This window comes from Caballeronia concitans, from assembly GCF_001544615.1.
GTDB lineage: Bacteria > Pseudomonadota > Gammaproteobacteria > Burkholderiales > Burkholderiaceae > Caballeronia > Caballeronia concitans.
In genome coordinates, this window is record NZ_FCNV02000006.1 from 55619 (window position 1) to 170121 (window position 114503).

The 114503-nt window shown below is 63.5% G+C and carries 105 protein-coding genes, 1 other RNA gene and 1 pseudogene (2 of these 107 running past the window's edge); 52 read left to right on the forward strand and 55 right to left on the reverse strand.

Going from position 1 to position 114503, the window contains the following annotated elements; genetic code table 11:
- A protein-coding gene (locus AWB72_RS15895) for a DUF4088 family protein (protein WP_087128211.1) crosses the window boundary here: on the forward strand, positions 1 to 122 show its 3' portion. It extends 643 nt beyond the left edge of the window; only the last 122 of its 765 coding nucleotides appear in the window; the start codon falls outside the window, past its left edge; its stop codon occupies positions 120 to 122.
- Between the two features lie 12 nt (positions 123 to 134).
- On the opposite strand, the gene AWB72_RS15900 is transcribed toward AWB72_RS15895, so the two are convergent.
- The 3 genes from AWB72_RS15900 to AWB72_RS15910 all read right to left on the reverse strand — a co-directional run bounded on the left by AWB72_RS15900 (position 135) and on the right by AWB72_RS15910 (position 3165).
- Positions 135 to 2273, reverse strand: a complete 2139-nt coding sequence (locus tag AWB72_RS15900) for an ATP-dependent helicase (protein ID WP_087128379.1) — start codon at positions 2271 to 2273, stop codon at positions 135 to 137.
- Positions 2274 to 2420: 147 nt separating this feature from the next.
- On the reverse strand, positions 2421 to 2678 hold the full coding sequence (locus AWB72_RS15905; RefSeq protein WP_040051369.1) for a hypothetical protein: 258 nt from the start codon (positions 2676 to 2678) through the stop codon (positions 2421 to 2423).
- A gap of 70 nt (positions 2679 to 2748) precedes the next feature.
- Positions 2749 to 3165 carry a hypothetical protein gene (locus AWB72_RS15910; RefSeq protein WP_040051368.1) on the reverse strand — a complete coding sequence of 139 codons (417 nt, stop codon included), beginning with the start codon at positions 3163 to 3165 and terminating at the stop codon, positions 2749 to 2751.
- Between the two features lie 307 nt (positions 3166 to 3472).
- Here AWB72_RS15910 and AWB72_RS15915 point away from each other — a divergent pair, with 307 nt between their 5' ends.
- The 5 genes from AWB72_RS15915 (at position 3473) to fumC (ending at position 10232) form a co-directional block, all read left to right on the forward strand.
- On the forward strand, positions 3473 to 3700 hold the full coding sequence (locus AWB72_RS15915) for an RNA-binding S4 domain-containing protein (protein ID WP_040051367.1): 228 nt from the start codon (positions 3473 to 3475) through the stop codon (positions 3698 to 3700).
- 187 nt (positions 3701 to 3887) lie between these two features.
- Positions 3888 to 5336 carry an MATE family efflux transporter gene (locus tag AWB72_RS15920; protein WP_087128213.1) on the forward strand — a complete coding sequence of 483 codons (1449 nt, stop codon included), beginning with the start codon at positions 3888 to 3890 and terminating at the stop codon, positions 5334 to 5336.
- A 403-nt stretch (positions 5337 to 5739) separates the two neighbouring features.
- Complete coding sequence (locus tag AWB72_RS15925) at positions 5740 to 6870, forward strand: glycosyl hydrolase (RefSeq protein WP_087128215.1); 1131 nt, start codon at positions 5740 to 5742, stop codon at positions 6868 to 6870.
- Positions 6871 to 7126: 256 nt separating this feature from the next.
- A complete protein-coding gene (locus tag AWB72_RS15930) occupies positions 7127 to 8800 on the forward strand; it encodes a phospholipase D family protein (protein ID WP_087128217.1) in 1674 nt (557 codons plus the stop codon).
- A 25-nt stretch (positions 8801 to 8825) separates the two neighbouring features.
- The gene (gene fumC, locus AWB72_RS15935) at positions 8826 to 10232 is read left to right on the forward strand and encodes a class II fumarate hydratase (protein WP_087128219.1); all 1407 of its coding nucleotides are present in this window, start codon (positions 8826 to 8828) and stop codon (positions 10230 to 10232) included.
- 25 nt (positions 10233 to 10257) lie between these two features.
- Here the strand turns inward: fumC and AWB72_RS15940 are convergent, their stop codons facing one another.
- Both AWB72_RS15940 and AWB72_RS29165 read right to left on the reverse strand, forming a co-directional pair.
- On the reverse strand, positions 10258 to 10785 hold the full coding sequence (locus AWB72_RS15940; protein ID WP_040051600.1) for an acyl-CoA thioesterase: 528 nt from the start codon (positions 10783 to 10785) through the stop codon (positions 10258 to 10260).
- Between the two features lie 56 nt (positions 10786 to 10841).
- Positions 10842 to 10991: a hypothetical protein gene (locus AWB72_RS29165; RefSeq protein ID WP_167550963.1), complete on the reverse strand. Its 150-nt coding sequence runs from the start codon at positions 10989 to 10991 to the stop codon at positions 10842 to 10844.
- A gap of 143 nt (positions 10992 to 11134) precedes the next feature.
- Between AWB72_RS29165 and AWB72_RS15945 the strand changes: the two are divergent.
- Positions 11135 to 11837: pseudogene (locus tag AWB72_RS15945) on the forward strand (ArsR/SmtB family transcription factor).
- Positions 11838 to 11869: 32 nt separating this feature from the next.
- Here the strand turns inward: AWB72_RS15945 and AWB72_RS15950 are convergent.
- Both AWB72_RS15950 and AWB72_RS15955 read right to left on the reverse strand, forming a co-directional pair.
- Positions 11870 to 12841 carry a thymidylate synthase gene (locus tag AWB72_RS15950; protein ID WP_087128221.1) on the reverse strand — a complete coding sequence of 324 codons (972 nt, stop codon included), beginning with the start codon at positions 12839 to 12841 and terminating at the stop codon, positions 11870 to 11872.
- A 146-nt stretch (positions 12842 to 12987) separates the two neighbouring features.
- Positions 12988 to 14367 carry a sigma-54 dependent transcriptional regulator gene (locus AWB72_RS15955; RefSeq protein WP_040051363.1) on the reverse strand — a complete coding sequence of 460 codons (1380 nt, stop codon included), beginning with the start codon at positions 14365 to 14367 and terminating at the stop codon, positions 12988 to 12990.
- 613 nt (positions 14368 to 14980) lie between these two features.
- On the opposite strand from AWB72_RS15955, the gene AWB72_RS15960 reads away from it, so the two are divergent.
- A complete protein-coding gene (locus AWB72_RS15960) occupies positions 14981 to 15232 on the forward strand; it encodes a hypothetical protein (RefSeq protein WP_159459371.1) in 252 nt (83 codons plus the stop codon).
- Between the two features lie 112 nt (positions 15233 to 15344).
- Complete coding sequence (locus tag AWB72_RS15965) at positions 15345 to 15842, forward strand: dihydrofolate reductase (RefSeq protein ID WP_040051361.1); 498 nt, start codon at positions 15345 to 15347, stop codon at positions 15840 to 15842.
- 254 nt (positions 15843 to 16096) lie between these two features.
- Here AWB72_RS15965 and pmbA read toward each other — a convergent pair whose 3' ends face one another.
- Positions 16097 to 17467, reverse strand: coding sequence for a metalloprotease PmbA (gene pmbA / locus AWB72_RS15970; RefSeq protein WP_040051360.1), 1371 nt, complete (start codon positions 17465 to 17467; stop codon positions 16097 to 16099).
- Positions 17468 to 17686: 219 nt separating this feature from the next.
- Here pmbA and yjgA point away from each other — a divergent pair, with 219 nt between their 5' ends.
- Positions 17687 to 18322 carry a ribosome biogenesis factor YjgA gene (gene yjgA / locus AWB72_RS15975; protein WP_087128381.1) on the forward strand — a complete coding sequence of 212 codons (636 nt, stop codon included), beginning with the start codon at positions 17687 to 17689 and terminating at the stop codon, positions 18320 to 18322.
- Entirely contained in the window at positions 18306 to 18926 is a 621-nt protein-coding gene (gene mog, locus AWB72_RS15980) for a molybdopterin adenylyltransferase (protein WP_087128224.1), read from the forward strand. Before yjgA ends, mog begins: the two co-directional genes overlap by 17 nt.
- On the opposite strand, the gene orn is transcribed toward mog, so the two are convergent.
- Positions 18923 to 19525 (reverse strand): oligoribonuclease, encoded by a 603-nt coding sequence (gene orn / locus AWB72_RS15985; RefSeq protein WP_040051359.1) that lies wholly within the window; start codon positions 19523 to 19525, stop codon positions 18923 to 18925. The genes mog and orn overlap by 4 nt on opposite strands.
- 120 nt (positions 19526 to 19645) lie before the next feature.
- On the opposite strand from orn, the gene AWB72_RS15990 reads away from it, so the two are divergent.
- Genes AWB72_RS15990 through AWB72_RS16000 form a run of 3 tightly spaced genes read left to right on the forward strand, consistent with a single transcriptional unit; the run spans position 19646 to position 22166 of the window.
- Positions 19646 to 20914: a M48 family metallopeptidase gene (locus AWB72_RS15990; RefSeq protein WP_040051358.1), complete on the forward strand. Its 1269-nt coding sequence runs from the start codon at positions 19646 to 19648 to the stop codon at positions 20912 to 20914.
- Entirely contained in the window at positions 20911 to 21846 is a 936-nt protein-coding gene (gene rsgA, locus AWB72_RS15995; RefSeq protein WP_087128226.1) for a ribosome small subunit-dependent GTPase A, read from the forward strand. Before AWB72_RS15990 ends, rsgA begins: the two co-directional genes overlap by 4 nt.
- The gene (locus AWB72_RS16000) at positions 21843 to 22166 is read left to right on the forward strand and encodes a putative signal transducing protein (protein WP_087128227.1); all 324 of its coding nucleotides are present in this window, start codon (positions 21843 to 21845) and stop codon (positions 22164 to 22166) included. The genes rsgA and AWB72_RS16000 overlap by 4 nt, the downstream gene beginning before the upstream one ends.
- 4 nt (positions 22167 to 22170) lie before the next feature.
- On the opposite strand, the gene AWB72_RS16005 is transcribed toward AWB72_RS16000, so the two are convergent.
- From AWB72_RS16005 to rpsP, 6 genes are all read right to left on the reverse strand, one after another.
- Entirely contained in the window at positions 22171 to 23109 is a 939-nt protein-coding gene (locus AWB72_RS16005) for a CobD/CbiB family protein (RefSeq protein WP_040051355.1), read from the reverse strand.
- 135 nt (positions 23110 to 23244) lie between these two features.
- Complete coding sequence (locus AWB72_RS16010) at positions 23245 to 23898, reverse strand: CoA pyrophosphatase (protein ID WP_087128382.1); 654 nt, start codon at positions 23896 to 23898, stop codon at positions 23245 to 23247.
- Positions 23899 to 24044: 146 nt separating this feature from the next.
- Positions 24045 to 24434 carry a 50S ribosomal protein L19 gene (rplS, locus tag AWB72_RS16015; protein ID WP_040051354.1) on the reverse strand — a complete coding sequence of 130 codons (390 nt, stop codon included), beginning with the start codon at positions 24432 to 24434 and terminating at the stop codon, positions 24045 to 24047.
- Between the two features lie 136 nt (positions 24435 to 24570).
- Positions 24571 to 25341 carry a tRNA (guanosine(37)-N1)-methyltransferase TrmD gene (gene trmD, locus AWB72_RS16020; RefSeq protein ID WP_040051353.1) on the reverse strand — a complete coding sequence of 257 codons (771 nt, stop codon included), beginning with the start codon at positions 25339 to 25341 and terminating at the stop codon, positions 24571 to 24573.
- 42 nt (positions 25342 to 25383) lie between these two features.
- Positions 25384 to 26112, reverse strand: a complete 729-nt coding sequence (gene rimM, locus AWB72_RS16025; RefSeq protein WP_087128229.1) for a ribosome maturation factor RimM — start codon at positions 26110 to 26112, stop codon at positions 25384 to 25386.
- 101 nt (positions 26113 to 26213) lie between these two features.
- Positions 26214 to 26468: a 30S ribosomal protein S16 gene (gene rpsP, locus AWB72_RS16030; protein ID WP_040051352.1), complete on the reverse strand. Its 255-nt coding sequence runs from the start codon at positions 26466 to 26468 to the stop codon at positions 26214 to 26216.
- A gap of 247 nt (positions 26469 to 26715) precedes the next feature.
- On the opposite strand from rpsP, the gene AWB72_RS16035 reads away from it, so the two are divergent.
- Positions 26716 to 27207 (forward strand): TM2 domain-containing protein, encoded by a 492-nt coding sequence (locus AWB72_RS16035; protein WP_087128230.1) that lies wholly within the window; start codon positions 26716 to 26718, stop codon positions 27205 to 27207.
- A 9-nt stretch (positions 27208 to 27216) separates the two neighbouring features.
- Here the strand turns inward: AWB72_RS16035 and AWB72_RS16040 are convergent, their stop codons facing one another.
- Both AWB72_RS16040 and AWB72_RS16045 read right to left on the reverse strand, forming a co-directional pair.
- Positions 27217 to 28341, reverse strand: a complete 1125-nt coding sequence (locus tag AWB72_RS16040) for a PA0069 family radical SAM protein (protein WP_087128232.1) — start codon at positions 28339 to 28341, stop codon at positions 27217 to 27219.
- A gap of 70 nt (positions 28342 to 28411) precedes the next feature.
- Positions 28412 to 28900, reverse strand: coding sequence for an Lrp/AsnC ligand binding domain-containing protein (locus tag AWB72_RS16045; RefSeq protein WP_087128234.1), 489 nt, complete (start codon positions 28898 to 28900; stop codon positions 28412 to 28414).
- A gap of 139 nt (positions 28901 to 29039) precedes the next feature.
- Here AWB72_RS16045 and AWB72_RS16050 point away from each other — a divergent pair, with 139 nt between their 5' ends.
- Positions 29040 to 30332: a D-amino acid dehydrogenase gene (locus AWB72_RS16050; RefSeq protein WP_087128235.1), complete on the forward strand. Its 1293-nt coding sequence runs from the start codon at positions 29040 to 29042 to the stop codon at positions 30330 to 30332.
- Positions 30333 to 30392: 60 nt separating this feature from the next.
- Here AWB72_RS16050 and AWB72_RS16055 read toward each other — a convergent pair whose 3' ends face one another.
- The 6 genes from AWB72_RS16055 to AWB72_RS16080 all read right to left on the reverse strand — a co-directional run bounded on the left by AWB72_RS16055 (position 30393) and on the right by AWB72_RS16080 (position 36666).
- Positions 30393 to 32183, reverse strand: coding sequence for an acyl-CoA dehydrogenase (locus AWB72_RS16055; RefSeq protein ID WP_087128237.1), 1791 nt, complete (start codon positions 32181 to 32183; stop codon positions 30393 to 30395).
- A gap of 110 nt (positions 32184 to 32293) precedes the next feature.
- The gene (locus tag AWB72_RS16060; protein ID WP_087128239.1) at positions 32294 to 33229 is read right to left on the reverse strand and encodes an electron transfer flavoprotein subunit alpha/FixB family protein; all 936 of its coding nucleotides are present in this window, start codon (positions 33227 to 33229) and stop codon (positions 32294 to 32296) included.
- Positions 33229 to 33978, reverse strand: coding sequence for an electron transfer flavoprotein subunit beta/FixA family protein (locus AWB72_RS16065; protein WP_087128240.1), 750 nt, complete (start codon positions 33976 to 33978; stop codon positions 33229 to 33231). Before AWB72_RS16065 ends, AWB72_RS16060 begins: the two co-directional genes overlap by 1 nt.
- A gap of 190 nt (positions 33979 to 34168) precedes the next feature.
- Positions 34169 to 34963, reverse strand: a complete 795-nt coding sequence (locus tag AWB72_RS16070) for a MetQ/NlpA family ABC transporter substrate-binding protein (protein ID WP_087128241.1) — start codon at positions 34961 to 34963, stop codon at positions 34169 to 34171.
- Between the two features lie 25 nt (positions 34964 to 34988).
- The gene (locus AWB72_RS16075; protein WP_087128243.1) at positions 34989 to 35642 is read right to left on the reverse strand and encodes a methionine ABC transporter permease; all 654 of its coding nucleotides are present in this window, start codon (positions 35640 to 35642) and stop codon (positions 34989 to 34991) included.
- The gene (locus AWB72_RS16080) at positions 35632 to 36666 is read right to left on the reverse strand and encodes a methionine ABC transporter ATP-binding protein (RefSeq protein ID WP_087128244.1); all 1035 of its coding nucleotides are present in this window, start codon (positions 36664 to 36666) and stop codon (positions 35632 to 35634) included. Before AWB72_RS16080 ends, AWB72_RS16075 begins: the two co-directional genes overlap by 11 nt.
- A 175-nt stretch (positions 36667 to 36841) precedes the next feature.
- On the opposite strand from AWB72_RS16080, the gene AWB72_RS16085 reads away from it, so the two are divergent.
- Positions 36842 to 37723: an alpha/beta hydrolase gene (locus AWB72_RS16085; RefSeq protein ID WP_087128246.1), complete on the forward strand. Its 882-nt coding sequence runs from the start codon at positions 36842 to 36844 to the stop codon at positions 37721 to 37723.
- Here the strand turns inward: AWB72_RS16085 and AWB72_RS16090 are convergent.
- On the reverse strand, positions 37720 to 38643 hold the full coding sequence (locus AWB72_RS16090; protein WP_087128248.1) for a histone deacetylase family protein: 924 nt from the start codon (positions 38641 to 38643) through the stop codon (positions 37720 to 37722). The genes AWB72_RS16085 and AWB72_RS16090 overlap by 4 nt on opposite strands.
- A gap of 307 nt (positions 38644 to 38950) precedes the next feature.
- Here AWB72_RS16090 and mltB point away from each other — a divergent pair, with 307 nt between their 5' ends.
- The gene (gene mltB / locus AWB72_RS16095; protein ID WP_040051339.1) at positions 38951 to 40108 is read left to right on the forward strand and encodes a lytic murein transglycosylase B; all 1158 of its coding nucleotides are present in this window, start codon (positions 38951 to 38953) and stop codon (positions 40106 to 40108) included.
- Positions 40109 to 40165: 57 nt separating this feature from the next.
- Here the strand turns inward: mltB and cysM are convergent, their stop codons facing one another.
- The 16 genes from cysM to gyrA all read right to left on the reverse strand — a co-directional run bounded on the left by cysM (position 40166) and on the right by gyrA (position 58215).
- Positions 40166 to 41068 carry a cysteine synthase CysM gene (gene cysM, locus AWB72_RS16100; protein WP_087128250.1) on the reverse strand — a complete coding sequence of 301 codons (903 nt, stop codon included), beginning with the start codon at positions 41066 to 41068 and terminating at the stop codon, positions 40166 to 40168.
- A gap of 251 nt (positions 41069 to 41319) precedes the next feature.
- Entirely contained in the window at positions 41320 to 41688 is a 369-nt protein-coding gene (locus AWB72_RS16105; RefSeq protein ID WP_087128252.1) for a ComEA family DNA-binding protein, read from the reverse strand.
- 72 nt (positions 41689 to 41760) lie between these two features.
- The gene (rfaD, locus tag AWB72_RS16110) at positions 41761 to 42753 is read right to left on the reverse strand and encodes an ADP-glyceromanno-heptose 6-epimerase (protein WP_087128254.1); all 993 of its coding nucleotides are present in this window, start codon (positions 42751 to 42753) and stop codon (positions 41761 to 41763) included.
- A 19-nt stretch (positions 42754 to 42772) separates the two neighbouring features.
- Positions 42773 to 43750 (reverse strand): D-glycero-beta-D-manno-heptose-7-phosphate kinase, encoded by a 978-nt coding sequence (gene rfaE1 / locus AWB72_RS16115; protein WP_244285648.1) that lies wholly within the window; start codon positions 43748 to 43750, stop codon positions 42773 to 42775.
- Positions 43716 to 45119, reverse strand: coding sequence for a UDP-glucose dehydrogenase family protein (locus AWB72_RS16120; RefSeq protein ID WP_040051335.1), 1404 nt, complete (start codon positions 45117 to 45119; stop codon positions 43716 to 43718). Before AWB72_RS16120 ends, rfaE1 begins: the two co-directional genes overlap by 35 nt.
- 70 nt (positions 45120 to 45189) lie before the next feature.
- Positions 45190 to 46365, reverse strand: coding sequence for a lipopolysaccharide assembly protein LapB (lapB, locus tag AWB72_RS16125; protein WP_040051334.1), 1176 nt, complete (start codon positions 46363 to 46365; stop codon positions 45190 to 45192).
- Positions 46366 to 46456: 91 nt separating this feature from the next.
- A complete protein-coding gene (locus tag AWB72_RS16130) occupies positions 46457 to 46750 on the reverse strand; it encodes a LapA family protein (protein WP_040051333.1) in 294 nt (97 codons plus the stop codon).
- Positions 46751 to 47067: 317 nt separating this feature from the next.
- Complete coding sequence (locus AWB72_RS16135; RefSeq protein WP_035959682.1) at positions 47068 to 47397, reverse strand: integration host factor subunit beta; 330 nt, start codon at positions 47395 to 47397, stop codon at positions 47068 to 47070.
- 22 nt (positions 47398 to 47419) lie between these two features.
- Positions 47420 to 49153, reverse strand: a complete 1734-nt coding sequence (rpsA, locus tag AWB72_RS16140; protein ID WP_208863151.1) for a 30S ribosomal protein S1 — start codon at positions 49151 to 49153, stop codon at positions 47420 to 47422.
- 153 nt (positions 49154 to 49306) lie between these two features.
- Positions 49307 to 49987, reverse strand: coding sequence for a (d)CMP kinase (gene cmk, locus AWB72_RS16145; RefSeq protein ID WP_087128384.1), 681 nt, complete (start codon positions 49985 to 49987; stop codon positions 49307 to 49309).
- A gap of 75 nt (positions 49988 to 50062) precedes the next feature.
- A complete protein-coding gene (gene aroA, locus AWB72_RS16150; protein ID WP_087128259.1) occupies positions 50063 to 51367 on the reverse strand; it encodes a 3-phosphoshikimate 1-carboxyvinyltransferase in 1305 nt (434 codons plus the stop codon).
- Positions 51368 to 51386: 19 nt separating this feature from the next.
- The gene (locus AWB72_RS16155) at positions 51387 to 52319 is read right to left on the reverse strand and encodes a prephenate dehydrogenase (RefSeq protein ID WP_087128261.1); all 933 of its coding nucleotides are present in this window, start codon (positions 52317 to 52319) and stop codon (positions 51387 to 51389) included.
- Between the two features lie 62 nt (positions 52320 to 52381).
- Positions 52382 to 53464, reverse strand: coding sequence for a prephenate dehydratase (gene pheA, locus AWB72_RS16160; RefSeq protein ID WP_087128263.1), 1083 nt, complete (start codon positions 53462 to 53464; stop codon positions 52382 to 52384).
- A gap of 27 nt (positions 53465 to 53491) precedes the next feature.
- Entirely contained in the window at positions 53492 to 54574 is a 1083-nt protein-coding gene (gene serC / locus AWB72_RS16165; RefSeq protein WP_087128265.1) for a 3-phosphoserine/phosphohydroxythreonine transaminase, read from the reverse strand.
- 204 nt (positions 54575 to 54778) lie between these two features.
- Positions 54779 to 55387, reverse strand: a complete 609-nt coding sequence (locus AWB72_RS16170) for a DUF2059 domain-containing protein (RefSeq protein ID WP_040049557.1) — start codon at positions 55385 to 55387, stop codon at positions 54779 to 54781.
- Positions 55388 to 55566: 179 nt separating this feature from the next.
- Positions 55567 to 58215 carry a DNA gyrase subunit A gene (gene gyrA, locus AWB72_RS16175; RefSeq protein ID WP_087128268.1) on the reverse strand — a complete coding sequence of 883 codons (2649 nt, stop codon included), beginning with the start codon at positions 58213 to 58215 and terminating at the stop codon, positions 55567 to 55569.
- 689 nt (positions 58216 to 58904) lie between these two features.
- On the opposite strand from gyrA, the gene ompA reads away from it, so the two are divergent.
- The 5 genes from ompA (at position 58905) to AWB72_RS16200 (ending at position 64673) form a co-directional block, all read left to right on the forward strand.
- The gene (gene ompA / locus AWB72_RS16180) at positions 58905 to 59570 is read left to right on the forward strand and encodes an outer membrane protein OmpA (RefSeq protein WP_040049508.1); all 666 of its coding nucleotides are present in this window, start codon (positions 58905 to 58907) and stop codon (positions 59568 to 59570) included.
- A 191-nt stretch (positions 59571 to 59761) separates the two neighbouring features.
- Positions 59762 to 60460: a bifunctional 2-polyprenyl-6-hydroxyphenol methylase/3-demethylubiquinol 3-O-methyltransferase UbiG gene (ubiG, locus tag AWB72_RS16185; RefSeq protein WP_087128269.1), complete on the forward strand. Its 699-nt coding sequence runs from the start codon at positions 59762 to 59764 to the stop codon at positions 60458 to 60460.
- A gap of 4 nt (positions 60461 to 60464) precedes the next feature.
- Positions 60465 to 61229, forward strand: a complete 765-nt coding sequence (gene gph, locus AWB72_RS16190; RefSeq protein ID WP_087128271.1) for a phosphoglycolate phosphatase — start codon at positions 60465 to 60467, stop codon at positions 61227 to 61229.
- A 77-nt stretch (positions 61230 to 61306) separates the two neighbouring features.
- Positions 61307 to 61664: a transfer-messenger RNA gene (gene ssrA / locus AWB72_RS16195) on the forward strand.
- 585 nt (positions 61665 to 62249) lie between these two features.
- A complete protein-coding gene (locus tag AWB72_RS16200; protein ID WP_087128272.1) occupies positions 62250 to 64673 on the forward strand; it encodes an FG-GAP-like repeat-containing protein in 2424 nt (807 codons plus the stop codon).
- A 43-nt stretch (positions 64674 to 64716) separates the two neighbouring features.
- Here AWB72_RS16200 and AWB72_RS16205 read toward each other — a convergent pair whose 3' ends face one another.
- The 3 genes from AWB72_RS16205 to AWB72_RS16215 all read right to left on the reverse strand — a co-directional run bounded on the left by AWB72_RS16205 (position 64717) and on the right by AWB72_RS16215 (position 67655).
- Entirely contained in the window at positions 64717 to 65793 is a 1077-nt protein-coding gene (locus tag AWB72_RS16205) for a glycosyltransferase family 4 protein (RefSeq protein ID WP_087128274.1), read from the reverse strand.
- A gap of 385 nt (positions 65794 to 66178) precedes the next feature.
- Complete coding sequence (locus tag AWB72_RS16210; protein ID WP_040049554.1) at positions 66179 to 66448, reverse strand: hypothetical protein; 270 nt, start codon at positions 66446 to 66448, stop codon at positions 66179 to 66181.
- Between the two features lie 136 nt (positions 66449 to 66584).
- Positions 66585 to 67655: a substrate-binding domain-containing protein gene (locus AWB72_RS16215; RefSeq protein ID WP_040049505.1), complete on the reverse strand. Its 1071-nt coding sequence runs from the start codon at positions 67653 to 67655 to the stop codon at positions 66585 to 66587.
- Between the two features lie 127 nt (positions 67656 to 67782).
- Here AWB72_RS16215 and AWB72_RS16220 point away from each other — a divergent pair, with 127 nt between their 5' ends.
- The 4 genes from AWB72_RS16220 to AWB72_RS16235 are packed head-to-tail and all read left to right on the forward strand — an operon-like array spanning position 67783 to position 73013.
- Positions 67783 to 68265 carry an NAD(P)H-dependent oxidoreductase subunit E gene (locus AWB72_RS16220; RefSeq protein WP_087128275.1) on the forward strand — a complete coding sequence of 161 codons (483 nt, stop codon included), beginning with the start codon at positions 67783 to 67785 and terminating at the stop codon, positions 68263 to 68265.
- Positions 68262 to 69818 (forward strand): formate dehydrogenase beta subunit, encoded by a 1557-nt coding sequence (locus tag AWB72_RS16225; protein WP_087128277.1) that lies wholly within the window; start codon positions 68262 to 68264, stop codon positions 69816 to 69818. Before AWB72_RS16220 ends, AWB72_RS16225 begins: the two co-directional genes overlap by 4 nt.
- An 18-nt stretch (positions 69819 to 69836) precedes the next feature.
- Entirely contained in the window at positions 69837 to 72764 is a 2928-nt protein-coding gene (gene fdhF, locus AWB72_RS16230) for a formate dehydrogenase subunit alpha (RefSeq protein WP_087128278.1), read from the forward strand.
- Between the two features lie 3 nt (positions 72765 to 72767).
- Entirely contained in the window at positions 72768 to 73013 is a 246-nt protein-coding gene (locus AWB72_RS16235) for a formate dehydrogenase subunit delta (protein WP_040049501.1), read from the forward strand.
- A gap of 17 nt (positions 73014 to 73030) precedes the next feature.
- On the opposite strand, the gene AWB72_RS16240 is transcribed toward AWB72_RS16235, so the two are convergent.
- The 3 genes from AWB72_RS16240 to AWB72_RS16250 form a co-directional block, all read right to left on the reverse strand.
- Positions 73031 to 74764: an FAD-dependent monooxygenase gene (locus AWB72_RS16240; protein ID WP_052449767.1), complete on the reverse strand. Its 1734-nt coding sequence runs from the start codon at positions 74762 to 74764 to the stop codon at positions 73031 to 73033.
- Between the two features lie 703 nt (positions 74765 to 75467).
- Positions 75468 to 76472: a cation diffusion facilitator family transporter gene (locus AWB72_RS16245; protein WP_040051245.1), complete on the reverse strand. Its 1005-nt coding sequence runs from the start codon at positions 76470 to 76472 to the stop codon at positions 75468 to 75470.
- Between the two features lie 17 nt (positions 76473 to 76489).
- The gene (locus AWB72_RS16250) at positions 76490 to 76834 is read right to left on the reverse strand and encodes an ArsR/SmtB family transcription factor (RefSeq protein WP_040051246.1); all 345 of its coding nucleotides are present in this window, start codon (positions 76832 to 76834) and stop codon (positions 76490 to 76492) included.
- Between the two features lie 125 nt (positions 76835 to 76959).
- On the opposite strand from AWB72_RS16250, the gene AWB72_RS16255 reads away from it, so the two are divergent.
- On the forward strand, positions 76960 to 78810 hold the full coding sequence (locus tag AWB72_RS16255) for a tetratricopeptide repeat protein (RefSeq protein ID WP_040051247.1): 1851 nt from the start codon (positions 76960 to 76962) through the stop codon (positions 78808 to 78810).
- Between the two features lie 82 nt (positions 78811 to 78892).
- Here the strand turns inward: AWB72_RS16255 and AWB72_RS16260 are convergent, their stop codons facing one another.
- Positions 78893 to 80188 carry an MFS transporter gene (locus AWB72_RS16260; RefSeq protein WP_040051248.1) on the reverse strand — a complete coding sequence of 432 codons (1296 nt, stop codon included), beginning with the start codon at positions 80186 to 80188 and terminating at the stop codon, positions 78893 to 78895.
- Between the two features lie 485 nt (positions 80189 to 80673).
- Between AWB72_RS16260 and AWB72_RS16265 the strand changes: the two genes are divergently transcribed.
- Both AWB72_RS16265 and AWB72_RS16270 read left to right on the forward strand, forming a co-directional pair.
- Positions 80674 to 81846, forward strand: coding sequence for a hypothetical protein (locus tag AWB72_RS16265; protein ID WP_087128280.1), 1173 nt, complete (start codon positions 80674 to 80676; stop codon positions 81844 to 81846).
- Between the two features lie 50 nt (positions 81847 to 81896).
- On the forward strand, positions 81897 to 82589 hold the full coding sequence (locus AWB72_RS16270; protein ID WP_087128282.1) for a DUF2968 domain-containing protein: 693 nt from the start codon (positions 81897 to 81899) through the stop codon (positions 82587 to 82589).
- A gap of 90 nt (positions 82590 to 82679) precedes the next feature.
- Here AWB72_RS16270 and AWB72_RS16275 read toward each other — a convergent pair whose 3' ends face one another.
- The 5 genes from AWB72_RS16275 to AWB72_RS16295 all read right to left on the reverse strand — a co-directional run bounded on the left by AWB72_RS16275 (position 82680) and on the right by AWB72_RS16295 (position 89895).
- The gene (locus AWB72_RS16275) at positions 82680 to 84068 is read right to left on the reverse strand and encodes a gamma-glutamyl-gamma-aminobutyrate hydrolase family protein (RefSeq protein WP_040051258.1); all 1389 of its coding nucleotides are present in this window, start codon (positions 84066 to 84068) and stop codon (positions 82680 to 82682) included.
- Between the two features lie 135 nt (positions 84069 to 84203).
- Positions 84204 to 85964 (reverse strand): cation:proton antiporter, encoded by a 1761-nt coding sequence (locus AWB72_RS16280; protein WP_040051251.1) that lies wholly within the window; start codon positions 85962 to 85964, stop codon positions 84204 to 84206.
- 184 nt (positions 85965 to 86148) lie between these two features.
- A complete protein-coding gene (gene glnK / locus AWB72_RS16285; RefSeq protein ID WP_008342452.1) occupies positions 86149 to 86487 on the reverse strand; it encodes a P-II family nitrogen regulator in 339 nt (112 codons plus the stop codon).
- 119 nt (positions 86488 to 86606) lie between these two features.
- Positions 86607 to 88661: an NAD(+) synthase gene (locus AWB72_RS16290; protein ID WP_040051259.1), complete on the reverse strand. Its 2055-nt coding sequence runs from the start codon at positions 88659 to 88661 to the stop codon at positions 86607 to 86609.
- A gap of 91 nt (positions 88662 to 88752) precedes the next feature.
- A complete protein-coding gene (locus AWB72_RS16295; protein ID WP_040051252.1) occupies positions 88753 to 89895 on the reverse strand; it encodes a GNAT family N-acetyltransferase in 1143 nt (380 codons plus the stop codon).
- A 160-nt stretch (positions 89896 to 90055) separates the two neighbouring features.
- Between AWB72_RS16295 and AWB72_RS16300 the strand changes: the two genes are divergently transcribed.
- Positions 90056 to 90340: a GIY-YIG nuclease family protein gene (locus AWB72_RS16300; RefSeq protein WP_040051253.1), complete on the forward strand. Its 285-nt coding sequence runs from the start codon at positions 90056 to 90058 to the stop codon at positions 90338 to 90340.
- A 53-nt stretch (positions 90341 to 90393) separates the two neighbouring features.
- Here AWB72_RS16300 and ppa read toward each other — a convergent pair whose 3' ends face one another.
- On the reverse strand, positions 90394 to 90921 hold the full coding sequence (gene ppa, locus AWB72_RS16305) for an inorganic diphosphatase (RefSeq protein WP_040051254.1): 528 nt from the start codon (positions 90919 to 90921) through the stop codon (positions 90394 to 90396).
- A gap of 218 nt (positions 90922 to 91139) precedes the next feature.
- On the opposite strand from ppa, the gene AWB72_RS16310 reads away from it, so the two are divergent.
- The 21 genes from AWB72_RS16310 to AWB72_RS16410 all read left to right on the forward strand — a co-directional run bounded on the left by AWB72_RS16310 (position 91140) and on the right by AWB72_RS16410 (position 112832).
- Positions 91140 to 92579: an aldehyde dehydrogenase family protein gene (locus AWB72_RS16310; RefSeq protein ID WP_087128284.1), complete on the forward strand. Its 1440-nt coding sequence runs from the start codon at positions 91140 to 91142 to the stop codon at positions 92577 to 92579.
- A 9-nt stretch (positions 92580 to 92588) separates the two neighbouring features.
- The gene (locus tag AWB72_RS16315; protein ID WP_040051256.1) at positions 92589 to 93365 is read left to right on the forward strand and encodes an SDR family oxidoreductase; all 777 of its coding nucleotides are present in this window, start codon (positions 92589 to 92591) and stop codon (positions 93363 to 93365) included.
- 128 nt (positions 93366 to 93493) lie between these two features.
- Complete coding sequence (locus tag AWB72_RS16320; protein WP_040051257.1) at positions 93494 to 94810, forward strand: MFS transporter; 1317 nt, start codon at positions 93494 to 93496, stop codon at positions 94808 to 94810.
- 879 nt (positions 94811 to 95689) lie between these two features.
- Positions 95690 to 96997, forward strand: coding sequence for an urea ABC transporter substrate-binding protein (gene urtA, locus AWB72_RS16325; protein WP_040050751.1), 1308 nt, complete (start codon positions 95690 to 95692; stop codon positions 96995 to 96997).
- An 88-nt stretch (positions 96998 to 97085) separates the two neighbouring features.
- Positions 97086 to 98702, forward strand: a complete 1617-nt coding sequence (urtB, locus tag AWB72_RS16330) for an urea ABC transporter permease subunit UrtB (protein WP_084592901.1) — start codon at positions 97086 to 97088, stop codon at positions 98700 to 98702.
- A gap of 3 nt (positions 98703 to 98705) precedes the next feature.
- On the forward strand, positions 98706 to 99899 hold the full coding sequence (gene urtC / locus AWB72_RS16335; protein ID WP_040050752.1) for an urea ABC transporter permease subunit UrtC: 1194 nt from the start codon (positions 98706 to 98708) through the stop codon (positions 99897 to 99899).
- 95 nt (positions 99900 to 99994) lie between these two features.
- On the forward strand, positions 99995 to 100780 hold the full coding sequence (urtD, locus tag AWB72_RS16340) for an urea ABC transporter ATP-binding protein UrtD (protein WP_244285659.1): 786 nt from the start codon (positions 99995 to 99997) through the stop codon (positions 100778 to 100780).
- Positions 100781 to 101376: 596 nt separating this feature from the next.
- Complete coding sequence (urtE, locus tag AWB72_RS16345) at positions 101377 to 102069, forward strand: urea ABC transporter ATP-binding subunit UrtE (protein WP_040050753.1); 693 nt, start codon at positions 101377 to 101379, stop codon at positions 102067 to 102069.
- Positions 102070 to 102098: 29 nt separating this feature from the next.
- Positions 102099 to 102959: an urease accessory protein UreD gene (locus AWB72_RS16350; RefSeq protein WP_040050754.1), complete on the forward strand. Its 861-nt coding sequence runs from the start codon at positions 102099 to 102101 to the stop codon at positions 102957 to 102959.
- A gap of 176 nt (positions 102960 to 103135) precedes the next feature.
- A complete protein-coding gene (locus AWB72_RS16355; protein WP_040050755.1) occupies positions 103136 to 103924 on the forward strand; it encodes a transporter substrate-binding domain-containing protein in 789 nt (262 codons plus the stop codon).
- An 18-nt stretch (positions 103925 to 103942) separates the two neighbouring features.
- Positions 103943 to 104620 (forward strand): amino acid ABC transporter permease, encoded by a 678-nt coding sequence (locus AWB72_RS16360; RefSeq protein WP_040050756.1) that lies wholly within the window; start codon positions 103943 to 103945, stop codon positions 104618 to 104620.
- Entirely contained in the window at positions 104617 to 105267 is a 651-nt protein-coding gene (locus AWB72_RS16365; RefSeq protein ID WP_040050757.1) for an amino acid ABC transporter permease, read from the forward strand. Before AWB72_RS16360 ends, AWB72_RS16365 begins: the two co-directional genes overlap by 4 nt.
- Positions 105254 to 105973 (forward strand): amino acid ABC transporter ATP-binding protein, encoded by a 720-nt coding sequence (locus AWB72_RS16370; protein ID WP_040050758.1) that lies wholly within the window; start codon positions 105254 to 105256, stop codon positions 105971 to 105973. Before AWB72_RS16365 ends, AWB72_RS16370 begins: the two co-directional genes overlap by 14 nt.
- Before the next feature lie 69 nt (positions 105974 to 106042).
- Positions 106043 to 106345, forward strand: coding sequence for an urease subunit gamma (locus tag AWB72_RS16375; protein ID WP_008342482.1), 303 nt, complete (start codon positions 106043 to 106045; stop codon positions 106343 to 106345).
- An 8-nt stretch (positions 106346 to 106353) separates the two neighbouring features.
- Positions 106354 to 106659, forward strand: a complete 306-nt coding sequence (locus tag AWB72_RS16380) for an urease subunit beta (RefSeq protein WP_040050759.1) — start codon at positions 106354 to 106356, stop codon at positions 106657 to 106659.
- A 20-nt stretch (positions 106660 to 106679) separates the two neighbouring features.
- Positions 106680 to 108386, forward strand: coding sequence for an urease subunit alpha (ureC, locus tag AWB72_RS16385; protein ID WP_040050760.1), 1707 nt, complete (start codon positions 106680 to 106682; stop codon positions 108384 to 108386).
- Positions 108387 to 108394: 8 nt separating this feature from the next.
- On the forward strand, positions 108395 to 108991 hold the full coding sequence (gene ureE / locus AWB72_RS16390) for an urease accessory protein UreE (RefSeq protein WP_087128286.1): 597 nt from the start codon (positions 108395 to 108397) through the stop codon (positions 108989 to 108991).
- Positions 108978 to 109658, forward strand: a complete 681-nt coding sequence (locus tag AWB72_RS16395) for an urease accessory protein UreF (RefSeq protein ID WP_040050878.1) — start codon at positions 108978 to 108980, stop codon at positions 109656 to 109658. Before ureE ends, AWB72_RS16395 begins: the two co-directional genes overlap by 14 nt.
- Positions 109659 to 109686: 28 nt before the next feature.
- On the forward strand, positions 109687 to 110337 hold the full coding sequence (ureG, locus tag AWB72_RS16400) for an urease accessory protein UreG (protein ID WP_040050762.1): 651 nt from the start codon (positions 109687 to 109689) through the stop codon (positions 110335 to 110337).
- A gap of 224 nt (positions 110338 to 110561) precedes the next feature.
- Positions 110562 to 111725, forward strand: a complete 1164-nt coding sequence (locus tag AWB72_RS16405) for a TIGR03118 family protein (protein ID WP_040050763.1) — start codon at positions 110562 to 110564, stop codon at positions 111723 to 111725.
- Positions 111726 to 112157: 432 nt separating this feature from the next.
- Positions 112158 to 112832, forward strand: a complete 675-nt coding sequence (locus AWB72_RS16410) for a class I SAM-dependent methyltransferase (protein ID WP_143754633.1) — start codon at positions 112158 to 112160, stop codon at positions 112830 to 112832.
- 15 nt (positions 112833 to 112847) lie between these two features.
- On the opposite strand, the gene cls is transcribed toward AWB72_RS16410, so the two are convergent.
- Complete coding sequence (cls, locus tag AWB72_RS16415; RefSeq protein WP_040050765.1) at positions 112848 to 114119, reverse strand: cardiolipin synthase; 1272 nt, start codon at positions 114117 to 114119, stop codon at positions 112848 to 112850.
- Positions 114120 to 114220: 101 nt separating this feature from the next.
- Positions 114221 to 114503, reverse strand: the 3' end of a protein-coding gene (gene waaA / locus AWB72_RS16420) for a lipid IV(A) 3-deoxy-D-manno-octulosonic acid transferase (protein ID WP_040050879.1). Its footprint extends 1031 nt past the window's final position; 283 of the gene's 1314 nt are visible here — the last part of the coding sequence; the start codon falls outside the window, past its right edge; its stop codon occupies positions 114221 to 114223.

A 114503-nucleotide genomic window follows, 5' to 3' on the forward strand; every position in this document is an offset into this window, starting at 1 on the left:
CGCTGCGGCCGGAGCTTTTCATCGACGAGCCTTACGACGGCTTCACGCGCTTCGCCGCATGGCTCAGAAGCATCTTCGGCCACGCGCCGCGCGTGCCGAAACCCACGCGAGCGTCGCGTTAAGCAGCCCGCGCCCTACTCCCACATTCCCTTGAGCCGCGCAGCGATATCGATCTTCGCCTTCGCGGCGGCCGCGAGCCCCGCTGCCGTCGGCGCGGCGGCAACCGGCACCGGCGGCCACGCGGCGGCCTCGAAGTTCTGCATCAGATGCGGCGGGATGAAGCGCGTGCGCTGCGCCCACACATGCCGGTCGCCGAGATTCGTCTGGTTGTACACGTAGAAGCGCTGCGGCGTGATGATGTGCAGGTCTTCCTTCGCGCGCGTCATCGCGACATACAGCAGGCGGCGCTCTTCGTCGATTTCCTCTTCGCTGCCCGTGCCGAGATCGGACGGAATGCACCCGTCCACGCCGTTCAGCACGAACACGTTGCGCCATTCCTGGCCCTTCGCCGAATGGATGGTGGAGAGAATCAGATAGTCCTCGTCGATGAGCGGCACGCCCGATTCGTCGCTCGTCGCGTCGGGCGGATCGAGCGTGAGTTCGGTCAGGAAGCGCTCGCGCGTCGGATACGTGGACGCGATGCTCTCCATCTGCATCACGTCGCCGATGCGGATGGCCGCGTCCTCGTGATTGCGTTCGAGGTGCGGCTCGTACCATCGGCGGATCATTTCGAACTCGGCGGGCCAGCCGGACTCGCGCCCGCAGAGCTTCGCCATCAGCGCGACGAAGCGCGGCCAGTCTTCGCTCGCGCGCGCGGGCGCCTGAAAACCGGCGATTGCGTTCGACGCCACCGCGTCCGGCGCGCTCACGCTGTCGAGCAAGCGCCCCGCGATCGCCGGGCCGACGCCCGGCAGCAGCTGCGCGACGCGAAAGCCCGCGACGCGATCGCGCGGATTTTCCGCCCAGCGCAGCACCGCGAGCACGTCCTTGACGTGAACCGAATCCAGAAACTTCAGCCCGCCGAACTTAACGAACGGAATGTTCCTGCGCGTCAGCTCGATTTCGAGCGTCGCGCTGTGATGCGCCGCGCGAAACAGCACGGCCTGCGACTTCAGCTTCATGCCGCCCTCGCGCGCCTCCAGCACTTTTTCGACGACATAGCGCGCCTGGTCCGCCTCGTCCGCGACAGCGACGACGCGCGGCTTCTGCGCCGATGCCTTGTCGGTCCACAAGTCCTTCGTGTAGCGCTCGGCGGCGAGCCCGATGACCGCGTTGGACGCTTCGAGGATCGGCTGCGTCGAACGGTAATTGCGATCCAGCGTGACGGTCGCGGCGGGCGGCGTGAAGTGCTGCGGAAAATCGAGGATGTTGCGCACCGTCGCGCCGCGAAACGAGTAGATGGACTGCGCATCGTCGCCGACGACGGTGAGGCCGCGCCCGTCCGGTTTCATCGCGAGGAGAATGGTGGCCTGCAGGCGGTTCGTGTCCTGGTATTCGTCGACGAGCACGTGATCGAAACGGCTCGACAGATCGGCGGCGATGGCCGGCTCGGCTGCGAGATGCGACCAGTAGAGCAACAGGTCGTCGTAATCGAGCACGCTTTGCGACTGCTTCGCGCCGACGTACGCGGCGAACAGGCGCTTCAGGTCGGCTTCCCACTCGCGGCACCACGGATACCACTGGTCGAGCACGGTCGCGAGCGACGCGCCCGTGTTGACCACGCGCGAGTAAATGCTGAAGCACGTGGATTTCGCCGGAAAGCGCTTCTCCTTCGACGACAGCCCAAGCTCGTGCCGCACGAGGTTCATGAGATCGGCGGAATCTTCGCGGTCGTTGATGGTGAACGACGGCGCGAGCCCGACGATATCGGCGTAATCGCGCAAGAGCCGCGCGCCGACGCTGTGAAACGTGCCGGACCACGTGAGGCCTTGCGCGATGGCGCTTTTGTTGCCGAGCGCGTTCGTCGCGATGCGCGTCACACGTCGCGTCATTTCGAGCGCCGCGCGCCGTGAAAACGTCAGCAACAGAATGCGATGCGGATCCGCGCCCTTCACCAGCAAATGCGCGACGCGATGCGCGAGCGTGTTCGTCTTCCCCGACCCCGCGCCCGCGATGACGAGCAGCGGCCCGCCGCAGCGCTCGGGTTCGTCGACGCCGAATTCGACGGCCTGCCGCTGCGCGTCGTTGAGTTTCGCGAGATACGCTGCCGCCGCCTGATCCTGGATGGGCGCATCGGTGGCGGTGTCGGTGGCGGTGTCAGGAACGGTGAGCACGGGAATGGACGGCAGAAGGAAGCGACGCGACACTGTATATCCATACAATGCGCGCGTGCAACCCCTTGTCGGCGCTCGCCTTTTGGCCCTAAAAAGCAGACGGCCCGGGCAACTTGCCCGGGCCGTCCTTGCGCCGGATCACGCGCGTCAGTCCGCCTTCTTGGCGTCTTTCAGCTTGGCGTCCGCTGCGGCTTCGTTCGCTTCGGATTGCGATTCCGTCTTCTTCTTGTCGGCCTTCGCCTGCGCGACGGCAGCGTCCTTGTCGGCTTCGGCCTGCTTTTTCGCGGCCTTCTTGTCGGCGTGGGTCGCCGGGGCGTTGGTGGTCTGCGCGATCGATGCCGCGCTCACGCTCGCCAGCGCGCCCGCGACGAGCGCGGCCAGCAGTGCATTCATGCGTCGTGTCATGGTGTCCTCCCGTTGGTGGTTGCCGCGAAGTCCCGCCCGGGAGCCTCGCGGCTTCTGTCAGTCCGGCAGCTTAATGCTGCTCGCCCTGATCCTTCGGCGCGTGGTCGGCCGCGGCATTCAGATCGTCCTTCGCGGCTTCCTTGTCGGCCTTCTTGTTGATTTTCGCGTTGCGCACTTCCTGCTTGTATTGCGCCTTGGCTTCCTTGTTCGCGGCCTTCAGTTCGGCCTTGGATGCCTTCTTCGACGCGCGATATTCCGCGCTCGCCTGCGCGTCGGCATTGCGCTTTTGCACCAGCGGATCCGGCGATGCCGGCGCGACCAGGTTCTGCGGCGGCGGCGTCATCGGCTGCTGGGCCTGCATCGAGACCTGGCCTTGCGCGTCGGCGCCCGGCGCGGCCTGCATCGGCTGTGCGGTCTGCGCGTGCGCGGCGGTGGTTGCGAGGGCCGCGAAAGCGGTGCCGATCATCAGAATTCGAGCCTTAGTCATGAGCGATTCCTCTCTTTTGGTAGCGCGAACGCGTGGCTTCACGGGGAAGCGCAGCGCACGACGCTTGTCGTTTCGGAGATGACCGAAGCTGCATCGATCAAATTGAGAGACCGGGCGATCACCCGTCGAGTTTCGCGAAATCAGTCGCTGTTACCGACCGTTTCACTTGGCTACATTCTCGCCGGTCTCACCGTCGAACCGGTCGATACGGCTTTCCGTTCGATCGTTCGCGGTCCATGAAGCTAGAGCACGTCGCGTACCCGATGATTTATGATGGCTGTCTTTGCACCGCTCTCCCCCGCCCGCCATGCCGCAGCTTCAATTCACCCTCACGGGCGACTTCGTCGAACTTCACAACCTGCTCAAGCTCATGGGGCTTGCCGACAGCGGCGGCTCCGCGAAGGCGCGCGTCGCGATGGGCGATGTCACCGTCGACGGCAAAGTGGAACTGCGCAAAACCTGCAAGATCCGCGCGGGCCAGGTCGTGATGCTCGACGGGCAGAAGATTCGCGTGCGCGCGCCCGCCGCCGAGTGAGCGCAGCGCTTGCGCGAAAGCGCCGCCGGATTGTCAAAACCCGGCCATAACGGGACGCGTCATCGACATGCCGCGCGCCACGCAATAAGCTAGTCGTCTTTCGTTCGGGTTTCAGCGCCCCGGTTCAGGCCTTTCAAGCGTGGACCGCGTTTCGCCGTTGCGTCCCGTTCCTCAGTCTTCTTCGATCATGCAATCGCACACCACGCGCGTGAAGAACGCGCAACACGCGCATCAGGGAGCGCCGACGCTCTCGCGCCATGCCGTCGATACCGCGCGCCTCGCCGCGCCGCTCGCCATCGCGCAGCTTTCGCAAATGGCGATGGGCGTCACCGACACCATCCTGCTCGGCTCGCTCGGCCCCGACGCGCTCGCGGCCGGCGGCCTCGGCGCGAACCTGTTCTTCGTCGTGGTGACGCTGCTGCAAGGCGTGCTGACGTCGGTGAGCGTATCGGTGGCGCATGCGCGCGGCGCGAACGCGGAAGAGCGCGTGCCGAGCATCTACTGGACGGGGCTGCTGCTTTCCGTGCTGCTCGCGGTGCCCGCGTTCGTGCTCCTGAGCTACGCCGAGCCGATTCTGCTCGCGTTCCACGAACCCGCGACGCTCGCGCACAACGTCGGCGAGTATTGCGCGGTGCTGCGCTGGGGCACGCCGGGCAGCCTGATCGGCATCGGGATGATGCGCGCGTTCCTGCCCGCGATCGGCGCGGCGAAGCGGCTCTTGTGGGTGTCGATCGGCGGCGTGTTCGTCAACGGCTTTCTCAACTACGGGCTGATTCACGGCGCATACGGCCTGCCGCGCGAAGGTTTCGTCGGCTCGGCGGCGGCGACGACCATCACCGTGTGGCTGACGGCTTTCGCGCTCGTCGCGCTGCTGCATCTGCGGCCGCGCTACCGGCATTTCGTGGTGGCGGCGCGTCCGCATCTGCCGCTGCTCGGCGAACTGTTCGGCATCGGCTGGCCGGTGGCGATCACGTATGGCGTCGAATCCACCCTCTTCCTCGCGACCGGCATGATGGTCGGCCTGCTCGGCGAAGCGCCGCTCGCCGCGCATCAGATCGCGCTGAACGTCGCGTCGGTCGCGTTCATGGTGCCGCTCGCGATCGGCCAGGCGGCGAACGTGCGCGTCGGCTACTGGGTCGGCGCGGGCGTGCCGGTGGCGGCGCGGCATGCGGGCTTCGTCGCGCTGGCGCTGGGCGTCGGCTTCATGATGTGCTCGGGGCTCGTGCTGATTACCGCGCCGCACGCGATCGTCGGCCTGTATCTCCATCTCGACGATCCCGCCAACGCGCATACCGTGTCGCTCGCGGCGTCGCTGCTGGGCGTGGCGGCCGTCTTCCAGATCGTCGATGGCATGCAGACGGTCGGCTCCGGCTGCCTGCGCGGCCTGAAGGACACGCGCGTGCCGATGCTCGCGGCGGCGTTCGGCTACTGGGGCGTCGGCTTCCCGACGGGCTATGCGCTCGCGTTCCACTTCGGGCTCGGCGCGAAGGGCCTGTGGTGGGGACTCGCGGCGGGGCTCGCGAGCGTCGCGGTGCTGATGACGCTGCGGTTTCATCGCATCAGCAAGCGGCTCGTGGCGTCGGGCGTGACGCCTTCGGCGGCTTCCGTCGATACGTCGCCGCGCCGCGCCGCGTGAGTCCGCGCGCGCATATGCAAAGCATGAATGCTTGGTTGGACCGCGCGCGCCGCGTTGTTACGATGAACCCGTCTCCTCCTTGAGACTCCAGTAACAGGGGTTGTAGGCCCGCTCTGCCGAGCGGGCTTTTTTTTGCGCGCTCGATTGGCAAGTCGATTGGCAAGTCGTGCGTAGCTTCCCGTCTTTCGCCCGATCGCGGCTGCATCGGTAAAAGTGTCGGCGCACATAGAATGTTTTTAAGCGAACGCACTCAAGACGGGTCAAGCCCCTTCCCGCACCGCCGTAAACGTGAGCATCAACGCCACCCTTTGCGGTCATGCCAGCTCACAACGAAGCCTCACGACGTCCTCTTTCCGGTTCAACCGATTCACTCAACTCGCCAAAGCGCAGAACGTTTCTCGCGATGATGCTCGCGTCGGCCGGCAGCGCCGTGCTCGCCGGTTGCGGCGGCGGTGGTGGCGGCGCGCAGGTTCCCGGCAGCGCGACCAAAGCGACGCCGACACCGGATGCCGGCACGCAGGCGGCGACCGGCACCGCGAGCACCAGCGCAAACAGCGCCGCGCAATCGGCGACGCAAAGCGCATCGGCGTCCGCATCGGCATCGGATGGCCTCTTCTACGGCATCAACGGTCACATGGCGTGGGGCGAAGGCATCTACAAGACGATGCCGCCCGCCGACCAGCTCGCCATCCTGCTCGATCTCGGCGTGACGAGCTATCGCTGCGACATCGCGGACGGCGGCATGGCGACCACGCTCGCCAACGCGCTGAAGGGACCGTTCGCCAACAGCGGCGTATCGATCCTGCCGGTGTTCAATCCGCTTTCCGCGCATTGGGACCCGCACAGCAGCGAAGCCGATGCCTACTCGCTCGGCTACGACCTCGCCGTGCGCTGCACGCGTCCGCTGAAGGGACTCGTGAAGTACATCGAGTGCGGCAACGAACTCGATGTCGATCTGAAAATCGCGGGCGACGGCAGTTCGACCGCCGACTGGGATCCGGCCTCCTGGCCGTCGTTCCGCGGCGTGCTGCGCGGCATGATCGACGGCGTGCGCGCGATCGATCCGACCATCCAGTGCGGCGTCAACGTGGGCATCCCGATGGCCTATCGCGCGCTGCAAATGCTGTGGAACGGCATCGCGCCCGACGGCACGGCGCAAGGCGTGAGCGGCGCGGCATCGTTGCGCTGGGACTTCACGACGTATCACTGGTACAAGAGCTCGGGCGATATCCAGTGCGGCGGCCGCAACAACGCGTGCGTCGACGTGCTGCAAGTGCTGAAGGATTCGTTCAACGTGCCGATCTGGCTGACCGAATGGGGCTGGTCCGGCGCGAACGACACGCCGCAATCGGCCGCTGCGTACACGGCCAAGGCACTCGCGCAGTATCGCGCGATCAAGGACCGCTACAACATCCAGTCGATCATGATGTACGCGGTGATCGACGCGGACTACGGTCTCATTCAGGCCGATGGCGTGACGAAGAATCCGGCATACGCCGTGTTCAAGAATTTCGTCGCGGCGAACCCGGCGTAATTCGAGTACGCAACCTTCCGGCGGGCTTCTGCTGGCGTTTTGCTGGATCGTCGCGACGATCGACGAGAGACGCCGGCGCCCGCCGCACCGCGTGTCATGCGCGCGTGATCGCCCGTCGCCCTGGAATCGTTCCGGCGAAACCAAAAGTACCGAGCACGTTCCTTGCTCCGCGCGAACTTACATACCGCGCTCGCATTCGCTCGAGCCGGGCCAAGACGATCACAAGAAGAGGTTGCCAGTGTTCGAAAGCCGGGGAATGTCAGAAGCTGCAAATAAGCTTGTAAAGAACGAAGGCCGGAATGCATCGAGCGCACGGAGCATCACGGCACGATGCATCGCCACGTTAGCCGCCTCGGCCGCGCTCGCGCTCACCGCCTGCGCGGCTCGTCCGCCCGCGACCGCCTTCGATCGTCCGCCGGGCCATGCGCTCGCGACGACCGTGGAGACGCCGCTCGCCGCCGCTCTGGCGCCGCTGGAGAAGCAGCACCCGGACGAATCCGCCGTGCGCCTGCTTCCGACAGGCACCGATGCGCTGCAGGCCCGCATCGCGCTGGCTCGCGCGGCGACGAAGACGCTCGACATGCAGTACTACATCGCCGAGGAAGACAACACCGGCAAGCTGCTGCTCGGCGCCGCGCTCTATGCGGCGGATCGCGGCGTGCGCGTGCGCATGCTCGTCGACGACCTGAACTTCAAGGACATCGACCGCATCATGGCGGCGCTCAACTCGCACGACAACATCGAGATTCGCGTCTTCAATCCGTACGGCAGCGCGCAACGCAGCTTCTCCGAGCGCACGCGCAACTTCTTCACGAACCTCGATCACTTCACGCGCCGCATGCACAACAAGGCGATGATCGCGGACAACCAGATCGCGATCGTCGGCGGCCGCAATCTCGGTGACGAATACTTCAGCGCCAGTCCGACGCTGCAATTCCGCGACCTCGACGCCTTCGCCGCCGGTCCCGTCACGCGGCAAATTTCCGCGAGCTTCGACGATTACTGGAACAGCACGCTCTCGTACCCGCTGCGCGTTCTGAACAAGCAGAAGTTCGATCCCGCCGATCTCGACAAGACGCGCGAAGACCTGCGCTCGCACTGGCGGCACGAGGCCGATCCGCTGAACGCGAAGCCGCTCAACGCGACGCCGCTCGCGCAGCAGATTGCGCGCGAGGAAATGGGCCTCACGTGGGCGCCGGTCGAATTTCACGTGGATTCGCCCTCGAAGATCGAGCATCCGAGCGACGACTACAAGAGTCCGCCGATGACGCGCCTCATCGATCTCTTGAAGGACGCGCAGAGCGAGTTCCTGATTCTGTCGCCGTATTTCGTGCCGCACGATGTCGGCGTGAAAGCGCTCGCCGATGTCTCGCACCGGCACGTGCGCGTCGCGGTGCTGACGAATTCGCTCGCCGCCACCGATGCCGTCGCGGTCCACGCCGGCTACGCGCCGTATCGCATTCCGCTTTTGCAGAACGGCGTCGAACTGTACGAATTCAAGCCGATGCAGGTTGAAGGCGAAGGCCGCCCGCGCGCCGGGCTGTTCGGATCGCAATCGCGCGCGAGCCTGCACGCCAAGGCGTATGTGATCGATCGGAGTATCCTCGTGATCGGCTCGATGAATCTCGATCCGCGCTCGGCGCAACTCAACACCGAACTCGCGCTCGTGATCCACAGCAAGCCAGTCGCAGAAGAAGCCGCCGGACTGTTCGATCGCGGAATCTCGCCGCAAGCGAGCTATCGCGTGGAACTGGCGAGCGCGGCGGTGACGGCGGAACGGCGCCGCACGCGCTCGCCGCAATCCGGCCTCGTCTGGACGACGCACGAAGACAAAGGAACGGTCACCTACGACCTGGACCCTGAAGCCGGCCTTTACCGCAACGTGATGACGGGCCTCTTCATGCTGCTGCCCGTCGACAATCAGCTTTGATGACATTCACGAGGATCTTCACACCATGACACAGAACGCGCAGGGCGATGTACGCATGGAGAAGGACACGTTCGGCGAGATTGCCGTGCCGAACGGCAAGCTCTGGGGCGCGCAGACGCAACGCTCGCTGCAAAACTTCAGGATTTCGTCGGAGAAGCAGTCGCCCGAACTGATCACCGCGCTCGCCATCGTCAAGCGCGCCGCCGCCGAAGTGAACGCGGAACTCAAGCAGCTCGACGCGAAAAAGGCGCAGGCGATCATGCAGGCCGCCGACGAGATCATCGACGGCAAGCATCCGGACGAATTTCCGCTCGCGGTCTGGCAGACGGGCTCCGGCACGCAGACCAACATGAACCTGAACGAGGTGATCGCCAATCGCGCGAGCGAGATTCTCGGCGGGCCGCGCGGCGAAGAACGGCTCGTGCATCCGAACGACGACGTGAACCGCGGCCAGTCGTCGAACGACGTGTTTCCGACCGCGATGCACGTCGCCGCTGCATACGCGATCGTCAAGCATCTCGTGCCGTCGCTGAAGACGCTGCGCGCGACGCTCGATCAAAAGTCGAAGCAGTTCGCGGATATCGTGAAGATCGGCCGCACGCATCTTCAGGACGCGACGCCGCTCACGCTCGGCCAGGAATTTTCTGGCTATGTCGCGCAGCTGGATCAGGGCATTCGTCATGTGGAAGCCACGCTGCCGCATCTCTATCAGCTCGCGCAGGGCGGCACGGCGGTCGGCACGGGACTCAACGCGCATCCGGAATTCGCGGTGAAGGTCGCGCAGGCGATCGGCAAGCTCACCGGCCTGCCCTTCGAAACCGCGCCGAACAAGTTCGAAGTGATGGCCGCCGCCGATGCGCTCGTCGCCGCGCACGGCGCGCTGAAAACCGTCGCCGCGAGCCTGATGAAGATCGCCAACGACATCCGCTGGCTCGCGAGCGGGCCGCGCTGCGGGCTCGGCGAATTGTCGATTCCGGAAAACGAGCCGGGCAGTTCCATCATGCCGGGCAAGGTGAACCCGACGCAGTCCGAAGCCGTCACGATGCTCTGCTGTCAGGTGTTCGGCAACGACGTCGCGGTGAACATCGGCGGGGCGAGCGGCAACTTCGAACTGAACGTGTTCCGGCCGATGATCGTGCATAACGTGCTGCAGTCCGTGCGCCTGCTGGCGGACGGCGCGCGGAGCTTCAACGACAACTGCGCGGTCGGCATCGAAGCGAACGAGGCGCGCATCGAGAGCCTGCTGAACGAATCGCTGATGCTGGTGACGGCGCTCAATCCGCACATCGGCTATGACAATGCCGCGCAGATCGCGAAGAAAGCGCACAAGGAAGGCACCACGCTGAAGGCCGCCGCGCTCGCGCTCGGCCATGTGACCGAGCAGCAGTTCGACGAATGGGTGAAGCCGCAGGACATGGTCGGCAAGCGCTGAGCGGCTTCCTTCAACGCGCGGCGGGTCAGACCTTGCCCGCCGCCACTTCTTCCGGCTTCAACTCGACGATCGCGTCGAGCGCGTCTTTCACGTCCATCGCGTAACGCGCGAGGCGCTTCTCTTCGTCCGATTCCGGCACGAAAGCGGGCACGGGCGTCGGCTGGCCGGTTTCATCGACGGCGACGAAGACCATCAGGCAATCCGTGGTCTGGGCAAGCTCGCCGACTTTCGGATCGCCCGCGTGAACCGAAATATGGATGTGCATGCTCGTGCGGCCGGTCGCGACGACGCGCGCGCGCAGTTCCACCAGATTGCCGACGAGAATGGGCCGCCGAAAGCGGATGTTGCCGACGCTCACCGTCACCGCATAGCGCCCGGACCACATCGCCGCGCACGCGTAGGCGGTTTCGTCGATCCATTTCATCAACGCGCCGCCGTGCACCTTGCCGCCGAAGTTGACGGAACTCGGCTCGGCGAGAAAGCGAAACGTGGTTTCGGCGCGGCCGTTGCGCGGCGCGGGCGTAGCGGCGGAAGATGAGATCGGCGTGTTCATGGCGATGGTGAAGCGCAAAGTGACGAAGCGCGCATTATAGGTTCGCCAAAACGCGCCTAGTTATGCACGGTGACACCTTGGTCGATGGTGCCGTACATGGTGATGCTGCCGCCCGAACCCGACGACGCCGACGACGGCCCGCCCGCGCATCCCGCGCAGAGCATCAAGGCGCCGAGCGCGGCGGCGATGGCGATGAATCTGGACATGCTGACTCCCCTTCCTGCGTGCGTGCAATGCGAGCGGCCATTTTAGCGCTGCACGCTTTGCATCGACATTTCATGCGGCCGTGAAACGTCGGTTACGCGGGCGCGTTAGAGTGAGGGCATCGACCGTTTCCGGCTGAATCGACATGAACGACGACTCCCGCTCCCGGCATTTTCCCGGCCTGTCGCGCATCGGCGCGCTGCTCGCCGATCCCGGCCGCGCCGCGATGCTCTGGTCGCTGATGGACGGCGCCGCGCGTCCCGCCGGCGAACTCACGATGATCGCGGGCGTTTCGCCATCCGCCGCGAGCGGCCACCTCGCGCGGCTGACCGAGGGCGGGCTGCTGGCGCTCGAAGTCAGCGGGCGGCATCGCTATTACAGGATCGCGACGGCGGATATCGCCGCGGCCATCGAAGCGCTCGCCAATCTCGCCCGGGCGAGCGCGCCGCAACGCGCGCCGGAGCATCGGCCGAGCGCCGTGCCGCTGGAAATGCGCTATGCGCGCACCTGCTACGACCATCTCGCGGGCGAACTCGCCGTGCGGCTTTTCGACGGCATGATGGCCCGTGGATGGCTCACGGCGGCATCCGAAACGCTCGACGCCACGCCCGACGGCGCAGACGCCTTCGCGCAACTCGGCATCGACCTGAACGCGCAGCGCGCGCGGCGTCGGCGGTTCGCGTGTACGTGCATCGACTGGAGCGAGCGGCGGCGCGCTGGGCGCGGCCTATCTCGACGCCTGCGAGACGCACGGCTGGATCGAGCGGACGGCGAAGCGTCGCGTGTTGCGCGTGACGCCCGCCGGACAGCGTCATTTCGACGATTTCCTGTCCCGGCGGCAGGCGTAAAAAAAGCGCGGCTTAAACCGCGCTTCGTTCGATCAGACCGCCATCGGCGCGCTGATCGGATCGTGATGCCTGTACCCTTCGAGCGCGAAATCCGCCGGCTCGACCTTTTCCAGCCATTCCGGCTCGTACCGCTTCGTGACCGCGTAATCCGGCACGCGATCCGAAATGATCAGTTGCGGCGACGGATACGGCTCGCGCTTCAACTGCTCGTTCAGCATGTCGAGCTGATTCTCGTAGATGTGCGCATCGCCGATAAAGTACGTGAACCAGCGCGGCGTATAGCCCGTGAGCCGCCCGACGAGATGCAGCAGCGCCGCGCCTTCCGTCAGATTGAACGGCGTGCCGAGCCCGACGTCGTTGCTGCGGATATACAGGCACAGCGAGATTTCGCGCTTCGTCACGTTCGGAAGAAACTGGTACAGCAAGTGGCACGCGGGCAACGCGATCTCGTCGAGCTTCGCCGGGTTCCACGCATGAAACAGAATGCGCCGGTCGGTGGGACGCTCGATGATCGTATCGAGACACTGGCGCAACTGGTCGATGGCCTTGTACAGCAGCACCTGCTCGCGCCCGTTTTCGACGAAGCTCGTCACCAGCTCGTAGCCGCGATTCGTGGCGTCGGCGATCTGCTCGCCCGCGCTCGCGTCGATGAGCTTGTACGCGGGCCATTGACGCCATTGCACGCCGTAGACATCGCCGAGATCGTCCGGTCCCTGCCGATACGGGTTGTCGAGCCACTGCGGATTTTCGTTCGCGTTGGCGTCCCAGACCTTGCAGCCGAGCGCCCGGAAATCCGCCGCGCTGCGCGACGCGCGCAGGAAGCCGACCATTTCGCCGATCGCCGACTTGAACGCGAGCTTCTTCGTGGTCACGGCGGGAAAGCCTTGCTGCAAATCGAAGCGCAACATGGCGCCGGGCATACTGATCGTGCGGATGCCGGTGCGGTTTTCCTGCCAGGTGCCGGTATCGAGGATCGTCTGGACGAGCTCGAGATACTGTTTCATTCGATGTTCCTTGGATGCCGGCACGAGCCGCGCGAGAAGAGGCGGAAAGAATCGATTTTACCAAGCGGAACAACGGGCTGCGTTGCGTCGCGAAAATAGAAACGGGCGCCTTTCGGCGCCCGATTTTCAGCAGCAATCTTGCAGGATCAGCCGCGCGTGGCGTGCTCCGGCGGGGCATCGACTTCGATGTGACGCATGCCGTGCGCGCTCAGCAGCCGATACAGCGTGACGCGCGAAATGCCGAGCTCGTGCGCGGCATCGCCCAGTCGTCCGCGATGGCGCAGAAGCGCGAGTTCGATCGCCTGCCGCTCCGCCGCTTCGCGCGCCTGGGCAAGCGAAACGGGCGCGACTTCGACGTATTCGCCCAGTTCGAGGTCGCGCGCGGTGATCTGCCGGCCTTCCGACATGACGATGGCGCGGCGCACGCGGTTGATCAGCTCGCGCACGTTGCCGGGCCACCCGTAGTTGTGAATCGCCGCGATGGCGCACGGCGAGAATCCGCGCAGGCGGCGGCTCGCGTCCTTCTTGAAGCGGTCGAGCATGTGCTTCGCGAGCAGTTCGATGTCCTTGCCGCGCGCGCGCAGCGGCGGCTCGTCGATCTGCAGCACGCAGAGGCGGTGATACAGGTCGGCGCGGAAACGCCCTTCGATCATCGCGGTCTGCATGTCGACGTGCGTCGCCGAGATGATGCGCACGTCCACCGGCGTCGAACCGTGGCCGCCAAGACGTTCGACCTTGCGCTCCTGCAGGAAGCGCAACAGGCTCGCCTGGCTTTCGAGCGGCAAATCGCCGATTTCGTCGAGGAATAGCGTGCCGCCGTTGGCCGCTTCCACGCGCCCGATCTTGCGCTGATTCGCGCCCGTGAATGCGCCGCGTTCGTAGCCGAAGAGTTCTGATTGCAGCAGATGCGCGGGAATCGCGCCGCAGTTGATCGCAACGAACGGCTGATCGCGCCGCGCCGAGCGCTCGTGGATGGCGACTGCCGTCAATTCCTTGCCGGTGCCCGATTCGCCGGAAATGAACACGGGCGCGTCGGTCATGGCGACTTTGCGGATGGAGCGGAACAGCGCGAGCATGGCGTCGCAGGAACCGACCATTTCGCCTTCCGCGCGGCCTTCGATGCGCGGATCGTTCGAGGCGGCGTCGTGCAGCGAGACCATGCCGAATGCGTGGCCGACGGAATCGACGATGCGGTCATTCGACGTCGGCAGCGTCACGTAGTCGAAACAATAATCGCGGATGAGCCGGCGCACGGCGGCGTCTTCCAGCTGGCCGGAAATGGTCGCCGCGACCCAGCCGACGTTGGTCATGGTCAGCGACGATTCGAACGCCGCGAGTTCGTGCGATTCGAAATGACTCGAGAGATCCAGCAGACCGCCCATTGCCAGGTCGCTGCGCAGCGCCTTACGGGTATCGCGCGCGCTGGCCACGATCTCGATTTGCCACCCGCGCTCCTCGAACCGCGCGCATAGCGTCTCGCTGGGATCGCGAGTCACATAGATGAGTTGCCGCCGAGCGACGTCCATTATTCAGATCCTTGGTTCAACGTTCGTTGAAAAGGTCGCGTAGTTCAGGCTCTCGCTACATGCAGACTTCGTAGCCTTCGCATGTGCTGCGAACGGACTTGCAATTTCAATACGTTGCCCCCGGGAACACGCGCACGAAACACCTGCGCCCCTTCCGCGAAACCCTTTTTGTATGATTCTGCGCCGCGATGGAGAGACTACTATAACCCAGAAACAGCGAAAACAAATACCATGAAAGCGTGCGACTATTGCCACGAACCCTTACTGGCTGTGGCTCTGCACGATCCTCACACGCCTCGATTAAAAAATTGCGTCCCCGTTTTTATAGGACGAAAGCATATAACGTATCCGACGGAAATTCAGGTTTTTCTCGCGCGGCGTATCACGGTTGAAACGTTTTCGCGCGATTGGAAGACGACACTGTACACGAGATTGCCTCAGAGCCATGTGTAGCAAGCGCCAACCGAGAATGGCACGCATTTGGCTTAATGCGCTGACGTTGCGCACGACATATCTGCCGCAACGGCGAGCGTAACCGGAATGAATTTCCGGTAATGCCTTTCATACCGGGTTTCTAATAACTTTATTTCCGCGAATAGCGTCCCGGAATAAATTGCTGGTATTTTCGTGGTCAATGATGGCTCTTGACAAGATTTTACCGCGTGGCGGCTTGGCCATCGCGCAATTCGCAGAAGGCGATGAAACCGACGGCTCCGGCTGGATTTCGGAGCGCACCCCGGATATCGGTTGGCGCGTGATCGAGCGCTCGGCGGGCGTAAGTCATAGCGTGACGCTGTGGGACGAGGTTTCGCCCGAGATTCAGCGTTCGACGCCCGACCGCGACGACGATTCGCCGGACGCCTGACGGCTCTACGGCACTCCACGCGACATTCGACATAGGCATGCCGATGGAACGGCGGGCTGCGCGCGCGGGTTAGAATCGTGCCCGGCCGTTGTGGCCTGACTTTCTACTGCACATGACGACGTTGACTTTGATTGTCGCGCGGGCGCGCAATGGCGTGATCGGACGTGACAACCAACTGCCGTGGCGCCTTCCTGAGGACCTGGCCTTTTTCAAGCGTACGACGATGGGTGCGCCGATCATCATGGGTCGCAAGACGCATGAGTCGATTGGGCGACCGTTGCCGGGCCGACGCAACATCGTGGTGACGCGCGACGCGGCGCGCCGCTACGAGGGCTGCGATACGGTGACGAGCATCGAGGAGGCGCTGTCGTTGGCGTCGGCGGATGGCGCGGCGGAGGCGTTCCTGATAGGTGGCGCGCAACTGTACGGCGACGGAATCGGCCGCGCAAAGAAGATGATCGTGACGGAAATCGACGCGGATTTCGAAGGCAACGCCCGCTTCGAAGCACCGGACGCGCTGCAATGGCGCGAGGTATCGCGCGAGCGCCACAGGTCGACGCCACCAAACGAATTTGATTACGCGTTCGTAACCTACGAACGCAGAGAATAAAAAGAAAGAAGCGTTGGTGTTAACGAGCCGAGGGGCTCGGAGGACGTGGCGCTCAGCGGGCGCGGAAGGTGATTCAGGGCTGTGTCAAGCTGAGTGCCAACGTGGCTCTACGGAGTGCACCATCAGAAACGAAGTGCGGGAAAGAAAGCTGCTTTCTTTGGTTACTTTCTTTGCAGCAGCAAAGAAAGTGACCCCCGCCCCGGGGAGGGGCGAGCCAATAGACCGACACGAAAACAAGCTCCCCGAAAAAAGGCTTACTGTCCCGCGACAGTCATCCTTTCGATGAGCACAGACCCGATAGCCTTAGTGCCACGCACGACGGTATCGGCGCCAATAGCTTCGATGTGTCGAAACATCTCCTGCAGCGTACTGGCGACAGTAATCTCCTCGACGGCATACTGAATCTGCCCGTTCTCGACCCAGAACCCCGACGCGCCGCGCGAATAATCGCCGGTGACGTAGTTCACGCCCTGCCCCATCAACTCGGTGAGCAGCAGCCCGGTGCCGAGCTTCTTGAGCATCGCTTCGAAATCATCCTCAGGCCGCGTATGCGTGCTTCGCATGGAAAGATTGTGCGAACCGCCGGCATTCCCGGTCGTCTGCATGCCGAGCTTGCGCGCCGAGTAAGTCGACAAAAAATACCCCTGCACGACGCCATCCTCGACGACATTGCGCTTTTGCGTGCGCACGCCTTCCTCGTCGAACGGCGCGCTGCCCATGCCGCCGCGCACATGCGGATCTTCGACGATCTGAACGTGCGGCGCGAACACCGGCTTGCCGAGGCTATCGACGAGAAACGTGGTCTTGCGATAAAGCGCCCCGCCGCTCACGGACTGCACGAACGCGCCGAGAATGCCCGCCGCGAGCGGCGCTTCGAACAGCACGCGGCACTTGCGCGTATCGAGGCTGCGCGCGTTCAGACGCGCAAGCGCGCGCTGCGCAGCGTAACGTCCGACCGCTTCCGGATCGGCGAGTTGCGAGGCATCGCGCTTGGACGTGTACCAGTCGTCGCGCTGCATGTCGCGGCCGCTCGCCGCGATGGGCGCACACGCGATGTAATGCCGCGAATACGGATACCCCGCCATGAACCCGCGCGACGTCGCGAGCACGAACTGCGAATGCTGCGCGGACACGCTCGCGCCTTCCGAATTGCTGATGCGCTTGTCGACGGCGAACGCGGCCTGCTCGGCGCGGCGCGCGATCTCGGCGGCTTCGTCGGCGTCGATGTCCCAGGGATGATAGAGATCGAGATCCTGCGGCGCCTTCTCGAGCAGATCTTCCTCGGCAAGCCCCGCCGCGCTGTCTTCCGCCGTGAATCGCGCGATGTTGTACGCCGCCGCGACCGTGTCGCGCAATGCCTCGCGCGTGAAGTCGGCGGTGCTCGCGTTGCCGCGCTTCTTGCCGATGAACACCGTCACGCCGACCATCTTGTCGCGGTTGTGCTCGATCGTTTCCACTTCGCCGCGCCGCACGCTCACCGAGAGGCCGTCGCCTTCGGAGATTTCGGTGGCGGCATCGCTCGCGCCCAGTTCCTTCGCGTAGCGCAGGATGTCGGAGGCGATCTCCTTCAGTTCGTCTTGCGTATGCGGGAAAAAGCGCTGCTTGACGTCGATGTCTGCTGCCATTTGTCGTTGCCTTGGGTTTCGTTGACTGCGGGAGCCGGGCGCGCCACGCGCCTCCGGGTCTTCGGGTCATTCCGGAATTCGGTGACGATGCCGGTCGATGGGCGAAGCATTCGCTGACGCATCGACCCGTCACGCGATCATAGCAAGGACGGCGTGCATTCACTCGCCGGCACGCGTCGGCCGCGCCGGTGCCGCGCGGGCGCAAGCTACAATGACGGCATGAACCGTAAAACCCGCATTCAACCCATCGCAGCCGATCGCAACGACGCCGACGCCGACGCCGACGATCACGGCTACGATCGCCCCAGCAAATCGCAACTGAAGCGCGAAATGCACGCGCTACAGGAATTGGGCGCGGCGCTCATCGCGCTGCCGAAAGACGCGCTCAAGCGCATGCCGATGCCCGAGGACCTGGGCGACGCCGTGCGCGAGGCGCGCCGGATCACCGATCACGAAGGCAAGCGCCGTCAGTTGCAGTATGTCGGCAAGGTCATGCGCTCGCTCGGCGAGGAACAGATCGCCGCGCTGCGCACCGCGCTCGACACGCATCGCGGCGTGAACAAGGCGGAAACGGCGCGGCTGCACTGGATCGAACGCACGCGCGACAAGCTGCTCGCCGACGACGCCGCGCTCACCGAATTCATCCGCCAGCATCCGGGCGTCGATCCGCAGGAAGGCCGCACGCTCATTCGCAACACGCGCAAGGAGCGCGAGCAGCAAAAGCCGCCGCGCTACTATCGCGAGCTGTTCCAGTGGATCAAGAACGCGGCGGGCGTCGAAGCTGACGACGACATCGACGACCTGGCCGAAGGCGACGAAAGCGACGACGAGGACCGCGATGATTCCGAAGCGTAATCATCCCGACGAGCTGATCGTCGGGCTCGTGTCGATCAGCGATCGCGCGTCGCAAGGCGTCTACGAGGACAAAGGCTTGCCGGCGCTGCAGGTGTGGCTCGGCGAGGCGTTGTCATCGCCGTGGCGCGCCGAGACGCGGCTGATTCAGGACGACGCCGCGACCATCTCCGCGACGCTCATCGAACTCGTCGATACGCTCGGCTGCGATCTCGTGCTGACCACGGGCGGCACCGGCCCCGCGCGCCGCGACGTGACGCCGGAAGCGACGCTTGCCGTCGCCACGAAGGAAATGCCCGGCTTCGGCGAGCAGATGCGGCAGATCAGCCTGAACTTCGTGCCGACCGCCATCCTGTCGCGGCAAGTCGCGGTGATCCGCGAAACCGCCGATCACGCCGCGCTCATCATCAATTTGCCGGGACAGCCGAAGTCGATCCGCGAAACGCTCGAAGGCGTGAAAGACGCCGAAGGCAAGACGGCCGTGCCGGGCATCTTCGCGGCGGTGCCGTACTGCATCGATCTGATCGGCGGGCCGTACATGGAAACGCGGGCCGAAGTAGTCGCCGCGTTCCGTCCGAAAAGCGCGATCCGGCCGCCGAAGGATTAAGACGCGTCGGCCACCGCCGACGGAATCAGGAAGTGCTCGCGGTAATACTTCAGCTCGTCGATGGATTCGTGGATATCGGCGAGCGCCGTATGCATCGCGCGCTTTTGGAAGCCCTTGTAAATGGCCGGCTGCCAGCGGCGACACAGTTCCTTCAGCGTGCTGACGTCGAGATTGCGGTAGTGGAAGAACGTCTCCAGTTCCGGCATCCAGCGCGCCATGAAGCGGCGATCCTGGCAGATCGAATTGCCGCACATCGGCGACTTGCCGGGCGGCACGTACTGGCCGAGGAATTCGCGAATCTGCCGCGTGGCTTCGGCTTCATCCACCGTCGATGCCTTCACGCGCTCGGTCAGCCCCGAGCGGCCGTGCGTGTTGCGGTTCCACTCATCCATGCGCCCGAGCGCTTCCTCCGACTGGTGGATGGCGAACACCGGACCTTCCACCATCTTGTCGAGCGTCGAATTCGTCACGACCACCGCGATCTCGATGATGCGGTCATTGTCGGGATCGAGCCCCGTCATTTCCATGTCGAGCCACACGAGATTCATGTCGCTGCGCGCAAGGACGGGTTCGGCGGGAAGGCTGGAAGAGTCGGTCATGAATGCTGCCCAAGGAAGAGGATGAGGCCGCGTGCGCGCCCGTCGCGCGATGGCATGATGTGACGACGGCGGCAGAGCCAAGAACCTATAATTCTCGCATAGTTCAATCGGAATTCCCGGATGACCAACCTCACTCTCGCTTTCTCGACGATCTTCGTCGTCGCCCTGGTCGCGATGGTTTCGACCAAGCTCTGGCTCGCGTCGCGCCAGATCCGGCACGTTGCCGCGCATCGCAACGGCGTGCCGCCGCAGTTCACCGGCACGATCCCGCTCACGGCGCATCAGCGCGCGGCGGATTACACGGTCGAGCGCACGCGGCTCACCATGATCGAAGTGGTGACGAGCGCCGTCGTGCTCGTCGTGCTGACGCTCTTCGGCGGCGTGCAGGCGCTCGACAACGCCATCACCGACTGGCTCGGGCGCGGCTATCTCGGGCAGATCGCGCTGGTGGCGTCGGTCGTGGTCATCACGAGCGTCATCGACCTGCCGTTCGATTACATCCGCCACTTCGTGATCGAGGAAAAATTCGGCTTCAATCGCATGTCGAAGAAGCTGTTTTTCGCGGATCTCGTGAAGGGCACGCTGATCGGCGTGATCGTCGGGGCGCCGCTTCTGCTTCTGACGCTGTGGCTCATGGACCGCGCCGGCGCGTACTGGTGGCTCTGGACGTGGATGGTGTGGGTCGCTTTCCAGTTGCTCGCCATGGTCATTTATCCCACGTTCATCGCCCCGCTCTTCAACAAGTTCGAGCCGCTGAAAGACGAGGCGCTCGTCGCGCGCATCGAAAACCTGATGTCGCGCACGGGCTTCGCGGCGAAAGGACTTTTCGTGATGGACGGCAGCCGCCGCTCGGCGCATGGCAACGCGTATTTCACGGGCTTCGGCGCGACGAAACGCATCGTTTTCTTCGATACTCTGCTCGCGCGTCTGTCCGGCAGCGAAATCGAAGCCGTGCTCGCGCACGAACTCGGCCACTTCAAGCGCCGCCACGTGCTGAAGCTGATGATCGTGATGTTCGGCATCAGCCTCGCGATGCTCGCGCTGCTCGGCTGGCTCGCGCAGACCGTGTGGTTCTACGAAGGGCTGGGCGTGCGGCCGTCGCTCGTCGGCGGCAATAACGGACTCGCGCTCGTGCTCTTCATGCTGGTGCTTCCCGTGTTCATGTTCTTCATCACGCCGCTCGGCAGTCTCACTTCGCGCAAGAACGAGTTCGAAGCGGACGCCTTCGCGGCCAGCCAGACCGATCCGAAGGATCTCGTCAACGCGCTCGTGAAGCTGTACGAGGACAACGCGTCGACGCTCACGCCCGATCCGCTCTACACGGCGTTTTATTACTCGCATCCGCCGGCATCGCAACGCATCGATCGCCTGATGCAGCACGCCGCATGACCGCGCGTCCCACGCGCAAGGGCGGCGCGGCGGCCGCCGGACGTCTCGCGGGTACGGTCATCGCCGCGCACGGGCGGCACTATCTCGTCACGCCCGGCGACGGCGGCCCGATGCTTCAGTGCTTCCCGCGCGGCAAGCGCAGCGAAGTTGCCGTCGGCGACCACGTGCTTTACGAGCAATCGTCGGCGGATCAGGGCGTAATCGTCGAGATCGGGGAAAGGCGCAACCTGTTGTACCGGTCGGATCAGTTCAAGTCAAAGCTCTTTGCCGCGAATCTCGATCAACTGCTCGTCGTGCTCGCGACGGAGCCGCATTTCAGCGAAGACCTGCTCGGACGCGCGCTGATCGCCGCCGAAGCACACGGGCTGGAGTCGCTGATCGTGCTCAACAAGATCGATGTCGAAGGCGCGTTGCCGCTTGCGCGCGAGCGGCTCGCGCCGTATCGCGAGCTTGGATACACGGTCATCGAGCTGTCGGCGAAGATGCAGCCGGGCGAGGTGCATCCTCAGCTCGACGCCCACCTGAAGGATCGCGCGACGATCCTGCTGGGCCAGTCCGGCATGGGCAAATCGACGCTCGTGAACCTGCTCGTCCCCGACGCCGACGCCGCCACGCGCGAAATCTCGTCGGCGCTGAACAGCGGCCGCCACACGACCACCTTCACGCGGCTTTATGCGCTGCCGGGCGGCGGTTCGTTGATCGATTCGCCCGGTTTCCAGGAGTTCGGCCTGCATCATTTGTCCGAAGGCCAACTGGAGCGCGCGTTCGCGGACTTTCGGCCCTATCTCGGCCATTGCCGCTTCTACAACTGCCATCACCTGCACGAGCCGGGTTGCGCCGTGCTCGAAGCGGTCGATGCCGGCAAGATCAGGCCCGAGCGCCATGCGCTCTACGCGCAACTGGTTCACGAAGCCAGCCAGATCGTGCGATGAAACGGCTCACGCGCGCGCCCAACCTCATCATCGCGCATCACTGGTTGAACGTGTTGAGGACGGCGGGCGTGCCGTGCGAACTGCATAACCGCTATCTGAACGGCGCGATGGGCGAGATCCCGGCGGATCAGTGCGCGCCGGAAATCTGGTTAGTCGACGAACGCGACGAGACGTTGGCGCAGCGCATTCTCGAGCGCGCGCAAAAAGGGCCGGACGCGAACGCCCGGCCCTGGATCTGCAAACATTGCGGCGAATGGCTCGAACCGCAGTTCACCGTCTGCTGGCAGTGTCAGACGGAACGCGATCCGCTCGACGATTGACCGCTCACGCCAGCCACACGGCGATGGTCAGCATCAGCAGCAGCAACATCCACAGAATGACCGCGCGCCACACGAGGCCCACCGCCGACTGCAGCGTGCGCGGCGTGCAGTCGTCGCCGACGGGCAACGGGCTTGCATCGCCGACGGCCAGCGCTTCCACGCTCAGCGGCTCCGCGAGCGGCCCCGCGAGACGCGCGCCCAACGCGCCGCTGCCGGCGGCGAGCAGCACGCCCTGATTGGCGTCGGGCCACTGACGCGCGTGGTTGCGCCAAGCGTAGATTGCGTCCTCGAAATTGCCGACGATGGCAAAGCCCATCGCGGTGAGGCGCGTCGGAATCCAGTCGATCACGAAGAACGCGCGCTGGGCGAACGACGAGAACTCGGCGGTGCGCTCCGGACTCGGCGCGGCCCACGCACGCGCCAGATATTCCGCGATCCGATAGAACACCGCGCCGGCCGGTCCGATCGGGATCAGGAACCAGAAGAACACGCCGAACACGTGCCGATGCGACGCCACCACCGCATGAACCAGCGTATGACGCACGATTTCGCTGACGGGCATATCGACGGTATCGAGCCCGGTCCACTCGGCGAGCACTTCGCGCGCGCGGGGCACGTCGTCGTTATTGAGCGCGAGGTGGATATCAGTGAAGTAGTGGCTGAACTGGCGGAAGCCGAGCGTGAAGTAAACGACCACGACGTTCCACAAGAACGCGAGAACGAAGTTGATGCGATAAAGCACGTAATAGACGAGGCCGACTGCCAGCGTCCACGGCAGCACGACGACGAGCCACGCTACGATGCCATGCTTCTGCTTGCCGGCATCGAAGCCATGCGCAGTGGACTCCGCATGATAGTGAAGCAACGCCGAAACAGGATTGTGCGGCGTGAGCGCGCGCACTTGCTCAATGATGAGGGCCAGCAATACGGAAAAAAAAGTCATGCGCAGCGCCGAAACAGTCGGTTAGTTCGAGTTTCGCGTAACGATAGCACAGCGCCTCGCGCGTTTCGCACGCGGGACAGTCGCGTGGCGCGCGCGCATCACGCACGGCTTTGCGCGAAGGCGCTCATGCAGCGCTCACGCGACGAGGAAGCGATAGAAGTTGCGCAGCATGCCGGCCGTCGCGCCCCAGATGAAATACGGCGCCTTTCGCTCGCCGGGCGTGTAAGGCATGGCGAAAAAGCGGCGCTCGCCGCCTTCCCATCGAAACACGCGGACTTCGTGATTCGATGGATCCATGAGCCACGCGAGCGGCACTTCGAAGATATCGGCCACTTCGCGCGTGTCGGCTTCTAGCGAGAACGGCGGATGAACCAGCGCGACGACCGGCGTCACGCGAAAACCGGTGCCCGTCAGATAGTCGGGCATCGCGCCGATCACTTCGCAATGCTCCGCGCCCAAGCCGACTTCCTCGCGGGCTTCGCGCAACGCGGTCGCGGCGGCATCGGCGTCTTCGGGCTCGCGGCGTCCGCCAGGAAAGCTGATCTGGCCGGCGTGATCCGACAGGTGGTCGGCGCGCTGCGTCAACAGCACGGTCAACCCGCCCTCGCGCACGACGAGCGGCACGAGCACCGACGCCACGCGCGGATCGCCGCCGATCGCCTTGATGCGCTGCTCGGGCGGCTCCTGCGTCCACTCGAGTTCCTTCGCGAATCGTGCGCGCAGGCCGTCCGGCGTGAGAAGTTCGGGCGGGACCGGCGGCATGCTTTTGCCGGTCGAGAGAACGGGCATCCGTTCGGGTTCGAGAATGCGCGGAGTCGATGTCTTGCCGGTGGACACGGTCTCAAGCCTGAATGGGGAAGATACGATTTGAACACATCAAAGAAAAAAGCACCCGCGAGGGGTGCTTTTTCCGGTGCAGCGAACTACTGAGCCACTTACTCGGCGGCGGGAGCAGCGCGGTCCTTCGAGACCAGCTTTTCCTTGATTCGAGCCGACTTGCCCGAACGCTCGCGGAGGTAGTAAAGCTTCGCGCGACGGACGTCACCGCGGCGCTTCACGACGATGCTCGCGAGCAGCGGCGAGTAGGTCTGGAACGTACGCTCGACGCCTTCGCCCGACGAAATCTTGCGGACGATGAAGTTCGAGTTGAGGCCACGATTGCGCTTTGCGATCACGACGCCTTCGTAAGCCTGAACGCGCTTACGCGTACCTTCGACGACGTTCACGTTGACGATGACCGTGTCGCCCGGACCGAAGTCGGGGATGGACTTCTCGCCCAGCACGCGCGCGATCTCTTCCTTCTCGAGTTGTTCAATCAGATTCATTACTGACTCCTTGTGCCATCTTGCCGGAGTTGTGTGCCTCGCACATTGCTTTAATGAGGCCCCGGTAGAGGATGGGTTTACTTCCGGCGCCGGCATGACCCGGCGCCCCCATTTGCCCGCTCGTCGGCGCGATGCGTTACTGCCGCTTCGACGCTTCCTTCGCGAGATCTGCGAGCCACGCCTCGTCGGCACGGCTCAGCATCTTGCTTGCGCGCGCCCGTTTGATCAGATCGGGCCGCTTGAAAAAGGTATTGCGTAATGCTTCGCGCCTGCGCCAGGCGTCAATTTCCTTGTGATGGCCGCCGAGCAGCACATCCGGCACGCGCACGCCTTCGTATTCCTCGGGCCGCGTGTAGTGCGGACAATCCAGCAACACGTCGACGAAACTGTCCTGCACCGCCGATTGCGCGTCGTTCAACACGCCGGGCAGATGGCGCACCACGGCGTCCATCAGCGCCATCGCGGGCAATTCGCCGCCCGACAGCACGAAGTCGCCGAGACTGACTTCCTCGTCCACCACGCGGTCGATCAGACGCTGGTCGATCGCTTCATAGCGGCCGCACAACAGCACGAGGCCGGGTTCCTGCGAGTAACGCATGACGCGATCGTGGTCGAGCTTCGCGCCTTGCGGCGACATCATCACGACGCGCGTGCCTTCGATGCCCTGCTCGCGCTGCGCGGCTTTCGCCGCCGCGATCGCGTCTTCCAGCGGACGCGCCAGCATCACCATGCCGGGGCCGCCGCCGTACGGACGATCGTCCACCGTGCGGTAGTTGTCCGTGGTGAAATCGCGCGGATTCCACGTGCGCAGGCCGAATCGCGCCTGCTTTACCGCCCGGCTGGTGATGCCCCAGTCGGTCAGCGCGCGAAACATCTCGGGAAAGAGCGTCACGACATCGAACTGCATCGCCCTCTCCGTTTTCTGCCGATGCCCGAAACGAACACCGGATTAATAGTCGGCGTGCCAGTCGACGATGATGCGCTTCGCCGCCCGATCCACCGTCTTCACATACACGCCGACGAACGGAATGAGCCGCTCGCCGGTAACAGGCTCGCCATCCTTCGTCGCGCCCGGATACTCGATCCGGAGGATGGAATGCGCGCCGTTGTCGATCATGTCGGCAACGCGGCCGAGCGCCACGCCCGCCTCGTTTTCGACTTCCATGCCGATCAGATCGACCCAGTAGAACTCGTCTTCGTCGTCGAGCTTCGGAAAGTCGCTACGGGCGATATGCACCGTATGACCCTTCAGCGCGAGCGCGGCGTCGCGGTCGTCGCAGCCTGCGAGGCGCGCGACGATCGAATCGCTGTGCACCTTCGACTGCATGCAGCGCGCGGACTTGCGATCGCGGTTCTTGACGAGCCACCAGCGCTTCACGGCCAGCATTGCGTCGCCGCCCGACTTGCCGTTCGCATGCGGCATGACCTTGACCCAGCCTTTCAGGCCGTAGGCATCCGCGATGAAACCGACTTCCACCGCGTCTTCCGGAAGCTGCTCGACCGGCTCGATACCGCCAGCGGGCTCTTCGTTGTCAGCGGCAGAAGCGCCGGCCGCCACGCGGCGCGCGCCCGGCTTGCGGACGAACGCGCCAAACGTGGCGGCATCTTCCTGTTGCCCCGGCTTCGGTTGACTGATGGCGCCGGTTTCGCGGCCGTTTTGGGGATCACGCGCGGGCATCAGCGAACCTTTGGGCAAATTTGGAACGACTACGCGATCAAGCCGCGCCTTGCGGCGCGAACGGATCGCTTCGATCGATCAGACGACTTAGTACGCCTAGCTTAGGCAGCCGGCTGAGCTTGCTGCGACTGCTTGACCAGACGCTCGACGGTCGGCGACAGTTGCGCGCCAACGCCTTGCCAGTAGCTCAGGCGATCTTGAGCGATACGCAGCGACTCGCCCTTCGTGGCGACCGGGTTGTAGAAACCCACGCGCTCGATGAAGCGGCCGTCACGGCGGCTACGCGAATCGGTTGCGACGATGTTGTAGAACGGGCGCTTCTTCGAGCCGCCACGAGCCAGACGGATGATGACCATGCTGAAATCCTTGAAAACCGGGGTTCGGAACTACCAGAACACGCGATTATAGCGGGAAACCAAAGCGCGAACAAACACTTAACGCATTTTTCGCGTGCAGCGTGCGTCTGGGAAGATTTTTGACCGACGCCCAGCCGCCCGGAAAGCCGCAATGTGACGTTCTGTTGCGGCTGTCGCCTGCGTCGTAGAATGACGGATTGCGCGGCGTCCGCACGCGTATGTTCACCTTTTAATACTGCTTTCGCTGATGACTTCCCCGTCCGTCGCCGCGCATTCCGCCCCGAAGCCGACCCCGACTTACTTTCGCTCGAAGACGCTCACCGCGGCGCTGGCGTTTCTCTTCGGCAGCATCGGTCTGCACCGCTTCTATCTGTATGGTCTGCGCGACAAGTACGGCTGGGCGCATATCGTCGGCATTGTGATGGGCGCGTTCGGCTATCTGATGCTCGCGGCCACCGAGCGTACGTCGGTGCTCGGCTGGGCGCTCGCGGTGCCCGGCGCGATCTCGCTGCTGGCGGCGTTTCTGTCGGCGATCGTCTACGGCCTGCGCCCCGACGCGAAGTGGGACGCGCAGTTCAACGCGCACACGAATCGTCAGAGCGATTCCGGGTGGACCGTCATTTTCGTCGTGATCTTCTCACTGCTGATCGGCGCGTTTCTGCTCATGACCGGACTGGCGCTGACGTTCCAGACTTACTTCGAAGGCCAGGTCGAGGCTGCGAAGACACTGTCGCAGTAATCGACGGCTTCAGAACAAGTCGAGCTGCCCAGTTTTTGGTGGCATTTTAACGATCGCCGGCCGCTTGAAATCCGACATGTCCAGAATGCCGCGATTGCGCTGATTTAGCCCGAGCCGCTTGGTCGCCTGATGGAAGCGCTGCTTCAGCATGTCGGCCCATAAGCCCTCGCCCTTCATGCGCGTGGCGAAATCGGAGTCGTAGTCCTTGCCGCCGCGCATGTCGCGCACGCGGCTCATCACGCGATCCGCCCGCCCGGCGAAATGCGCGGTCAGCCAGTCCTTGAAAAGCGGCGCCACTTCCCACGGCAGGCGCAGCACGATATAGCTCGCCGTCGTCGCGCCCGCCTCCGCGCACGCTTCGAGCACGCGCTCGAGATCCGGCTCGGTCACGAACGGAATGACCGGCGCGATGCTCACGCCCACCGGAATGCCCGCCTCGGCGAGCGTGCGGATGGTGCGCAGCCGGCGCGACGGCGTGGCCGCGCGCGGCTCGAGCGTGCGCGCGATGTCGGCGTCGAGCGTGGTGACGGTGATTGCCGCCATGAACTGCCCGCGCTCGGCCATCGGCGCGAGCAGATCGATATCGCGCTCGATCAGCGACGACTTCGTGATCGCCGCGAACGGATGCCCGCAGTCGTGCAGCACTTCGATCACGCGGCGCGTCAGCTTCAGGTCGCGCTCGACCGGCTGGTAAGCGTCGGTGTTGACGCCCAGCGCGATGGGATCGGGTTGATAGTTCGGCTTGGCAAGCTCGCGTTCGAGCAGCTCACCGGCATTGATCTTCGCGTAGATGCGACTTTCGAAATCGAGCCCGGGCGATAGCCCGAGGTAACTATGCGTCGGCCGGGCGAAGCAATAGATGCAGCCGTGCTCGCAACCGCGATACGGATTCAGCGAAACGGTGAACGGAATATCCGGCGAGTTGTTGCGCGTAAGAATGCTCTTGGCGCGCTCTTCGAACACCTGCGTGCGCAAAACGGGCGCGCCGTCGTCGTCGGCTGTTTCGTGCGTCCAGCCGTCATCGACGGATTCGCGCGCGTCCTTCTCATACCGCCCCTGCATGTTCGTGACCGCGCCGCGCCCCTTGAGCGGCGCAGGCGGAGCAACAGGAAATTCGCGGTCCGGCGTGGGCATTGCGGTGAGTGCGTTCGTCGATATACCTGTATAAATATACAGTATCGCCACGTCACCGCAAGCGAAAATTTCACACTTCGACGGGGATGGTCAGCGTCTCCTTGATCTCTTCCATCACCACGTAGCTTTTCGATTGCACCGCGCCCGGCAATTGCAGAAGGATGTCCCCGAGCAACTTCCGATAATCCGCCATTTCACCGATGCGCGCCTTGATCAGATAGTCGAAGTCGCCCGAAACGAGGTGGCATTCGAGCACTTCCGGGATGCGCTGCACTTCGCGCCGGAACTGCTCGAACATGTTGCCGCTCTTGTGATCCAGCGTGATCTCGACGAAAACGAGCAGCGCCGCGCCGAGATGCGTGGGGTTCACGCGCGCGTAATACCCGGTGATGACACCATCGCGCTCCATGCGCTTCACGCGCTCGATGCACGGCGTCACCGACAGCCCGACGCGCTCCGCCAGATCCTTCATAGCAATGCGTCCGTCCTGCTGAAGAATGTTCAGGATCTTGTGATCGAGCTTGTCGAGCGCCCGGACCGGATTTCGCTGCGTTCTCATGTGTTATTCCTGAAAATCCGCCAAATACGATAACTAAAACTGGCTCTCAATCAATATTATAGGCGATAACACTAGACGGACAATCTGTCGCAGACCACATCGGCTGCCGTGTCCCGTCCATCGAAGAAACGGAGATCTCATGCGTATCGTTATTCTCGGAAGCGGCGTCGTCGGCGTGACGAGTGCGTACTATCTGGCTCGCGCCGGACACGAAGTCACGGTCATCGACCGCGAAGCCGGCCCCGCGCTCGAAACGAGCTTCGCCAACGCGGGACAGATTTCACCGGGATACGCGTCGCCGTGGGCCGCGCCGGGCGTGCCGCTGAAGGCCGTCAAGTGGATGTTCGAGAAGCACGCGCCGCTCGCCATTCGTCTCGACGGCACGGTGAATCAGCTTCAGTGGATGTGGCAAATGCTGCGCAACTGCACGCAGGAGCGCTACACGGTGAACAAGGGCCGCATGGTGCGGCTCGCCGAATACAGCCGCGACTGCCTGCAGGCGCTGCGCGCCGACACCGGCATTCAGTACGAAGGCCGCACGGGCGGCACGCTGCAGCTTTTCCGCACGCAACAACAACTGGATGGCGCGGCGAAGGACATCGAAGTGTTGAAGGACGCGAAGGTGCCGTTCGAGCTGCTGTCGTCGGCGGAACTGGCGAAGGCGGAGCCGGCGCTCGCCGCCGTGTCGCACAAGCTGACGGGCGGGCTGCGTCTACCGAACGACGAGACCGGCGACTGCCAGATGTTCACCACGCGCCTGGCCGCGATGGCCGAAGCGCTCGGCGTCAAGTTTCGCTACAACACGCCGATCGATGCCCTCGCCGTCAACAACGGCCGGATCGCGGGCGTGAAATGCGGCGCGGAACTCGTGACGGGCGATTCGTATGTCGTCGCGCTCGGCTCGTATTCGCCGAAGCTGCTGGGCGATCTCGTCAAGATTCCGGTTTATCCGCTGAAGGGCTATTCGATCACCGCGCCGATCGTCGACGCGAACCGCGCGCCGGTTTCCACGGTGCTCGACGAGACGTACAAGATCGCGATCACGCGCTTCGACGACCGCATCCGTGTGGGCGGCATGGCGGAAATCGTCGGTTATGACAAGACGCTGAAGCAGGCGCGCCGCGAGACGCTCGAAATGTGCGTGAACGACCTGTTCCCCGGCGGCGGCGACACGGCGAGTGCGAGATTCTGGACGGGCCTGCGCCCGATGACGCCGGACGGCACGCCGATCGTCGGCCGCACGCCGGTGCCGAATCTGTTCCTGAACACGGGTCACGGCACGCTCGGCTGGACGATGTCCTGCGGCTCGGGCCAGTTGCTCGCCGATCTGATGTCGGGCAGGCAGCCGGCCATCCGTTCGGACGACTTGTCGGTGCATCGCTATACGGGCGATATCGGCAGGAATACGCGTCCGGCTTACGCGGAAGTCTGATCGTCGAGTTGAATTCGACAAAAAACGGCGCCTTCGAGACTGAAGGCGCCGTTGTCTTTTCTAGAACTGATCTTCGCTCAGCGCGAGCACGCCTTCGCTGCCGTTCGCGCTGACGATCGCCGCTTCGAGCCCCGGCGCGAGCGACAGAATGTGCTCCGCGTAGAACTGCGCCGTCGCGATTTTCGCCGAATGGAACGGCTCGTCTTCCGCGCGCCGCGTGTGCGAGACGAGCATCGCGCGCGCCATTTGCCATCCGCACAGCACGATGCCCGCGAGCCGCAGATACGGCACGCTGCCGAGAAACACCGCGTTCGGATCGCTCTTCACTTTCGCGACGATGAATTCGATCGACCGCCCGAGCGACAGGCTGCCCGCGCTCAAGTGACGATGCATCGACTTGAACGGCTGGCCTTCGACATCGGAGAGCGCCGCGATGGTCTGATCGATCTGCGCGAGCAGCAGTTGCGCGGTCGCGCCGCCGTCGCGCACGGTCTTTCGGCCGATCAGATCGTTCGCCTGAATCGCGGTCGTGCCTTCGTAGATCGGAAGAATGCGCGCATCGCGGTAATACTGCGCGGCGCCTGTCTCTTCGATGAATCCCATGCCGCCGTGAACCTGCACGCCGATGCTCGCGACATCGACGGACATTTCCGTGCTGAAGCCTTTGATGATCGGCACGAGAAATTCGTAGACCGCCTGATGCTTCTTGCGCTGTGCCTCGTCCGGATGCGCATGCGCGATATCGCTGTGCGCGGCCGCGACATACGCGAGCGCACGCGCGCCTTCGGTGTACGCGCGCATCGTTGCGAGCATGCGGCGCACGTCGGGATGATGAATGATCGTCGCCGCTTCCTTCGCGCTGCCATCGACGGGACGACTTTGCACGCGCTCTTTCGCGTACGCGACCGCATGCTGATACGCGCGCTCCGACACGCCCACGCCCTGCATGCCGACTGCAAAGCGCGCCGCGTTCATCATGATGAACATGTATTCGAGCCCGCGATTTTCCTCGCCGACCAGATGGCCGGTTGCACCGCCGTGATCGCCGAATTGCAGGACCGCAGTCGGGCTCGCCTTGATGCCGAGCTTGTGCTCGATCGAGACGCAATGCACGTCGTTGCGCGCGCCGAGCGAGCCGTCGTCGTTGACGAGAAACTTCGGCACGATGAAAAGCGATATGCCTTTCACGCCTTCGGGCGCGTCGGGCGTGCGCGCGAGCACGAGGTGCACGATGTTCTCCGCCATGTCGTGCTCGCCGTATGTGATGAAGATCTTCGTGCCGAAGAGCTTGTACGTGCCATCGCCTTGCGGCTCGGCGCGCGTGCGCACCAGCGAGAGATCGGAGCCGGCTTGCGGCTCGGTGAGATTCATCGTGCCGGTCCATTCGCCCGCGATGAACTTCGGCAGATAGCGCGCCTTCTGCTCGTCGGTGCCGGCGGTGAGCAGCGCTTCGATCGCGCCGTCCGTCAAGAGCGGACACAGCGCGAACGAGAGATTCGCGGAGTTCAGCATTTCGATGCACGCGGTCGCGATCAGCTTCGGCAGATTCTGTCCGCCGAACTCGGACGGATGCACGACGCCTTGCCAGCCGCCTTCCCCGAACTGACGGAACGCGTCCTTGAAGCCGGGCGTCGTCCGCACTTCGCCGTTCGACCATGCGCTCGGATCGCGGTCGCCCACGACGTTCAGCGGCGCGACCACTTCGCCGGAGAAACGCGCGGCTTCCTCGACGACGGCCTGCGCGGTATCGAGGTTGCCGTCTTCGAAACCGGGCAGCGTGGCAATGCTGTCCAGGTCAGCCAGTTCCCTCATGACGAACAGCATGTCCTTGATCGGGGCGCGGTAGCTCATTGTCGTGTCTCCTCCATGTGCAATGCTTTTCTCGTCCAGCGGATACAAAAAAGGGCGCAACGGTCGTCGCGCCCTTCGCTCCTGCGTGCAGCGGCTCACGCCGCGCGCGCTCAGCCGAGCTCTTTGACCAGCTCCGGCACGACCGCGAACAGATCGCCGACGAGGCCGTAATCGGCCACGCTGAAGATCGGCGCTTCGGCGTCCTTGTTGATCGCGACGATGACCTTGCTGTCCTTCATGCCCGCCAGGTGTTGAATCGCGCCCGAAATGCCGACCGCGACATACAGTTGCGGCGCGACGATCTTGCCCGTCTGACCGACTTGATAATCGTTCGGGACATAACCCGCATCGACCGCCGCACGCGATGCGCCCAGCGCCGCGCCGAGCTTGTCCGCGAGCGGTTCGAGCACTTGCGTGTAGTTCTCGCCGCTGCCCAGCCCACGGCCGCCCGACACGATGATGTGCGCGCTCGTCAGCTCAGGCCGATCCAGCTTCGTCACTTCGCGCGACACGAACGACGAGATGCCCGCATCCGCCGCGGCTTCGATCTTCTCCACCGACGCATTGCCGCCTTCCGCCGCGACCGCATCGAAGCCGGTGCCGCGTACGGTGATGACCTTGATCGGATCGCTCGATTGAACCGTCGCGATTGCGTTGCCCGCGTAGATCGGACGCTCGAAGGTATCGGCGCTGACGACGGCGGTGATGTCGCTGATCTGCGCGACATCGAGATGTGCCGCGATGCGCGGCGCAACGTTCTTGCCGTAAGCCGTGGCCGGCGCGACGATATGCGAATAATCCTTCGCGATGTTCAGCACCGTCGCTTCGACGTTCTCGGCAAGCCCTTCGGCGAGTTGAGGCGCATCGGCGAGCAGCACCTTGGAAACGCCCGCGATCTTCGCGGCTGCATCCGCCGCGCCTTGCGCGTTCGAACCTGCGACGAGCACGTGCACATCGCCGCCCATCTTGGCCGCTGCCGCGACCGTGTTCAGCGTCGCCGATTTGATCGACGCATTGTCGTGTTCCGCGATTACGAGAGTCGTCATCAGATCACCTTTGCTTCGTTCTTCAACTTCTGGACCAGCGTGCTGACGTCGGGCACCGTGACGCCCGCGCTGCGCTTCGGCGGCTCGACGACCTTCAGCGTCTTCAGACGCGGCGTCACATCGACGCCGAGATCGACAGGCTTCACCGTAGTCAGCGGCTTCTTCTTCGCCTTCATGATGTTCGGCAGCGTCACATAACGCGGCTCGTTCAGACGCAGATCCGTCGTGACAACTGCGGGCAGCTTCAGCGACAGCGTTTCCGCGCCGCCATCCACTTCACGCGATACGGTGGCCTTGCCATCCGCGACCGTCACCTTCGATGCGAACGTCGCTTGCGGCAGACCCGCCAGCGCGGCAAGCATCTGACCGGTTTGATTCGAATCATCGTCGATAGCCTGCTTGCCGAGGATCACCAGCTCAGGCTTCTCCTGATCGACCAGCGCCTTCAAAATCTTCGCGACGGCGAGCGGCTGCAAATCTTCGTTCGACTCGACGAGAATCGCGCGGTCCGCACCGATCGCGAGCGCCATACGCAGCGTTTCCTGCGATTGCGTCACGCCGCACGACACGGCGATCACTTCGGTCGCCACGCCTGCTTCCTTCAGACGAACCGCCTCTTCCACGGCGATTTCATCGAACGGGTTCATCGACATCTTCACGTTGGCGATATCGACGCCCGTGTTGTCCGACTTCACGCGGACCTTCACGTTGTAGTCGACCACGCGCTTGACTGGCACCAGAATTTTCATGCACACGCTCCAAAGTTACGATTACGTCAACCCAGGCTCATTATACGAGCGGCGCGTCTGCCGTTTCCCCCCTTAAACGGGTGGGCCGGGTTAGCGTGCAATAGATTGGGATTGAATCGAGCTTGCGCCCAATGTAAAAGAACGACCGTTCGATTTCAATCCCAAAAAACCCCAACAGCCGTCGCCGCGATTACCACGCCGTGATGACCGCGCCCGCGTACTTGCCTTCGATGAACTGCTTCACTTCCGCCGAGTGATACGCGGCGACGAGCTTGCCGACCCACGGCTTGTTCTTGTCGGCGGCGCGGATCGCGATGATGTTCGCGTACGGGCCGTGCGGATCTTCGATGGCGATCGCGTCCGACTTCGGCTTGAGGCCCGCTTCCATCGCGAAGTTCGTGTTGATGGCGGCGGCATCGACGTCGGCGAGCGAGCGCGGAATCTGCGCCGCGTCCAGTTCCACGATCTTCAGCTTCTTCGGATTCTCGACGATATCGAGCGGCGTCGCCTTCAGTCCGGCGTCCGCGCGCAGCTTCAGCAAGCCCTGCTTTTGGAGCAGCAGCAAGGCGCGGCCGCCGTTGGTCGGATCGTTCGGCACCGCGATGCGCGCGCCGTTCTGCAATTCGGAGAGCGACTTGAGCTTCTTCGAATAGATGCCCATCGGGAACGTGACGGTATCGGCCACCTTGATGAGCTTGTAGCCGCGATCCTTCACTTGCGCGTCGAGATACGGCTGATGCTGATAGCTGTTCGCGTCGAGATCGCCGGCGGCCAGCGCGGCGTTCGGCTGCACGTAGTCCGAGAACTCGATGACGGTGATCTTCAGCCCGTTCTTCGCGGCGACCTGCTTCACCACTTCCATGACCTGCGCGTGCGGGCCGCCCGTCACGCCGACCTTGATGGCGTTGTCATCGGCATGAGCCGCGCCGAACAGCGACGCCGCGCCCAGGGCGGCTGCGAACTTCAGAATGAATCGACGTTGCATCTGCTGACCTTTCCTTTCGATGGTTTTATTTATGACTCAGACGGCGCACGAGCCAGTCGCCGAACGACTGCACGAGCTGCACGAAGACGATCAGGATCACGACGACCGTCAGCATCACTTCGGGCAGGAAGCGCTGATAGCCGTAGCGGATGCCCAGATCGCCCAGGCCGCCGCCGCCGATCGCGCCCGCCATCGCCGAATAGCCGACGAGCGACACGAACGTGATCGTCAACCCCGCGACGACGCCCGGCAGCGATTCCGGCAACAGCACCTTGAACACGATCTGGCTCGTGGTCGCGCCCATCGCCTGAGCGGCTTCGATGAGGCCGCGGTCCACTTCGCGCAGCGCCGTTTCGACGAGACGCGCGATGAACGGCGCCGCAGCGATGGTCAGCGGGACGACCGCCGCCGCCGTGCCGATCGACGATCCGACGACGAGCCGCGTGAATGGAATCACCGCGACGAGCAGGATGATGAACGGCGTCGAGCGCACCGCGTTGACGATGCCGCCGAGCACGCGATTCACGCCCACGTTCTGCAGCACGCCGTCGCGATCGGTCAGATAAAGCAGCACGCCGAGCGGCAAGCCGAGCGCCGCGCCGATGAGCCCCGAGATGCCGACCATGATCAGCGTTTCCCAGGACGACTGCACGAACATGTCGAACATTTCACTCAACATGGGAAAGCTCCTCCACCACGACGCCTTGCGTGCGCAAATAAGCGATCGCCTCGGCGACCTTCACCGGCTGTCCGCCCGCGAGCACCGCGAGCGAGCCGAACGCCTGGCCCTGAATCTCGTCGATCTGGCCATGCAGGATGTTGAAATCGAGTTCGTAGCGGCGGATCGTTTCCGAGAGAATCGGCTGATCGACGCCCGAGCCCGTGAACGCGAGCCGCAGCAAATGACCGCTGCCGGTCGAAAGACGTTCCGCGACGCGCGCCTTCAATGCAGGCGGCAACTCGTGCGCGATGACATCGCCGATCAGCGCGCGTGTGACTTCGTGACGCGGCTGCATGAACACATCGACGACCTTGCCTTCTTCGACGACGCGCCCGGCATCGAGCACCGCGACGCGATCGCAGACCTGCTTGATCACTTCCATCTGATGCGTGATGAGCACGATCGTCAAACCCAGCTCGCGATTGATCTTACGCAGCAAATCGAGGATGGCGCGCGTGGTTTCGGGATCGAGCGCGGACGTGGCTTCGTCGGAGAGCAGCACGCTCGGCGTGCTCGCGAGCGCCCGCGCGATGCCCACGCGCTGCTTCTGGCCGCCGCTGATTTGCGCCGGATATTTGTCCTTGTGCTGGGTGAGGCCGACGAGATCGAGCAGCGGCAGAACGGTCTCTTCGATTTCCGCGCGATTCTTGCCCGCGAGTTCCAGCGGCAGCGCGACGTTGCCGAACACCGTTCGCGACGACAGCAGATTGAAGTGCTGAAAGATCATGCCGATGTCGCGGCGCGCGGCGCGCAAATCGTCCTTGCCGAGCGTCGTGAGATCACGTCCATCGACGACGACATTGCCTTCGCTCGGACGCGTGAGCAGGTTGATCGTGCGGACCAGCGTGCTCTTGCCCGCCCCGCTGCGCCCGATGATGCCGAAGATTTCGCCGGCGGGAATCGCCAGATTGACGTTATGCAGCGCTTCGACCCAGCCTCGGGGTCCCGCGAAGCGCTGCGAGAGATTACGAATTTCGATCATGCGCCGGTCATGAAAATGCAAACGGCGGAAGGCTTCGCCGGGTGGAGACACCCGCGCAGCCGGCCGCCGCTGGTTTTTCTGCTGTTTTATGAGAAGCGCAATTTTACAGGACGGCCATCATTCTGTTTAATAATGAATTCCGATCGACTAATTACTGCGGGATATTTAAAGGCTCATGGCACGGAACGTTTATTCGACGAGCAGCATCACGACACGGCAAGGCGTCGAACTCTTTCTGCATCGCTGGCAGCCTGCGCCGCCGACCGAACTGCGGGCGCGTATCGCGCTGCTGCACGGACTCGGCGAGCACGGCGGCCGATACGACGCGCTCGCGCTGGCGCTGAACGCGGCGGGCATCGAAGTGATCGCGCTCGATTTGCGCGGACACGGCAAGTCGACGGGCGAGCGCGCGTATGTGCGCGTCTTCAACGACTATCTGAGCGATGCCGACGTGCTGCTCGAAGCGTGCGCCGCCACGCCGCCCACCGATACGCCGCTCTTCCTGATGGGCCACAGCATGGGCGGGACGATCGCCGCCTTGCACGCCGCCGAACGCGCGCAGACGCGCAAACTCGCGGGACTGATTCTGTCGAGTCCGGCGCTCGTGCCCGGCAAGGAAATGCCGCGCTGGAAAGCGAAGCTGAGCCGGATCGTCGGGACGCTGCTGCCGCGCTGGCGCGCGTTCAAGATCGATCCCGCGTTGCTTTCGCGTGCGCCCGGCGTCGTGGAGGCGTATCGGCGCGATCCGCTCGTGCATCACGGGCCGATTACCGCACGCACCACCGCGCAGATTCTTGCCGCGATGGAGCGCATTGCGGCGAAGCGCGGCGAGATCGAGCTGCCGTATCTGATCTTCCACGGCGCCGCCGACGCTATCTGCGATCCGGCGGGCACACGCGAATTCGAAGCCAACGCCGGCTCGACCGACGCGACGCTCGCGATCTACGAAGGCAGCTATCACGAGACGCTGAACGATCTCGACCGCGACCGCGTGATCCGCGCGATCATCGACTGGACGACGGTGCGCGCGGACTATGCGCGCAGCCGCCCGGTCTAGATTTCCGCGAGCGAGCGCAAGTGCGCGACCACGCTGCGCCCGAGCGCCGACAGGTTGTATCCGCCTTCCAGACAACTCACGATGCGCCCCTGCGCATGCCGGTTCGCCACCGCGCGAATCTGGTCGGTGATCCACGCGTAGTCGTCTTCGACGAGGCCCATGTTGCCGAGATCGTCCTCGCGATGCGCGTCGAAGCCGGCCGAGACGAAGATCATCTGCGGCTTGAACTCGTTCAGACGCGGCAGCCACATCAGATCGACCACCTCGCGCACCGCCATGCCTTTCGTGCGCGCGGGCAGCGGCACGTTCACCATGTTCGGCGCGTGGCTGTCGGCGCCGCTGAACGGATAGAACGGATGCTGGAAGAAGCTGCACATCAGCACGCGCGAGTCGCCGGTGAAGGCGGCTTCGGTGCCGTTGCCGTGATGCACGTCGAAATCGATCACCGCGACGCGCTGCAGGCCATGCACTTCGAGCGCATGACGCGCCGCAATGGCGACGTTGTTGAAGAGGCAGAAGCCCATCGCGCGCGCGGGCTCCGCGTGATGACCGGGCGGACGCACGCTGCAGAACGCGTTGTCGTAACGCCCTTCGATGACCGCATCGGTGGCCGCGATCGCCGCGCCCGCCGCCCGCAGCGCCGCGCGATACGACGCCGGGCACATCGATGTATCCGGGTCCAGCTCGCTGCGCCCGTGCTCCGGCGTCCGGCTCTTGATGTAATCGATGTGCGCCTGCGTATGCACGCGCGCGAGATCGTTCTCCTCGGCGAGCGGCGCTTCTTCGCGCTCGATCAGGGAATCGATGCGGCTCGCGATGAGCTGGTCTTCGATCGCCTGCAGCCGCGCCGGGCACTCGGGATGCCACTGGCCGTTGTCATGCTGCAGGCAGTCGGGATGGGTATAGAAGCCGGTGGCCATGATGTCTCGCAGTGCCGTTGTCGTCGGCTCTCGTCTCGTGTTTTTTCGTCATACGCGATTCCCGCGCCGCGTCTTTGGCGTTAAGTTACCACACCGTTCCGAACCGCTGCTTCCGGGCGGGCATCGGGCTTGCGCGCATGGGGCGTCGGTTATACTGCCCCGACGCCTCGGCAGGCCGGCCCATGATCGACGGCATGTTGCAGGACGTTGCGTCCGGTCGAGAATCGTTGCATCGGGAACGGCGGCGCGTCGAAGAAAGCGCGCTCGACTATCCGGCATCGCCCCCTATCGCCTCATCACGCACACTATGACTTTTCAGTTTGCCCCGCTCGACTCCACCTTCAGGCCGCTGACGCGCGCGTTCATCGCTTCCCTCTTCTGCGCAATCGGCGTCATGTCCGGCACCAGCGCCGTGGCGCAGTCCCAGCAGCCGCAAAACGCGACGCAGCAAGGGCAAGTGTTCGAAGAAGAGATCGTGCCGCAGCGTTACGCGAACAACCCGAATGTCGAAGCGTTCATCAACGACATGGTCGCGCGCTACGACTTCGATTCCGCGAAGCTGCACGATCTCTTCAATCGCGTGAGCTACTCCGCGACGGCCGTGAAACTGGTGCTGCCGTCGCCGACGCCGTCGACGAAGAACTGGCGCGTGTATCAGTCGCGCTTCATCGAGCCGGTGCGCATCGACGCGGGCGTGAAGTTCTGGCGAGCGAATCAGGCGACGCTGCAGCGCGCGTCGGCGCAGTTCGGCGTCCCGCCGGAGGTGATCGTCGGGATCATCGGCGTGGAGACCATCTACGGCCGATACATGGGCAACTTCCGCGCGCTCGATGCGCTGACCACGCTCACGTTCGATTACCCGAACACGCCGAACCGCCTCGAGCGTCAGGCGACGTTCCGCAAGAATCTCGAAGACCTGCTGGTCTGGACGCGCGATTCGCAGATCGATCCGTCGAGCGTGCTCGGCTCGTACACCGGCGCGATCGGCATTCCGCAGTTCCTGCCGAGCAGCATCGTGCAGTACGCGGTGGATTTCGACGGCAACGGGCGCATCGATCTGCGCACGAGCCAGGCCGATGCAATCGGCAGCGTCGCGAATTATCTGAAGCAGAACGGCTGGGAACCGGGCCGTCCGGTCGTGTGGCGCATTGCGGGCGACGAAGGCAGCCAGGGCATCGCGCAAGCCGCCGCCGATGGTCAGGCGGAGCCGCACTGGTCGCTCGCCCAGTTGACGAAGGCCGGCATGCTGATGGCCGAGCCGGGGCTGGATATCGCGGCTGAAGCGGCGACGCCGCTCACTGTCGTCGATCTGCCGACGCCCGGCCGCGCGACCGAATACACGCTCGGGACCAAGAACTTCTACGTGCTGACGCGCTATAACCGCAGCTTCTTTTATGCGCTCGCGGTGTATCAGCTCGGCGAGGCGGTAAAGGCGCGCATGGCGGCGACGAGCGCCAGCCAGTAACTTGGGATTCGATTAAAACGCGCGGTTGCCGGTTGCGACGGACCGCGCGTTATTCGTTCAGGCGGGGAAGACGCCCGTCGACAGATAGCGGTCGCCGCGATCGCACACGACGAACACGATGGTCGCGTTTTCCAACTGACGCGCCACGCGCAGCGCGACTTCACACGCGCCGCCCGACGAAATGCCGGCGAAGATGCCTTCCACCGATGCGAGCCGGCGAGCCATCGCCTCCGACGCCGCCTGACTCACGTTCTCCACGCGATCGACACGGCTGCGATCAAAAATCTTCGGCAGATACGCTTCCGGCCATTTGCGAATGCCCGGAATGCGCGAGCCTTCTTCCGGCTGCGCGCCGACGATCTCGATATTCGCGTTCTTCTCTTTCAGATACTTCGACACGCCCATGATCGTGCCCGTCGTGCCCATCGACGAAACGAAGTGCGTGATGCGCCCTTCGGTCTGCTGCCAGAGTTCAGGACCCGTCGTTTCGTAGTGCGCGAGCGGATTGTCCGGATTCGCGAACTGATCGAGGATGATGCCCTTGCCGTCGCGCTGCATCTGATCGGCGAGATCGCGCGCGTATTCCATGCCGCCCGTCACTGGCGTCAGGATGATCTGCGCACCGTACGCGCCCATGCTCTGGCGACGTTCGATCGACAAATCCTCCGGCATGATCAGCACCATCTTGTAGCCGCGCACGGCGGCGGCCATGGCGAGCGCGATGCCCGTGTTGCCGCTCGTCGCTTCGATCAGCGTATCGCCCGGCTTGATGCGGCCGCGCTCTTCAGCTTTCCTGATCATCGACAGGGCCGGACGGTCCTTCACCGAGCCCGCCGGGTTATTGCCCTCGAGCTTGCCGAGCACGACGTTGTTGCGGCTGCGGATTTCATCGTCCACGACGCGGACGAGTTGCACGAGCGGCGTGTTGCCGATCGTGTCTTCGATAGTCATGTAAGCCATAAGCGGACCGGATGTCGATTCCCGCGGCGAACGCATCGGCGGCGCTCGGGGGATTGTGATGTAGGAATTGATCGATTGTAGCCCACCGGTCTCCCGGATGCGTCGCGCCCCTCTCGCGCGGATGGCTTCCGCGCTCACGCAAAAACCCGCGGCGAGACAAAGCCGCGGGGAGCCCAATACATCTGAAGGCTGAAGGAGCGTGATCCGATCCGGCGTGCCGGCGCCGACGCTGCGCCGGCACGCCGCGCTGCTTACTTCTTGACGACAACCGGCTTCGACGCCGACGACGACGCCACCGGCGTCGCGTTGACGCCGTTAGCGCCGTTAGTCCCCGCCGCTGCCGTCTTCGGCGCGTTGCCGATGCTCAGGCCCTCCGCCTCCAGACGCTGCACCGTCTTGCCGCCCATGCCTTTCACACGCGAGCTGAGATCGGCCGCGTCCTTGAACGGGCCGTGCGCCTGACGCTCGTCGAGAATGGCTTTCGCTTTCGCCGGACCGATGCCCTTGATGCCGCGCAGTGCATCGGTATTGGCGGTATTGACGTCGACCGCCGCGAGCGCCGACCCGATGGAAAGGGTGAGCGCGAACGCGACGATGGTTGAGAGTGCTTGCTTGAACATACTGGTCTCCAGAAGAACCGGCCGGCGAACAGTGCCGACCGCGAGACCAGTGTAGAGAGACTTCGAGGCCGTTTATAGCTGGCCGAATAGCCAACGCACGTAGCGATCAACGCCTTCCTGAACGGTCAAAAACGGCGCGTCGTAGCCGGCTGCGCGCAAGCGCGATTGATCGGCTTGCGTGAAGCATTGGTACTTGCCGCGCAGCGCGTCGGGGAACGGAACGTACTCGATCAGCCCGCGCTGCACCAGTTCGGCGAGCGACAGCGCCGCTTCGCCGTTCATCGCCCGCAGCGAATTGACGACGGTGGACGCGATGTCGTTGAACGGCTGCGCGCGCCCCGTGCCGAGGTTGAAGATGCCCGACTTCTCCGGATGATCGAGGAAGTGCAGATTGACCTTCACCACGTCTTCGACGGAGACGAAATCGCGCGTCTGCTCGCCCGCCGCATAACCGTTGTATTCGCCGAACAACTTGACCTTGCCTTCCGCGCGGAACTGGTTGAAGTTGTGGAACGCGACGGACGCCATGCGCCCTTTATGCGTTTCACGCGGCCCGTAGACGTTGAAGTAGCGAAAGCCGACGATCTGACTGCCCGCCTTCGGCAAGACCTGACGCACGATCTGATCGAACAGGAACTTCGAATAGCCGTACACGTTGAGCGGCTTCTCGACTTCACGCTCTTCGACGAAGCGGCTCGAACCGCCGTAAGTCGCCGCCGACGACGCGTACAGAAACTGCGCGCCCTGCTCGAGACAGATGTCCATCACGTCCCGGCTGTAGCGGAAGTTGTTGTCCATCATGTAGCGGCCGTCGGTTTCCATCGTGTCCGAACAGGCGCCTTCGTGGAAAACGGCACGCACGCGGCCAAAATCGCCGCGACGAAAACGCTCGACGAATTCGCTCTTGTCGAGGTAATCGTCGATCTCGCAATCGACCAGATTCTTGAATTTGTCGGCGCGGGTGAGGTTGTCCACCGCGATCACGCGATGCTCACCGCGCTCGTTGAGCGCCTTGACGATATTGCTGCCGATGAAGCCGGCCGCTCCGGTAACGATAAAAGTCATGGCGATGTGTGGAAGTGGATCAGGCGAAGAGTTCGTTGTATTCGACGGTCGCCGTGCCGAGCTTGCCCACGACGATACCCGCCGCGCGATTGGCGTAGACGATGGAGTCCACGAGCGGCACGCCCGCGCCGAGCATCGTTGCAACCGTTGCAATGACGGTGTCGCCGGCACCCGATACATCATACACTTCACGCGCTTCGGCCGAATTGTGCAGCACTTCGCTCTCGGTGAAGAGCGTCATGCCCTCTTCCGAACGCGTGAGCAGGAGCGCGCTCAGGTCGAGGTCCGCGCGCAGCTTCGTCACCCGTTCGTGCAAGTCTTCTTCCGACTTCCACTGGCCGATCACTTCGCGCAACTCCGCGCGATTCGGCGTGATGAGCGTCGCGCCGCGATAGCGCTCCCAGTCGTCGCCCTTCGGATCGACGAGCACGGGTTTGCCGGCGGCTTTGGCGTCGCTGATCATCTGCGTGACGTGCGTCAGGCCGCCCTTCGCGTAATCGGACATCAGGATGACGTCGTGCTGCGGCAGCAGTTCCGCGAAGCGTTCCTGGCACGCGCGCAGCACTTCGTGATTCGGCGTGTTCTCGAAATCGACGCGCAGCAGTTGCTGCTGGCGCGACAACACGCGCAGCTTGATGGTCGTGAGCAGTTCGGGATCGCGGGCGAGATGCCCCGTCACCTTGCTCTCGCCGAGCAATTCGACGATGCGCTCGCCCGGTTCGTCATGTCCCACCACGCAGAGCAGGCCCGCCTGGGCGCCGAGCGCCGCCGCGTTGCGCGCGACGTTCGCCGCGCCGCCCAGTCGATCTTCCTTCTTCTGCACGTGCACGACCGGCACCGGCGCTTCGGGCGAGATGCGGTTCACATCGCCGAACCAGTACCGGTCGAGCATCACATCGCCGACCACCAGCACGCGCGCCGCCGAAATGCGGGCGCGCGGCACCACAGGGATATTGGCCGGCTTATTGCCGGCTGCCATTGCCGTCGAGTTCGACATGGGGACGTCCTATTGCAAAATAATCGATGCCCAGTTCGGCCATCGTTTCCGGTTCATACAGATTGCGGCCGTCGAAGATCACCGGCATCTTCAGCTCGCTCTTCAAGTGCCCGAAGTCGGGGCTCTTGAATTCCTTCCACTCCGTCACGATGACGAGCGCATCCGCGCCCGTCAACGCTTCCTGCTGCGTGTTGACGAAATTGAGACGCTGCATGTCGTCGTTGCGGTCGGCAAGATCGAGCGCGAAGACGCGCTGCGCTTCCTGCATCGCAACGGGATCATACGCGCGCACCGTCGCGCCGCGCTCCAGCAGCGACGCGATCAGGCGGCGGCTCGACGCCTCGCGCATGTCGTCCGTGTTCGGCTTGAACGCGAGTCCCCACACGGCGAACGTGCGGCCGCGCAGGTCCTCGCCCATGCGCTTGACGATCTTGTTGACGAGCACTTCCTTCTGGCCGTTGTTGACCTCTTCCACGGATTCGAGAATCCGCAGCCGATGCCCGTTCTCGCGCGCCGTCTGCACGAGCGCCTGCACGTCCTTCGGGAAGCACGAGCCGCCGTAACCGCAGCCCGCATACAAAAAGTGATAGCCGATTCGCGGGTCCGAGCCAATACCGCGACGCACCGATTCGATATCCGCGCCGACGGCATCCGCGAGATTCGAGAGGTCGTTCATGAACGAGATGCGCGTGGCGAGCATGGCGTTCGCGGCGTACTTCGTGAACTCGGCGGAACGCACGTCCATGTACAGCGTGCGCTCGTGATTGCGGTTGAACGGCGCGTAGAGGCGCTTCATCATTTCGCGCGCGCGATTGCCGGCCTGATCGTCGTCGATGCCGATCACGATGCGATCCGGTCGCATGAAGTCGTCCACCGCCGCGCCTTCCTTCAGGAACTCCGGATTCGATACGACGGAAAAGCCGTGCTTGTCCGCGCCATCGAGACCACGCGCCTTCAGCTCTTCTTCGACCACGCGCTTCACTTGAAGCGCCGTGCCCACCGGCACCGTCGACTTGTCGACGATCACCTTGAAGCCGTTCGAATAGCGCCCGATGTTGCGCGCCGCCGCGAGCACGTACTGCAGGTCCGCGGAGCCGTCTTCGTCGGGCGGCGTGCCGACCGCGATGAACTGGATATCGCCATGTTCGACGCTCGCCTTGACGTCGGTGGAGAACTGGATGCGCCCCGCTGCACGGGTGCGCTTGAGCATTTCCTGAAGGCCCGGCTCGTGAATCGGCACGCCGCCACTGTTGAGGATATCGATCTTGCGCGGATCGACGTCGACGCAAAACACATCATTGCCAATTTCAGCGAGACATGCGCCGGTCACCAGACCGACATAACCCGTACCCACGATGGTAACTTTCATAGCTCTCCGTTGGTTCAAAGGAGCCGGCCGTGGCGGGCGTTGAGAAGAACACGCCCGCCTTCATGGCGATTCAGGCCGGGCTCGTGATGGGTTCGACGCGTCGCGGCGTGTAAGTTTCCCAGCCGCTGCATCCAGGACATTGCCAATAGAATAGACGCGCGCGGAAGCCGCACGTCTGACAGGTATATCGCGGCAAATTCTTCGTGCGCTGCCTGACGAGCGTGCGCATCAGTTCCAGTTCGCCTCGGCGCGGTTCTTCGGCGGTCGCTTCCTGTGCTTCGAGCAGGCGCGTCATGCCGGCGAGATTCGGCGCGCTTTGCATCTGCCTGCGTGCGAGCGCGTGCGCCGCATCGAGGCCGCGCAGTTCCTGAACGTGCTTGTACGCGACATCGAGCAGATCGTTCGACGGATAGCGCGTCGCGTAGTCGATCAACAGATCGACGCCCTCTTCCTTGCGCCCGAGCGCGGCGTATGCCTTCATCAGCTTTTCCGCGACGAGCGGCAGATACGCCTCGTTCTGCGCTTCGACGCGCTTCCATCCCGCGATCGCGGCGTCGAGATTGCCGGCGGCGGCTTCGACATCGCCGGCGAGAATGGTCGCGCGCACGTTGTCCGGATTCGATGCCAGCGCGAGCTTCAGTTCGGCGCGCGCATCGTCGAGATTCTTGCGTTGCAGCGCTTCCTGCGCGAGCTCGCAATGGAAATGCGCGATTTCCATATGCAAGGAAGGCGCGCCCATCTTCTCGATGCGCTCCGCGGTCGCGATGGACTTCGGCCAGTCCTTTTCGATCTCGTAAATGGTGAGCAGCGCGCGCTGTGCGCCGAGCGAGTATTCGCCCGCTTCGAGCGACCGGAACGTCTCTTCGGCGCGATCGAGGAGACCCGCCTTCAGGAAGTCCTGGCCGAGTTCATACAGCGCGTGATCGCGTTCGGCGGCGGGAAGATCCGCGCGGCTCAACAAGTTCTGATGCACGCGGATCGCGCGGTCCGTCTCGCCGCGCCGGCGAAACAGATTGCCGAGCGCGAAGTGCAGTTCGATGGTTTCGGGATCGAGCTTGGCGACTTCGATGAACGCGTCGATCGCTTTGTCGTGCTGCTCGTTGAGCAGGAAATTGAGGCCGCGAAAGTACGAGCGCGGCAAATTCGCATTCTCCGACAGCAGCGTTTTCAGATCGTAACGCGACGCCATCCAGCCCAGCGCGAAGGCCACGGGGATGACGAGCAGCCACCAAAAGTCTAGATCCATGCGAGTTTGTCGTTGAGTCGGTTAGGTGTCTGCCGTTTCGCAGTCTTTAAGGCGCTTGCGAAGCCCGCCGCGTCGTCGTGGCGAACGATGCTCAGATGAGCGGCGGCATCGGCGGTTCTTCCCTGACCACCGGCGTTTCGCGCGCAACGCGCAATTCGCGCTTCAGGCGGCCGTTCTCCATGCGCAGGCGCAGCATCGGCGTGACTGCCGAGACGAGCCCCGCCAGCAGGCCCACGCCGAAGAACGCGAGCCCGATGAGAATCAGCGGCGCTTGCCAGACATAGCCTGCGAGAAACCTCAGTTCCGCCGTCTGGGTATTGGCGAGCGCCAGCACCAGCAGCAGCACGAAGACCAGAACGCGGATCAGCCAGACAATGAATTTCATGTGGGGTCTCGCAAGAGCGGTTGCATCTCGCGGCCTTCCCGCCGGTCGGCCTACGTGATTACCCGAGTCAAAGTGACCGGTATTGTAATGTATGCGTTCGACCGGAAGCATCGAAGCACGGGCAACGCCTCGGCCGGAATGTAAGCGTCTGTGTGCGCTACCGAACGTGCGGACGGTAACGTCGACGCGAAGCGCTCGCGGCGGACGTAAAAAAAGCACCCCGAGGGGTGCTTTCTGGTCGATTGCCTCATGGCCGGACGTCGCGACGATCGGTGTTCCCACGTACGCAGGAACCGGTCGGCACGGATGCGCGCCGATCAGAGATCGTCCGCATCGTCGTCATTCGACGCCTTCAGCGGCTCGCCCGCGCGGCCATCGACGCGTTCGCGCAATTCCTTGCCCGGCTTGAAGTGCGGCACGAATTTCTCCGGCACCAGCACCTTTTCACCCGACTTGGGATTGCGCCCCACGCGCGACGGACGACGATTGAGCCCGAAGCTGCCGAAGCCGCGAATCTCGATGCGATGACCGTTGGCCAAGGCCTCCGACATCGCATCGAGCATCGTCTTCACTGCGAAATCCGCGTCCTTGAGGACAAGTTGCGGAAATCGCAGCGCCAACTGGGCGACCAATTCACTTTTGGTCATACTGCAGCAGTGCCTTTAAGGCTTAGCTGTTCTGGCCGTCGAGCTTGGCCTTGAGCAGCGCGCCGAGGTTGGTCGTACCGGTCGCGGCGGCGTTCGAATCCGAAGCCTGCAGGCCGCGCATGGCTTCCTGCTGTTCGGCCGAATCCTTCGCCTTGATCGACAGGTTGATACCGCGCGACTTGCGATCGATGTTGATGATCATCGCGTTGACCTTGTCGCCTTCCTTCAGGACGTTGCGGGCATCTTCCACGCGGTCTTGAGCGATTTCCGAAGCACGCAGGTAGCCTTCGACTTCGCCCGACAGCGTGATGACCGCGCCCTTCGGATCGACCGACTTCACCGTGCCGTCGACGATAGCGCCCTTGTCGTTGATCGCGACAAAGTTGCTGAACGGGTCGCCTTCGAGCTGCTTGATGCCGAGCGAAATGCGTTCCTTCTCGACGTCGATGCCCAGAACCACGGCTTCGACTTCGTCGCCCTTCTTGTACTTGCGTACGGCTTCTTCGCCGGTTTCCGACCACGACAGATCCGACAAGTGAACCAGACCGTCGATGCCGCCAGGCAGACCGATGAACACGCCGAAGTCGGTGATCGACTTGATGGCGCCGCTGATCTTGTCGCCCTTCTTGAAGTTGCGGCTGAAGTCATCCCACGGATTCGGCTTGCACTGCTTCATGCCGAGGGAGATACGGCGGCGGTCTTCGTCGATTTCGAGAACCATGACTTCGACTTCGTCACCGAGCTGAACAACCTTCGACGGCGCGACGTTCTTGTTGGTCCAGTCCATTTCCGACACGTGGACGAGGCCTTCGATGCCCGATTCCACTTCGACGAATGCGCCGTAGTCGGTGATGTTCGTGACCTTGCCGAACAGGCGCGTGCCCGACGGGTAACGGCGCGAGATGCCTTCCCACGGATCGTCGCCCAGTTGCTTGATGCCGAGCGAAACGCGGTTCTTCTCTTGGTCGAACTTGAGGATCTTCGCGGTGACTTCCTGGCCGACCGACAGCACTTCCGACGGGTGACGCACACGGCGCCATGCGATGTCGGTGATGTGCAGCAGGCCGTCGATGCCGCCGAGGTCCACGAACGCGCCGTAGTCGGTGATGTTCTTGACCACGCCTTCGACGATCGCGCCTTCCTTCAGCGTCTCGAGCAGCTTCGCGCGCTCTTCGCCTTGCGTCGCTTCGATGACGGCGCGGCGCGACAGCACGACGTTGTTACGCTTGCGGTCGAGCTTGATGACGCGGAATTCGAGCGTCTTGCCTTCGTACGGCGTCGTGTCCTTGACCGGACGCGTGTCGACGAGCGAACCCGGCAGGAACGCGCGGATGCCGTTGACCATCACGGTCATCCCGCCCTTCACCTTGCCGGTGATGGTGCCGGTCACGAGTTCGTTGTTGTCCAGCGCCTTTTCCAGCGACAGCCACGAAGCAAGACGCTTCGCCTTGTCGCGCGACAGAATGGTGTCGCCATAGCCGTTTTCCAGCGCGTCGATCGCGACGGAAACGAAGTCGCCCGCCTGCACTTCCACTTCACCCGCGTCGTTCAGGAACTCTTCGAGCGGAATATAGGCTTCGGACTTGAGACCAGCATTGACGACCACGAAGTTGTGGTCGACGCGCACGACTTCGGCGGAGATCACTTCGCCGGCGCGCATGTCTTGCTTGGTCAGCGACTCTTCGAACAGAGCCGCGAAAGATTCGTTATTCGGGGTGGAGGTTTGCAGGTCGGACATAAAAATCGATATTTGCACAGCCTTGGCGCGATGGTCCTCGGTGGTCCGGATTGCCGGGCGCTGGACCGGTAAGTGCGCGAAGCCGCACGGGGTTAAAGGGTTTAACACACGCTCCGCCTCGCGGCGGAACACCTTGCTTTACAACAGATACTACTGGGCTACCACGAAAAATCAGACGCGAACCGCGCTGTACCAGCCGATGATCTGCTCGACCGCCTGGTCGATGGACAAGCCGGAGGTGTCCAGCGTCTTCGCATCCGCTGCGGGCTTGAGCGGCGCGGCGGCCCGGTTGGTGTCCCGGGCGTCGCGTTCGCGCAAATCGCGCAGCAAGTCATCCATATTAGCAGAAAAGCCTTTTTGCATCAATTGCTTATGCCGTCGCGCCGCGCGGGCCTCGACACTCGCGGTAAGAAAGACCTTAAGCGTGGCGTCCGGGAAGATCACGGTGCCCATGTCGCGACCATCCGCGACGAGGCCCGGACGCTTGCGGAACGCGCGCTGGCGGGCGACCAGCGCCTGCCGCACTTCCGGATGAACGGCGATGGCGGACGCGCGATTGCCGACTTCTTCCGCCCGGATTTCGCTCGATACATCGACGCCGTCGAGCTGCGCGCATCCTTCGCGAAACGTGATATGCAGGTCGCCGACGAGTTTTGCAAGCGCGGCGGCGTCGCCGTTGTCGATGCCGTAGCGGATGCTCGCCAGCGCCGCGAGCCGGTAGAGCGCGCCGCTGTCGAGCAGGTGGAAGCCGAGCGTGGCCGCGACCAGCGCCGCGACGGTTCCCTTGCCCGAAGCCGTCGGCCCGTCGATGGTGATCACTGAAATGGGGTCGAAAGGACGGGTCGGTTTCATTGCATGTGGCCCATCAGGCCCGTTGTTGCGGTCGTTGAACTGAAAATCGTCGCGCTTCACGATGCGTCGCTCCGGTCATGCCGTCACGAGCGTCGCGAAACGGTCGAAATAATCGGGGAACGTCTTGTTGACGCACTTCGGATCGTTGATGCGCACGGGCACGCCGCCGAGACTCACGAGCGAGAAGCACATGGCCATGCGGTGATCGTCGTAGGTGTCGATCGCGGCGTTCGGCGTGAGCGTGGCGGGAGGCGTGACGACGAGGTAATCCGCGCCCTCTTCGACCGTCGCGCCGACCTTGCGCAGCTCCGTCGCCATGGCGGCGATGCGGTCCGTTTCCTTCACGCGCCAGCTCGCGATATTGCGCAGCGTCGTCGTGCCGCTTGCGAAAAGCGCGGCCACGGCGATTGTCATCGCGGCGTCGGGAATCAGGTTGAAATCCATGTCGATGGGCGCGAGCCGGCCGTCGTCCGACTCGACGCCGCGCACTTCGATCCAGTCGTCGCCCATCATCACGTTCGCGCCCATGCGATTGAGCGCGTCCGCGAAACCGACGTCGCCCTGAATGCTCGAGCGCCCGACGCCTTCGACGCGCACCGGGCCATGCCCGATCGCGCCCGCCGCGAGGAAATACGACGCCGACGACGCATCGCCTTCGACCATGATCGCGCCCGGCGAACGGTAGCCCGCGCCCGCCGGCACCGTGAAGCTGGCCCAGCCGTCGCGCTCGACCGTGACGCCGAAGCGTTCCATCAGCCGGATCGTGATCTCGATGTACGGCTTCGAGATGAGTTCGCCTTCGACTTCGATCGTGACCGGACCGCTGCGGCCTTCGATCACGGGCAGGCTCATCAGGAGCGCGGTGAGGAACTGGCTCGACACGTCGCCGCGCACGCGGATCGGCTTGTCGACGGCGATCTTCGCCGCGTGAATCTGAAGCGGCGGAAAGCCGTCGTTCTGCTCGTAGTCGATGGACGCGCCGATCTGGCGCAAGCCGTCGACGAGATCGCCGATCGGCCGCTCGTGCATGCGCGGCACGCCGTGCACGCGATATTCGCCGCCGTTGACGGCCAGCGCCGCCGTGAGCGGGCGCACCGCCGTGCCCGCGTTACCGAGAAACAGCTCCGCCGATTTCGACGGAAACGCGCCGCCCGTGCCGGTCACGATCACGCGCTCGCCATCGCGCTCTACCGAAACGCCGAGCGTTTCGAGCGCGGCGAGCATCACGCGCGTGTCGTCGGAATCGAGCAGATTGGTGATCGTGGTTTCGCCCGCCGACAGCGCCGCGAGCAGCAGCACGCGGTTCGAAATGCTCTTCGAGCCGGGCAGCCGCACCGTGCCGGACGCGCGAGCAAAAGGTCCGAGATCGAGATGTTCCATGGTGTGTCCTGGGATGTGCTTATTTCGCGGCGCGATCGCCGTCGCCGGAATTTCTGATGCCGCCGCGTTCCTGCCATTCCTGACGTGCGACGCGCGAACGCGCGAACGCCGCTTCGAGCGCCGCGCCGTCGGATGCGTCGATGGCCGCACGAAAGCGCGCGAGCACGTCGGTATACGCATCGAGTTCGGCGAGCAGCGCGGTGCGATTCGCGAGGCACACGTCGCGCCACATTTCCGGGCTCGACGCAGCGATGCGGGTGAAATCGCGGAAACCGCCCGCGGCGAACGAAAACTTGAGTTGCGCGTCGGGCGCTTCGAGAATCTGCTCGACGAGCGCGAACGACAGCACATGCGGCAAATGGCTCACCGACGCGAACACGCGATCGTGCTGCCCCTCGCTAATCTGACGCACGCACGCGCCGGTCGCGCGCCACATCGCCGCGATGCGCTCGACCGTTTCCGGCGCGTTCTCGGCGAGCGGACACAGCACCACGTTGCGATCGACATAAAGCTCGGGCAATGCGGCATCGACGCCGCTCGATTCGCGCCCGGCAATCGGATGCCCCGGCACGAACTGCGCGACGCGGGCGCCGAGCGCCGAACGCGCTGCCGCGACAACATCGCTCTTGGTGCTGCCAGCGTCGGTCACGATGGTCCGCGCATCCAGAAACGGCGCGATGCGCGCGAGCAGCGGCCCGGTCTGCGCGACCGGCGCGGCAAGCAGCACCACATCCGCGCCTTCGAGCGCGCGGGCGAGCGCGGTGTCGTCGTCGAGGGCGGCGGCTTCATCGATCACGCCGATTTCCAGCGCGCGCGCCACTGACTGTGCCGAGCGCCCGACGCCGACGACGCGCCCCGCCAGCCCCGCCCGTTCGCGCAACGCGCGCGCGAGCGAGCCGCCGATCAGGCCGACGCCGAAAATAACCAGTTTATTGAATGTGAACGCGGTCACGGAACACCGGGAAAAACGCGTCGCCAGGACGCGGAACGATCAAACGGCTCAAAGCGCGGATTTTACCGGGCGCGCGGATACGACCCGAGAATCTTCAGGAACGCGGCCTTTTGACCGAGTTCATCGAGCGCGGCGGCGACGGCGGCATCGTCGCGATGGCCTTCCACATCGATATAGAAGTAATACTCCCACGTGCCGACGCGCGCGGGCCGCGACTCGAAGCGCGTCATGGAGACGCCGTGCTTCGCGAGCGGTTCCAGCAGCTTGAACACCGCGCCCGGCTCGTTCGCCACCGAGACGATGAGCGAAGTCTGGTCGTGACCGCTCGCGCCGGTCGGCTGCTTGCCGATGATCACGAAGCGCGTGCGGTTGTGCGGATCGTCCTGAATCATCGGCGCGACGACGCCCAGGCCGTAATGCGTGGCCGCGCGATCGCCGGCGATGGCCGCGACCGTCGGATCCGACACCGCGATGCGCGCCGCTTCCGCATTGCTCGACACCGCTTGCCGCTCGAGGTGCGGCGCGTGCGCCGTGAGCCAGCGCTGGCATTGCGCGAGCGCCTGCGGATGCGCGCACACGCGCGTGACGCCGTCGAGCGTGCCGGATGCGGTCAGCAGATTGTGATGAATCGGCAACGCGAGTTCGCCGCCGATGAGCAACTGCGTTTGCAGCAGCAGATCCAGCGTGCGCGACACCGCGCCTTCCGCTGAATTCTCGACCGGCACGACGCCGTACTGCGCCGCGCCCGCCTCGACGGAGCGGAACACTTCATCGATGGACGGACACGGCATGCCTTCGATCGAATGGCCGAAGTATTCGAACATCGCCTGCTCGCTGTACGTGCCGACCGGCCCGAGGAACGCGGCGCGAATGGTCTGTTCGAGCGAGCGGCTCGCCGCCATGATCTCGCGCCAGATCGCGCTGATGTGATCGTCTTCGAGCGGGCCTTCGCTCATTTCCTGCAGCCGCGCGATCACCTGCATCTCGCGCTCGGGACGGAACACCGGCGCGTTGAAATGCTTCTTCACTTCGCCGACTTCGAGCGCGACGGAAGCGCGCTGGTTCAGCAACGCGATGAGTTGCGCGTCGAGCGCGTCGATGCGCTCGCGCAGCGGTTTGAGTCTTGAATTGAGATCGTCGTCCATGCGGTGCTTTGAGGTCTGAGGCGAGGATTAGGCGCTTTCGCGCTCGAATTCCTTCATGTATTCGACGAGGGCCCGTACGCCCTCGACCGGCACCGCGTTGTAAATCGATGCCCGCATGCCGCCGACGGACTTGTGGCCCTTCAGTTGCAACAGGCCGCGCGCTTTTGCGCCGGCCAGGAAGTCGGTGTTGCGCGATTCATCGGCGAGAAAGAACGGCACGTTCATGCGCGAACGGTTCCGCCGCTCGACCTTGTTGATATAGAAATCGCTCGAATCGATGGTGTCGTACAGCAGCTTCGCCTTCTCGACGTTGCGCGCTTCGATCGCCTGCAGGCCGCCCTGCTTCTTCAGCCACTTGAAGACGAGCCCGGCGATGTAGATGGCATACGTGGGCGGCGTGTTGTACATCGAATTGTTCTCGGCGACCGTCTTCCATTCGAACGCCGACGGACAAATGGCCAGCGCGCGGTCCAGCAGATCTTCGCGCACGATCACGACCGTCACGCCTGCCATACCGATGTTCTTCTGCGCGCCGCCGAAGAGCACGCCGTATTTCGCGACGTCCATCGGGCGCGAGAGGATATGCGACGACGCATCCGCGACAAGCGGGATGTCGCCGAGATCGGGGATGTCGAAGGCTTCGACGCCGTCAATGGTTTCGTTGGTACACAGATGCACGTAGGCGGGATCGTCCGACAGCTTCCATTCGTCGACGCCCGGCACGCGCGTAAAGCCCTGCTCGGTCTTGCCGGTGGCGGCCAAGTGCGGCGTGCAGTACTTCTGCGCTTCCTTGAACGATTTCGTCGACCACGAACCGGTGATAACGAAATCCGCGGTCTTCTTCGTGCCGAGCATGTTCATCGGCACGATGGCGTTTTCGCCGATGCCGCCGCCCTGCAAAAACAAGATGCGATGCGACGCCGGCACGTTCAGCAATTCGCGCAAGTCGGTGAGCGCGGCCTCGTGGATCGACATGAATTCGGCGCCGCGGTGGCTCATTTCCATCACGCTCATGCCGCTGCCTTGCCAGTCGAGCATTTCATCGGCAGCTTGCCTCAACACTTCTTCGGGCATCGCGGCGGGGCCGGCGGAGAAATTGAACACGCGCATCTGAGGGTCCTGATTGGCAGGCGCTGGCCGGAGAAGGACTGGCGAAGAGACGTTCCGCTCCTCTCTTTCGTCGCGCCGCGCCTGAAAAAGAAATGGCTGCTTGCGCTCGCGCGCAAACAGCCATTATCGCATCGTCTTGAAAACCCGCCAACGCGCGGGGCGGCATGCCCCGGCGGCGAATTCCCGCAGACGGCAGGTCCGAGCTTACTTGGCCGGCTTGACGCTTGCCACTTCCGAATCCGCTTGCGTGCGCGTTGCCTTGATGGCTTGCGGCATGTACTTCTGCATCAGGCCGTTCACGACGTCGCGGCCAACCTGGTCCTGAACCTGGATGAACTTGCGGCCCGTCGTGCTCTTGTAGAAGTTCGTCAGGTCCTTGATCTCGTCGGTCGAGTAGTACTTCGCGTAGGCGTCGTACTGAGCCTTCATGGCGTCCTGACGGAAGCTGTCCGTTGCGAAGACCTGGCCTGCCGAGTCAACCAGCTTCGGCACTGCGTTCTTTTGCAGCGTCGGAACAGCGGCTTGCTTCTGCTTGTCGTTCAGCGACTTGTTTTCCGACAGCGCGTCCGACAGGATTGCCGGGACCAGCTGCTTTGCCTGCATCTGTGCGCTGTTGCCGATTGCGCCGACGAGCTTTTGCGCGTCGATTGCGTCGAGCAGGTCCTTGATCGCGGCTTGCTTGGCCGGATCAACCGGTGCTGCTGCGGCCGGCGCCGCCGCCTGGTTCGGCGCCTGGTTCTGAAGCGACTGAGCCATCGCGAAAGTCGGCACGAAAGCGGCCAGCAACATCCACTGCTTGAAACGTCCTTGCATCATTACTCCCTGTAAAAAATATTCAGTTCAGCCCTGGCGACGCGCCTTGCATACCGGTATGCGCTCGACGCCGGCTTCGCGGGAAGCGAAGCGCCGCGCCGGCACGAAGCTCACGTCGCGCAGCTTAACCAATCCAGGCTTACAAAAGCGATAACGAGAAACCGGCGACACAAAAAATATCAGGCGGTTTCGCCACCCTCTCCGTTTTCCGTGTCGCCCGGCGTGGGCGCGGCGCCGTTCGCGGCTGCATCGGCTTCGTCGAGTTCGGCTTCAGCCTCTGCCTCGGCGATATGCTGCAGTCCCGACAACTTCGTCCCTTCGTCAAGGCTGATGAGTGTAACACCTTGGGTTGCCCGCCCCATTTCGCGTATCTCGGAAACGCGGGTGCGGATCAGCACGCCTGCCGTGGTGATGAGCATGATCTCGCTTTCCGGCTCGACGAGCGTCGCCGCGACGACCTTGCCGTTGCGCTCCGAAGTCTGGATCGCGATCATGCCCTTCGTGCCGCGGCCGTGGCGCGTGTATTCGTTGATCGGCGTGCGCTTGCCGAAGCCGTTCTCGGTTGCCGTCAGCACCGACTGCGTTTCACCGCCCGCGACCAGCATTGCGATAACCTGCTGCCCGTCTTCGAGCTGCATGCCGCGCACGCCGCGCGCGCCGCGGCCCATCGCACGCACGTCGTTCTCGTCGAAGCGAACGGCCTTGCCCGCGTCGGAGAACAGCATGACGTCGTGTGCGCCGTCGGTGATCGCTGCGCCGACGAGGTAGTCGCCCTCGTCCAGATCGACCGCGATGATGCCCTTCTTGAGCGGCCGGCTGAATGCTTCGAGCGGCGTCTTCTTGACGGTGCCGAGCGAGGTCGCCATGAACACGTAGGCGTCCGCCGAGAATTCCTTGACCGGCAGCACAACGTTGATCTTTTCCCCGTCCTGCAGCGGGAACATGTTGACGATCGGACGGCCGCGCGAGTTGCGCGAGCCCTGCGGCACTTCGTAGACCTTGATCCAGTAGACGCGGCCGCGGTTCGAGAAGCACAACATGTGATCGTGCGTGTTCGCGATGAACAGCGTGTCGATCAGGTCGTCTTCCTTCATCTGCGTAGCCTGCTTGCCGCGACCGCCGCGCTTCTGCGCGCGATACTCGGAAAGCGGCTGCGACTTCACGTAGCCCGCGTGCGACATGGTCACGACCATTTCCTGCGGCGTGATCAGGTCTTCGGTGTTCAACTCGGTCGCGTTCATTTCGATACGCGAACGGCGCTCGTCGCCGAATTCGGTACGCACCTGGCCGAGCTCGTCGACGATCATCTGACGGATGCGTTCCGGGCGCGCGAGGATATCGAGCAGATCGGCGATTTGCGCCATCACGTCGCGATATTCGCCGACGATCTTGTCCTGTTCGAGACCGGTCAGGCGCTGCAGACGCATCTGCAGGATTTCCTGCGCCTGCACGTCCGACAGCTTGTAGAGACCGTCTTCCTGCAGACCGTACGCCGGATTGAGCCCTTCCGGCCGATACGCGATGCGCCCGCCGGAAGCCTCGGTTTCGGCGCGCGTGAGCATTTCGCGCACGAGCGACGAGTCCCACGGACGGTTCATCAACTCCTGCTTCGCGATGGGCGGCGTCGGCGCGGCCTTGATGATCGCGATGAATTCGTCGATGTTCGCGAGCGCGACGGCGAGACCTTCGAGCACGTGCCCGCGATCGCGCGCCTTGCGCAGTTCGTATACAGTGCGCCGCGTCAGCACTTCCCGCCGGTGCGACAGGAAGCACTCCAGCATTTCCTTCAGATTCAGGAGCTTCGGCTGGCCGTCGACGAGCGCGACCAGGTTCATGCCGAACGTGTCCTGCAGCTGCGTTTGCTTGTACAGGTTGTTCAGCACGACTTCCGGCACTTCGCCGCGCTTCAGCTCGATCACGACGCGCATGCCGCTCTTGTCGGATTCGTCGCGAATGTCGGAGATGCCCTCGATCTTCTTCTCGTTGACGAGTTCGGCGATGCGCTCGAGCAGCGTGCGCTTGTTCACCTGATACGGAATCTCGTCGACGATGATCGCCATGCGCTGCCCGCGATCGATCTCCTCGAAGTGCGTGGCCGCGCGCATGACGACGCGCCCGCGCCCCGTGCGATAGCCGTCGCGCACGCCCGCGACGCCGTAGATGATGCCGGCGGTCGGGAAGTCAGGCGCGGGCACGATCTCAATGAGTTCGTCGACGGTGGCTTCGGGCGTATTCAGCAGATGCAAACAGGCGTCGACGATTTCGCGCAGGTTATGCGGCGGAATGTTCGTCGCCATGCCGACCGCGATGCCGGCCGAGCCGTTGATCAGCAGATTGGGAATGCGCGCCGGGAGAACGAGCGGCTCGCTTTCGCTGCCGTCGTAGTTCGGACCGAAGTCGACGGTTTCCTTGTCGATGTCGGCCAGCAGCTCGTGGCCGATCTTCGCCATGCGGATTTCGGTGTAACGCATGGCCGCGGCGTTGTCGCCGTCGACGGAACCGAAGTTGCCCTGACCGTCCACCAGCATGTAGCGCAGCGAGAACGGCTGCGCCATGCGAACGATCGTCTCGTAGACGGACGCGTCACCGTGCGGATGGTACTTACCGATCACGTCCCCGACGATACGCGCCGACTTTTTGTACGGGCGATTCCAGTCGTTGTTCAGTTCGTGCATCGAGTACAGCGCCCGGCGATGCACCGGCTTCAGGCCATCGCGGACATCGGGAAGCGCACGCCCGACGATTACGCTCATCGCGTAATCGAGATACGAACGGCGCATTTCCTCCTCGAGGGAGATTGGCAGAGTCTCTTTGGCGAATTGATCCATTATCCGTGTCTTCAACTGTGCAGCAGCGACACGGCAGCGCGCTCAGGAAACCGCTCAGGAAACTCGCGACACCCCATCCGCCGGCCGCGCGGCCCGCGCCGGGCAGGCGCGCAGCCGACGTACGCTGCGGCGCCGCGAACGCAGCGCATCACGAGATTCTACCATGCGAGATATTCGCGCCCGACCGTCGCCGTATACATAGTGTTGGACCGTCAAAAGCGGACGTCGAAAGCGCGGTTTCCGGATCGAAACGGCGCTGCCGCACTCTCGTACCAATTACTTACAAAAAGTGGGGAACGTTTTCCGGCAATTCGTCATGAAGCCGGGCTATCATGCCGCCTCACCCGTTTCCGTCGCGTACAAACGTCCGCGACGGAAATATGCAGGAAAGGGATTTCGGGCACGCGAAATGCGCATGTGGGGCGCCTTCGCTGACGACCGCAGTCTCCTGTCCCTTTCTTGTTGCGGACGCACCACATAAGGTTGCGAGCAGACTGGGTGCGGGGATATTTTTATCGTTGCAAGGGAACGATATGGCAAAATGCGAACGCACAAAGTTAGACACTGCTCGAAGTCTACACACAGCGTTTTGCACCGCGGGGAATGTTATACTTCGAGCAATGTATGACTTGTCTTCGTCTACAGGCTCGCAGTAAACCTGCGGTAATCTCAATTTCGAGAGGAGAAATATGAATAAACTTTCAAAGCTCGCGTTCATTGCAGCTACCGCAGTTATGGCTGCATCGGCCTCGGCACAGTCGGTGCCGGCCTCGCGACAAGCCGTGAATGACAACTGGGTGAACGGTACGGGCGAGTATGTGTGGATGAACGGCACGAACGAACTGTGCTGGCGCGACGCGTTCTGGACGCCGGCAACGGCTAACGCAAAGTGCGACGGCGCACTGGTCGCTCAGGCACCGGCTCCGGCAGTCGCTCCGCCGCCGCCTGCCGCTCCGCAAATCACGACGCAGAAGGTCACGTACCAAGCTGACGCTCTGTTCGACTTCGACAAGGCTGTTCTGAAGCCGGCCGGCAAGACCGCGCTGGACGATCTGGCATCGAAGATCGGCGCGCTGAACCTGGAAGTCGTGGTCGCAACCGGCTACACCGACCGCATCGGTTCGGACAAGTACAACGATCGTCTGTCGCTGCGCCGTGCGCAAGCTGTGAAGGCTTACCTGGTCAGCAAGGGCATCGAAGCCAACCGTATCTACACGGAAGGCAAGGGCAAGCGCGACCCGGTCACGAAGGGTTCGTGCAACCAGAAGAATCGCAAGCAACTCATCGCCTGCCTCGCACCGGATCGTCGCGTGGAAGTCGAAGTTGTCGGCACGACGCGTCAGCCGCAGCAGTAAGCTGTCGGATTGCCGCAGATCGAACCCCCGCCTCGGCGGGGGTTTTTTTATGCCCCGGCTCGCCGTGTCGAGCGGATTCGCGCGCTTTCTTGCCGAATGTTGGCGGCATCGCCTGTTGCGCTTTTTGCCCGCCCTCATCACCGCCTATATACTCGGTCTAACTGATTCATGATTTAGAAGGGCTTTCTCTCATGACCAATGTCGATCCCCACGAACTGCAGAAATTCAGCGAGCTGGCGCATCGCTGGTGGGACCCGAACGCCGAGTTCAAACCGCTGCACGAACTGAACCCGGTGCGGCTCGCCTGGATCGATGCGCACGCGCATCTGATGGGCAAGCGCGTCCTCGACATCGGCTGCGGGGGCGGCATCCTCTCGGAGTCGATGGCCACGCGCGGCGCGACGGTAAAAGGCATCGACCTGTCGTCGAATGCGCTCGGCGTCGCCGATCTGCACAGTCTCGAGAGCGGCGTGGAAGTTGCGTATGAAGAAATCTCGGCCGAAGCGCTGGCGGCGCGCGAGCCGGCATCGTATGACGTCGTGACGTGCATGGAAATGCTCGAGCACGTGCCGAATCCGGCGGGCACCGTCGCGGCGTGCGCGGCGCTCGTGAAGCCGGGCGGATGGGTGTTCTTCTCCACGCTCAATCGCAACGCGAAGGCCTACCTCTTCGCCGTCATCGGCGCAGAATACATTGCGCGGATGCTGCCGCGCGGCACGCACGATTACGCGCGTTTCATCAAGCCGTCCGAACTCGCGACGTACGCGCGCACGGCGTCGCTTTTGCCCGTCGACATCAAGGGCATCACGTACCGGCCGATCTCCAGGCACTTCGGCCTGTCCAACGACACGAGCATCAACTACATGATGGCCTGCCGCCGGGAAGCGTGACGCGATGAATCAAGAAGATCAGGACGAAACGGGCGTCGTCCAGACGAAGCCTTTGCCCGACGATCCCACTCCCCTGCCCCAGCGCGCCGCCGATGGCGATTCGCTCGGGCTTTGCCAGGCGGTGCTCTTCGACCTCGACGGCACGGTCGCCGACACCGCGCCCGACCTCGTCGCGGCGGTCAACAAGATGCGGCACGACCGTGGGCTCGAGATGCGTCCGCTCGAAATGCTGCGGCCGTATGCGTCGGCGGGCGCGCGCGGGCTGCTTGGCGGCGCGTTCGAAATCGGTCCGGAGCATCACGAGTTCCCGTCGATGCGCGAGGAGTTTCTCGCCAACTACGAAGTGGACTTGTGCATCGAAACGACGCTGTTTCCGGGCATCGCGGAGCTGCTCGATCAACTCGATGCGCGCGGCGTGCGCTGGGGCATCGTCACGAACAAGGTGACGCGCCTCGCGGCGCCGCTCGTCGCGCTGCTCGGCCTCGACACGCGCGCGGCGTGCCTCGTGTGCGGCGACACCACGCCCCATTCGAAGCCGCATCCCGCGCCGCTCCTGCATGCGGCGGAACTGCTGGATGTGGCGCCGGAACGCATCGTCTACGTGGGCGACGATCTGCGCGACGTGCAGGCCGGCTTCGCTGCGGGCATGGTGACGGTGGCGGTCGCTTACGGCTATTGCGGCGACGATATCCCGCCGCGTCGCTGGCACGCGAATCATGTCGTCGATACGCCGGAGGAGTTGCAGCAACTTTTGCGCGACATCGCTTGACGCCCGGGCGACGGCGTCTTGCAAAGGCGGCCGTTCGCCTCATATGGCTTTTCGTGGGATAATGAAATTTCCGCTTTGGGGGCGACCTGGTTTCGACAGGGGTTGTGAAGCGGTCAGGGCATACCGAGGACCCGTCACCTCGTTAATCAATGGGAAAATCGTAACTGCAAACGACGATACGTTCGCACTGGCAGCCTAAGGGCCGCCGTCCTCTCACTAGTTCACTGACGGGCTAGGGTAGCAATACCGCGAGAGGTCATATACGTCAGTTAAGCCTCGGTGGCGTCACGACGCCAAGGTCGAAAATTTAGTGAATCGCCGTAACGCAGCGTGTTCGTCCGCGTCGTTGCGGTTAAATCAAAAGACAGAACTAAGTATGTAGAACTGGTCGTAGAGCGCTTCTGGACGCGGGTTCGATTCCCGCCGCCTCCACCACCCCCTTTCAAAAACCCGCGATCGTGAAAGCGTCGCGGGTTTTTTCTTTTCGGCCTTGAAACCCTGTGCATCTCGCGCAGGCGAAAAAAAACCCCGCACGGGGCGGGGCAAACATCCTTTGAGAGACATAGCTACGGCAGAGACGACGTAAGCTACGTCGTCAAGAATAAAGGCCGCGACGCGTTCTTCGAATCGGAGCGGTCTGAATAGTGCCTTCGAGCAGCGATTCACCGATCGATTCTCGATCGCACCGTCGTTTCGCCGACATAGTTGATAGTCAGCAATTTGTTTTGGCAAAAGGCTGCTTACTCAGATATGTCCGATGCTCGCGCGTCCAGTTTTTGCCTATCCTACAAGTGTCCTTCGATCGCGCCGGAAGACACCACCGGCGTCCGAGGGACCATTCCAAGTACTTGCGCCTCGCCTTCGGGCGAGGCTTTTTTTCGCCCAGCGTCCGGCGAGCCGCAGCTTCGGCCTCGCATCCTTCATACGTGTTCGCTTGGCCACCGACTCGGCCGGACGAAACGCGCAATCTTCTGCTTTATCGTTCGAATTCACTCGCGCGATCGCGCGGACGAGGAAAGCATGCGCGGAAGCAGACGTGGCACCTGGGCGAAAACGACGTGGCTTTCGCTGGCGTGGGCCTGGTGCGTCTGCCTCGCCGCGCTCCTTCCGATCCGGGCCCACGCCGCGACAGCGTCGACGGCGCCGGCGGATTGCCGCGCCGGCACGCTCGTGACCGTCGTCGCGCATCTCGACGACGACCTCCTCTTCGTCAATCCCGGCATCAGCGACAAGCTCGACGCCGGCTGGTGCATCACCACCGTCCATCTCGTCGGCGGCGCGAACGGCGCGAAGTTCGACTACGTGCTGCTGCGCGAAACCGGCACGAAGCTCGCGTATGCACGCATGGCCGGCGTGGCCGACCGATGGCAGGAATCGACGGTCACGTTCGCCGGCAAGCCGGTTCATCGGCTCGTCCTGTCGCAGCAACCGCGCGTGAAGCTGCTCGAATTGCGCCTGCCCGGCGGCGGCGTGCGCGGCGGCAAGGTTCCGCTCGGCCTGCTATGGGACCGCGGCCAGACGCTCACGAGCTACCCGATGAACGCCGACGGGACCGCCCCGACGACCTACGATCGCGCATCGCTCATTGCGACGCTGCGCGCGATTCTCTCCGACGCCACCGAGATCTACACGCTCAATCCCGACACCGTCGCGTTCATCGAGCATCCGGATCACATCTACGCGGCGCGCATCACGCGCGTGGCGGCGCAAGGCCTCCCGCGCAATCTGCCGATCGGCTATCACGTGACCTACCCCACCGGCGGCTTGCCGAAGAACCTCGACACCGCCGAAACGCTTCGCAAGCGCGATGTCGTCGGCAGCTATTTCGCCGTCGATGGCAACGACGCCGGCCACGTCTTCGGCGAATACATGTGGGACGGCAACTGGGTCGCACGCCGCTACTGGCGCGCCGGCCACACGAACGACGCCGGCCCCGACTTCCAGTTGCGCCCGTTCCAGCTCGTCAACGAATACTCCAGCCGATGCCTCGCGTCCGGCGGCACAGGCAGCGCACCGCGCCTCGACGCGTGTTCGGGCGATGCATCGCAGAACTGGTTCTGGAAGCAATTGCCCGCGACGCCGGGCGAAAAGAACGACGCGCTGCTCGTGAACGCATCGACGCACGCGTGCATCGCGGAGCGCGATTCCGGACTCGTCGAAACAGCGTGCGACTTGACGAGCGCATCGCAACGATGGACGCCGTGGGACTTCGGCTTCGTTTACACGCCGCTCAACCATTGCCTCGGCGAGAAGAACGGCGCGCTCACCGCCGGCCGATGCTCGCTTCTGACGGCCGAATACCGATGGTCGCCATCGCCGGAAACGGTGTGGACCGACACGCGTCAGGAAGGCGCGCTCTATGGCGACGTGCGCGGCGCGGGCCGCGACAGCACGGTGTATGTCCAGCGTCGAAAGGACGGCCCAGGCTTCAACGTATGGGTGGCGGAGATGTCGCGCATGGATCAGGCGGACCCGTGGTATCTGAACGCGGTCCCGTTCGATCCGCAAGCGACCGCGCCCACGTGCCAGGCCGATACGCTCTGCTTCGACAGCGCGCGCTTTCTGCTCGCCGATTTCGACGGCGACGGCCGCGCCGATCTGATGGTCGTCACGCCGCGCAACGGCGGCACCGCGTTCTGGCTGTTGCGAAGCGCGGGCACGCATTTCGAAGCGCCGCGCCTGTGGCTGCAAACGAGCGACGCGTGGACGCCGGACACTGCGCAGCAATACGTCGCGGGCGATTTCAACGGCGACGGCCGCGCCGATGTCGTCATCGCGCAAAAGCGCAAGGACGCGGGCCTCGATCTCTGGATGCTGGCTTCGGCAGGACTCGTCGGCCACGCGCCCGCCCTGTGGCTCGAAGCCTCCACGCTCGACGCGGGCGCGCGCTTCCTGCCGGCGCGCGTCGCGGGCTCGCCGCGCGCGGGGCTCATCGCGATGGAAAACCTGAACGGCGCGCTCGCGCTCTCGCAACTCGCGAGCACGGGAAGCGCGTTCGCCGCGAGCTATCGCACCAACGTGTATCCGCAGTTGCGCGCGGCTTCGGTGAAAGTCGCGGCGGGCGATATCGACGGCGACGGCATCGACGATCTCGCGGTGCTCGAACCGCGCGGCGATTCCGCGAGCACGCGCGTCTTCACGATCAAGGGCGGCAAAGTCTTCCGCCCGGCGCATGAGGCGGCGACGTTGCGCGACACGTCCTACGCCGATTCGCTCCCCGCGCTCATCCGCCGTGACGAGCACGACAATCACGCCACGCTGATGCTGTTCAAGCGCGCCAATGCCCTGCTCAAGGAGTTCTATTACACGGGAGGCGCGCCAAGCCTGTCGGGCTACGACATCGACGCGTCGTTCCGGCTCGGGCCGGTGCAGATCTGGGGCGAGTTGCCGGGACTGTTCTCGGAATCGCTCTGGCTCAAGACGCTGGCTTACTGGCAGCGCTAAAAGCAAAACGCAAAGCGCCGCCCGATGAAGGCGGCGGTCTCGCTCAGCTCAATCCCACCCGCACGTTCAGCACATCGCGCGCGATCGCGAGATAACGGTCCGCCGTGCTCTGCAAGGTCAGCCCGTGCAGCGGACGCGTGGCGCGCGGCTGCGTCAGCGCATGAAGGAGCGCGCGGCCGTAGACGTCGATATCGTTCGTATCGAGCAGTTGCACGCCGGAAAAGCCGCCCGCGAATGCAAACGACGCGATCGCGTTCCCAACCACTGGAATCCCCGACGCCAGCGCCTCCAGAAAGCCGATGCTGTGCGCCTCGAAGCTGGACGGCATCGCGAAGACGGCCGATGCACGCAGAATCTGCGCGACGTTCTTGTGCGGCCCCTCGATGGTCACGCGATCGTTCAGCCCCAGTTGCGCGACGCGCTCGACCACCGCCGCGTGATACGCCAGATTCTCGATCACGCCGCACAGCAAGAGCCGCGCATCGGGATCGGCGCGCGCGACGTGCGCGAACGCTTCGACCGTCTGCAGCTGGTTCTTCTCGGGAATGTAGCGGCCCACCTGCACGATCTGCTTGTACGCGACGGCCACACGCGGTCCGGCATCGTCGGCGAAGCGCGAGACGTCGACGCCGTTCGGCACGACGATCATCGACGGATGAAGCCCGATCTCCTTCACGTATTCGTCGATATTCTTCTGCGACACGCCGATCACCGCCTTCGCGCGATTCGACAAGAGCCGCTCGGCGCGCATGAGCGCGGCGTTCGCGAAGTCGTTCGCGCCGGAATGCATGACCCAGACAATGGGCACGCGCGTCGGCAAGGCGCGCACGTAGAGCGCGGGAATCGTCGCGTGCGCGAAGATGATGTCGGGCCGGAACGTGCGGATGGCCCGATGAAGGAACAGCAGGCGGCCGAGCTTGCTCGGCGTCTTTTCCGGAAAGAGACACGACACGCCGTGCGCGCGCAGCTCGGCGCTGATGTGGGCGAAGTCGTCGTGTTGCGGCATCAGCGAGGCGATGGAAACGTCGTGACCAGCGCGCTGGTGTCCGATCGCGACACCCTTCGCAAGTACTTCCGCCCCCGATAGGCGAGGCGCCAGTATGACCTGGAGAATACGCATGTGTGCAGTCCCTCGGATGGTCCGAAGTGCGCTCGGCACCGCGCACCATTCCCCGGGCATCGCGGTTCCGTGCATCGCCCGCGCGCGGTATCCGCGTCTTTTCAGGCAAGCCAGCGCACTCGTGTTTTTCTGATTTTCGAATGGGAGAACAACGGCCGTGCGCACCGCAAGACTCGCGATGACACGCCCGGTTTAAGGTACTGCCGACGGCGCACCGGACATCCGCCATCTCATAGTGCTTTTCGGTCCGCGCTGCGTTCAATGCGCGCGCAATGCGGCAGCGCGCACACGCTGCGTGCGAACGGCTACAAAGGGAACGGGCGGGGAAGAGAAAAGCAGAAGCCGACGACGGCGCGCATTGCACGCGCCGCGATTCGTTCAGGCTTTAGTTGGTGCCGTCTTTCGGGCACTTCAGATTGCAGCCGTTGGGGTCGCCGTTGTCGGCGCGGCGGCGCATGGCGGACGTGCCACGCTGATACTTGTCGGACGGCGCGGACGCCGCGAACGGCATCTGCGGATGCTCGTTGATGCGAAACTGGTCCTGCAGGACGCCGCCAGGCATGCCCGGCGAATTCTGCGCGAAGGCGACGGGCGCGAGATAGATGGCGCCGGCGACGAGCGACGCCGACAAGGAAGCGAGCAACGAGAATTTCATGGCGGTATCGCGCGGCAACGCGCGTCAGAACAGAGTGGAACTTGGCAGCAAGGCGTTAGGTTAACCCAATTCGCGCCGGCGAGCCGCATTCGCCGCCCGTCTTCCTCTTACGATTCGTTTCGACGCTCGTTCGCATTCACCCGCGCAAGCCCTCGTCGATATCGAGCAGCGTGCCGCATCGCTCGGGATCGTAGCCTTCCAGATGCGCGACGCTGCGATTGAACGCCTCGCTGCGCAGCACGCCGAGCACGGTCGAAAGCCGCGCTTCGTCGAGCCGCGCGCGTTCGCACGCGAAGAAATAATCCTCGTCGATGATCGGAATGAAATCGAGCCCGAAGTGCTGCGCCGCGGGCTGCACGCCGAAGCCGAGATCGGCCATGCCACTCGCGACGAACGCCGCGATCGCCGAATGCGTGAGTTCCGTGGACGCATAACCGTTGATCTGGTCCGGATCCACGCCGACGCCGCGCAGCGCCAGATCCAGCAGCATGCGCGTGCCGGAGCCGGGCTGACGGTTCACGAAGCGCACGTCGTCGCGCGCCAGATCGCGCAAACCGGCGACGCCCTTCGGATTGCCCTTCGCGAGAAAGAGGCCCTGCGTGCGTCGCGTGAGGCGGATCAGCTGATGCTTGTTCGCATCGAGATACGGACGATAGATCTCGGCGCACGTCGAGCGGAATTCGCCGATCGGCAAATGGAAGCCGGCCAGTTCGCACTCGCTCCGCGCGAGCGCCCTCACCGCCTCCGCGCTCTCGCGATACTTGATGTCCACCGGCACGCGCCGCTCGCCGAGCGCGCGCACGAGCGTCGCGACCGCGTAGCCGTGCGATGCGTGTATCCGCACCTCCGATACTTCGCCCGCCAGCCGCCGGTTCAGCTCGGCGGCGACATCGTTGGCCACGGCCTGCAAAGGCGCTTCGAGCCGGTCGCCGCACATGCGCTGCGCGCGCAGCACCGATTCCCCCAGCTCCGACAGCACCGACCCGCGCCCCCGCGATTTCGTGATGAGCGCGCCGCCCAGCCGCGCCTCGATCTCGCGCAACAGGCCCCACGCGTGGCGATAGGACAAACCCCTAGCCGCCGCCGCATTCGCAATGCTGCCCGTCTGCGCGACGAGCTGCAAAAGCGGCACAACCGCGCTCAGACTGGTTTCCCGGCCATCGGCGTCCCGCAAGATGAGTTCGGCACGACATGCGATGTCGACCATATGCATTGCCCCTTCCTATTGCCAAGATATATCACGACGCCTATTGTTCCTTCACAGGCTCGGCGCCCCTGATTATATGATCGAAATATGCATCGATAAAACATATGCCGAGCGTGGAGGAGCCCCGATGACACAACCGCTTTCCGCCGCCGCCGCAGAAGAACTCGTGCGTCGCCATGCCGTGCAAGGCGCGACGCTGATGACCATCCTGCACGCCATCCAGGACGAAACCGGCTTCGTGCCGCCCGAAGTCGTCCAGCCGCTCGCTCGGGTTTTGACGCTGTCGCGCGCCGAAGTCCACGGCACCATCACCTATTACCATCACTTCCGTTCGGCGCCGCCCGCGCGCATCACCGTGCAGTTGTGCCGCGCGGAAGCGTGCCGCAGCATGGGGACGGAAGCGCTGAAGGATCACATCGAAGGTCATACGGGCTGCCGCTTCGATAGCGGCCACGCCGAGGATACCGAACTCGAATCGGTGTACTGCCTCGGCCAGTGCGCGCTCTCGCCTTCGATGACGATCAACGGCGAGATTCACGCGAAGGTGACGCCGCAGAAGTTCGATCGTCTGTATGACGCGGCCAAGGATAAAAGCGAGGTGACGGCATGACGCGCATCTATGTCCCCTGCGATTCCGCCGCGCTCGCGCTGGGCGCCGACCGCATCGCGAAGGCGATCGCCGATGAAGCGCAACGACGCGGCGTCGATGTGCAGATCGTGCGCAACGGATCGCGCGGGCTCTTCTATCTGGAGCCGCTCGTCGAAGTGGAAACGGCGCAAGGGCGCATCGGCTATTCGAACGTCGACGAAGACGAGATCGCCGCGCTCTTCGATGCGGGCTTCCACGAAGGAAAGGACCACGCGAAGAACGTCGGCATCGTAGACGAGATTCCGTACCTCAAGAACCAGCAGCGTCTGACGTTCGCGCGCATCGGCATCACGGACCCGCTTTCGATCGACGATTACACCGCGCTCGGCGGATTGCAGGGCTTGCGCAACGTGCTCGACATGAACGGCGACGCCGTCTGCGAGGCGCTCGTCGATTCGGGCCTGCGCGGACGCGGCGGCGCGGCGTTTCCGGCGGGCATCAAGTGGAAGACCGTGCGCGCGGCGCTGAGCGATCAGAAGTACATCGTCTGCAATGCGGACGAAGGCGATTCCGGCACGTTCTCCGACCGCCTCGTGATGGAAAGCGATCCGTACATGCTGATCGAAGGCATGATCATCGCGGGCGTGTCGACGGGCGCGACCAAGGGCTACATCTACGTTCGAAGCGAGTATCCGCACTCCATCGCGACGCTCAATCGCGCGATCGACAAAGCGCGCGACGCGGGATGGCTCGGCGCGAGCGTGCTCGGCACGTCGCATGCGTTCGATCTGTTCGTCGCGAAAGGCGCGGGCTCGTATGTGTGCGGCGAGGAAACGGCGCTGCTCGAATCGCTCGAAGGCAAGCGCGGCATCGTGCGCGCGAAGCCGCCGGTGCCGGCGCTCGTCGGCCTGTACGGCAAGCCGACCGTCATCAACAACGTGATCACGCTCGCGACCGTGCCGATCATCTTCGCGAAGGGCGCGGCCTTCTATCGCGATTACGGCATGGGCCGTTCGCGCGGCACGCTGCCCTTCCAGCTCGCGGGCAACGTGAAGCAAGGCGGACTTGTCGAACTGGCGTTCGGCGTGACGTTGCGCGAACTCATCCACGAGTACGGCGGCGGCACGGCGAGCGGACGTCCGGCGCGCGCGGTGCAAGTGGGCGGACCGCTCGGCACGTACCTGCCCGAAAGCCAGTGGGACATTCCGCTCGATTACGAAGCCTATGCGAAGGTCGGCGCGGTGGTCGGCCACGGCGGTCTCGTGATCCACGACGACACATCGAATCTCGCCGAACTCGCGCAATACGCGATGCACTTCTGCGCGATCGAATCGTGCGGCAAGTGCACGCCGTGCCGCATCGGATCGACGCGCGGCGAGGAAGTCATCGCGAAGATTCGCGACGGCGATACGTCGGTGAAGCAGATCACGCTCCTGCGCGAACTGTGCGACACGATGGTTGCCGGTTCCCTCTGCGCGATGGGCGGCATGACGCCGTTCCCGGTGCTGTCCGCGCTCGACCACTTCCCCGAAGACTTCGGCCTGCCGCGTACGCCGGCGCAGAAAGCGGCATAAAAAAACGGAGACACAGACATGTCCAACACCACCAATGGCTGCGGCTCCGGCAATTGCGCGTGCAAGAGCGCGGCATCCGTGCAGCGCCGCGATCCCTTCGACGATACCGACTACGGCACGCCGCTGCGTCACGCCGACATCGACGTCACGCTCGAAATCGACGGTCAGGCGGTCACGGTGCCCGCGGGCACGTCCGTGATGCGCGCGGCGATCGAAGCCGGCGTCAACGTGCCGAAGCTCTGCGCCACCGATTCGCTCGAACCGTGGGGCTCGTGCCGTCTGTGCCTCGTCGAGATCGAAGGCAAGCGCGGCTATCCGGCGTCGTGCACCACGCCCGTCGAGGCCGGCATGAAAGTGCGCACGCAAAGCGACAAGCTGCAATCGCTTCGACGCAACGTGATGGAGCTTTACATCTCCGATCACCCGCTCGACTGCCTCACCTGCCCCGCCAACGGCGACTGCGAACTGCAGGACATGGCGGGCGTCGTCGGCTTGCGCGAAGTGCGTTATGGCTACGAAGGCGCGAACCATCTGAAGGACAAGAAGGACGAATCGAATCCGTACTTCACCTACGATCCGTCCAAGTGCATCGTGTGCAACCGATGCGTGCGCGCATGCGAGGAAACGCAAGGCACGTTCGCGTTGACCATCGCCGGACGCGGCTTCGAATCGCGCGTGGCGGCCAGCGAAAACGTGCCGTTCATGGAGTCCGAATGCGTGTCGTGCGGTGCGTGCGTCGCCGCGTGCCCGACCGCGACGCTGCAGGAAAAGAGCGTCATCATGCTCGGCCAGCCGGAGCATTCCGTCGTGACGACGTGCGCATATTGCGGCGTCGGCTGCTCGCTGAAGGCGGAGATGAAGGGCAGCACCGTCGTGCGCATGGTGCCGAACAAGAACGGCCAGGCCAACGAAGGCCACGCGTGCGTGAAGGGCCGCTTCGCGTGGGGTTATGCGACGCACAAGGATCGCATCACGAAGCCGATGATCCGCGCGAAGATCACCGATCCGTGGCGCGAAGTGTCGTGGGACGAAGCGATCAACTACGCGGCGAGCGAATTCCGCCGCATTCAGGACAAGTACGGGCGCGATTCGATCGGCGGCATCACGTCGTCGCGCTGCACGAACGAGGAAACGTATCTCGTGCAGAAGCTCGTGCGCGCCGCGTTCGGCAACAACAACGTGGACACGTGCGCGCGCGTCTGTCATTCGCCGACCGGCTACGGTCTCAAGACCACGCTCGGCGAATCGGCGGGCACGCAGACGTTCGCATCGGTCGAGAAGGCGGACGTGATCGTCGTGATCGGCGCGAATCCGACCGACGGCCATCCGGTCTTCGCATCGCGCCTGAAGCGCCGCGTGCGTGAGGGCGCGACGCTGATCGTGATCGATCCGCGGCGTATCGATATCGTCGATACGCCGCACGTGAAGGCATCGCATCATCTGGCGCTGCGCCCGGGCACGAACGTCGCGATGGTCAATGCGCTCGCGCATGTGATCGTCACCGAGGGCCTCGTCGACGAGGCATTCGTCGCCGAGCGATGCGAGCCGCGCGCATTCCAGCAATGGCGCGACTTCGTCTCGCAGGAAGAAAACTCGCCTGAAGCGATGGAAGCGATCACCGGCGTGCCCGCGCAGAAGGTGCGCGAAGCCGCGCGCATCTACGCGACGGGCGGCAACGCCGCGATCTACTACGGCCTCGGCGTCACCGAACACGCGCAAGGCTCCACGATGGTCATGGGCATCGCGAACCTCGCGATGGCGACGGCGAACGTCGGGCGCGAAGGCGTCGGCGTGAATCCGCTGCGCGGCCAGAACAACGTGCAGGGCTCGTGCGACATGGGCTCGTTCCCGCACGAGCTGCCGGGCTATCGCCATATCGGCGACGGCGCCACGCGCGCGCTCTTCGAAGAAGCGTGGGACGTGAAGCTGCAGCCGGAGCCGGGCCTGCGCATTCCGAACATGTTCGATGCCGCGCTCCACGGCACGTTCATGGGCCTGTATTGCCAGGGCGAGGACATCGTTCAGTCGGACCCGAATACGCAGCATGTGGGCGCGGCGCTGTCGTCGATGGAATGCATCGTCGTGCAGGACATCTTCCTCAACGAAACCGCGAAGTACGCGCACGTGCTGTTGCCCGGCTCGACCTTCCTCGAAAAGGACGGCACGTTCACCAATGCGGAGCGCCGCATTTCGCGCGTGCGCAAGGTGATGCCGCCGCTGCCCGGCCTCTCCGACTGGGAAGTGACGATCAAGCTCGCCCGCGCGCTCGGCTACGAGATGAACTACGCGAATCCGTCCGAGATCATGGACGAGATCGCGCGCCTCACGCCGACGTTCCACGGCGTTTCGTACGAGAAGCTCGACGAACTCGGCAGCATTCAGTGGCCGTGCAACGAGAAGGCGCCCGACGGCACGCCGACGATGCACATCGACGAATTCGTGCGCGGCAAGGGCCGCTTCGTCATCACGAAGTTCATCGCGACGCCGGAGAAGGTCACGCGCAAGTATCCGCTGCTGCTGACGACGGGGCGCATCCTTTCGCAATACAACGTCGGCGCGCAGACGCGGCGCACGGAGAATTCGCGCTGGCACGACGAAGACCGGCTGGAGATTCATCCTGTCGATGCGGAAGATCGCGGCATCAAGGCGGGCGACTGGGTCGGCATCGAATCGCGCGCGGGGCAAACCGTGCTGCGCGCGAAGATCACCGAGCGCATGCAGCCGGGCGTCGTCTATACGACGTTCCACTTCCCCGAATCGGGCGCGAACGTCATCACGACGGATTCCTCCGACTGGGCCACGAACTGTCCCGAGTACAAGGTCACGGCGGTGCAGGTCTTGCCGGTGGAACAGCCGTCGCAATGGCAGCAGGATTATTCGCGCTTCAACACGCAGCAGCTCGAACTGCTCAACATGCGCGACGTCGCGACCACTTCGGGGAAATGACACATGGACGTCGATAACCTGATTGAGATGGCGAACCGCATCGGCCAGTTTTTCGATTCGATGCCGGACCGCGCGGAAGCCGTCGATAGCGTGGCGGATCACATCCGTCGCTTCTGGGAGCCGCGCATGCGGCTCGCCATTCTCGCGGCGATCGATGACGAAGCCGCGAGCGCGACGATGGAGCCTATCGTGCGTGAAGCGCTCACGCTGCATCGCGCCGATCTGCAGCCGAAGACGGTTGCGGCCTGAGCGACTTTCCAAACGCCTCAGTCTTCCGGATACTCGCTCACGGTGCGCTGCGGCGCGCTCGGCCGCTCCTGGCCGAACCATATTTCGCAGTGGCGCAGCAGCGCGTGCACGTCGGACGGCGCGCGTCCTCGCGCGGCGATATAGCCGTCCGGCCGCACGAGATAGAACGCGGGACGCGTGCGGCCGTAGTTGTCCGTGAGCGATTGCGCGCCGTCGCCGCTCGTATCGGTGATGCGCCAGACGCGCACCGCGTTCGGCAGGATCGCTTCAATGGATTGCGCGAGGCCGTCGAGATCGGGATCGCGCATGGCGTGCGCCACGGTGATCGTCGCGGGCGCGAGCGCGATGTCGTCCTCGCCCGCCGGATTCATGAGCAGGAACAGCGAGAAGCAGCCGGGATCGTGCAGGTCGTAGAGACAGCCGACGCCCGGCAGCCGGCCGAGCGGACCGTCGATGACATGCACGCGCGCATCGGGCGCACGCTCGCCCGCGCGCGGGCCGCCGTCGAGCAGACGTTCGAGCGTGAGCGGGCTCTTGCGATAGTTGATCGACAGTTCGCTCACCGTGCGCCGCATCGCGTCGCGCATGGGGCCGATTGCGACGAGCGCGGGCATCACGTGTTCGCGCAGCAGCTTCATCGGACCGTGCTCGGCTTCGGCAATCTGCGTGAGGATGCTCGTCTGCCGCAGCACGTCGCGTTCTATCGGATGCCGCTCGGCGTGATAGGTATCGATCAGCCGTTCGGACGCGCCGCCCGCGAGCATCCGCGCGATTTTCCAGCCGAGATTGAACGCTTCCTGAATGCCGGTGTTCATGCCCTGCGCGCCGGCGGGGCTGTGGACGTGCGCGGCATCGCCCGCGAGGAAGATGCGATCGACGCGCAGGCGGTCCACCATGCGGCTGTTCACATGAAATGTCGATGACCACGTGAGGTCCGACAGCATCACGCGATGATGCACGCGCCGTTCGACGAGCGCGCGGCATTCGTCGAGCGTGGGGCCGGGCTTGCGTTCGTCAGCTTTGGTCGCGACGGCGGCGGCGGGCAGATCGGCGATGAGGCGCGCGCGGCCATCGCCCATCGGGAAGAGCGCGGCGAGCCCCTCGCCGGACGCGAAGATATGGAACTCGTCGTCGGGCCAGTCGGAATCGGCTTGCAGGTCGGCGAGCAGGAACGTTTGATCGAAGGTCTTGCCGTCGAAGCCGATATCGAGCCGGTGCCGGACGGAGCTGTGAGCGCCGTCGGCAGCGATCATGTACGAGGGGCGAAGCGTTTCGTCGCGTCCGTTCGGGTGGCGCAGCGTGGCTTGGACGCCGGCTGAGCCTTGCGTGAAGTCGGCGAGTTCGATGCCGCGTTCGACGTGCACGCCTGCCTCGCGCAGATGCTCGGCCATGAGGCGTTCGGTTTCCGATTGCGGCAGAAAGAGCAGATAGGGATAGCGGGTTTGCAGCGGATCGAAGTCGAGCCGTGCGAGGCGCTGGCCGTTGGAATACAGATTGGCGACGCGCGCGCGGTGTCCGAGTTCGAGAAAGGGCTTGACGATGCGATGCTGTTCGAAAAGTTCGAGCGTGCGAGCCTGAATGCCGATGGCGCGGGAATAAGGCGATGGCTGGCGCGCTTTATCGATGAGGCGCACGGGGATGTGCGCGCGCGTGAGGCTCATCGCGGCGGCGAGCCCCGTGGGACCGGCGCCGACGATCAGGACCGGCGCAACGTCGAGTTTGTCGTTCGGGTTCAGCTTTTGCGCGAACATGCTCGGAGTTTGCTCCCGTTTTTGCTTACCCTGCCGGGTAGTGTACGCCCGTTGCACCTCGGCGTTTTCCACTGCTGCTTACGTTTAGTCGTGTCGGTCTATTTACTCGCCCCTCCCCGGGGCAGGGGTCACTTTCTTTGCTGCTGCAAAGAAAGTAACCAAAGAAAGCAGCTTTTCGGGCCCGAAGCACTGACTGCGTGACCACTCCGTAGAACCAGATTGGCACTCAGCTTGACACAGCCCTGAATCACCTTCCGCGCCCACTGGGCGCCACCCCATGCGAGCCCCCGGGCTCGTTAACACCATCGGCAGGCAACGCGTCACGCAAAACTACAAGTCATAAGAGAAACCGAATCAGCACCGTCACCAAGTGCATCTGCACGTCGCGCGTGATTTGCGGCTCCGTGTGTCGATTGCTTTTGCGTGGGCGGTAGTGCCCGATGGTTTTGTCGAGCCGAGGGGCTCGGAGGACGTGGCGCTCCGTGGGCGCGAAAGGTGCTCCAGGGCTGTGTCAAGCTGAGTGCCAACGTGGTTCTACGGAGTGACTAGACAGTCAGTGCTTCGGGCCAAGAAAGCTGCTTTCTTTGGTTACTTTCTTTGCAGCAGCAAAGAAAGTGACCCCCGCCCCGGGGAGGGGCGTGCTAATAGACCGACACGAACATAAGCACCCACAAAGCGCACAGCAAAAAAAGCCCTCACGCGCTCAGCGCAAATTGAGTACACATTCCGAAGCAGCATCCCCGAAATCGACCTGTACGGTCGCATGGTGCATCGCATAATCGCGCCGAAGCGTGGCAACGACGTTTTGCAGAAACGAATCCCCGGGATGCCCTTGCGGCATGACGAGATGTACGGTCAACGCATTCTCCGTCGTAGAAAGCGCCCACACATGAAGATCGTGTACACCGCGCACGCCCGGCAGCGCCGATAAGTACCCCTGAATACGCGCAGTATCGATCCCCGGCGGCACGGCCGCCATCGCCAGCCGCATCGCATCGCGGCCAAGGCCCCACGTGCCGTAAAGAATGACGGCGACCACGACGATGCTCATCACCGGATCGATCCAGTTCCACCCCGTATAAAGAATCACAAGCCCGCTGACGGCCACCGCAGCGGAAATCGCGGCATCCGCGGCCATGTGCAGGAACGCACCGCGCACGTTCAGATCCTCCTTGCCGCCGCGCATGAAAAGCCACGCCGAAAAGCCGTTCACGAAAAGACCCAGCAACGCGACGATAAACACATCCAGTCCCGCCACCGGCGACGGATTCAACAAGCGCTGCACCGCTTCGAGCACGATCGCGCCGCACGCAAAGAGCAACAGCGCAGCATTCGCCAGCGAGGCGAGAATCGATGAACTCCCCAGCCCGAACGTATAGCGCGCATCCGGCCGCCGCGCGCCAAGCCACACCGCGCCCCACGCGAGCAAGAGTCCCAGCACGTCGGAAAGATTGTGGCCTGCATCCGCGAGCAAAGCGGTCGAATGCGCCAGCACGCCATACACGGCCTGCACCACCACGATCAACACATTCAGCCCCACCGCCAGCGCGAACGTGCGCCCCTGCCCCGCCTGCGGCGCATGATGATGGTGATGCCCGCCCGGCCCGTGACCATGGCCACCATGCGAGTGCCCGTCACGACGAGCGTGGTCGTCATGCTCGGAGTGATCGTGCGCGTGGGAATGATCGTGATGCGAATGCGTGCTCATCGGCTTAAATTCTCGGTTCAGTCGGTTGATTCGATATCGGCGGCGTCCGGCTGCGGCTCCGCGACGTGCTCCAGCAACTCGCCCAGCATCGCGCTGATATGACGGTCGGCCGCAACGTAAAAGACCTGCTTGCCCTGCCGCTCCGCTCGCACGATCCGCGCCGCGCGCAACAGCCGCAAATGGTGGCTCACGAGCGATCCCGACAACCCCAACAATTCCGCGATCGCCCCGACCGCGCGCCGCCCCTCGACACACGTCAGCACGATGCGCAGCCGCGTCGGGTCGCCAAGCAACCGGAACAGGTCCGCGAGCGGCACCACGCGGTCATCGGATGTCGCGGAATCGGGAAGAGAGGACGCCACTGGATATCACCAACATATGAATAAGTGTTCATATATTAATTAGCGCGGCGGCAACCTGTCAACGATAGATTCGGAACGCGCGCTCTTGGTATGGGAAAATGCGTGGTTTGCAACATTTCTCCGTCATGGATACCGTATTCGCCCGCGGCTTCGCGGCCCATCGTGACGGCCGCCTGACCGATGCGGAACGCGACTATCAAGCCGCGCTCGCCGCCGAACCCGCCCACGTCGAAGCGCTGCACTATCTCGGCGTGCTGCGTCATCAGCAGGGCCAGCACGAGGAAGCGGCGGAACTCGTCGGCCGCGCGGTCGATCTGCGTCCCACCGACGCCGCCCTCCAACTGAATCTCGGCAACGCGCTGAAGGCGCTCGGCCGCATCGACGACGCCATCGCGTGCTTTCGCAATGCGCTCACGCTCGCGCCGGGCTTCGCGCTCGCGCAGTACAACCTCGGCAATGCGTACACGGTGATCGGCCGTCACGAAGACGCCGCCGATGCCTTCGAGAAAGCGCTGCGCGCCCAGCCCAACGATGCCGCCGCCTGGAACAACTTCGGCAACGCGCTCGCGGCGCTGTCGCGTCACGATGACGCCGCCCGCGCCTTTCGACGCGCGCTCGCGCTCAAGCCGCGTCACGCGGGCGCGCACAACAATCTCGGCATGGCGCTGAACGCGCTCGGCGACGCGACCGGCGCGATCTCGCACTTCCGCGCCGCCATCGACGCCGAGCCGAACTACGTCGCCGCGCACTTCAATCTCGGCAATCTGCTCGATGCACGCGCGCACGCCGAAGAAGCGCTGCCGCTCTTTCGCAAGGTCGTGAGTCTGCAGTCACGTTTCGCGCCGGGGCATTTCGGGCTCGGCCATGCGCTCGCCAAACTCAATCGCCACGAGGAAGCCGTGCTGTCGTATGAACGCGCGGTCGGGCTCGATCCGAAATACGGCGTGGCGTGGCTGTGTCTCGGCAATTCGCATCTGGCGCTCGCCGCGCACGCCGCCGCCATCCGCGCTTTCGACGAAGCCCTGCGCCTCGATCCGGACATGCCCGCCGCGCATCTGAACCGCGGTCTCGCGCTGCTCGCGACGGGCGATTACGAGCGCGGCCTCCCCGCCTACGAATGGCGTCTGCGCACGCCCGGCAGCGAATCCGCGCCGGCGCTTGCCCGCTGGACGGGCGAGCCGTTGCCGGGCCGCACGCTGCGTGTGCGCGCGGAGCAAGGTTTCGGCGACACGCTCCAGTTCGTCCGCTTCGCGGCGTTCGCGGCGAAGCGCGTCGGCAAGCTCGTGCTCGAAGTACAGCCGGCGCTCGTGCCGCTGCTAGCGCCGGCGGCGAACGCGGCGCGCATCGAACTGAAAAGCCGCACCGACGAACCGCAGGCCCGCGCCGACGCCTTTTGTCCGCTCCTGAGCCTGCCGCTCGCGCTCGGCATGACGTCGATCGAAACGATTCCCGCGCGCGCGCCGTATATCGTCGTGCCGGCCGACTATCGCCGCAAATGGCGCGGCTCGCTCGGCGGCCAGCACAAGCGCAAGATCGGCATCGCGTGGTCGGGGCGGCTGCAGCCGGGCGAAACGCGCTCCGCGCCGCTCAGCGCGCTCGCGCCGCTCTTCGCGCTTGAAGGCATCGACTGGATCGTGCTGCAGCCGTTTCTCACCGACGACGAACGCGCGGCGCTCGTCGCGCAGCCGCGCGCGCAATCCATTCATCGCCTGGAAGGACGCCTCGAGAATTTCGCCGATACGGGCGCGATCGTCGATCGGCTCGATGCCGTCGTCTCGGTCGATACCTCCGTCGCGCATCTGGCGGGCGCGCTCAACAAACCGGTGTGGGTAATGCTGCCCTTCGCGGCCGACTGGCGCTGGGGTATCGCTGGCGACAGAACCGCGTGGTATCCGAGCGCGCGGCTCGTGCGGCAGCGCGCGCCGGGCGACTGGGACGGCGTCGTGGCCGAAGTCGCCGCCGCGTTGCGAGGCTGATCGGCATCCAACTAAAAAGCCCCTCGCGCCGACTGGCGCGAGGGGCTTTTCGTATCCGCATTCGTTCGATGCGGCTGCTCGATCAGGCGGTCTTGTACTGATTCCGCGCTTCCGGCGAACGGTACAGCACGAGCGTCGCGATCAGGCCGCACACGGCGGCGAGGCCCATCCAAAGGCCAGGCGCAGCCTTGTTGTCGGTCTCGTGGATCAGGAACGTCGAGATGGCGGGCGTGAAGCCGCCGATGGTCGTCGCGAGGCTGTAGGCCATCGAGAAGCCGGTGGTGCGGACATCGGCCGGCATGACTTCCGTCAGCGCCACGACCATCGCGCCGTTATAGCTGCCGTAAAGGAACGAGAGCCACAGTTCCACCATCAGGAGACGCCCGAACGACGGATCCGCGACGAGCCACTGCACCGCCGGATACGACGTGAGGATGGTCAGGATCGTGAAGAACAGCAGCACCGGACGGCGGCCGACGCGGTCCGACACGGCGCCCATCACCGGCAGCCAGACCAGATTCGAAAGGCCGACGCACACGGTCACCACGAGCGCATCGATGGCGCTGAGCTTCAGCACTTCCTTGCCGAAGGTCGGCGTGTAGGCGGTGATCATGTAGAACGACACGGTGGTCATGATGACCATGCCCATGCCCGCGAGCACGACGCCCCAGTTCTGCGCGATGGAGCGCGCGATCTCGCCCATGCTCGGACGATGCTTTTTCGCGAGGAATTCGTCGGTTTCGCGCAGCGAACGGCGCACGATGAAGAGGAACGGCACGATCAGGCAGCCGATCAGGAACGGCACGCGCCAGCCCCACGCGGTCATCTGGTCGGCGGGCAGGAGCCGGTTCATCAATACGCCGATGAGCGCGGCGAACACCACCGCCACCTGCTGGCTGCCGGACTGCCACGAGCAATAGAAGCCCTTGTTGCCCTTGGTCGCGATCTCGGACAGATACACCGAGACGCCGCCCAGTTCCACGCCCGCCGAGAAGCCCTGCAGCAGGCGCCCCGACAGCACGATGATCGGCGCGAGCGCACCGATGGTCGCGTAGCCGGGCACGAGCGCGACGAGCGCGGTGCCGACCGCCATCAGCGCGAGCGTGAGGATGAGGCCCTTGCGCCGGCCATGATGGTCGATATACGCGCCGAGCACGATCGCACCGACCGGGCGCATCAGGAAGCCCGCGCCGAACACGGACAGCGCGAGCATGAGCGAGGCGAAATCGTTGCCGCTCGGGAAATAGGTCTTGGCGATCGCCGAAGCGTAATAGCCGTAGACCATGAAGTCGTACATCTCAAGAAAGTTTCCGCTGACGACGCGAAATACCGTCTTGGCCTTGGATTCGTTGGCGGGTGCTACGTGGGTCGTTGACATGGGACTTTCTCGGAGCTAGCTGAAGCGCTGGCGCGGTACGGGACAAAAAGCCGCGCCGACGCCGTTTTATTAGGGTTAACCCTTTACATTTCGTTGTAAGTGTGGGTATGCGGAATCTTACCGCTTCGGCGCGCTCCGTTGCACGGAACTTCGGCTAAATCCGGTCATTTTTCATTAAATTTAACTTACTTCAAATTGTCTTTTTGCTTACGACATTAATGCGATCGAAACGCCCGTGCGAGCGCGAATGCCGCGACGGAAATAAGGCGCAGCCATGCGCACCACAGCAGTCGGATTTCGTCAATCAGTCATCCTATAAAATTCTGTGTTTCGGAGAAATCTGGTCGCAGGGTGCTCAGGCGTTCCGTATCATCGCGGGTCAACTTTGGTTTCGCCGCGCGAGGCCTCGGCGCGCCGCCACGCCTCGCAACGCGGTTCGAGGCGCGGCGCAGGTCTCGCGCCCGACCCATGCTTCTGGAATCTTCATGACCGAACCCCTGATCGCCATCGAAGGCAACCTGCGCCTGCCGCCGCTTCGCGCACTCGCCAATCCGTCGCTGACGTTCGGTCGGGAATGGTCGCCCGCGCGCACTCGCCCCGTTCGCTCGCACTCCGAAGTCCCGATCACGGCAGCGCGCTTCGAAACCGCTTACGTCGAACCGCTCAGTGTGCGTGACGGCGAATCGCCGTATCGCGCGGCGAACATCTGGGGCATGTTCTCCGAAGGCCGGTCGCACCGGAAGCCGATCCAGCCGACTCAGACCGAAGCGGTATCCGCGAAACCGGCTGCGCACGATGACGAACGAAAGGAACCGCGCCTGGGACCCGTCCCGATTCAGCTCGGCGTCAAGGCGCCGGCTGCGGCTTCGGCGGCGACGGCCGCCGCGCAAGGCCGCTACGGTTTCCTGCACAAGCCGGTGAAGGGCGCCATCGCGCTCGCGTGCGCCGCGCTCATTGCATGGCTCCTGTTCAGCCACGAGCAGCATCCGGCGAACGAGGAACCCGCCACCGTCGTCGCGGCAACGAATGCCAATGCAAATGCCGATGCGAAGCCCGTGGCGGCATCGCAGGTCGAAGCAGGCGGCGCTATGAATACCGGACAAGCCAGAAGCACCGCAAACGTAGCGACCGCACAGCCGGCGGCCGTCGTCGCGCGGAATACCGAGCCGCAAGCCAGCGCCAGCAGCGTGACCATTCATCGCGCGACGCTGACCAAACCCACACCAATCACGGTTCACGCGAGCGCGAAGCCGCGCGAGCTTCGCACGCGAGGTGCGAGCATCGAACGTCAGGCGCAAGCCGCGTCACCGGCGGTTCATGCGCCGGCACGCAGCCAGACGCGCATCGCGGCATCGAAGCTGCCCGAGAAGCGCGGATCGCATGCAATCGCCGCTCGGGGCGCACACCGGAGCACCGTGGAAAAAGACTACATCGTGGCCGATACCCCGGCCTGGACGGCCGAGCCCGCACGCCGCAGCCATCACGCTGCTTATCGCGGTTATCGCGGTTATCGCGAGCAAGTCGCACAGGAGCGCGCGCTGCCGCGCCGGCAGCCGTCCGGTTCGATGAACGTCGAGGCGCTCTACGCGATCCTTCAGCACAACCCGGCGCTCGACAACAACTCCAGGCGGCACGCGGACGATGCCACCGTGAACTAGAATCTTGGCCACCCACGCCGCCCGTTCAACCTTTTCGGCATGACGCCAACATGAAGCACTCACGTCTTATCCGTTTCGCCACGTTCGCCGTCGCTGTGTCGCTTCTCGCGGGGTTCGCGAACGCGTTCGCCGCGCCCGCCGCGAAAGGAGCGCCGGCTGCATCGCAGGCGCCGTCGCCGGACGACTTGTCGAACGTCCAGGCCGATGCCGCCTCGTCCGTCGCCGGCAATCTCGCCGAGTTGCAGGACATGATCCAGGCGGGAAGCGTGACCGAGCTGCGGTCGACGCGCAACGCCAGCTACGGCGCGAAGCTCTATTTCCTGCCACAGGAAATGCTCTACTACGTCGCGCTTCAGCAGGAAACGCGCTTGTGGCGCGTCGTCAAGACGCAGGACCAGGGGCGCGCCGAATCGGTCTACTCGCAATTCGCCCGCAAGACCTACGAACTCGCGGACGGCGAAATCCGCCGCACGCAACTTCAGGCGCAGACGGCGCTGCTCGAACGCGTGATCGCGGTATCGTCGAACCGGGCGAGCCGCCTGTCCGCGGACCTCGCGCTCGCGCAGCAGCAGGACAGTCAGGTGTCGGAACGGCAGCAGAAGCTGCAGGCGGAATCGGTCGCGCTGCAGGGCGACAAGCTCGAAGCGGAGCGCAAGCTGCGCGCGTTACAGATGCAGGTCGATCAGCTTCAGCGCGCAACGGAAGCCGGACTCACGCCGGTGATGTCGACGCCATCGCGCTGACCGTCACGCAAGCCGCAAAAAGCACAAACGCAGAAGGCCCGCTCGAAAGCGGGCCTTCTGCGTTTCAGAGGCATGAAACCGGGCGAGCGCCTAGAACCGCGTCTCGCGCGCGACGCGCAGGAACGTATCGAGCAGCGGCGTGCAATCGAGCAGTTCGTTGCCGCCCGCGCGATGAAACTCCGGGTGCCACTGCACGCCGACCACGAACGGCGCCTTGCGATACCGCACCGCCTCGATGATCCCGTCCGCCGACGACACCGCCTCGATGTTCAGATCGCGTCCGAGCGTCTTCACGGCCTGATGGTGGATCGAATTGACGATCGCCTCGCGCTGATGCGGGAACATGTTGACGAGCGACGAGCCGTCCGGAAAGCGGATCGAATGCCGATGCTGGTCGTAGTGCTCGTTGACGTGGATGCCGGCGGTCGGCACATCGGTGGCGATATCGCCGTAGAGCGTGCCGCCGAACGCCACGTTGATGAGCTGGCAGCCGCGGCACACGCCGAGCACCGGCTTGCCCGACTCGACGAACTCGTGCAGCAGCTCCAGCTCGTACATGTCGCGCACGCGATCGCCGGGCCATTCGGGCCGCGTCGTCGCTTCTTCGTACGACTGCGGCGAAACGTCCGCGCCGCCCTGCAGCAGAAGGCCATCGAGATGCTTCGCGTAGTCGCGCAGCCGGATATTGCTCGGATGCAACATCCCTTGATGACCGACCGTCGGAATCATGAAGACGAGCACATCGCGCGACATGACCCAGTGCGCGATCGATTCTTCCAGATACTGCAGCGTCTTGCCGCGCAATCCGCGCGCGCCTGGTTCCGGATGGAAGATGCGCGCCGACACGCCGATGCGCAGCGTCCTTTGCGTGATGCGCTGCCCTGCCCGGTCAAAAATCTGCCGCGCGCGCGCCGCGATGATGCGCCCGAACACCGACCACGCCGAATCCGTCTGCTTGAGATAAGCGGGCGGCGCGGTGGCGTCCGTGGTTTGCTGCGGCGGATTGAGCTTGCTGAAGTCCGGCGCGGCGCCGAATTCGGACGGCAGAACCTGTGCCTTCACCGGGCTTTCGACATCCGCGGCAGCCGATGCTTCCGCTTCGGTCGCGGTTTCGAGGTTTTGCGCGAGGCTGGCTTTTGCGTCGACGGGATCGACACGCGCCGGCTGCTTCGCGCGCACGGCGGCCTCCTGGGCGGCCGTCGCGCTGGCGGCGTTGGCGCGGGCGTCACGTGCCGACTGCTGCGCTTCCTCGCGGCGCGCGGAGGGGGTATCGACAGGCTCTACAGCCGATGCGCTCGCGGGCGAATCCGTCGAAGCGCGCTGCGTCGCGCTCGCCGTGGCCGACGACGCGCCTTCGCGCGAGCCGCCGGCGCCGGAAGCATCCGCGCCGCCTCGCCGGGCTTCGGCGCTGCGGCTGATCGGGCTGTTTGGGTTATCTGCGGTGTTGCCTGAGTCGTTGGACGTATTGTTTTCGCTCATCCCGATGTCAGGCGCGCGCGGCGCCACGTGAAGTAATGGACAGTTTTTGATTATCCGCCCATCGAACGCGGCGACGCAAACCAGCACACATTTGCTCACATCTATCGCGACTATCGCGACGCGAACGGCCGCGCATCAGTGCTCGCGCGTTTCCTCCAGCGTTTCGCGCAATGCGATCTGCATCGTCGCGTGGATTTTCACGCACCAGCGCCAAAGCACGGTCAGCAAAAGCGCCGCGCACAGCAAAACGCCGACCATCAGGCCGAACGGCGGAAGAATGCCGCCCGACAGCGCCGCGACGAGCAGGAAAACGCCGAACATCGCGACGATCGGAATCAGGCCGGAAATGGCGGTGCGGATGGCGCGCGTGAAGCGGCCAGCCTTCGCGGGATCCACGCTCACTTCGGCGAGCAGCAGAGCGAGCGATTCCAGCTTGCGATACACCGCCACCAGAAACGGCAACGCGATGACGAGCGCCGCACCCCACAGCACGACGCGCTGCGCGTTGTCGGTATCGAGCCAGCGCGAAAGATACTGCGACGCGAACGGCGCCGAGTACGACGCGCTAAGGAAGATCGCCGCGACGAGCGCGAGGTTGACCGCGATCTGCACCACGATGCGGCGCGTCATGGAAAAGAGCGTCGCGCCGCCGGATGCCGCCGGCGCCAGGCTCGCGAGCCATTGCGAATAGAGGCCGAAGGTGTTCGCGAGCGGCGCGGGCATCGCGCGGGCGAGACGCAGGGTGAGCGGATCGGCGGCGCGGATCAGATACGGCGTGAAGAGCGTCGTGAGCGCGGACACGGCCACCGCAATCGGATAAAGAAAGCTGCTCGTGACCTTCAGCGACAGCCCGAGCGACGCGATGATGAACGAGAACTCGCCGATTTGCGAGACGCTCATGCCGACGCGCATCGACGTGCGCCCGTCCTTGCCCGCGAGAAACGCGCCGAGCCCGCACGACACGATCTTGCCGAGCACGACCGCAACCGTGATGACGGCGATGGGCCCTGCATAATCGACGAGCACGGTCGGATTCAGCAGCAACCCGATCGTCACGAAGAAGATCGCGGAAAACATGTCGCGCACCGGCGCGATCAGGTGCTCGATGCGCGCGAGATGCTTCGATTCCGCCATGATCGCGCCGATCAGGAACGCGCCAAGCGCGATCGAATAATCGAGCTTCACGACGAGCAGGCAGAAACCGAAGCAGAAGCCGAGCACGGTGACGAGCAGCATCTCGTCGCTCTTTGCCTTCGCGACGTAGTTGAGCGCGCGCGGCACGGTCAGAATGCCGACGACGAGCGACACCGTCATGAAGAGCAGCAGCTTGCCGAGCGTGACGACCGCGACGCCCGCGCTCACCGAACCCGTCTGCGCGATGCCGGAAAGCAGCACGAGCATCGCGATGGCGAGAATGTCCTCGACGATCAGAATGCCGAACACGATCTGCGCGAAGTGCTCGCCCTTCATGCCGAGTTCGGACAGCGCCTTCACGATGATCGTCGTCGACGAGATCGCGAGCATCGCGCCGAGAAAGAGCGAGTCCATCGAGTTCCAGCCGAACCATCGGCCGATTTCGTAGCCGACCCAGATCATCAGCACGATTTCCGACAGCGCCGCGACGAACGCGGTCGCGCCGACCTTGAAGAGCTTGCGCAGACTGAATTCGAGCCCGAGCGAGAACATCAGGAAGACGACGCCCAATTCGCCGAGCGTCTGAATGGTCGCTTCGTCGTGAATGAGATTGAACGGCGGCGTGTACGGCCCGATGATCACGCCCGCGGCGATATAACCCAGCACGACCGGCTGCCGCAGACGATGAAACAGCACCGTCACGACGCCCGCGATGGCCATGATCACGGCGAGATCCTGAATAAAGCCGATCGCGTGGTGCATCGACGAATCCTTACAGAAATATTATCGAGCCGATGTTACCGCACGGCGGCGCTTGCGGCTTGGCTGATTTGAAGCGGCGGACGGGAGACACGCGCATCGCGCTGGTGCATGCGATGCGGGAAACGACAAGCCCGCTCGGGCGAGCGGGCTTCGATGGCGCGAAGAGCGAAGGAACGCGCGGCGCTCAGACCGCTGCTTCGTTTTCCTCGCCGGTGCGAATGCGGATGACGCGCTCGACATCCGCGACGAAGATCTTGCCGTCGCCGATCTTGCCGGTGCGCGCCGCGCCGATGATCGCGTCGATGACCTGATCGGTTTGATCGTTCGCGACGACGACTTCGATCTTCACCTTCGGCAGGAAGTCGACGACATACTCCGCACCACGATAGAGCTCGGTATGCCCTTTCTGGCGGCCGAAGCCCTTCACTTCCGTGACCGTGAGCCCCGTCAGACCGACTTCGGCGAGCGCTTCGCGGACTTCGTCGAGCTTGAACGGTTTGATGATGGCGGTGATGCGTTTCATGGCGTGCCTCGCTTCGGAGTCAAGAGTTCAGAAAAGTGGTCGTCACTCGCGTGACGGATGCTTATCGATTCTAGTCGCGTTTGATCGCGCCAGCGCTTTGCTTTAAGCGAAGATGATCGTCATTCGGTCTCGGGAATGCGCGCCAGATCGTTGAGCCACACGGTCGCTTGCGAATCGCTCGGTGCGCGCCAGTCGCCGCGCGGCGAAAGCGATCCGCCCGAGCCCACCTTCGGTGCATTCGGAATGCACGACCGCTTGAACTGGCTCGTGCGGAAGAAGCGGTCGAGAAAGATGCGCAGGTTCTTGCGGATATCGGCAAGCCCGTACTGATTGCGCGCGACGTTCGGATCTTCGGGCCAGTCGCCGGCATCGCGGTCGCGCCACGCGGCGTGCGCGAGGAACGCGACCTTCGAAGGCGCGAAGCCGAAGCGGACCGTGTAGTACAAATTGAAGTCCTGCAGCTCGTACGGCCCGATGACGCTTTCCGTCTTCTGTTCGAGCGCCCCGCTTTCCTTGCCGGGAATGAGTTCCGGGCTGATGTCGGTGCTGAGCACGTTTTCGAGCACGTCGCTGCCCGCATCGCCGATTTCGCCCGACTCCGCGACCCAGCGCACCAGATGCGTGATGAGCGTCTTCGGCACGCTCGCGTTCACGTTGTAGTGCGACATGTGATCGCCGACGCCGTACGTGCACCATCCGAGCGCGAGTTCGCTCAGGTCGCCCGTGCCGATGACGATCGCGTTATTCAGATTCGCGAGCCTGAAGAGATGGCTCGTGCGTTCGCCGGCCTGTACGTTCTCGTACGTGATGTCGTATTGCGTGTTCTCTTCGCTGTGCGGATGGCCGATGTCGGCGAGCATTTGCGCGCAGCTCGCGCGAATGTCGATCTCTTGCGCCGTGCAGCCGATGACCTGCATCAGTTCGCGCGCCTGACGCAGCGTGCGGTCGCTGGTGGCGAAGCCGGGCATCGTATAGGCGAGGATGTTCGAGCGCGGCAGGCCGAGACGGTCCATCGCCTTCGCGCACACGAGCAGTGCATGCGTGGAGTCGAGCCCGCCCGATACGCCGATCACGACCTTCGATATTCCCGACGACCGCAGCCGCTGCAAGAGCGCCTGAACCTGGATGTTGTAGACCTCGTTGCATCGCGCGTCGCGGCGCGTGCGATCGGCGGGAACGTACGGAAAGCGCGCGACGCGCCGTTCGAGCGGCAGCGCATCTTCGGTCGGCGCGGACAGCGCGAACTCAACGACGCTGAACTTCGCGACTTCATCGGCGTGGCGCGCGGTGGATCGCCCGAAGGTGGTCTGCTTCATGCGCTCGCGCGAAAGCCGCTCGAGATCGACATCGGCGAAGATCACGTGCGACTCGCCCGCGAAGCGCTCGGACTCCGCGAGCATCTCGCCGTTCTCGTAGATGAGGCCTTGCCCGTCCCACGCGAGATCCGTGGTGGATTCGCCCTCGCCCGCCGACGTGTACAGATACGCGGCCACGCATCGCGCGGACTGTTGCCCGACCAGTTGATGCCGATACGCCGACTTCCCCACGACGATATTCGACGCCGACAGATTCACGAGCACCGTCGCGCCCGCGAGCGCCGCGAACGACGAAGGCGGAATCGGCACCCACACGTCCTCGCAGATTTCGACATGGAAGCGGAACAGCGGCAGATCCTTGATCTGAAACAGCAGCGATGCGCCGAACGGCACGTCCTGACCGCAGAGCGAGAGCGTGCGCGCGGTGGCGGCATCGGCGGGGCTGAACTGGCGCGCTTCGTAGAACTCGCCGTAGTTCGGCAGATAGCTCTTCGGCACCACGCCGCGAATCGCGCCATCGGCCACGACCACCGCGCAATTGAAGAGCTTGTGCTCCGCGCGCACCGGCAAGCCGACGATCATCGCGATCTTCGCTTCCTTCGACGCCTCGACGATGCTTCGCAGCGCGTCCTCGCATGCATCGAGGAGCGCTCTTTGATGGAACAGGTCGTCGCACGTATAAGCCGAGAGACCGAGTTCGGGAAATGCGACGAGCACCGCGCCGCGCGCGGCCGCCTGCTTCGCGAGCTTGATCGTCTCTTGTGCGTTGAATGCCGGGTCCGCCACCTTGCAGTTCGGAATGGCGACGGCGACGCGCGCGAAGTCGTGGCTGTAGAGGTTGAAGAAGTTTCTGCTCATGTTCATCTTCCTGCGCGTGGTGTGTCGGACGAAAGCGGCTACAACGACGAAGCGACGAAGCGACGTGTCCGATCGATTATCGCATGCGGTTCTAGCCCTTTTTTCTGAACGGCGTATGCGCTTCCAACTCTTCGATGTGCTCGTTCATCGCGGTGGTTTCGGCATCGAGAAACTCGCTGATGGCCTCGGCGAAGCGCCGATCCGCGATCCAGTGCGCGGACCACGTCGGCGTCGGCAAGAGCCCGCGCGACATCTTGTGCACGCCCTGCGCGCCGCCTTCGAAACGCGCGAGCTTATGCTCGATGCAATATTCGATCCCCTGCATGTAGCAGGTCTCGAAGTGCAGCCCCGAGATGAACTCCCGCGTGCCCCAATAGCGGCCGTACATGGTGTCGCCGCCGATCATGTTGAGGGCGCACGCGAGCCGCTCGCCGTCCGCTTCGGCGATGACGAGCAGCATGCTGTCGGGCGCATCGGCGTGAATCTGGCCGAAGAATTCGCGCGACAGATACGGCGCGTTCCAGTGCTCGCGATACGTGTTGTCGTAACAGTCGTAGAAGAAGTCGAGCGCGCTCTGGTCAATGTCATGGCCGCGCAGCCACGTATAGGTCACGCCCGCTTCCGTCACGCGCCGCCGATCCTGCTTCACCTTCTTGCGCTTGTCGTGGCTCATCGTCGCGAGGAAGGCGTCGAAGCTCGCATAGCCTTCGCCAGGCAGATTCTCCCAGTGGAACTGCACGCCTTCGCGCAGCATGTAGCCGGCGTCCGTTAGCGCGTCGATGTCCTGCGCGTGCGGAAACAGCACGTGCAGCGATGAAATGTCGAGCCGGCGCGTGAGTTCGATTGCACCGCGCGCGAGCAGCACGCGATCCTCATGCTCCGCCGCGATGAGCCGCGGACCCGTGACCGGCGAGAACGGCACCGCCGACACCGCCTTCGGGTAATAGCGCAGGCCGTGGCGCTCGAAGGCATCGGCCCAGGCGTGATCGAATACATATTCGCCGCGCGAATGCGACTTGAGATACAGCGGCATTGCGCCCGCGAATTCGCCGCCGCGCCGCAGGATCAGATGATGCGCGCGCCATCCCGTGCGCTTGACCGCGCATTGTGTGTCCTGCAGCGCCGAAAGAAAGCCGTGCCGCACGAAAGGATTGTCGCCGGCGATGCGATTCCAGTCGGCGGCCGGAATGTCGTCGAGCGAATCCACCACATGAATTTCGACTTCGCGATTCAACAGGCTACCTCGCTATAAAACCCGTCAAGAGACCGATGAGCGCGTCATGCGCGAAAGGGGCTATTCTCGCGCAAGTCGATAAAAGGCGTCGGGGCGGCCGGAGTGCGCGGGCATCGGCGATAATGCGCGGCAATTCCCCCTGACTTCCCGATACGACGCGATGCCGTGGTTCCTCTATCTGATCGAATGCGCTGACGGCAGTCTATACACGGGCATCGCCACCGATGTCGACGCGCGCTTCGCCGCGCACGCCGCCGGCAAGGGCGCGCGTTACACGCGAGCGAGAAAGCCGCTGCGCGTGGCGGCGTCGTTTGAACTGGCGGGAAGATCGGAGGCGTTGCGCGCGGAATATCGCGTGAAGCGTTTGCCGGTGCAGCAAAAGCGCGCGTTGATCGCGGGAGAACGGACGCTCGAATCCGTGTTGCCGCAAATCGAAGAAGCATAAAAAAAGCCGCCGCGCTTCAATTGCGCGGCGGCGTTCGCATCGATGCGACGCGCTTACTTCTTGTAGTTCGCGACGCCTTCGGTGATTTCCTTGTGCGCGGCATCGATGCCCGCCCAGCCTTCCACCTTCACCCACTTGCCCTTTTCGAGCGCCTTGTATTGCTCGAAGAAGTGCTTGATCTGATCCTTCAGATACTCGGGCACGTCGTCGACGGACTTGATGTTCGCCGTCATCGGGCAGATCTTGTCGTGCGGCACGGCGATCAGCTTCGCGTCCACGCCCGATTCATCGGTCATTTGCAGCATGCCGAGCGCACGCGCGCGCACAACCGAGCCTGCGAGCAGCGGGAACGGCGTGATGACGAGCACGTCGACCGGATCGCCGTCGCCCGAGAGCGTCTGCGGGATGAAGCCGTAGTTGGCCGGATAGCGCATGCCGGTGCCGATGAATCGATCGACGACGAGCAGGCCCATGTCCTTGTCCGCTTCGTATTTGACCGGATCGCTCTGTGCGGGAATTTCGATGATGACGTTGAAATCCTGCGGGAGATCCTTGCCGGGAGGTACGTTGTTGAAGCTCATGAGCGCTCTCTGAGAAGTTGAGTTCGGGATGCCGGATGGCGCATCTCGCGCGATGCGAGCCACGCGTGAAACGCCGGCGCGGCGAGGTGAAACACTTCAGGCATTATAGCCAAACGAGCTTTCCGGACCGGGCGCGCCGCCGCACCAAGCCTCTCACGTATGGCGCGATAATCGGTTCGTGAGCATTCGCGAAGACGAACGATCGCAAGGAGACGTGCATGGAAGAAGGCAAGCATTTCATCGGCAACCGATGGACCGCGCCGTCGGTCCACGAAACCATTCCGGTCGTCGATCCCTCGGACGGGCAAGTGTTCACGCAGATCGCACGCGGCACGGGCGCGGACATCGACCGCGCCGTGAGCGCCGCGCGCACCGCTTACGACGGCGCCTGGGGCGCGATGAGCGCCGCCGAGCGCGGGCGCATCCTCGCGCGGCTCTCGATGCTGATCGCCGCGTGCCACGAGGACATCGCGCAGATCGAGGCGCGCGACACCGGCAAGCCGATGACGCAGGCGCGCGCGGACGCAACGGGCATCGCGCGCTATTTCGAGTTCTACGCGGGCGCCGCCGACAAGCTGCACGGCGAGACGCTGCCGTATCAGTCCGGCTTCACCGTGCTGACCATCCGCGAGCCGCACGGCGTCACCGGCCATATCGTGCCGTGGAACTATCCGCTGCAGATTTTCGGGCGCAGCGTCGGCGCGGCGCTGGCCGCGGGCAACGCGTGCGTCGTGAAGCCGGCCGAGGACGCGTGCCTGTCGCTGCTGCGCGTCGCGGAACTGGCCGCCGAAGCGGGCCTGCCGGAAGGCGCGCTGAACATCGTCACCGGTTACGGATACGAAGCGGGCGCGGCGCTCGCGCGTCATCCGGGCATCGATCATATTTCGTTCACGGGCTCGCCCGCGACGGGCGCGGCCGTCACCAAGATGGCCGCCGACAACCACGTGCCCGTCACGCTCGAACTGGGCGGCAAGTCCCCGCAAATCGTTTTCGCCGATGCCGATTTCGACGCCGCCCTGCCCGTGCTCGTCGCGGCGATCGTGCAGAACGCGGGACAGACGTGCTCGGCGGGCAGCCGCGTGCTGATCGAGCGTGCGGCTTACGAGCCGCTCATCGAGAGGCTGTCGGAAGCGTTCGCGGCGCTGAAGGTCGGACCGAGCAAGCTCGATCTCGATTGCGGCCCGCTCATCAGCGCGAAGCAGCAGCAGCGCGTGTGGGACTATCTGTCCGATGCGCAGCACGACGGCATCGCGATGGCGGCGCACGGCGAAGTCGTCGCGGAAGCGCCGGAAGCAGGCTTCTATCAGTCGCCGACGCTGTTGCGCGATGTGCCGCGCACGCATCGGCTCGCGCGCGAGGAGGTCTTCGGGCCGGTGCTCGCCGCCATGCCCTTCGACGACGAAGCCGACGCGCTCAAGCTCGCCAACGACACGAACTACGGCCTCGTCGCGGGCATCTGGACACGCGACGGCGCGCGGCAGATGCGCCTTGCGCGGCGCGTGCGTTCGGGCCAGGTCTTCATCAACAACTATGGCGCGGGCGGCGGCGTGGAATTGCCGTTCGGCGGCGTCAAGCATTCGGGACACGGGCGCGAAAAGGGCTTCGAGGCGCTGTACGGCTTCACGACGTTGAAAACCATCGCCATCAGACACGGGTAAGGAGACAGCATGCGACTGCAAGGCAAGACGGTGATCGTGACGGGCGCGGGTTCGGGCTTTGGCGAGGGCATTGCGAAGACGTTTGCGCGCGAAGGCGCGAACGTGGTGGTCAACGACCTGAACGGCCCGGCGGCGGAGCGCGTGGCAAGCGAGATCGCGCTGGCGTCGTCGCCGGAAGCGAGTCATGGGCGCGCGATCTCCGTGGCGGGCGACGTCACGAAGCGCGACGACTGGCAGCGCCTTTTCGATGCGGCCATCGAAGACTTCGGCAGCGTGCAGGTCGTCGTCAACAATGCGGGCACGACGCACCGTAACAAGCCCGTGCTCGACGTGACCGAAGCCGAGTTCGACCGCGTCTATGCGGTGAACGTGAAGAGCATCTACTGGAGCGTCGAGCAGTTCGTGCCGTACTTCCGGCAGCAAGGCGGCGGCGCGTTCATCAACGTTGCGTCGACGGCGGGCGTGCGGCCGCGTCCCGGCCTCGTCTGGTACAACGGCAGCAAGGCGGCGGTGATCATCGCGAGCAAGGCGCTGGCCGTGGAACTGGGCCCGGATCGCATCCGCGTGAACTGCATCAACCCGGTGATGGGCGAAACGGGTCTGCTTACCGAGTTCATGGGCATGGAGGACACGCCCGCGAACCGCCAGAAGTTCCTCGCGACGATTCCGCTCGGCCGGCTTTCGACGCCGCAGGACATTGCGAATGCGGCGCTGTATCTCGCATCCGACGATGCAGAGTTCATCACGGGCGTCGCGCTCGAAGTGGATGGCGGACGCTGCGTCTGACGAAAGTCGCGGCGCTGACGCGATTGGTGTTTTCCCCAGCCGAAACAGCCGCTTGGCGCGCAGCCGAGCGGCTAGAATCCTTACGCGAAGATAACGATGCCTTCATGGCACGACCGTAAGGAGACGAGATGTCCAGCACTGCCAATCCCATGCCCCGTCCCGGCGCGAGCGCGCCATCGAGTTTCGAGGAAGCGACGTATCGCAAGGTTGCGTGGCGGCTTTCGCCGCTGCTCCTGATCTGCTATGTGGTGGCGTATCTCGACCGCGTGAACGTCGGCTTTGCGAAGCTGCAGATGTCCACCGATCTCGGTCTTTCGGATGCCGTTTATGGCTTCGGCGCGGGCATATTCTTCTTTGGCTATTTCATCTTCGAGATACCGAGCAACGTCATTCTGCATAAGGTCGGCGCGCGTGTCTGGATTGCGCGGATCATGATTTCGTGGGGCATCATCTCGGCGCTCACGATGTTCGTCACCACGCCCACGATGTTCTACGTGATGCGCTTTCTGCTGGGCGTCGCGGAAGCGGGCTTCTTTCCGGGCATCATTCTTTATCTGACGTACTGGTATCCGGCGCAGCGGCGCGGGCGCATGACGACGCTCTTCATGACGGCCATCGCGTTGTCGGGATTGATTGGCGGGCCGGTATCGGGCTGGATCATGAAGACTTTCGATGGCGTGCATAACTGGCACGGCTGGCAATGGCTGTTGCTGCTCGAGGGCATTCCGTCGGTGATCGTGGGCATTGTCGTGTTGCTGATGATGGACGATCGCATATCGAAGGCGAAGTGGCTGACGCAGGAAGAGCGCGATTTGCTCGAACGGAACATTGCGGCGGATAACGTGGAGAAGGAAGATCCGCCGATCAGCCGCATTCTGTCGAGCCCGAAGGTGTGGCTGATGAGCCTCATCTACTTTTCGTTCGTGATGGGTCTTTATGGCGTGAGCTTCTGGCTGCCGACGATCATCAAGGCGACGGGCGTGACGGATGCGCTGACGATCGGGCTGCTATCGGCGATTCCTTATGGCGCGGCGGTCGTGGGCATGTTGCTCGTGGCGCGCAGTGCGGACAGGCGCGGTGAGCGTCGGTGGCATATTGCCGTGCCGGCTTTTGTCGGAGCGATCGGGCTGGTGCTGTCGGTGGTGTGGGCTGGCAATACGCCGCTTGCGATGCTCGGACTGACGCTTGCCACGATGGGCATTCTCACTACGTTGCCGTTGTTCTGGAGTCTGCCGACGGCGTTTCTCGCGGGCACCGGCGCGGCGGCCGGGATCGCGATGATCAATTCACTCGGCAATCTTGCCGGGTTTCTTAGTCCTTATCTCGTGGGGTGGCTTAAGCAAGTCACTGGTGCCAACTCTAGTGGGATGTATATGCTCGCCGGGTTTCTTTTGCTTGGCGCGGTGTTGGTCCTTAGTGTGCCTGCGCGTATGGTCAATCGTTGATGCTTTTCCTCCCCTGCGCGGGGAGGGCGTTTTTTATTCGTCGGGGAGCTTGTTTTCGTGTCGGTCTATTTGCGTTGCCCCTCCCCGGGGCGGGGGTCACTTTCTTTGCTGCTGCAAAGAAAGTAACCAAAGAAAGCAGCTTTTCGCCCGCTGTTCATTTTGATACCGCACTCCGTAGAGCCACGTTGGCACTCAGCTTATAGGCAGCCTTGAATCACTCTCCGCGCCCGCTGAGCGCCACCCCATGCGAGCCCTCTGGCTCGTCAACACCATACTCACTCGGACGGCTTCGCGCCTCATCAACACCACCGCACACCGCCGCCGCCCGAGTGAGTTTTCCACGAAGTTGCATCTCGGCTCTCACAAGCTCCCTCCCATCAACTTACTATCCACGGCGCGTTGCTGTCGCGTCGGTGTTAACGAGCCCGGGGGCTCGCATGGGGTGGCGCTCAGCGGGCGTGGAAGGTGATTCAAGGCTGTGTCAAGCTGAGTGCCAATCTGGTTCTACGGAGTGATCACGCAGTCAGTGCTTCGGGCCAGAAAAGCTGCTTTCTTTGGTTACTTTCTTTGCAGCAGCAAAGAAAGTGACCCCCGCCCCGGGGAGGGGCGTGCTAATAGACCGACACGAACATAAGAAACCCGGCCGCACGCGGAGTGCAGAAAAAGAACCGAGTCCGCACCGCAACGATGCACCCATCAACGCGACCTGCACCAAAACCAACCGTAACGAAGCCCGAGCACGCGGAGCACAAGCCGATAAAAACCCTATAAAACCAAGCCCAGCCGTGCAAACGGCCTCAATTGGCATAGCCCTTGCAGAACCCCGCCCGCTGCTTACGGAAAAGCAGCGAACAAAACACATCGGCAAGGGGAACATCAATGAAACGACGCAGTCTGCTGAAGTTCGGCTCCATGTCCGGCGCACTCGCGCTCGCGGGCCAGCTTCCCATCTCCAGAGCGCAAGCCGCCGATACCGGTCCGATCAAAGTCGGCATTCTGCATTCGCTGTCCGGCACCATGGCGATCTCCGAAACATCGCTCAAGGACACCGCACTCATGACCATCGCCGATATCAACAAGAACGGCGGCGTCATGGGACGTCAACTCGAACCCGTCGTCGTCGATCCCGCTTCCAACTGGCCGCTCTTCGCCGAAAAGGCCCGCCAGCTCCTCACGCAGGACAAGGTCGCGTGCGTATTCGGATGCTGGACGTCGGTGTCGCGCAAATCCGTGCTGCCCGTGTTCGAAGAGCTCAACGGACTGCTCTTCTATCCGGTGCAATACGAAGGCGAAGAGATGTCGCGCAACGTCTTCTATACCGGCGCTGCGCCCAATCAACAAGCAATCCCCGCCGTCGAATATCTGATGGGACCGGAAGGCGGCAGCGCCAAGCGCTTCTTCCTGCTCGGCACCGACTACGTGTACCCGCGCACGACCAACAAGATCCTGCGCGCCTTTCTTCATTCGAAGGGAGTCAAGGATGCAGATATTCAGGAGGTCTACACACCGTTCGGACATAGCGACTATCAAACCATCGTCGCGAACATCAAGACCTTTGCGCAAGGGGGAAAAACCACAGTCATCTCGACGATCAACGGCGACTCGAACGTTCCGTTCTACAAGGAACTCGGTAATCAGGGGCTGAAAGCCACCGACGTGCCCGTCGTCGCGTTCTCGGTCGGCGAAGAAGAACTGCGCGGCATCGATACGAAACCGCTCGTCGGCCATCTCGCCGCATGGAACTACTTCATGTCGGTGAAGAATCCCACCAACAAGAAGTTCGAAACGCAGTTCGCCGAATGGGTCAAGACGCAGAACCTGCCCGGCGGAAACAAGCGCGTCACCAACGATCCGATGGAAGCAACGTTCGTCGGCATTCACATGTGGAAGCAGGCCGTCGAGAAAGCAAAGAGCACCGAAGTGGACAAGGTGCGTGTCGCGATGGTCGGTCAGACGTTCGCCGCGCCTTCGGGCTTCACGCTCACGATGGACGGCAATCACCATCTGCACAAGCCCGTGATGATCGGCGAGATTCGCGGCGACGGTCAGTTCAACGTCGTCTGGAAAACCAAGACCGCGGTCCGCGCGCAACCGTGGAGCCCGTATATCGCGGGCAATGAAGGCAAGCCGGATGTCGTGACATCGATTCCGTCGTTCCTGCGCCGCTCGCGCGTGCGTACGGCCTGAGCGCCATGCATTGATGGCTCGATGCAAGGCCGCGCGTTCCCCTCATGCATGAACGCGCGGCCGTTTCAGTCTTACCAGAAAGGCCACCATGACCGGTTCGCTTGCCTCCCCCATTCTGCGTGTGTTGCTCGCGCTCTTCATTGCGTTCACGCCGTTCGCCGCCCACGCACTCACTGCCGACGATCTCGCCCCGCTCGCGGGCGATGATTTCGAAGCGAAGTCCGCCGCCATCGACAAGCTGATCGCCAACGCCGATGCATCTTCCGTCGCGGTGCTGAATGCGCTCGCGGACGGCTCGCTCGTCGCCACCGACGACGGCCACGTCTACATGCAGACCGACGACGGCAACAAGGACCCGATCACCAACAAGATGGCCGATGCCCCCGACGCGCAAGCGATCACGCTGAACAACCTGCTGCGCACGAAAGTAGCGGGCGCGCTGTCGGGACTGCAACTCGCATCGCCCGATATAGCCAAACGCCGCGAAGCCGTTGCCGCGCTGCTGCGCAATCCGGATGCATCGATGAAGCCGTTGATCGATCGCGCCCGCGCCGCCGAAACCGACGTCGAATTGAAGAAGCGCCTCGACACGCTCTGGGCGATGACCGCGCTGCACGATCCCGATGCAAACAAGCGCCTCGAAGCCGCGCAACTCGTCGCGGCTCGCCATGATCTCGACATGTATGAACTGCTGCGCCCCATCGTCGCGAAGAAAAGCGATGGCAGCTATAGCGAATCCGATGAGCGCGTGCGCGCGGCAGCAGAAGCCGGCATCAAGGAACTCGATTCGATCCAGCGTCGAAGCGAAATCGCGGGGACGATCTTCGCGGGCCTCTCGCTCGGCAGCGTGCTGTTGCTCGCGGCGCTCGGACTTGCGATCACGTATGGCTTGATCGGCGTCATCAACATGGCGCACGGCGAGTTCCTGATGATCGGTGCGTATGCCACTTACGTGGTGCAGAACCTCGTGCAGCACTACGCGCCCGCTGCGTTCAACTGGTATCCGCTGTTCGCGGTGCCGGCTTCGTTCATCGCGGCGGCGCTCGTCGGCATCGTGCTGGAAAGGCTCGTTTTGAAGCATCTTTATGGACGTCCGCTCGAAACGTTGCTCACCACGTTCGGCGTCAGCCTGATCCTCATTCAGGCGACGCGCACGATCTTCGGCGCGCAGAACGTGCAAGTGACGAATCCCTCGTGGATGAGCGGCGGCGTCGCCGTCATGCAGAACCTGATCCTGCCGTATAACCGGCTGACGATCCTCGCGTTCTCGCTGGCTGTCGTGCTCATCGCGTGGGCCGTGCTCACGCGCACGCGGCTCGGCCTCTTCGTTCGCGCGGTGACGCAGAACCGGCGCATGGCCGCGTGCGTCGGCGTGAAGACCGCGCGTGTCGATTCCTATGCGTTCGCGTTCGGCGCGGGCATCGCAGGGCTAGGCGGATGCGCGTTATCGCAGATCGGCAATGTGGGCCCGGACCTGGGTCAGAGCTACATCATCGATTCGTTCATGGCGGTGGTGCTCGGCGGCGTCGGTCAACTGGCGGGCACGGTGATCGGCGGCTTCGGGCTCGGTCTCGTCAGCAAGGCGATCGAGCCGTTCTGGGGCGCGGTGCTCGCGAAGATCGCGGTGCTCGTGCTGATCGTGTTGTTCATCCAGAAGCGTCCGCAGGGCATGTTCGCCCTGAAGGGCCGCAGCGCGGAGGCCTGATCGATGACCGCCTCGACCAACATCGGCGCGAACCTCGACGTCGCGCCGCAACTCGAAGAAAGCGCCGCGCGTGCGGGCTTCGCGCTCGGGCTACCGCCGCGCGCCGCGCTCTTGCCGCGCAATGGATGGATCGCGCTCATCGCCCTTCTCATCGCGATGGGCGTCTGCGTGCCGATCATGGCGCTCGTGCTGCCGGAAACGAGCACGTTCCATTTGTCGGCTTATGCGATGACGCTCGTCGGCAAGCTCATGTGCTATGCGATCGGCGCGCTCGCGCTCGATCTCGTGTGGGGCTATTGCGGCATTCTGAGCCTTGGCCATGCGCTTTTCTTCGCGCTCGGCGGCTATGCGATGGGCATGTACCTGATGCGTTCCATCGGGCGCGAAGGCACGTATCAAAGCGATCTGCCCGACTTCATGGTGTTTCTCGACTGGCATGCGTTGCCGTGGTACTGGCAAGGAACGGAGCATCTCTGGTATGCGCTCTTGCTCGTCGTGCTCGTGCCGGGCGTGCTTGCATGGGTCTTCGGCTTCTTCACGTTCCGCTCGCGCGTGAAGGGCGTGTATCTTTCGATCATCACGCAGGCGATGACCTTTGCTGCGATGCTGCTCTTCTATCGCAATGAAACGGGTTTCGGCGGCAACAACGGCTTCACGGACTTCAAGCGCATTGCGGGCTTTCCGGTCACGCATCCGGGCACGCGCACGGCGCTCTTTCTCATCACGTTCGCGGTGCTCGTGCTTGCGTTTCTCGCGGCGCGATGGATCGTCACGTCGAAGCTCGGACGCGTCGTCACGGGCGTGCGCGATGGCGAAGCGCGCCTGATGTTTCTCGGCTACAGCCCGCTCGCGTACAAGCTTTTCATCTGGACCGTGTCGGCGGTGCTGTGCGGCATTGCGGGCGCGTTGTATGTGCCGCAGGTCGGCATCATCAATCCGAGCGAGATGTCCCCTGCGAATTCGATTGAAATGGCGATCTGGGTCGCGGTGGGCGGACGCGGCACGCTGATTGGTCCGATCATCGGCGCGTTCGCGGTCAATGGCGCGAAGAGCTTTTTTACTGCGTATTTTGCGGAGTATTGGCTGTTTTTCCTGGGCCTCATCTTCACGCTCGTGCCCTTGCTTTTGCCGAACGGCATCATGGGTCTCATCGATCTCGTCCGCCGAAAGAAGATTGCAGGAGACGCCGCAGAATGACCGCTCATCATGCATTGATCGTCGATTTGCCGCCGCTTCCGCAAGCGCCTGAGCCGGAGGAAACGGGCCACAAGAACATCAACGTGGTCTCGGGCATGGGACATGTGCTGGCGCCCGGCGAGATCGACGTATCGCACGGCACGATCCTTTATCTGGAAGACGTGACCGTGAGTTTCGATGGCTTTCGCGCGCTCAACAAGCTGACGTTGTCGATCGACGTGGGTGAGTTGCGTTGCGTGATCGGCCCGAATGGTGCAGGAAAGACCACGATGATGGATGTGATCACTGGCAAGACGCGTCCTGACGACGGCAAGGTTTTTCTCGGGCAGACGTTGGATTTGACTCGCATGTCGGAGCCGGTGATTGCGCGCACGGGAATTGGCCGCAAGTTTCAGAAGCCGACTGTGTTCGAGAATCATCCCGTGTGGGAGAACCTCGAGCTTGCGATGAAGACGGACAAGCGGTGGTTTGCGTCGTTGCGTGCGCGGCTGGATCGTGCGGCGCAAGCGAGGATTGAAGAGACGCTCGAACTGATTCGCTTGCAGCATCAGGCGACGCGGCTTGCGGGTGAGTTGTCGCATGGACAGAAGCAGCGGCTGGAGATTGGCATGTTGCTCATGCAGCAGCCGGCGCTTCTATTGCTCGATGAACCTGCGGCTGGCATGACCGATCATGAGACGATGGAACTTGCCGAGTTGCTCAATACGCTGCGCGGGTCGTGTTCGATGATGGTCGTCGAGCATGATATGGAGTTTGTTGCTGCGCTCAGCGGGGATAACGGCAAGGTTACTGTGATGGCCGAAGGGTCGGTTCTTGCAGAAGGCACGCTCGATAGCGTCAAACGGGACGAGGCCGTTATTGAGTCTTACCTCGGACGGTGAGTTTTTGCGTGCGCCTGTTTTAGGGTGCTTTTTTTCGTGTCGGTCTATTAGCGTGCCCCTCCCCGGGGCGGGGGTCACTTTCTTTGCTGCTGCAAAGAAAGTAACCAAAGAAAGCAGCTTTTTTCCCGCGGTTCAGCTTAATGGCGCACTCCGTAGAACGACATTGGCACTCAGCTTGATAGAACCTTGAATAACCTTCCACGCCCGCTGACCACTAACGTCCTCCGAGCCCCGGGCTCGACAAAACCAACGCGCATTACGCGCATCGCAGTGAAGCGCAATTGAAGGTGTGTTCCGGCACGGTTGTGGTTTGGACGTGAGCGGTTGTTCTAGTTCGGTGTTATCGAGCCGAGGGGCTCGGAGGACGTGGCGCTCAGCGGGCGCGGAAGGTGCTCCAAGGCTGTTTCAAGCTGAGTGCCAATCTCGTTCTACGGAGTGACCGGAGAGTCAGTGCTTCGGGCCAGAAAGCTCCTTTCTTTGGTTACTTTCTTTGCAGCAGCAAAGAAAGTGACCCCTGCCCCGGGGAGGGGCGTGCTAATAGACCGACACGATCACAAGTTCAACGACAAAGAAGCGCCAGCAAGGACAAACGAGCAATGTTAGAAGTCGAAGACTTGAATCAGTACTACGGCGGAAGCCACATCCTGCGAAACGTGAGGATGACCGTCCCCGACGGTAAGCTAACCGTGCTATTAGGCCGCAACGGCGTCGGCAAGACGACGCTACTGCGTTGCGTAATGGGCGTCGTGCCGACCAAAAGCGGCACCATCACCTGGCGCGGCGCGAAGATATCGTCAATGCCGACTCACGCCCGCGTCGCAAGCGGACTGGCCTACGTGCCGCAAGGACGCGACATCTTCGGCCGCCTGACGGTGGAGGAAAACCTGCTCGTCGGCGCGGCAAGCCGCAAATCGCCTTCGAAGATTCCAGACCGCATCTACGACCTGTTCCCCGTTCTACGCGACATGAAACATCGCCGCGGCGGCGATCTCTCCGGCGGCCAGCAGCAGCAACTCGCCATCGGCCGCGCACTGATGAGCGAGCCGCAACTGCTCATACTCGATGAACCGACCGAAGGCATCCAGCCTTCCATCATTCGCGACATCGGCCGCACGCTGCGTCAACTCGTCGATGAAATGGGCATGACCGTGCTGCTCGTCGAGCAGTATTACGACTTCGCGCGCGAACTCGCGGACCGCTATTGGGTCATGAGCCGCGGCGAAATCGTCGCGGGCGGCGCAGGATCGGAAATGGATGCGCATGGAGTGCGCGAGCTGATCGCCGTATGATGGCGCATCGTTCCCGATAGCCTCTGTCCATGCATCACGAATCTCACGCGGCGCTCGTCAATCCCGATATCTGGCGCGGCACGCTCGAACTCGGCTTCGCACGCCAGCATGGCCGCACCGTCTGCGCCCATCGCAAGCATGAAGGGCCGCTGCGCATGCAACGGCCGCTCTATCCCGAAGGCGATATCTGTCACGCAGTCATCGTGCATCCGCCAGGCGGCGTGGCAGGCGGCGATCGTCTGAACATCGACGTCAAGCTCGGCGATGACACGCACGCCGTCATCACGACACCGGGCGCAACGAAGTGGTACAAGGCCAACGGCAAGCTCGCGACGCAACGCATCGATATCGACCTCGCGCCGCATGCGAAGCTCGACTGGCTTCCGCAAAACAACATCGTGTTCGAATCGTCGAATGTCGAACTCGAGTTCAACGTCACGCTCGATGAGACCGCGACGGCCATCGGCTGGGATGCGATGCTGCTCGGCCGCGCCGCCGCCGGTGAGCGCTGGACGCAAGGTCATATCAAGGCGATCTCGCGCATTGCGCATCGCGATGGACGCACGCTGTGGTTCGAACGCAGCCTCATCGATGCAAGCGATCCCTTGCGCGACGCATCGCAGGGCCTCGCAAGCTTTCCCGCCTACGGCACGCTATGGGCAGTCGGCTCCGCGTGCGACGACGCCCTCGCCGAAGCACTCACCGCGCAACTGCCGTTCGATGCCGACATGCGCGCCGCTGCATCATGCGTGGCTCCCGGCGTGTTGATCGTCAGGGCAATCAGCCGTTCGATGGAGCCGCTGCAACGCGCGCTCACCGAATACTGGATGCACTTGCGCCCGCTCGTGCATGGTGTCGATGCTCGACCGCTGCGCTTGTGGACCACATAAGCGACGCACCACGAAAGCGCATGCGCGCGCCCCGCGCTTGTGCGCAACCCTTGGCGCTCATCGCGCGAACGCACACGGTATAAGGCTTTTCCATCGATGGCACGGCTCTCGCTTTAAGCGTCGAACCAAGAGCCGCGCAAATCCCATGCGGCCGTTCGAAGCCTGAAGGATCATCGATGCCGAAACTGTTTTCCCGCACGCGGCGCACCGCCCTCGCCGCCCTGCTTCTTTCTTTCGCGCCTTTCGCCGCGCACGCCGACGCACTCGACACCATCACGAAGAGCGGCATGTTGCGCGTGGCCGTGCCGGAAGACTATCCGCCATTCGGATCGGTGGGCGCGGACATGAAGCCGCAAGGCTATGACGTCGATATGGCCGCGCTGCTCGCCAAGTCGCTCAAGGTCAAGCTCGAACTCGTCCCTGTGAACAGCGCGAACCGCATTCCGTATCTCACGACGAACAAGGTCGATCTCGTGATTTCATCGCTCGGCAAGACGCCCGAGCGCGAGAAGGTACTCGACTTCTCCACTGCTTATGCGCCCTATTTTCAGGGGGTTTTCGGTCCCGCCGACATCAAGGTGAACGGTCCCGCCGATCTCACCGGCAAGACCGTCGGCGCGACGCGCGGCGCGCTCGAAGAAATCGCACTCTCGCAGATGGCGCCGAATGCAACCATCAAGCGCTTCGAGGACAACAACGCGACCATCTCCGCATTCCTCTCGGGACAAGTGCAATTGATCGCCGCGGGCAACATCGTGGCTGCCGCGATTCTCTCGAAGAATCCGCCGCGCCGTCCTGAAGCGAAGTTCATCATCAAGGACTCGCCGTGCTTCGTCGGCATGAACAAGAACGAGCCGCGCCTTCTCGCGAAAGTGGACGACGCCATCGCACAAGCGAAGAAGGACGGCACACTCGGCGCGATGTCGAAGAAATGGTTCGGCCAGCCGCTGCCCGCGAGCCTCTAACGAAGGACGCCGCATTCGATGGCCTATCAACTCGACTTCGCCGATCTCGCGAACTATGCAGGCATGTTCGCGAGCGGCGCGGCGACGACCCTCGCGCTCACGGCCGTTTCGACTGCGCTCGGCGTATCGCTCGGCGTGCTCGGCGCGGCCGGGCGCGATAGCCGTCATGCATGGCTGCGCTCGATGGTCGGCGCGTATGTCGAAGCAATCCGCAACACGCCGTTCATCGTGCAGCTCTTCTTCGTGTTCTTCGGGCTGCCCGCGCTCGGCATTCATCTGAGCGAATATGTCGCCGCCATTCTCGCGATGACGCTCAATCTCGGCGCCTATTCCATCGAGATCATTCGCGCGGGCATTGCAGCGGTGCCGAAGGGACATCACGAAGCGGCGGCTTCGCTTGCCCTTTCACGCGGCGAAGCGTTCCGTCATGTCGTGCTGCCGCAGGCGCTTGCCAAAGTCTTTCCCGCGTTGACCAGCCAGATCGTCATCACGATGCTCGGCTCGGCCGTGGTCTCGCAGATATCCGTGCCCGATCTGACCTATGCGGCGAGCTATATTCAGTCGCGCAATTTCCGCGCGTTCGAGACGTTCTTTCTGATCACCGCGACTTACCTCGTGCTCGCGTTCATCGTGCGTGCGGCGCTGAATGCGGCGGCAAAACGTCTCTTTGCGCATGAGAGGAGCATCGCGCGATGATCGAATTCACGCTTGCGCAGATCGTCGAGAACCTGTTGCTCGCCGCGCGATGGACCATCGTGCTGTCCATCGTTTCGTTCGTGCTGGGCGGCATCGTCGGCTTCGCGCTGCTCCTCATGCGCGTATCGAAGTACGAGCTTCTGCGTACGCTCGTCAAGGGCTATATCCAGATCTTTCAGGGCACGCCCTTGCTGATGCAGCTCTTTCTCGTGTTCTTCGGCTTGCCGTTGATCGGCGTGGAAGTGTCGCCCTGGTTCGCGGCAACCGTCGGCCTCACGCTCTTCACGAGCGCGTATCTCGCGGAAATCTGGCGCGGCGCAGTGGAAGCCGTGCCGAAAGGCCAGTGGGAAGCGTCGTCGAGTCTTGCAATGAGCTACTTCGAGCAGCTTCGTCACGTGATCCTTCCGCAAGCCACGCGCATCGCCGTGGGGCCGACAGTCGGCTTCGCGGTACAAGCGGTGAAGGACACGGCGCTCGTATCGATCATCGGCTTCACGGAACTCACCAAGGCTGGCACGATGATCTCCAACGCGACGTTCAGACCGTTCCTCGTGTATGGCCTCGTCGCCGTCATCTACTTCTTGCTTTGCTATCCGCTGTCGCGATATGCGCGCACGCTCGAAAGGAAATGGAATGCCGCTCGTTGAAACCCGCAATCTGCAAAAGCAGTTCGGCTCGAATCAGGTTCTGAAGAGCATCGATTTTTCGGTCGAGCGCGGACAGGTCGTGTCGATCATCGGGCGCAGCGGCTCGGGCAAGAGCACGCTGTTGCGTACGCTCAACGGGCTCGAGAGCATCGACGAAGGCTCGATCGCAATCGACGGCGAGCATATCGATGCGCGCCACGCCGACTTGCGCGCGCTCCGCCTCAAGGTCGGCATGGTGTTCCAGCAATACAACCTCTTTCCGCATTTGACCGCCGGTCAGAACGTGATGCTCGCGCAAACGGTCGTCAAGAAGGTTCATAAGGCGAAGGCGCGCGCCACCGCGCAGGGCGTGCTCGAACGCGTGGGCCTCGGCGACAAGTTCGACGCGTATCCCGACCAGCTATCCGGCGGACAGCAGCAGCGCGTGGCCATTGCGCGTGCATTGGCAATGAAGCCGACCGTTCTTCTGTGCGATGAAATCACGTCCGCGCTCGATCCCGAACTCGTCGGCGAAGTGCTCACCGTGGTCGAATCGCTTGCACGCGACGGCATGACGCTCATCATGGTGACGCATGAAATGCGCTTTGCACGCAGCGTCAGCGACAAGGTCGTCTTCATGCATCAGGGGCGCGTGTGGGAATCCGGCGCGCCCGAACAGATCTTCGAAAGGCCTTCGACAGTCGAACTGCAACGCTTCATTCAATAAGCTTTCATGCCCTGAAATACGAGGCCAAGTGCTAGCATTACGAAGCCCATCGCTCATTAGAACAAGTCCATGAAACTCACGCCTCGCGAAAAGGACAAGCTCCTCATCTTCACGGCGGCACTGCTCGCGGAACGCCGTCGCGCGCGCGGCCTCAAGCTGAATCATCCGGAAGCGGTCGCCTTCATCTCCGCCGCGCTGATGGAAGCCGCACGCGATGGCAAGACCGTCGCGGAGGTCATGCATTACGGCACCACGCTGCTCACCCGCGACGACGTCATGGAAGGCGTGCCGGAAATGATTCCCGACATTCAGATCGAAGCCACCTTCCCCGATGGCACGAAGCTCGTGACCGTCCACCATCCCATTCCCTGAGACGCGCGATGATTCCCGGCGAATATCTGATCGACGACGGCGAGCACGAACTCAACGTGGGCCGCGAAACCGTCTCGGTCGTCGTGGCCAATAGCGGCGACCGGCCCGTGCAGGTCGGCTCGCACTATCACTTCTACGAAGTCAACACGGCGCTTATCTTCGATCGCGAGAAGACGCGCGGCTTCCGGCTCAATATCGCAGCAGGGACCGCCGTGCGATTCGAGCCGGGACAGGAGCGCACCGTCGAGCTCGTCGCGCTTGCAGGCGATCGTCACGTGTATGGCTTCAACGGCCTCATCATGGGCCCGCTTTAACTCAAAGCCAAAGGAAGACTATGACGCTACGCATCGGCCGCCGCGCTTATGCGGAAATGTTCGGCCCGACTACCGGCGACCGCGTGCGCCTCGCCGACACCGATCTCATCATCGAAGTCGAACGCGACTTCACCACGTATGGCGAAGAAGTGAAGTTCGGCGGCGGCAAGGTCATTCGCGACGGCATGGGCCAGTCGCAACGCCCCTCCGCCGAGGTGGTCGATACCGTCGTGACCAACGCGCTGATTCTCGATCACTGGGGCATCGTGAAGGCGGATATCGGCATCAAGGGCGGGCGCATCTTTGCCATCGGCAAGGCCGGCAATCCCGACATCCAGCCGAACGTGACCATTGCGATCGGCGCGGCCACGGAAGTGATCGCGGGCGAAGGCATGATCGTGACCGCGGGCGGCATCGACACGCATATTCACTTCATCAGCCCGCAGCAGATCGACGAAGCGCTCGCAAGCGGCGTCACGACGATGCTCGGCGGCGGCACCGGTCCCGCCACCGGCACCAACGCGACCACCTGCACGCCGGGGCCGTGGCACATGGAACGCATGCTGCAAGCCGCCGATGGCTGGCCCATTAATCTCGGCTTTCTCGGCAAGGGCAATGCGAGCCTGAAGGAACCGCTCGTCGAGCAGATCAAGGCGGGTGCGATCGGCCTCAAGCTGCACGAGGACTGGGGCACGACGCCCGCGGCCATCGACAATTGCCTGTCCGTCGCCGACGATACGGACACGCAGGTCGCCATTCACACGGACACGCTCAACGAAGCGGGTTTCGTCGAAGCGACCATCGCCGCGTTCAAGGGCCGCACGATCCACACGTATCACACGGAAGGCGCGGGCGGCGGGCATGCGCCGGACATCATCAAGGTGGCGGGCGAATCCAACGTGCTGCCCTCTTCCACCAATCCCACGCGGCCTTATACCGTCAACACGCTCGACGAGCATCTCGACATGCTGATGGTGTGCCATCACCTGGACCCGTCCATTGCGGAAGACATTGCGTTCGCGGAGTCGCGCATTCGCCGCGAGACCATCGCGGCGGAAGACATCCTGCACGATCTCGGCGCGCTGTCCATGCTTTCTTCGGATTCCCAAGCAATGGGACGCGTCGGCGAAGTCATCATTCGCACATGGCAGACCGCGCACAAGATGAAGCTACAGCGCGGCGCGCTGCCGGAAGACAACGCGCGCAACGACAATTTCCGCGCCAAACGCTATGTCGCGAAGTACACGATCAATCCCGCGATCACGCATGGCATTGCGCATGAAGTGGGATCCATTGAGCCGGGCAAGTGGGCCGATCTCGTGTTTTGGGAGCCGGCGTTCTTCGGCGTGAAGCCCGCGATGATCGTCAAGGGCGGCATGATCGCGGTGGCGCAAATGGGCGATCCGAATGCATCGATTCCCACGCCGCAGCCCGTGCATTATCGCGAGATGTTCGCCACGCGCGGCGGTGCGCTCGGCAAGACATCGCTTACATTCGTATCGCAGATGGCGCTCGAGTCGCGTATCACGGAACGTTATGGCTTGCGAAAGCAGGTGGTCGCGGTGAAGAACTGCCGCGCGGTGAAAAAGGCCGACATGATTCACAATGCATGGCAACCGTCCATCAGCGTCGATCCGCAGACGTATCAGGTGATCGCCGATGGACAATTGCTCACCTGCGATCCCGCCACCGTGCTGCCGATGGCGCAACGCTATTTCCTGTTCTGACCGTTTCCATGCGTACCCTCGACAAACGCCTCACCGCCAAACTCGCCACCGTGCTCGTCAAGCGCGCTCCCACGCTGACGCTCGCTTTCGATGCGCGCTGCAAGAGCCGCATAGCCGTCACGCTGGATAACGGCGAGGAAGTCGCGCTCGTGATGCCGCGCGGCACCGTGCTCGCGGATGGCGACATGCTCGTAGCCGACGACGGCGGCTTCGTGCGCGTCATCGCGGCGGCTGAAGACGTGTTCGTCGTGCGCGCGGTGAATCCGCTCACGCTGATGCGCGCGGCATATCACCTCGGCAATCGGCACACGCCGGTCGAAGTGCATGCGGATCATCTGAAGCTCGAAGCGGATGCCGTGCTCGAAGACATGCTCAAGCGTCTCGGCGCGACGGTCACGCGCGAATCGCAGCCGTTTCAGCCGGAAACGGGCGCGTATGGCGGCGGCCACAAGCACGGACACGACGAGACCTTCAGCGAGGACTACGCACTCGCGCAGAAGGTTTATCACGAGCATCACGGGCACGATCACTCGCAGTGCGGGCATGATCACTCGCACGATCATGCGCACGACCATCATCATCATCACGGTCATGCGCACGACTGAACTCACGGCGCTCTTGCATCTCGCGTCGCCTGCGCTGCCAATCGGCGCATTCAGTTATTCGCAAGGCCTCGAATCGGCGATCGAACACGGCTTCATTCACAATGCCGACAGCGCGCGCGAATGGATCGCAAGCGGTCTTGCTCATGTGCTCGCGCGTGGGGAATTGCCGTTCATCGCGCACCAGATGGAACGCTGGCGCGCCCATGATGCCGCCGCGCTTGCCCGTGCCGACGACGAATACATCGCGAGCCGCGAGTCCGCAGAATTGCGGCGTGAGACCGAGCAGATGGGATGGTCGCTCGCGCAACTGTGCGCATCGCTCGAATGGGGCGATGCAGCACGCCGTTCGACGCTCGCCGCGATGAAGCCCATTGCGCAGCCCACGGCGTTCGCATTCGCCGCCTACGCGCACGATGCTTCGCCCGATGCCGCGCTCGCCGCTTATGCGTTCAGCTGGGTCGAGAATCAGACGGCCGCCGCGCTCAAGGCGGTGCCGCTCGGACAGCTTGCGGGGCAGCGGATCATCGTTGCGTTGCGCGCGCCCATCGACGATGCCGTGAGCCGCGCGCTGGCTACATCGCCCGATGAAGTGAATACCTTTGCGCCGCAGCTCGGCATTTTGTCGGCGCGCCATGAGTCGCAGTATTCGCGGCTCTTTCGTTCTTAACTCGCTTTAGCATTCGAACCGATATCGCATGAACGCACCCGCTTATTCCGCCGCCGCTCGCCGTACCAAGAAACTGCCGCCGTTGCGCGTGGGCGTCGGCGGTCCGGTCGGCTCCGGCAAGACAACGCTGCTCGAAATGCTCTGCAAGGCGATGCGCGACAAGTACGATCTCGTCGCCATCACCAACGATATCTATACGAAAGAAGATCAACGCCTGTTGACCGTGGCGGGCGCCTTGCCGCCCGAGCGCATCATGGGCGTGGAAACGGGCGGCTGTCCGCATACGGCCATTCGCGAAGATGCATCGATCAATCTCGAAGCGGTGGACAGGATGGTGTCGCGCTTTCCGGACGTCGATATCGTTTTCATCGAATCGGGCGGGGACAATCTGGCGGCTACGTTCAGTCCCGAGCTTTCCGATCTGACCATCTATGTGATCGATGTCGCCGGTGGCGAGAAGATTCCTCGCAAGGGCGGGCCGGGAATCACCAAGTCGGATCTGCTCGTCATCAACAAGACGGACCTTGCGCCTCATGTCGGCGCGAATCTCGATGTGATGGCCAGCGACGCTAAAAAGATGCGCGGCGAAAGGCCGTTCGTGATGTGCAATCTCAAAGCCCTCGATGGGCTGGATGCAGTGATTTCTTTCATCCAGAAGAAAGGGTTGTTGGCAGTGTGATGGGACGATGATTCGTTGGCGGCCGCTGGACGTGGTCGCCAAGCATTGCAAGCTCGAATTGACTCGCTGTTTTATGTAGCTGTTCTAATAAAATCCGCAGCACAAACACCTTCCATCAGCTTTGTCGCGTCCCTCTGGAATTTCCGGAACGTCAAGGCCGTTTACCTTGCTCCAGCGCCAATTCACAGAGCAGGTCCTCATCAATTTGGACCAAGGAGGGTGTCATGTCTCATGTCTCCGGATGTTTGAAAGCAGCCGTTGCGATGGTCGTTGCCGCCGGTTTCACGACCGCTCATGCGGGCCATGACGATGCGTATGTCGTCACACCGCTCGTCTCGAATGTGGCAGGCGCCGCCCCGAAGGTGGACGGCGTATTGCAGAACGCCTGGGGCATTGCGTTCAGTCCTGCCGGCAGTCCTTTCTGGGTGAACGATAACGGCACGGGATGCTCCACCCTGTATGACGGCGAAGGCACGAAGCTGTCATTGCAAGTTGTCATTCCGCTACCGGGCAATGTCATACCGGCGGGCGCGTGCCGGGCGGTCTTTCATAACAATCCGCCGAATCCTGCGCCTGCTGCGCCGACAGGCATGGTATGGAACGCCTCGGCGGCATTCCTCGTGCCGGGCACGACCATCCCCGCTGCCTTTATCTTCGCGACCGAAGACGGCACGCTTTCCGCCTGGGCCGGCGGACTGAATCCGGCGAACAACGCCGTGATCGCAGTCGACAACTCAGCCGTTCCTTCCGTTGCCAATCATGCCGTCTACAAGGGCCTCGCGTTCGGCGTCAACAAGAAAGGCCTCTTCCTCTTTGCGACGAATTTCCGTTCGGGCCGCATCGACGTATTCGGACCCAGCGGCGGCGCAAACGGCCGCTATATGAGCGTGTCGACAGACGGCGGCTTCATGGATCCGCATATGCCAGCGGGCTTTGCACCGTTCGGCATCGCGAATATCGACGGCGATCTCTTCGTGACTTATGCCCAGCAGGATGCTCAGAAGCACGACGACGTCGCCGGCAACGGTCTCGGCTTCGTCGATGTATTCGACACCGACGGTCATCTGTTGCGTCGCTTCGCCAGCCGGGGAACGCTCAATTCGCCGTGGGGCGTGACGCGCGCATCGTTCGATTTCGGACCGTTCAGCGGCAAGATTCTCGTCGGCAATTTCGGCAATGGCCGGATCAATGTCTTCAACAACGACGGCACGTTCGTCGATCAACTGGAAGATGTGTATGGCAATCCTCTGACCATCGACGGCTTGTGGGCACTCACTCTGGGCGGCGGACGGAATTCGAACTCGGACACGCTTTACTTCTCGGCAGGTCCCAATGAAGAAGCGAATGGCCTGTTCGGAACCATTAAGCCGGTGCGCGGCCACAAATGAAGCCTTAAGCACGGCGTCTCGCTTTGCAGACAACACTCGATGCAGATCACACAACGTCGTTCGCGCCCCTTGCCTCCTCCTTGCTCGGAAGGAAAGCGCAAGGGCCGCTGAACGACAAAATCACGTCAATGCAAGACGAAAAAACTCCGCATGTGTTCGCCGCTTCACATATCCGTCGAAGGCAAGCTGTTTAGAATCGGTCTTCTCGTGCCGCATCTTCACGTCCGGCCTTCGACGCGCGTTCGATTTGTTCAACTGAACAAATGATCGTTCGATTTCGATTAATGTGGAGAATTTATGAATACGAGCGCAACGTTCAAAGCGGAAATTAAGCGGCGAGTGAAATGGTCTTTGATCGGCGCGGTCGCGAGACTTCCGGATTCCGTACAGACTCTTCTTTTCGTTTCAGCCATTCGCAAATACGGCAAGCGGGTGCCCATTCTGAGAGCCGTCTACAGCGGCTGCTACAGGACTCATCCGATCGACCGCACGCTCGGCACGGATACCGGGGGCATATATCCGCCCGAATCCGTGACCGGCACCAATGGCCCGGAAAACGGCAACCTGCCCTATATGGGCTGTCAGCCGAGCATTGTCCGGCACGCGCTGAATCAGCTTGGCGACGTAAGCGGACGCACGTTCATCGACATCGGTTGCGGCAAGGGCCGGCCGATGATCGTCGCGACGGAATTTCCCTTCGATGCCGTGCTGGGCTACGACATCGCGGCGCCGCTCGTCGATGTTGCGAACCGCAACGCAAAGATCGTCGCGCGCCGCTTTCCGGAACGAACGATCATGCGCGCGTTCGTCGATGACGCGACACGCATGCCCTTTCCTTCGAAGGACATCGTCGCGTTCTTCTTCAACCCGTTCGGCGCAGAACTCATGAGTGTCATGCGGCAGAAGTTCGAGGCTGCGTTGGCCGATCACACGCTCGAACGCCTCACTATCGTCTACATATATCCGACGTGCGCGCATGTGTACGACGGGTCGCCGATGCTCGCGCGGCAAGCGTCGTTCAATACCCCTTACGCCCCGAGCGAAATTGGCTATGGGCCGGACTTGCAGCAGGAAGTCATTATCTGGAACGACGCGCGGCACGCGTGAGCGAAAACACTCGCCCTATAACTGCGAATCCAGCAACGCGACCACGCGATCCACGACCTTCTCGCGCAGCGGCCGCCGACGCCAGTCCGCAAGCGTGATGCGTTTCGCCTGCGCGATATCGCGATCGAAAACCGCCGTCTGCTGACGCGCGAAATCGCGATCGTAGATGTTGAGATTGGCTTCGTCGTTGAGCTTGAACGACCGGCTGTCGAAGTTCGTCGAACCGACCGACACGAGATATTCATCGACCACGATCACCTTGCAGTGAAACATCGTCGGCTGATACTCGTACATCTCCACGCCCGCCTCGAGCAGATCGCCCCAGCACGCGCGCGACGCCTCGCGCACCGTATGCGTATCGATGCGCTTGCCCGGCGTGATGACGCGCACCTTCACGCCCCGTTTCACCGCCTCGACGATCGCGTTGATCGTCAGCTTGTCCGGCACGAAGTACGCGCTCGACAATTGAATGGAATGCGTCGCGGCCGTGATCGCCATCAGATACATGAGCTGCATGTCGTCGCTGCCGCCCGAGGGCGAGCTGCTGAACATGTGCGCGAGGCCGTCGCCCGCGGCGTCGATCTGCGGAAAGTAATCCGGGCCGTGCAGGACATTGCCCGTCGATTTGACCCAGTTGTCCATGAAGACCGCCTGCATCTGCCCGACCGCCGGGCCTTCCACGCGAAAGTGCGTGTCGCGCCAATGCTTCTCGTCCTGCGCGTGCCCCGTCCATTCATCGGCGATCCCCACGCCGCCCGTGAAGCCGATGCGTCCGTCGATCACGAGCAGCTTGCGGTGCGTGCGGTCGTTCATGCGGCCGAGCCCGGTCCAGTGCGGCTTGTGATACAGCACGACTTCGGCGCCCGCCTCGCGCAGCATCCGCAGATAGCGCTTGTCCATCTTCGACGAGCCGACCCAGTCGAGCAGCACATGCACCGCGATGCCCTCACGCGCCTTGTCCGCGAGCGCGCTCGCGATCTGCTCGCCAATCCCGCCGGACCAGTAAATGAAGGTTTCGAACGTGATGGTGCGGCGCGCGGAGCGGATGCCTTCGGTCATCGAAGGAAAGATCTGATCGCCGTTCACGAGCACCTCGAAGCGGTTGCCGCCGACGACGGGCGGCCCGAGCAGCAGTCCCATCGAGCGGAGAAACTGCGGATCGTCGCTGGAGTACAGCCGTTCGATCCTGTGCTCGATCTTCTTCTCGCCGCTCGAAAGGTTCGCGATGACCAGCACGACGACGAGCGTCACCGCGATGGTCAGGACAATCAGGGCAATCGTCGGCATGCGCGGTCCTCGCTTGACGGACGGTCGTCCGGAACCGCTAGTGTACGGGCGTTTCGAAAGAGGGATGGATTAGGCGATCCTCTATGATGCACGCGCGGCCCTTACGTTTCGCGGTCTTCCAGCAACGCCCCCAGCACCTTCACCGTCCGCTCCGTTGCCCCGCGATGCCGCGCCGCGAACGCCGCCGCCGCTTCGCTCATCGCGATCCGGCGCGGCTTGTCCGCGAACAGTTCGCGCAACGCACGCGCAAGACCGTGCGGATCGTCGACACGCAACGCCGCGCCCGCCGCGATGGCATCGTTGGTCGCCTGAGTGAAATTGAACGTGTGCGGCCCGATCAGCACGGGCACGCCCGCCGCGCATGCTTCGATCAGGTTCTGCCCG

Excerpts from the sequence above, each read along its gene's own strand:
- AWB72_RS16210 (WP_040049554.1), bottom strand. The coding sequence starts at position 66,448 with ATGAAATTCTCGTTGCTCGCTTCCTTGTCGGCGTCGCTCGTCGCCGGC.
- AWB72_RS16240 (WP_052449767.1), bottom strand. The coding sequence starts at position 74,764 with ATGTTCGCGCAAAAGCTGAACCCGAACGACAAACTCGACGTTGCGCCG.
- yjgA (WP_087128381.1), top strand. The coding sequence starts at position 17,687 with ATGAACCGTAAAACCCGCATTCAACCCATCGCAGCCGATCGCAACGAC.
- AWB72_RS16270 (WP_087128282.1), top strand. The coding sequence starts at position 81,897 with ATGAAGCACTCACGTCTTATCCGTTTCGCCACGTTCGCCGTCGCTGTG.
- AWB72_RS16085 (WP_087128246.1), top strand. The coding sequence starts at position 36,842 with ATGGCACGGAACGTTTATTCGACGAGCAGCATCACGACACGGCAAGGC.
- orn (WP_040051359.1), bottom strand. The coding sequence starts at position 19,525 with ATGACCGACTCTTCCAGCCTTCCCGCCGAACCCGTCCTTGCGCGCAGC.
- AWB72_RS15925 (WP_087128215.1), top strand. The coding sequence starts at position 5,740 with ATGATGCTCGCGTCGGCCGGCAGCGCCGTGCTCGCCGGTTGCGGCGGC.
- aroA (WP_087128259.1), bottom strand. The coding sequence starts at position 51,367 with ATGGAACATCTCGATCTCGGACCTTTTGCTCGCGCGTCCGGCACGGTG.
- AWB72_RS16375 (WP_008342482.1), top strand. The coding sequence starts at position 106,043 with ATGAAACTCACGCCTCGCGAAAAGGACAAGCTCCTCATCTTCACGGCG.
- cysM (WP_087128250.1), bottom strand. The coding sequence starts at position 41,068 with ATGGCTTACATGACTATCGAAGACACGATCGGCAACACGCCGCTCGTG.
- AWB72_RS16360 (WP_040050756.1), top strand. The coding sequence starts at position 103,943 with ATGGCCTATCAACTCGACTTCGCCGATCTCGCGAACTATGCAGGCATG.
- AWB72_RS16235 (WP_040049501.1), top strand. The coding sequence starts at position 72,768 with ATGGACGTCGATAACCTGATTGAGATGGCGAACCGCATCGGCCAGTTT.
- AWB72_RS15915 (WP_040051367.1), top strand. The coding sequence starts at position 3,473 with ATGCCGCAGCTTCAATTCACCCTCACGGGCGACTTCGTCGAACTTCAC.
- urtA (WP_040050751.1), top strand. The coding sequence starts at position 95,690 with ATGAAACGACGCAGTCTGCTGAAGTTCGGCTCCATGTCCGGCGCACTC.
- rimM (WP_087128229.1), bottom strand. The coding sequence starts at position 26,112 with ATGCCCGCGCGTGATCCCCAAAACGGCCGCGAAACCGGCGCCATCAGT.
- AWB72_RS16370 (WP_040050758.1), top strand. The coding sequence starts at position 105,254 with ATGCCGCTCGTTGAAACCCGCAATCTGCAAAAGCAGTTCGGCTCGAAT.
- rsgA (WP_087128226.1), top strand. The coding sequence starts at position 20,911 with ATGACCGCGCGTCCCACGCGCAAGGGCGGCGCGGCGGCCGCCGGACGT.
- urtD (WP_244285659.1), top strand. The coding sequence starts at position 99,995 with ATGGGACATGTGCTGGCGCCCGGCGAGATCGACGTATCGCACGGCACG.
- AWB72_RS15955 (WP_040051363.1), bottom strand. The coding sequence starts at position 14,367 with ATGGACGTCGCTCGGCGGCAACTCATCTATGTGACTCGCGATCCCAGC.
- urtE (WP_040050753.1), top strand. The coding sequence starts at position 101,377 with ATGTTAGAAGTCGAAGACTTGAATCAGTACTACGGCGGAAGCCACATC.
- ureC (WP_040050760.1), top strand. The coding sequence starts at position 106,680 with ATGACGCTACGCATCGGCCGCCGCGCTTATGCGGAAATGTTCGGCCCG.
- AWB72_RS16005 (WP_040051355.1), bottom strand. The coding sequence starts at position 23,109 with ATGACTTTTTTTTCCGTATTGCTGGCCCTCATCATTGAGCAAGTGCGC.
- AWB72_RS16090 (WP_087128248.1), bottom strand. The coding sequence starts at position 38,643 with ATGGCCACCGGCTTCTATACCCATCCCGACTGCCTGCAGCATGACAAC.
- AWB72_RS15940 (WP_040051600.1), bottom strand. The coding sequence starts at position 10,785 with ATGAACACGCCGATCTCATCTTCCGCCGCTACGCCCGCGCCGCGCAAC.
- AWB72_RS16405 (WP_040050763.1), top strand. The coding sequence starts at position 110,562 with ATGTCTCATGTCTCCGGATGTTTGAAAGCAGCCGTTGCGATGGTCGTT.
- AWB72_RS16320 (WP_040051257.1), top strand. The coding sequence starts at position 93,494 with ATGTCCAGCACTGCCAATCCCATGCCCCGTCCCGGCGCGAGCGCGCCA.
- AWB72_RS16130 (WP_040051333.1), bottom strand. The coding sequence starts at position 46,750 with ATGAAATTCATTGTCTGGCTGATCCGCGTTCTGGTCTTCGTGCTGCTG.
- AWB72_RS16310 (WP_087128284.1), top strand. The coding sequence starts at position 91,140 with ATGGAAGAAGGCAAGCATTTCATCGGCAACCGATGGACCGCGCCGTCG.
- AWB72_RS16135 (WP_035959682.1), bottom strand. The coding sequence starts at position 47,397 with ATGACCAAAAGTGAATTGGTCGCCCAGTTGGCGCTGCGATTTCCGCAA.
- AWB72_RS16170 (WP_040049557.1), bottom strand. The coding sequence starts at position 55,387 with ATGCAAGGACGTTTCAAGCAGTGGATGTTGCTGGCCGCTTTCGTGCCG.
- rfaD (WP_087128254.1), bottom strand. The coding sequence starts at position 42,753 with ATGACTTTTATCGTTACCGGAGCGGCCGGCTTCATCGGCAGCAATATC.
- AWB72_RS16355 (WP_040050755.1), top strand. The coding sequence starts at position 103,136 with ATGCCGAAACTGTTTTCCCGCACGCGGCGCACCGCCCTCGCCGCCCTG.
- AWB72_RS16060 (WP_087128239.1), bottom strand. The coding sequence starts at position 33,229 with ATGACGACTCTCGTAATCGCGGAACACGACAATGCGTCGATCAAATCG.
- mog (WP_087128224.1), top strand. The coding sequence starts at position 18,306 with ATGATTCCGAAGCGTAATCATCCCGACGAGCTGATCGTCGGGCTCGTG.
- glnK (WP_008342452.1), bottom strand. The coding sequence starts at position 86,487 with ATGAAACGCATCACCGCCATCATCAAACCGTTCAAGCTCGACGAAGTC.
- AWB72_RS16080 (WP_087128244.1), bottom strand. The coding sequence starts at position 36,666 with ATGATCGAAATTCGTAATCTCTCGCAGCGCTTCGCGGGACCCCGAGGC.
- AWB72_RS15965 (WP_040051361.1), top strand. The coding sequence starts at position 15,345 with ATGACGACGTTGACTTTGATTGTCGCGCGGGCGCGCAATGGCGTGATC.
- AWB72_RS16065 (WP_087128240.1), bottom strand. The coding sequence starts at position 33,978 with ATGAAAATTCTGGTGCCAGTCAAGCGCGTGGTCGACTACAACGTGAAG.
- AWB72_RS15950 (WP_087128221.1), bottom strand. The coding sequence starts at position 12,841 with ATGAAACAGTATCTCGAGCTCGTCCAGACGATCCTCGATACCGGCACC.
- AWB72_RS16350 (WP_040050754.1), top strand. The coding sequence starts at position 102,099 with ATGCATCACGAATCTCACGCGGCGCTCGTCAATCCCGATATCTGGCGC.
- fdhF (WP_087128278.1), top strand. The coding sequence starts at position 69,837 with ATGTCCAACACCACCAATGGCTGCGGCTCCGGCAATTGCGCGTGCAAG.
- ureG (WP_040050762.1), top strand. The coding sequence starts at position 109,687 with ATGAACGCACCCGCTTATTCCGCCGCCGCTCGCCGTACCAAGAAACTG.
- ureE (WP_087128286.1), top strand. The coding sequence starts at position 108,395 with ATGCGTACCCTCGACAAACGCCTCACCGCCAAACTCGCCACCGTGCTC.
- AWB72_RS16050 (WP_087128235.1), top strand. The coding sequence starts at position 29,040 with ATGCGTATCGTTATTCTCGGAAGCGGCGTCGTCGGCGTGACGAGTGCG.
- AWB72_RS29165 (WP_167550963.1), bottom strand. The coding sequence starts at position 10,991 with ATGTCCAGATTCATCGCCATCGCCGCCGCGCTCGGCGCCTTGATGCTC.
- ubiG (WP_087128269.1), top strand. The coding sequence starts at position 59,762 with ATGACCAATGTCGATCCCCACGAACTGCAGAAATTCAGCGAGCTGGCG.
- AWB72_RS16280 (WP_040051251.1), bottom strand. The coding sequence starts at position 85,964 with ATGCACCACGCGATCGGCTTTATTCAGGATCTCGCCGTGATCATGGCC.
- AWB72_RS16315 (WP_040051256.1), top strand. The coding sequence starts at position 92,589 with ATGCGACTGCAAGGCAAGACGGTGATCGTGACGGGCGCGGGTTCGGGC.
- AWB72_RS16000 (WP_087128227.1), top strand. The coding sequence starts at position 21,843 with ATGAAACGGCTCACGCGCGCGCCCAACCTCATCATCGCGCATCACTGG.
- AWB72_RS16220 (WP_087128275.1), top strand. The coding sequence starts at position 67,783 with ATGACACAACCGCTTTCCGCCGCCGCCGCAGAAGAACTCGTGCGTCGC.
- lapB (WP_040051334.1), bottom strand. The coding sequence starts at position 46,365 with ATGGATCTAGACTTTTGGTGGCTGCTCGTCATCCCCGTGGCCTTCGCG.
- trmD (WP_040051353.1), bottom strand. The coding sequence starts at position 25,341 with ATGCAGTTCGATGTCGTGACGCTCTTTCCCGAGATGTTTCGCGCGCTG.
- AWB72_RS16010 (WP_087128382.1), bottom strand. The coding sequence starts at position 23,898 with ATGCCCGTTCTCTCGACCGGCAAAAGCATGCCGCCGGTCCCGCCCGAA.
- AWB72_RS16045 (WP_087128234.1), bottom strand. The coding sequence starts at position 28,900 with ATGAGAACGCAGCGAAATCCGGTCCGGGCGCTCGACAAGCTCGATCAC.
- AWB72_RS15930 (WP_087128217.1), top strand. The coding sequence starts at position 7,127 with ATGTCAGAAGCTGCAAATAAGCTTGTAAAGAACGAAGGCCGGAATGCA.
- cls (WP_040050765.1), bottom strand. The coding sequence starts at position 114,119 with ATGCCGACGATTGCCCTGATTGTCCTGACCATCGCGGTGACGCTCGTC.
- gyrA (WP_087128268.1), bottom strand. The coding sequence starts at position 58,215 with ATGGATCAATTCGCCAAAGAGACTCTGCCAATCTCCCTCGAGGAGGAA.
- ompA (WP_040049508.1), top strand. The coding sequence starts at position 58,905 with ATGAATAAACTTTCAAAGCTCGCGTTCATTGCAGCTACCGCAGTTATG.
- AWB72_RS16245 (WP_040051245.1), bottom strand. The coding sequence starts at position 76,472 with ATGAGCACGCATTCGCATCACGATCATTCCCACGCGCACGATCACTCC.
- pmbA (WP_040051360.1), bottom strand. The coding sequence starts at position 17,467 with ATGGCAGCAGACATCGACGTCAAGCAGCGCTTTTTCCCGCATACGCAA.
- AWB72_RS16120 (WP_040051335.1), bottom strand. The coding sequence starts at position 45,119 with ATGAAAGTTACCATCGTGGGTACGGGTTATGTCGGTCTGGTGACCGGC.
- pheA (WP_087128263.1), bottom strand. The coding sequence starts at position 53,464 with ATGGACGACGATCTCAATTCAAGACTCAAACCGCTGCGCGAGCGCATC.
- ppa (WP_040051254.1), bottom strand. The coding sequence starts at position 90,921 with ATGAGCTTCAACAACGTACCTCCCGGCAAGGATCTCCCGCAGGATTTC.
- AWB72_RS16040 (WP_087128232.1), bottom strand. The coding sequence starts at position 28,341 with ATGCCCACGCCGGACCGCGAATTTCCTGTTGCTCCGCCTGCGCCGCTC.
- AWB72_RS15910 (WP_040051368.1), bottom strand. The coding sequence starts at position 3,165 with ATGACTAAGGCTCGAATTCTGATGATCGGCACCGCTTTCGCGGCCCTC.
- AWB72_RS16200 (WP_087128272.1), top strand. The coding sequence starts at position 62,250 with ATGCGCGGAAGCAGACGTGGCACCTGGGCGAAAACGACGTGGCTTTCG.
- AWB72_RS16300 (WP_040051253.1), top strand. The coding sequence starts at position 90,056 with ATGCCGTGGTTCCTCTATCTGATCGAATGCGCTGACGGCAGTCTATAC.
- cmk (WP_087128384.1), bottom strand. The coding sequence starts at position 49,987 with ATGAAACCGACCCGTCCTTTCGACCCCATTTCAGTGATCACCATCGAC.
- AWB72_RS15905 (WP_040051369.1), bottom strand. The coding sequence starts at position 2,678 with ATGACACGACGCATGAATGCACTGCTGGCCGCGCTCGTCGCGGGCGCG.
- AWB72_RS16255 (WP_040051247.1), top strand. The coding sequence starts at position 76,960 with ATGGATACCGTATTCGCCCGCGGCTTCGCGGCCCATCGTGACGGCCGC.
- AWB72_RS16260 (WP_040051248.1), bottom strand. The coding sequence starts at position 80,188 with ATGTCAACGACCCACGTAGCACCCGCCAACGAATCCAAGGCCAAGACG.
- AWB72_RS15990 (WP_040051358.1), top strand. The coding sequence starts at position 19,646 with ATGACCAACCTCACTCTCGCTTTCTCGACGATCTTCGTCGTCGCCCTG.
- AWB72_RS16070 (WP_087128241.1), bottom strand. The coding sequence starts at position 34,963 with ATGCAACGTCGATTCATTCTGAAGTTCGCAGCCGCCCTGGGCGCGGCG.
- AWB72_RS16225 (WP_087128277.1), top strand. The coding sequence starts at position 68,262 with ATGACGCGCATCTATGTCCCCTGCGATTCCGCCGCGCTCGCGCTGGGC.
- mltB (WP_040051339.1), top strand. The coding sequence starts at position 38,951 with ATGACTTTTCAGTTTGCCCCGCTCGACTCCACCTTCAGGCCGCTGACG.
- AWB72_RS16365 (WP_040050757.1), top strand. The coding sequence starts at position 104,617 with ATGATCGAATTCACGCTTGCGCAGATCGTCGAGAACCTGTTGCTCGCC.
- AWB72_RS16205 (WP_087128274.1), bottom strand. The coding sequence starts at position 65,793 with ATGCGTATTCTCCAGGTCATACTGGCGCCTCGCCTATCGGGGGCGGAA.
- AWB72_RS16380 (WP_040050759.1), top strand. The coding sequence starts at position 106,354 with ATGATTCCCGGCGAATATCTGATCGACGACGGCGAGCACGAACTCAAC.
- AWB72_RS15920 (WP_087128213.1), top strand. The coding sequence starts at position 3,888 with ATGCAATCGCACACCACGCGCGTGAAGAACGCGCAACACGCGCATCAG.
- rfaE1 (WP_244285648.1), bottom strand. The coding sequence starts at position 43,750 with ATGTCGAACTCGACGGCAATGGCAGCCGGCAATAAGCCGGCCAATATC.
- AWB72_RS16290 (WP_040051259.1), bottom strand. The coding sequence starts at position 88,661 with ATGAGCAGAAACTTCTTCAACCTCTACAGCCACGACTTCGCGCGCGTC.
- AWB72_RS16215 (WP_040049505.1), bottom strand. The coding sequence starts at position 67,655 with ATGGTCGACATCGCATGTCGTGCCGAACTCATCTTGCGGGACGCCGAT.
- rpsP (WP_040051352.1), bottom strand. The coding sequence starts at position 26,468 with ATGGTCATCATCCGTCTGGCTCGTGGCGGCTCGAAGAAGCGCCCGTTC.
- AWB72_RS16275 (WP_040051258.1), bottom strand. The coding sequence starts at position 84,068 with ATGAGCGAAAACAATACGTCCAACGACTCAGGCAACACCGCAGATAAC.
- rplS (WP_040051354.1), bottom strand. The coding sequence starts at position 24,434 with ATGAATCTGATTGAACAACTCGAGAAGGAAGAGATCGCGCGCGTGCTG.
- gph (WP_087128271.1), top strand. The coding sequence starts at position 60,465 with ATGAATCAAGAAGATCAGGACGAAACGGGCGTCGTCCAGACGAAGCCT.
- AWB72_RS16395 (WP_040050878.1), top strand. The coding sequence starts at position 108,978 with ATGCGCACGACTGAACTCACGGCGCTCTTGCATCTCGCGTCGCCTGCG.
- serC (WP_087128265.1), bottom strand. The coding sequence starts at position 54,574 with ATGCGCGTGTTCAATTTCTCCGCCGGCCCCGCCGCGATGCCCGAAGAA.
- AWB72_RS16105 (WP_087128252.1), bottom strand. The coding sequence starts at position 41,688 with ATGTTCAAGCAAGCACTCTCAACCATCGTCGCGTTCGCGCTCACCCTT.
- urtC (WP_040050752.1), top strand. The coding sequence starts at position 98,706 with ATGACCGCCTCGACCAACATCGGCGCGAACCTCGACGTCGCGCCGCAA.
- AWB72_RS16265 (WP_087128280.1), top strand. The coding sequence starts at position 80,674 with ATGACCGAACCCCTGATCGCCATCGAAGGCAACCTGCGCCTGCCGCCG.
- urtB (WP_084592901.1), top strand. The coding sequence starts at position 97,086 with ATGACCGGTTCGCTTGCCTCCCCCATTCTGCGTGTGTTGCTCGCGCTC.
- fumC (WP_087128219.1), top strand. The coding sequence starts at position 8,826 with ATGACACAGAACGCGCAGGGCGATGTACGCATGGAGAAGGACACGTTC.
- AWB72_RS16035 (WP_087128230.1), top strand. The coding sequence starts at position 26,716 with ATGACTTCCCCGTCCGTCGCCGCGCATTCCGCCCCGAAGCCGACCCCG.
- AWB72_RS16055 (WP_087128237.1), bottom strand. The coding sequence starts at position 32,183 with ATGAGCTACCGCGCCCCGATCAAGGACATGCTGTTCGTCATGAGGGAA.
- AWB72_RS16075 (WP_087128243.1), bottom strand. The coding sequence starts at position 35,642 with ATGTTGAGTGAAATGTTCGACATGTTCGTGCAGTCGTCCTGGGAAACG.